This is a genomic window from Pseudomonas lurida, assembly GCF_013522705.1.
Lineage (GTDB): Bacteria > Pseudomonadota > Gammaproteobacteria > Pseudomonadales > Pseudomonadaceae > Aquipseudomonas > Aquipseudomonas quebecensis.
The window spans coordinates 1-101,817 of sequence record NZ_JAAMRE010000025.1 but is presented as its reverse complement, the minus strand read 5'-3'; the positions used below and the strand labels follow the sequence as shown (position 1 = coordinate 101,817).

The window sequence follows — 101,817 nt, the reverse complement described above, 5'->3', positions numbered from 1 at the left end:
CCCAGTGAACCTCGTTCCCACGCTCTGCGTGGGAATGCCTCCCCGGACGCTCCGCGTCCCGGCAAGCACGCAAGATTCGAACCTTGTGCATCTTGTGACGCAGAGCGTCACGGGCTGCATTCCCACGTGGAGCGTGGGAACGATCTATCGTCAGAACTCGATACGCACATCACCCTTCGGCACGCTGCAGCACGACAGGATGTAGCCTTCGGCCTCGTCTTCCTCGGTAATCCCGCCGTTGTGCTCCATCTCTACTTCCCCGCCCAGCTTCATCACCTTGCACGTACCGCAGATACCCATGCCGCAGGCCTTGGGGATCATCAGGCCAAGCTTGGCGGCGGCCGCGTGCACGGTTTCGCCCGGCGCCACGCGGATGCTTTTGCCCGAGGCGATGAACTCCACCTGGTGCAGATCCGCCAGGTCAACTTCCGGCGCGTCGGCAGCTTGTTCAGCTTGCTCCACGGCGTCGGCCCGCGCTTCGGGTGGCGTGGCGCCGAAAGACTCCTCGTGGTAGCGCGTCATGTCGAAACCGGCCGCCTCCAGCAGGCGTTTCACCGCGCTCATGTACGGTGTGGGGCCGCAGCAGAACACTTCGCGCTCGAGGAAGTCTGGCACCATCAACTCAAGCATCTTGTGGTTCAGGTAGCCGCGATACCCGGCCCAGGGCTCGCCCAGGCCATGCTTCTCGCAGATCAGGTGCAGGCTGAAGTTGTCGATCCGCGATGCCATGTGCTCCAGCTCGCGGTGATAAATGATGTCTTTGGGCGAGCGGGCGCTGTGGACAAACGTCATGTCGACATTGGCGTTGGTGTCGTAGAACCAGCGCGCCATCGACATCACCGGCGTGATACCCACACCTCCGCTGAGGTACAGCACCTTCGGGCTCGGGTAATCGATGGCGTTGAACAGCCCGACCGGCCCATGCACTGCCAGCTCCTGGCCTTCATGCAACGTGTCGTGCAGCCAGTTGGACACCTTGCCGCCCGGCACGCGCTTGATGGTCACCGAAAAGCTGTAGGGCACCGACGGCGAGCTGGAGATGGTGTACGAACGCATGATCGGCTGGCCTTCGATTTCCAGCTCCAGGGTCACGAACTGCCCCGGCTTGAAAAAGAACAGGATCGGCTGGTCGGCCATGAAACAAAAGGTGCGCACATCCCAGGTTTCCTGGATGACTTTGACGCAACGGACGATGTGCCGACCATTGGCCCAGGTCTGGGTGGTTACCGGATTCAGGAAATTATTGGACATGTTGTTCTCCACCGCCGACGTCGGCCTTATGGTGGCGATTCTGCGTAACGCGAGAACCGCCCATTTACCTATCTGCGACATTCACATACTTATCGCGACCAGCCCCCATACCACGGGGCTTGCGCGTCGGGATCAGAGTGGGCCATGTCGCTCATGGATAAGGTTCGGCACATCAGCAGCCCCACACTCGCTCCCAACAACGACGCTTTGTTTACGCCTTGCTGCACACCTGATCAGCCACTATTCGCCGGCCACACAGAATGGCCATGAGGACACACACGATGGACGTCACCGCAACCCTGAGCTTGGGCGATCCGCTGGAACCCGCACGCAAGGCCACCGCGCAAATGCTGCAAGAGCGCGAGCGCACGTTTTCGCTGCCGCAGCCGTTCTACTCTGATGAACGGCTGTTCGATATCGACATGCAGGAGATCTTCCAGAAAGAGTGGCTGATCGCCGGCATGACCTGTGAGATTCCCACCAAAGGCAACTACCTGACCCTGCAGGTGGGCAAGAACCCAATCATCGTGATCCGTGGCGCCGAGGGCGTGGTGCATGCGTTCCATAACGTGTGTCGCCACCGTGGCTCGCGCCTGTGCACCAGCGACAAAGGCAAGGTGGCCAAATTGGTCTGCCACTACCACCAGTGGACCTACGAACTGGACGGTCGCCTGCTGTTCGCCGGCACCGAGATGGGCGCCGACTTCGACATGAAGCAGTACGGCCTCAAGCCCGTGAACGTGAAGACCGCCGGCGGCTACATCTTCATCAGCCTGGCCGAGAACCCGCCGGCCATCGATGACTTCCTGTCGACGCTGAACCACTACATGGAACCCTACGACATGGAGAACACCAAGGTGGCGGTGCAGACCACCTTGATGGAAAAGGCCAACTGGAAACTGGTGCTGGAAAACAACCGCGAGTGCTACCACTGCAACGCGTCGCACCCGGAGCTGTTGAAAACCCTGTTGGAATGGGACGACGTCACCGACCCACGCGCCGACCAGGCCTTCAAGGACCACGTGGCCGCTTCCGCTGCCGCCTGGGATGCCGAGAAGATCCCTTATGCCCACGCCAGCTTCGGCCTGCGTAACCGTATCGTGCGCATGCCGCTGCTCAAGGGCACGGTGTCGATGACCCTGGACGGCAAGCAGGGCTGCGCCAAGTTGATGGGCCGCATCAAGAACCCTGATCTGGGCTCGATGCGCATCCTGCACCTGCCGCACTCGTGGAACCACTGCATGGGCGATCACATCATCGTGTTCACGGTGTGGCCGATCAGCGCCCAGGAAACCATGGTGACCACCAAGTGGCTGGTGCATAAGGACGCCGTGGAAGGTGTGGACTACGACGTGGAGCGCATGCGCCAGGTGTGGGACGCCACCAATGATCAGGACCGTCGCCTGGCCGAAGAGAACCAGCGCGGCATCAACTCCACCGCCTACCAGCCGGGGCCTTACTCCAAGACCTATGAGTTCGGCGTGGTGAACTTCGTGGACTGGTACAGCGAGCGCATGCTGAACAACCTCGGCGCAGCCCCAGCCCCTTACCTCAAAGGCGTGGCTGCACACGAATAACCGATACCCATAGCTCAAAAAAACAGATGGGAGGGGCTTACCCCTCCCACATTTGATCCTCACACTGCTCAACATTTGATCATATCCCTCGCAGGCCACTGCCAGCCTGCCCTGCAGCCTTTACCCAACAACTTATCCACAAACCCACCCACAGCAATTGTGGGCAACTGCGCTAGCCGGCCAAAATTAACTGAAGAAAATCCGTGACTTATTCAAGTTGACGGCTCACTCAATCTATTGATCATTTATTAATCACAAGCCTATAAGCCACGTAAGCCGTGACCTGTAGCGGTGCGCAAACACCTTATCCACAGAACCGCCAACAGACTTTGGGGGCAACTTCTACCAGGCTGTGGAAAACCGCGCAAATCCCTCATAAGGCGAGGGTTTCAGCGCTATTCTTTGGTTTAAGCGGCGATTTGATCAATAAACAACCAAACGATTAAGAACCCCGTTTTATAAGGCCTGTAGCGGATAGCGAACATCTTATCCACAGAAGCGCCAACAGACTTTGGGGGCAAGTCCAACCGATGCCTGACCTTTATCCACACGGAAAAGCACCAAAAAACCGTGACTTAGCTTGATCAATTTTCGTACAGGAGCCTGTAGCCCTCGATTGACGAGGCTTGTGGGCACCCAGGAACACCTTATCCACAGCTGCGCTCACAGCGTTTGTGGGTAACTGCATACCTGTACAAAAAACACACTGCATCTACACTCACCTTTGCAGTCAATTCCATGGCCTGGGTTAACGCGGAAGTCCTTGGCAGCCTGATCGGGAGGTAGAACGGTGATGTGGCAGGGCACGCCCAGCCATCACTGCGCCAAAGGTTTTACGCTGATTGAATTACTACTGACGCTGGCCTTGCTGGCCACGCTGGCGACAGTGGCTTATCCGCTGACAGCATTGATGGGTAAACGCGACCGAGAACTCGACTTGCAACGTTCGTTGCGAGAGATACGCCGCGCCATTGATTCCTACAAAGAAGCCAGTGACGACGGACGCATAGAGAAGAGCGTCACCGACAGTGGTTACCCGCCCTCCTTGCGGATATTGGTCGACGGCGTCACCGACAAAACCAACCTGCAGGGCAACAAACTCTATTTTCTGCGGCGCATTCCTCGGGACCCTCTTTGCGAGTGCCCCGAACTTGCGCCGGAAAAGACCTGGCAACTGCGCAGTTACAAGAGCACCGCCGACAACCCACAAGAGGGAGAAGATGTATTCGACGTTTCATCCCGCAGCCCCCGGGAGAGTTTGAATGGAACGTTATACAGCCAGTGGTGAACGCGGTTTTACCTTGATCGAATTGCTGGTGGTGATGGCAATCATCGCCACACTCATGACGCTGGTCACGCCACAATATTTTCGCCAGCACGCCAAGGCCCAGGAGACCGTGCTGCGCCATAACCTCTCCACCATTCGCCAGGCACTGGATCAATACCGTGAAGACCACGGTGAAAACCCCGCCTCCCTGCAAGCCCTGGTGGACCGCCGTTACCTGCGCGAAATCCCCCTGGACCCGCTGACCGGCAAGCGCGACACCTGGCAACTGCAACCCTCCGACGAACAAGGCCTGGGCGACGTACGCAGCGGCGCGCCCGGCACCGCCAATGACGGGAGCGCCTATGCCGACTGGTAAACAGCACCAGCAAGGCTCGGTGTTCATGGGCATGTTGGTGACCGTGGCCGTAGTGGCCGTGATGCTGATGGAAGTGGGCACGCTGTGGTCCAGTGTGCTGCAGCGCGAACGCGAGCTGGAACTGCTGGCGCGCGGCAATGAAATCCGACGGGCCATCGGCTTGTACTATGCGGCCGGCAACACCTTTCCCAAATCACTTGAAGATCTGGTCCTCGACCGCCGCCAACCGACCATCAAGCGCTATCTGCGCCGGGTCTACACCGACCCGCTGACCGGCACCACCGATTGGGGCATTGTCGCGGGTCCGGGCGAAACCATCATGGGCGTATTCAGCCAGGCCGAAGGCACACCGTTCAAGCAAGGCAACTTTTCTGTCATTAACCAACGTTTTACAGGGCAAGGCAGTTATCAAGGGTGGGTGTTTCTGTATGGCTCTGTACAGAGTAACCCTGCAACCCGCACCGCTCCCGTGGGAGATCAGCTGACTCAATGACTTAACGACGTAAACACACTGATCGTTCCAGCAGTTCGGAACTTGTTTATCTGAATTGAAGGTGGACTAGAGCATGAATAATTTACAGAGCTACGCGAGAGACTTATTCAAGTGGGTCCTGGCAGCGGTGTTATTGGCACCCGCAGCAGGATGGGGGCATGGGGCTGTCGAAACGCCTCCATCCCGTGCTTTGAACTGTTACGTAACGGGAGGACACTGGGGCTCTGCTAATGGCTCATCTATTAAAGATGAAGGCTGTCGAGAGGCTTTTACAAAAACATTCAATTCCACCAATGACTGGGCAATTGCCGCCGATCAATGGCACGAGGTTGCGAAGATTCCGGAGATCAACCATCCGACGTTGGATCAGATCAAGGCCATTATTCCGGACGGCCACATATGCGCAGCAAATGATCCGAAAAAAGCCAGCTTGGATTACCCCACTCCGTTATGGACAAAGTACAAGGAAAATGTAGTGCCAGGTCAATCACTGGCTATACGCCTTGTTGGCACAATTCTTCATGTGCCCAGCACGTTTTATGCGTTTATAACCAGGCCTGGTTTTAACAGCGCGACTGACGTATTGAAATGGAGTGATTTAATCGCCTTGGGGGGACCCGAAAGACTCGAAAAGGCGTACACCAATTGGAACCCACCCGCCTTGCTCCCCGGGCTTGCAGGTTTTTATGTGATCAATCGGACTATCCCCAGCAACGCATCGGGTAATGGATTGGTGGTAGGAATATGGGTCAGGGATGATCCAAATGGCGAGTTCTTCATTTCTTGTTCAGATGTAAGGTTCCAAAGTGGCGGTGTTCCGGACCCGCTGACAAATATCGGCCCTTACATCGGTCCCGATATGCAATCGCTCAAAGTCGGCGACTCCGTCCACTTCCGGATCTTTGGGGTCGATGCCAAAGGAACGGAATTGGTGGATATCACCCAGAAAATCCGAACCGATAATTTGGCACCGGCCAAATGGGGACTGGAAATAGCCAACCAGGTCCCCCCTGCCATTGCCAAAATCGGCGTAAAAGCCAATGGTACGGTTACGTTCAACTCTGCTAACCCGCAGGCCAATGCAACCTATGCCACTAACCCGCATTACAAACAGGTGATGTCGATCATTACCGGCGGCGGTGAAACCCCTGATGAACGCCCTCCTACTGCCAACTTCCAAGGCCCAACCGAAGCCAAAGAAGGTGAAACCGTCACATTCGACGGCAGAAGCTCAGTCGGACACAACGGTCCTCTTACGTATATATGGTCCACAAACGCTTCGGACCATGCTTCGCCCCCACCCAACCACCAGAGCACCTTTTCCTTCAAGGTGGGCCCGTATGTCGATCCCGTTCCGGGCGCTCCGCAGCCTAACTACATCATTAAATTAGGCGTTTATGACGCGCAAAATCGGAAAAACGGCCAGAAGGAAACGACCTTCGTGATTAAAAAGGCTGGGGACAATGACGGCTTCCCTCAGTGGATACGAGATGGCGGCTACAACAGCGGCTCACAAGTCTCCAACCATGGAGTGAAGTATCGGTGCAAGCAGGGATCAGCAGGCGCATGGTGCGGGCAGAATGAAAATGAACCCGGCAAACCCGGCTCCACTTTCTGGCAGCGCGCATGGGATGTTGTTCCTTGAGTCGCTGGCATATGCGCTGACTTGATAACAGCAAGTGCCAAACGTTATAGGGCGCCTTACGGCGCCTTATATCGCGCACCGCTACAATTGGAAGCAGTAATGGTTATAACGCAGTCCTACCGGCGGTGCCCGCTTCCCAAACGGGCCGGCAGAGAGTTACTCCCAACCGTCAAGGATTGCCATGCGCGCACGCACGCTTATCGCCCCGCCTCAGGGCGGCTTTACGTTACTTGAACTGCTGGTCGTCCTGCTGATCATCGCCCTGCTCGCCGGCTACGTCGGCCCGAAGATGTTCGACCGCCTTGAACTCGCCAAGGTGCAAACCGCCCAGGGCCAGATGAAGTCCCTCGCCGATGCCTTGAACCAGTACCGTCTGGACAATGGCAACTACCCCGACGAAACCCTCGGCCTGAATGCGTTGACCACGCGGCCCGCCAATGCGGGCAATTGGCAGGGGCCGTATTTGAAAACGTTACCCCCAGACCCTTGGGGCAACGCTTATCTCTACAAGAACCCCGGCACCCCGCCCAACGATGCGGAAATCATCTCGCTGGGCCGCGACGGTAAGGCCGGCGGTGTGAACACCTACGCCGACATTGTGTACGGTCTGTGACATGCGCACGCTGCGGCTGGTCCTGACGCTCCTGTGCCTCACGGGTACAGCCCAGGCCAACTGCTGGCAACTGGCAGCCAGCCGCTACCACGTCGACCCACTGCTGCTGTATGCCATTGCCAAGGTCGAGTCCGGCCTCAACCCTGACGCGCGCAATATCAACACCGACGGCAGCCAGGATATCGGCCTGATGCAAATCAACAGCCGCCATTTGCCCGCGCTGGCCGCGTTCGGCATCACCGAACGGCACCTGCTCCAGCAACCCTGCACCAGCGTGATGGTCGGCGCGTGGATCCTCGCCGGTTTCATCCGCGAAAAAGGTTATGGCTGGCAGGCCGTGGGCGCTTACAACGCAGGCGCCAAGCCGGAGCGTGAAGCGCGGCGTACACGCTACGCTCGCGCCGTGTGGCGTTATTACGGCGAGCTGCTGCAGCAGCGCCAGCAACTGGCCAGGCAAACGCCATGATCGACATCGACGCGCGCATCATCCGCGATGGCCACTTGCAGTCCCTGCATCTGCAAGCCACCGACCTGGCCCAGGCGCGCCGGCAATTGCAGGCCGACGGCGCCCAGGTCATCTCGTTGAAAGCCCGTCGCCAACTCAAATTACCGAGCCGGCGGTCCAGGTTCGCCCTTGGCTTGTTCATCCAGGAATTGGTGGTGCTGCTCGACGCCGGCCTGGTGCTGGTGGAAGCCGTGGAAACCCTGCGCGACAAGGCACCGCCTGGCATCAACCGGCAAGTGCTGAGCGACCTGCTGGCGTCGATGTATGAGGGCAACTCGTTATCCAAAGCGCTGCAGCTCAAGCCGCAGACGTTCCCGTCGCTGTTGATCGCCACCGTGGCGTCCTCCGAGCACAGCGGCCAATTGGCCGTGGCCCTGCGCCGCTACCATCATTTTGAAGCGCACTTGGAAAGCGTGAAAAAACGCGTCAGCGGCGCCCTGATGTACCCCGTGGTGGTGCTCAGCGTGGGTGCGTTGATCCTGCTGTTTCTGCTGTTCTTCGTGATCCCGCGCTTCGCTTCGGTGTTCGACGCGGTCAACGACCTGCCTGCCACCGCGCGTTTGATGGTGTGGTGGGGCGCGCTGGTGGAGGCGCGCGGCATGGAGTTACTGATCGGCCTGGTGCTGGCAATCGTCGCGCTGGTGCTGCTGTTTCGCAGTGCCGCGTTCAAACGTCGCGCGGCCGAGCTGTTCTGGAAGATTCCCAGCCTGGGCGCCCAGCGCACGCTGTTTGTACTCGCGCGGTTTTATCGCACCGCCGGCATGCTGTTGATGGGCGGAATGCCGGTGGTCACAGCGGTGGAACTGTCCGGTGCCCTGCTGCCTGTGGAACGCCAGGCAGCCCTGCGCCAAGCCATGATCGATATTCAGTCCGGTCAGCCGCTGTCCACGTCATTGGCTCGTCACCTACTGACCACCGCCGTCGCCGAACGCCTGCTGCGGGTCGGTGAACAAAGCGGCGAATTGGCGGCCATGTGCGAGCGCATCGCGCAGTTTCACGATGAGGCGCTGGAGCGCGCCATCGAGCTGTTCAGCAAGGTCTTCGAGCCGGTGTTGATGCTGGTGGTGGGCGGGCTGATTGGCCTGATCGTGTTCATGTTGTACATGCCGATCTTTGAACTGGCGGGCTCCATTCAGGGGTAGTGCGATGAGCGAACAGACACGGCAATGGCAGGCTCTCGCAGAGCAACGCGGGTTGAGCGTATCCAATTACCTGCTGGAGGTGCTGCACACAGCGCCCGAACAGCTGGCGACGATCGCCCATACCTTGGGAATGCTCGCCATTGCCGCGGAAAATCTCGATGAACACTGGCGCTTTGACCTGCTGCCATTGCCTCAGGCACTGGTGCATAACGTGCTGCCCCTGGACCACGAGGGCCAGCCGTGCCTGGTACTGGGCGACCCCTTCACCCTGACCAGCCGACACTGGCTGCAGTCCTCCAGCACCTTGCGCCAATTGCCCCTGGCCATGAGCCTGCCCGGCGCCGTCAAGACCCGGTTGACCAAGGCCGAAGCCAGCCAGCGGGTGATGCAGCCGTTTGGCGCAGACGACCCCGACGCACCGATCAGCCAGGCCGCCCAGGAAATTTCCCTGAGCAGCATCGCCCGCGACGACAACCCAGTGGTGCGTCTGGTCAACTCCATGCTGTTCGACGCGCTGCAAAGCCGCGCCAGCGATATCCATGTGGAAACCAGTCCCGCCGGCCTGGTGATCAAGTACCGCATCGACGGCGTATTGCAGCAGATGGGCCAGGCCAGCGGCCTGGACATGGCCGAGCAGGCGCTGTCGCGGATCAAGGTGCTGTCGGAGCTGGATATCGGCGAGCGGCGGGTGCCCCAGGACGGGCGCTTCAAAATGAAGATCCAGAGCCGCGAAGTGGATTTTCGCGTGTCGATCATGCCCAGCATTCATGGCGAAGACGCGGTGTTGCGCATCCTCGACAAATCCCAGCGCGGCGAATCCCTGAGCCTGGAGATCCTGGGCCTGGCCGCCGACACTATCGCGCGCATTCGCGTCCTGGCCAGCGAGCCCTACGGCATGCTGCTGGTCACCGGCCCCACCGGCAGCGGCAAATCCACCACGCTGTATGCCGCCTTGTCGGAGACCAATACCGGCGAGAAAAAAATCATCACCATCGAAGACCCGGTGGAATACGAACTGCCCGGCGTGCTGCAGATCCCGGTCAACGACAAGAAGGGCCTGACCTTCGCCCGCGGCCTGCGCTCGATCCTGCGGCATGACCCGGACACGATCCTGGTGGGCGAAATTCGCGACGGTGAAACCGCCGGCATTGCGGTGCAGGCCGCTCTGACCGGGCACCTGGTGATGTCGTCGGTGCATGCCAACAGCGCGTTCAGCGTGTTGGAGCGTTTTACCTACATGGACGTCGACCCGGCGAGTTTCGTCGAAGCGCTCAACGGCGTGGTCGCCCAACGCCTGGTGCGACGCGTCTGCCCGGACTGCGCCGAGGAGGCCGCGCCCGACGCGAACATTGCCCGCCTCGCCCAACTGCCCGAGGCTCAGTTGAACCAGGGTCATTACCGCGTGGGCAAGGGGTGCGAGGCCTGTCGCCACACCGGCTATCGCGGCCGGCTCGCATTGGCCGAAGTATTGACCCTGACCGACCGCATCAAGGAAGGCCTGCTCAACCGCAGCTCCGCCTCCACCCTGCGTGAACTGGCGCGTGAAGCCGGCCATGTGTTCATCCGCGACATTGCCCTGGCCCATGCGGCTCAGGGCGACACCACGCTCAAGGAGGTCCACCGTGTCATTTCCCTTTATTGAGCACGTGGTGTGGCTGCACAGCGACGCCGCCGAATGGGCCGCGCGGGCCCGCTGGCGCGGCGCGCCCATCTGCCACGCGCAACGCCGGGGCGCGCCGCTGGCCGCCTGTGCCGAACTGCTGGAGCTGGCGCCACGCGGGCGCGTGAAGTTTCTCGACCGTGCCACGGTGCTGCTGGGTTTTCCCCATGTGCATTACCTGATGCTGCCCTGGCACCCCGAGCTGTACAGCGCACAGGACTGGCAAGGCTTCGCCGAGGCGACGTTCGGCCAGCAGGCCAATATCGATGCCGAGCGCTGGCAGGTGCAGGTCGCCGATAGCCCTTTCGGTCAACCGCGCCTGGCGGTCGCCACGCCACGGGATGTGCTGCAGGACCTGCGCGAGCTGTTCACGCTCAACCGCTTGCCGCTGGTGACCTGCGCGCCCGTGCTGACGGCAGTCGCCCGGCAGTACTGGCGGCACCTGCCCGACGATTGCGTGGTAGCCGTGCCCGAGGCCGGCAGCCTCAGTTGTCTGTACCGACACCACGGCATGATCGATCAGGTGTGCGTGATCCCCACCCTGCCCGGCAGCACCTTGAACGACAACCTGTTCACCGCCGACCTGCTGGTAGAACGACATGCCTCGGCTACGCGGGTTGTCAGCAACGCCCCGGTGGACAATCGCCTGGGGCCCGTGCATCCGTGGCTGGAGGAGTCGCCGTCATGAAATCCAGGCTCGCGGGTGTCTGGCAACACCTGCGCGCGCCCCGTGCGCCCAGCGTTGATTTTCAACGCCCCACCCCCACCCATCGTGCCCTGGTAGCCGGGTTGTGGCTGGTCGCAGGTCTGTTGCTGTCAAGCACCTGGCACCACTGGCAGCGCATGGTGCAGCAGCAGCAACAGACCGATGTGCTGGAGCAGCAATTTATTCAACTCACCCGCCGCCAGGAGCAGCTGATCCAGGCCGCCATCCGTTTGTCACCCCAGCAAAAACAGCAGCTGGCGAGCTTTGCCCGGCAAAAGATCACGCCGTTTGCCCTGATGGATGGCGTGGCGCGGGCCTGGTCCAAGGAAATCGCCCTGACCCGCGTGGAGGTCAACACCCAGGCCCAGGTCGTGCACCTGGACCTGGAAGCCAAGCAACTGGGGGATGCGTTTCGCTTCGTGGACCGGCTCAAGGCCCAGCCAGGGGTGCAGGTGAACCTGCAACAAAGCGCACTGAAGACCCAAGACCCGCAGCATCCGGTGCAGGTCAAACTCACCGTTGGCGCGGGGTAGCCGCCCATGGATGCCCTCACTCGCCACTTGCCGCGCCTGCGTTGGTACCTGCTGCAAACGCGCCAGCGCCTGGGCTTCTGGGGCCTGCTGGCCGTGGGGGTAATGGCAGCGACGCTGCTGATTGAGGTGGCGGTGATTCAGCCGGCAAGCAGCGCCGACAGCCAGCGACGCCAGGCGCTGCAAGCGGGTATCGACGAACAGCCCCAGGCGGTTCAGGTAACTGAACCGGCGGCGGTCGAGGCATTACCCACGGCACACGATTTTGCCCCGCGCCTGGAAAAACTGCTGGGCCTCCTGAGCCAGCGCGGTTTCATCATTGAGCAAACCACCCTGGCCTACTCCACGCCGGGGGATACCGGATTGCAGCGCCTGGATGCGCAGGTCCCTCTTTCCGGCCCCTACTTTCTCCTGCGCGAAGCCTTGACGGATATCGCCAAGGAGCCGGCGGTGCGCATCGAAAACCTGACCCTGGAGCGCAAGGACATCGCCAGCGGCCTACTCATCATCGACCTTAAAATCAGCGTCCTGGGGGTGGTGGAATGAAGCTGCCGGTGTACCTGCGCCTCCTCCTGCTGCTGACGTTGATCGGTTGCGCCTGGCTGCTCTGGCAGGACGAACCCGCACCTCCCGACCACGCTGCGGCCCCTGTCACCGCCACACCGGCGCCGACTGGACCGGCGCCCGCCGCCATTGCCGAAACGCCCCTGGCGAAGATCGATCTGTTCCCTGTACAAACCTGGACGCCACCGCCTGCTCCCGCGCCGGTGGTTAACACAGCGCCCACGCCGCCGGCGCTGCCCTTCACGGTCAGCGCGCAATGGCGCTACGAGAACCAGGCGAACATCGTCGTGCTCAGCGGCAATGGCAAACAGTACACCCTGTGCAACCGATGCTCGGTGCCCGGGCGCATCGTGCCCGGCAAGATGCTGGACGCCCACTACCGCTTGGACAAACTCACCGACACCGCCGTGGTGCTGACCTACCTGCCGTTGAAGCAGGTCAGCACCCTGCGCCTGGACAAGCACTGACCCGGGAGGGGCACGCTTATGCCGCTTAGATGGATTCCCTTGAGCCTGGCGCTGTTCGCGCTGAGTGCGTGCGACACCCAGCGGGCGATCAGGCAAAGCGATGAGTTACGCAAACAAGGCGACATCGTGCGTTCGGTCGAGGTGCTGCAGGCCGAAGCCAAACAGGATCCCGACGATATTCAGCTGCGCACCGCGCAGTTCAGCAGGCTGGAACTGCTGGTGGCCCAATACAGCCGCGAAGCCAGCACCGCGCTGATGCGTGGCGACGATACCGCCGCCATCCGCGCCCTGGAAACCATCCTCAAATATGACCCCGGCAACCTCGGCGCGCGCCAGGAAATCCAGAACATCCAGGCGATGAAGCACCTGCGCCCGCAGCTGGCGCGGGCCTATGACATGAAGCGTTCCAACCCGGTGGAAGCGCTCAACCTGGTGCGCCGGATCATCGCGCAAAAGCCTAACTACCGAGAGGCCCTGGACTTTCGTAACGCCCTGACCCGTGAGTTGGTCAGCGCCGACTATCTCAGCGCGGACCTCTCCGAAGCCATGCGCAAACCTTTGAGCCTGGAGTTCAGCGCCCAGAGCCTGTCCACGATTTTCGAGACGATCGCGCGGCTGTCCGGGGTCAATTTTGTGATCGACAAGGACGTCAATCCCAGCGCATCGGCCAGCATGACCGCCAGTCGCACCACCGCCGAGGACGCACTGAACCTGTTGCTGACCACCCAGGGCCTGGAGAAGAAGATCCTCAACGCCAACACCATCCTGGTCTACCCGCGCCGCCCGGACAAAGAACGTGAATACCGCGAGCTGGCAGTGCGCACGTTTTACCTCAGCCACAGTGACCCCAAGGTGGTGGGCGCCGAGATCAAGCAAGCCCTCAAGCCCAAGGAAGTGCTGGTGGATGAGCGTTTGAACGCCGTGATTGTGCGCGACGGCCTCGACACCCTGAGCGCCGTGGAAAAACTGGTGGAGGCCATCGATATCGCACAGTCGGAAGTGACCATCGACATCCAGGTGCTGGAGGTCAGCCTGACCGACGAATTGAACCTGGGCATCCAATACCCGGAGAGCATCGGCTTATCCGTGGGCAACCTCGCCAACGTACCTGCCGGGCTGGCGGGCATTCCGATCAGCGCGTTGCGGGGGATCAATGGCGACAACATCCTGCTCGACTCGGGCAGCACCTCGGCACGCATCAATATGCTGCAACGCAGCGGTAACACCGTGACCCTGGCCAACCCCAGGGTGCGGGTGCGCAATCGTGAAGAAGCCCAGGTGAACATCGGTGACAAGATCCCGGTGGTCACCACCACCACCGCCAACCAGATCACCACCTCGTCGGTGTCTTACCAGGACGTGGGGCTGCAGATCACGGTCAAGCCCAATATCAGCCTGAGCGATGAGGTGAACCTGGAGCTGAGCGTGGAAATGAGCCATATCACCAAGCGCATTGCCGGCTCGGAACATGTACCGGCTACGTTCGAGCTCGGCTCACGGGCCACCAAGACCTTGCTGACCGCGCGCAACAATGAAACCCAGATCGTCTCGGGGCTGATTCGCACAGCGGACGTCGACGAGGGCTCGGGTTTGCCGTGGTTGAGCCAGATCCCGTGGATCGGTAAGAAGCTGTTTGGCTCCAACCAGAACACTCAGCAGAAAACCGAGATTATCCTGTTGCTGACCCCGAGAATCGAACGCAACCTGGACCTGCCGATTTCCCAGATCAGCACCTTTCACAGCGGCACCGAGGCGCGCAGTTCGACGCAGGGCATGATCCTGCGCGACACCACCGAAAAAATGATTCTCAAGCCAACTGGGGGCGACGCCACGCCGGCGCTGCCACCGCCGATGCAACAACCGGATGCCACCTGGCAGCCGCTGCCGCCGCCGCTGCCGGACCTGGTACCCAAGCCTGCGCCAGCCCCCCCTTAACCTAAGATTCTGATGGAGATCACAATGTGGGAGGGGGCTCAATCTCAGTATCTGAGCGCAGATCGGCAGATCGTTCCCACGCTACGCGTGGGAATGCAGCCCGTGACGCTCCGCGTCACAAGATGCACAAGGTTCGAATCTTGCGTGCTTGCCGGGACGCGGAGCGTCCGGGGAGGCATTCCCACGCAGAGCGTGGGAACGAGGTTCACTGGGTTCTGAGCGTCGATCGTTCCCACGCTCCGCGTGGGAATGCAGCCCGTGACGCTCTGCGTCACAAGATGCACAAGGTTCGAATCTTGCGTGCTTGCCGGGACGCGGAGCGTCCGGGGAGGCATTCCCACGCAGAGCGTGGAAACGAGGTTCATTGGGCTCCCACAGCGGGTCAGCGCACAACGCCTTCTTCTACGAGCAGTTTGAGAATGGCTTGGGCGCCTTCTTCTGCGCTGACGCCTTTGAGCACCTGCCCTCCGCCCCCACTGGCTTTGGCCGTCGCCGCCTTCATGCGGTCGGCGCCGCTCTTGGCCTTGATCACCTTCAGGCGTTTTGGACGAGGCTTGGCCGGTTGCAGCACGGCGCCTGTGAATAACTCATCGGCATGAACCTCGACCTCATGGGCCGCCAACTCACCGCGCTGTGCCGGGCCGTAGGCGCTTTGCCGAGGTTTGGGCGCGGCGTTGTCCACCGTGGCCAGAAACGGCAGGCGTACTTTCAAGCGCCGCCGCTGGCCGCGTGGCAAGGCTTGCAGCACATGGGCCACGCCCCCGTCGATGGATTCCACCTGCGCCAGCCCGACAATCAGCGGCCAGCCCAATTGCTCGGCGAGCAGAAACGGCAACATCCCCGAGCCTTCGCCGGTTTCGGCCTGGCTGCCGGTGAGCACCACCTGGGCACCGGCATCGCGCAGGTACTCGCTGAGCGCCGGCAACGCATCGCTGCCCTCCGGTTGTTCCAGCACGTGCAACTGCGGCAAGCCCATGCCCAGGTAGCTGCGCAGGGTCGGCTCGGCGATGTCGCCGGCATGCAGCACCTGCAACTTATCCCCAGCCAATTGCAGACCCAGCTCGACCGCACGTGCATCCTGCTCCGCACGGCGCGGGCGCCCGGAAGTGGGGTGGGCGCCGACGGACACCAGGCTGATTACATTCGTGGTCATGCTCATATCCTCAAGCCGCGTCGCGCTTGGCGCCGTTGCGGTAGGCCTCGACCGCATCGATCAAGGCATGCAGTATCGCGGCGCTCTCGCCGATCACCGACAGGTCGGCCCGCTTGATCATGTCGCAACCTGGGTCGAGGTTGATCGCCACCACCTTGTCGCAGGCACCGATGCCTTGCAGGTGCTGGATCGCCCCGGAAATCCCCACGGCCACGTACACCCGCGCCGTTACCCAGGTGCCGCTGGCGCCGACCTGGCGATCACGCGCCATAAAGCCATCGTCCACGGCGACCCGCGAGGCGCCTTCGGTGGCACCCAGGGCGGCGGCGGTCTGGTGGAACAGGGCCCAGTCCTTGACGCCGTTGCCGCCGGAGAAAATAAACTCGGCTTCGGCCATGGGGATTGCCGCCGGGTCCACCGCCACCGCGCCGAGATCCTCGATGCGCGGCAGGCTGCGCGCCAGGGTTGTGGATAACTCCACGGGCAACACTTCATGGCGGGTTTCGCTGACCGGGTCGGCACATTCGGCGGCGGCCAGAACCAGGCGTGGCAGTGGTCGCGCCAAATCCTCCTGGCCGGCACCGGCGCGGCCGATGCAGGTGTTGTCCTTGATCTGCCAGACGCGCGTGGCCGGGCGTTCCTTGAGGCTGGCGGCAAAACGCCGGCCCAGCTCACCGCCACCGCTGCGACTGTCCGGCAGCAGCCAGTGGCGTGGATTGAATTGGTTATCCACAGCCCGCAGGCCTTGCACCCGCTGTTCCGGCGAATAACCGTCGAATTCGGCACCGTCGAGCACCAGCAGGCGGTCGACACCGGCGGTGGCAAACGCGCTTTCCTTGTGTTCGCCAAATACCACCGCCAGCACCGCGCCGTCGTTGCCGGCCAGTTGCCGCGCCAGGCCTAACAGGTCGCGGTCGTGACTGCTCAGGCGGCCGCCGACCATGTCCGGCACTACGTTGATGTAGAACGCAGGCGCCGCAATCTGATGCAGCGGCAATTGCACTTCGGCGGCCGCGGTACGCTTGCTGGCGCCGCCCTGCTGGGCGCCGCTGCGGTCGATGCGCTTGATGCCGTTGGGGCCAATAAAACCAACGCCATGAACGTTTTTGCGGATAACGCCGTTAGGCCCCATCCAGCTGTGTTGCAGCGGCGGCATCGCCGCATGCAGCGGGTGCAGGCGGTTGCGGGCGATCCATTCGGCCCGTGGGTCGCGGCGGATTATGTCGCTCATCAGTGCACCTCCGCAGGTTCACGCTTGGTCGGTGACTTGGCCGGTTGAGCCTCCTCAAGCAAGGCGTCGGCCACCAGTTCGGCGATGTCCTTGATCAATGGGCGCGGCTCGACCACCCCTTCGAGCATCGCGGTGCATTGCGGGCACCCTACCGCCACCAGTTCGGCGCCGGTCTCGCGGATGTCTTCCATGCGCATGTCGGGGATCCGTTGCTTGCCTGGGATGTCGGTAATCGGCGCGCCGCCGCCACCGCCGCAGCAGCGAGAACGGAAGCCCGAACGTTGCATCTCCTTGACCTCGATGCCCAAGGCTCGCAGCACTTGGCGCGGGGCCTCGTACTCACCGTTGTAACGGCCCAGATAGCACGGGTCGTGGTAGGTCACGCTGTTGCCTTTGTGCTGGCCCAGGTTCAGCGCGCCCTCGCCGATCAGCTCGGCCATGAACGTACTGTGGTGCTGCACAAGGTAGTTGCCGTTGAAGGCGCCGTATTCGTTTTTCAGCACATGGAAACTGTGCGGGTCGCAAGTGACGATGCGCTTGAAGCTGTACTTGGCCAGGGTCTGGATATTGCGCGAAGCCAGCAGTTGGAAGGTCGCTTCATCGCCCAGGCGCCGGGCCACGTCGCCGCTGTCGCGTTCTTCCAGGCCGAGCACCGCGAAGTCGACCTTGGCCGCTTTCAGCACTTTGACGAACGCACGCAGCGTGCGCTGGTTGCGCATGTCGAAAGCGCCGTCGCCGACCCAGAACAGCACGTCGGCGCTGCCTTTTTCGCTGAGCAGCGGCAGGTTCAGATCCGCCGCCCAGTTCAGGCGACCGCCCGGGGCGAAACCGCCGGGGTTGTCGGTGGCGATCAGGTTTTCCAGGATTTCGGCGCCCTTGTTCGGCGTGGCACCTTTTTCCAGGGTGAGGTGGCGGCGCATGTCGACGATGGCGTCCACGTGCTCGATCATCATCGGGCACTCTTCCACACAGGCGCGGCAGGTGGTGCACGACCACAGGGTCTCGGCGTCCACCAGGCCATTGACGATGGGCTGGTGCGGGTTACCGCCGTGTTCGCCAATCGGCTTGCCTGGATACGGGCTGCCGGCAAACCTGGCATCGGTGCCGCCGGCCAGGCCGACCACCATGTCCTGGATCAGCTTTTTCGGGTTCAGCGGCTGGCCGGCGGCGAACGCCGGGCACGCCGCTTCGCACTTGCCGCACTGCACGCAGGCGTCGAAACCGAGCAGTTGGTTCCAGGTGAAATCCTTGGGCTTTTCCACGCCCAGAGGCGCGGTTTTATCGCTAAGGTCCAGCGGTTTCAAACCGGTGGAGCGACCGCCGCCGAAGCGTTCGGCGCGGCGGTGCCAGGCCAGGTGCAGGGCACCGGCGAAGGCGTGCTTCATCGGCCCGCCCCAGGTCATGCCGAAGAACATCTCGCTTACGCCCCACAGCACGCCCACGCTGAGCAGCGCAGCCAGCAACCAACCGCCGAAGTCCGCCGGCAGGATGCCCGCCACCGGCAGGGTCACCAGGAAGAAGCTCACCGAGAATGCCATGAGGCTCTTCGGCAGGCGCATCCACGGGCCTTTGGACAGGCGCGACGGCGGGTTGCGCCGCCGCAGGTACACGAAGGTGGCGCCGACAAACATCAACACCGAAGCCAGCAGCAAGGCGTAGCCGAGGATGCGATTGTGCAGGCCGAAGCCGTGCACCAGGATCGCCAGCAGCGCCGACAGCACAAAGCCCAGCGCCGTGGCGACGTGGGTGTTGGCGATGTATTTGTCGCGAGCGACCACATGGTGCAGGTCGACCATGTAGCGCTTGGGCATGGCCAGCAGGCCGCCCAGCAGGTCGACCTTGGACGCGCGGCCACGGCGCCACATGTTTACCCGGCGCAGGGCGCCGAGGACGGCGAGGCCCAGGGCGGCAAACAAGAGAATAGGCAGCAAGGTGTTCAACATTGAGGTGGCCTCAAGCGGCAAGTTTCAAGCTACAAGCGGCAAGTCAAAGCGGTCACCCATTGCTCTTTCTTGCTGCCTGAAGCTTGTGGCTTGCGGCTGTTTTTAAAAATCCTTGCAAAGGCGCAGGGCGTCATAGATGGCAGCGTGGGTATTACGCTGCGCCACACAGTCACCGATGCGGAACAGCAAGTAGCCCTCGCCCGGTTCGCTCAGGCACGGTTGCGGTTTGATCGCGAACAAGGCTTCCACGTCGATCTGGCCTTTGTTGCGCGAACCTTCCTTGAGCCCGTAGTAAATGGCTTCGTCCGGACGCACGCCGTTCTCGACCACCACCTGATCGATCACTCGCTCCTCTTTGGCGCCGGTGTATTCGTTCTCCAGCACCGCCACCAGCTTGTCGCCCTCGCGATAGACCTTTTCCAGCATCATGTCGCCGGTCATGATCACTTCCTTGGGGTACATGCTGCGGTAGTAGGTCGGGAACGACGTACCGCCAATCGCTACGCCCGGCTTGATGTCGTCGGTGACGATTTCCACCTGGCAGCCTTTGTCGGCCAGGAAGTCCGCCACCGACATGCCGGTGAACTCACAGATGGTGTCGTACACCAGCACGTTCTTGCCCGGCGCGACTTTGCCATCGAGCACATCCCAGCTGCTGACCACCAACCCTTCGGCGGCGCCCCAGTGTTCGTTCTGTTCGATGTACGGGTGCCCGCCGACGGCCAGCACCACCACGTCCGGACGCAGGTCCAGGATGGTCTCGGCATCGGCCGCCACGCCCAGGCGCAGGTCAACTTTCAAGCGCGCCAGTTCCAGTTGGAACCAACGGGTAATACCGGCGATCTGGTCGCGTTGCGGGGCTTTGGAGGCGGTGGTGATTTGCCCGCCGATAAACTCTTTCTTTTCGAACAGGGTCACGTCGTGGCCACGTTCGGCCGCCACGCGCGCAGCTTCCATCCCGGCCGGGCCGGCGCCCACTACGACCACCTTGCGTTTCGGCCCGGTGGATTTCTCGATGATGTGCGGCACGCCCATGTATTCACGGGAGGTCGCGGCGTTCTGGATGCACAGTACGTCCAGGCCCTGGTACTGGCGGTCGATGCAATAGTTGGCGCCGACGCACTGCTTGATCTGGTCGATCTGGCCCATCTTGATCTTGGCGATCAGGTGCGGGTCGGCGATGTGCGCACGGGTCATGCCGACCATGTCCACGTAGCCGCCTTCGAGGATACGCGTGGCCTGGTTCGGGTCCTTGATGTTCTGCGCGTGCAGCACCGGGACCTTGACCACTTCCTTGATCCCGGCCGCCAGGTGCAGGAACGGCTCCGGCGGGTAACTCATGTTCGGGATCACGTTGGCCAGGGTGTTGTGCGTATCGCAACCCGAGCCCACCACGCCGATGAAATCGAGCATACCGGTGTCGTCGTAGTACTTGGCGATCTGTTTCATGTCCTCGTGGGACAGGCCGTCCGGATGGAACTCGTCGCCGCACAGGCGCATGCCCACGCAGAAGTCGTCACCCACTTCGGCACGCACGGCCTTCAACACTTCCAGGCCGAACTTCATGCGGCCTTCGAAGGTGCCGCCCCATTCGTCGGTACGCTTGTTGACGCGCGGGCTCCAGAACTGGTCGATCATGTGCTGGTGCACGGCGGACAACTCCACGCCGTCCAGACCACCGGCCTTGGCGCGGCGCGCGGCCTGGGCATAGTTGCCAATCACGCGCCAGATCTCTTCCGGCTCGATGGTTTTGCACGTGGCACGGTGCACCGGCTCACGCACACCGGACGGCGACATCAGGGTCGGCCAGTTGAAGCCATCCCAGCGCGAGCGACGGCCCATGTGGGTAATCTGGATCATGATCTTGGCGCCATGCTTGTGCATGGCGTCGGCCAGGTTCTGGAAGTGCGGGATGATGCGATCGGTGGACAGGTTCACCGAGCTCCACCATTCCTGGGGGCTGTCGATGGCGACCACCGAGGAGCCGCCGCAGATCGCCAGGCCGATACCGCCCTTGGCTTTCTCTTCGTAGTACTTCACATAGCGGTCAGTGGTCATGCCGCCGTCGGTGGCATACACCTCGGCGTGGGCAGTGCTGAGTACGCGGTTGCGGATGGTCAGTTTGCCGATCTGAATCGGCGCAAACATTGCTTCGAAAGCCATGGCACGGTCCTCGGCTTACAACGGCTTGACGGTGAACAAACCATCATCGTGGCCCTCTTCGGAGCCTCCGTAGACTTGTTCGGCGACGGTGCGGATCTTGCTGCCGCGTGCTTCAAGGATCTGGTCCATGGCACCGGCAAACCAACCGGTGAACATGTAGTCGACCTTGCGCCCGACCTTGCCGTAGACGTAGACGAACGCCGAGTGCTCCAGCTTGACGCTGGCGGTGCCTTTATCCAGGTCGATGTCCTGGATTTTGAACAGGCCCCAGCCACGCTGCGACAGGCGTTTCATGTAGTGCTCGAACACCGCGACGCCTTCCAGGCCATGGCACTCGGCTTCTTTTTCGCACCAGTGCCAGGCGGATTTGTAGCCGGCCTTGTAGAGGATCTCGGCATAGGCCTCGGCGCCCAGCACCTCCTCGATGCCCATATGGTTGTTGACGAAGAAATGACGCGGCACGTACAGCATCGGCAAGGCATCGGACGTCCAGACACCGGTTTCGCTGTCGACTTCGATAGGCAATTGCGGGGCGATCTTGGCCATGGAAACTTAACTCCAGAAAATTCGTGTTGATGCCCGCTGCGCGACTGGCAACGGGTTAAGGATAAGGAGAGCGGCGGCTTATTCGCCCCACACGTCTTTAAGGACGTTGACCCAGTTCTCGCCCATGATCTTGCGCACTACGCGCTCGCTGTGGCCGCGCTTGAGCAGGGTTTCGGTGAGGTTGGGAAACTCGCCCACGGTGCGGATGCCCAGCGGGTTGATGATCTTGCCGAAGCTGGTCAGGCGCCGGGCGTAGCCTTTGTCATGGGTCAGCATTTCGAAGAAATCCTGGCCATGGCCCTGGGTGAAGTCGGTGCCGATGCCGATCGCGTCTTCGCCGACGATGTTCATGGTGTATTCGATGGCTTCGGCGTAGTCGTCGATGGTCGAGTCGATGCCCTTGGCCAGGAACGGCGCGAACATGGTCACGCCGACAAAACCGCCATGGTCGGCGATGAACTTCAGTTCTTCATCGGACTTGTTGCGCGGGTGCTCCTTCAGGCCCGACGGCAGACAGTGGGAGTAGCACACCGGCTTTTTCGATTCGAGGATGACTTCTTCGCTGGTCTTGGAGCCCACGTGGGACAGGTCGCACATGATGCCGACGCGGTTCATCTCGCCGACGATTTCACGACCGAAACCCGAAAGGCCGCCGTCGCGCTCGTAGCAACCGGTGCCGACCAGGTTCTGGGTGTTGTAGCACATCTGCACCACGCCAACGCCGAGCTGCTTGAAGATCTCCACATAGCCGAGCTGATCTTCGAACGCATGGGCATTCTGGAAGCCGAAGATGATGCCGGTCTTGCCCTGCTCTTTGGCTTTGCGGATATCGGCGGTGGTTTTTACCGGAATCACCAGGTCGCTGTTCTCGCGGATCAGGGTCTGGCTGGCCACGATATTATTGATGGTGGCCTGGAAGCCTTCCCACACCGACACGGTGCAGTTGGCGGCGGTGAGGCCGCCTTTGCGCATGTCCTCGAATAGGTCGCGGTTCCACTTGGCAATAATCAGCCCGTCGATAACGATGCTGTCGGCGTGCAATTCGGCTGGGCTCATCAGGCGTCCCCTTATTGGCGATTCATGCGCCGAATCGTCTGCCGGCGCTTTGGGGCCAGCATATGCCCAGGGGCTGAACGGACCGGGTGCAAAAACGACAGGGGAATTGCCGAAAGCGTCAATCCACGACAAAGGCTGTATAGACGCGTCTGACGGGTGGCTGTTCTTTGTCTTACGCTTGAGCCAGAATTCGGCCATCAACTGATATGAGACGGCGCAATGAAATCGATTTTCCTGGCTTTGGCACTCATCGCAACCGGCGTCCACGCGGCCGAAGACACCGACAACACGCCCTGCGACGGCATCGAGAACGACAAACAAACCCTGGAATGCGCCACTTACAACAAGACCACCGCCGAGCAATTGCTCAAGGACAACTACCAGAGCCTGCTCGAACGCATGGGTTCGACCTATGGCAGCAACAAGACCCAACTGGCCGACATTACCGCTCGTCTGAAGGATGCCCAGCAGAAGTGGGAAAAACTGCGGGATGCCGATTGCGCCGTGGACACCTTCCCGGCCAAGCCCGGCACCAAGGATTACGCGATTGCGCAGAACGACTGCCTGGCGCGGATGAGTGATGAACGGTCGGAATTTTTGGAGTCGATCGGGCAGGAGTAAGCGCCACTCCCGCAGCCAAAGCGCGGGAGCGACAGGCAGTGGTCACGCCATGAAAGGCGATTTAAAAGGACTTTTCGTCAATGGTCGGCTTGGTGCATAGCTGTAGCCTAACGTCGTAATATCCATCACTTCGCTGATACGCCGAGTCCATGGTTTGAGCACATCCTCATAGTTGTGCCCGGGCGGGCCTTGCTCCATGGGGCAGTAATGCGGGGCAAGATCCGGTTCATCCAGCATTTTCTGCGCCTGCCAGTCCGCCCAGATCTTGTCGACGAAGCAGTGATGCAGGAAAAAAACCGGATCGTCGGGCGAGGTCATGGGTAACATATTGCCCCCTACCCAAAGATGTACTCGGTTATGCAATTGCGAGCCGAGCGTAACGACATTCGGGTCACCACGTTTCACGATCCAGCCTTCCAGACGGTTTCTGAACCCTCGGGTGAACGGCCCCGAATTGTAATTCGGCTCGTCATAAAGCGCCTCGCTCATAGCCATTCTCAAATCGTCTTCGGTGGGCAATGAGCCGATCACTGTGCCGAACTGACGCTTTAACCCAGGCCCAGGCAACCCTTCGTTCGGGTAAGAAGGCACGTTCCAATTCCCATATTTATGGGCAAAGACCCCATCCTGCACCCGAAACTCATCAGCAGCGTCGCCATTGCCACCCAGGAAGCCCTGGTCCCACAGGGGTGAAAGCTCCGGAGCTTGCGCGTCCAGGGTCCAGTTCCAATAAGGCAGCGTAATATCTGGCTTGATGGCTTGAAGGTCCTTCTCAAACTGCATCAACATTTCACGATGCCACGGCAAGAATGCCGGGCCACGATGAGCACCATTACGGTAGTTGGGGTCTTGAGGTTCATTTGGATAGACCGTGGGGACCATGACTTCATGATGCCAATGAACATATTTGTCATAAGCACCACTTTTCTTCATCTCCAGTAACGTCAATGTAAATTCGAGCTTCTCCGCAGCCGTCATTGCTCGAATTTCCTTGCGAATGTTCATTGCATAACTCCCTTATCTGAAAGCCACCGAACAACGTGAAAGCCACCAATTGGCTCACTCAGAAAATCTACGAGCATTGTGGCAACGCGGTCTACTGTCAGAAATAACAGGTCAGACGTACTTCACGACCGACGGTCTTGCGCCCACGCGAACCCTGGTAACCTTGGGTACCCACATTTACCAAGGCAACGTTATGACTCTCTGCGGCATCGAAATCAAAGGCAGCGAAGCCATCATCGCCCTCGCCTCCCTCGACAACCAGGCGCTGACCCATGTCGCCCTGGCGACCAAGAAAATTGCCCTTGAAGACGACGATGAGGCAGCCAACGTCAAAGCCTTTGCCGCCCAGGTGAAGGCGTTTGTGCAGGACAACGCCATCACCCGCATCGCGATCAAAAAGCGCAGCAAGAAAGGTGAGTTCGCCGGTGGCCCGACGACGTTCAAGATTGAGGGGGTGTTTCAGTTGCTGGATGGGGTTGAAGTGACGCTGCTGTCGCCGCAGACCATCAATGCGCAGAACAAGAAGCACAACTTTGAACTGCCCGCGACGCTGAACAAGTATCAGCATGAGGCCTATAAGGCTGCGTGTTCGGCGTTGGTAAAAAAATAAGCCACACCGAAATTCAATGTGGAAGGGGGCTTGCCCCCGATAGCGGTGGGTCAGCCAACGTTGTATCAGCTGACAGTCCGTCATCGGGGGCAAGCCCCCTCCCACATTGGATATGTGTTGTTTTTAGTGTTGGGTATGGCGCTTGTAGCGCAGCCACTCGCCGAATGATTTGTCTTCGAGCACGTACCCGCCCCGACCCGATTTCCACACCAGTTCCTTGTCGCGCAGAGCATCGATGCAGGCCTGGATGGTCTGGGTGCCCGGCACCACGTCACTGCCCATATCCTCCAACGCCTTGCTGACCGCAGTGAGGGTGCTGTCGGTAAACGGCGCAAAAGGCTCGTTGTTCAGCGAGCGCTCCACCATCACCTGCAGGACGGCGCGTTGCGGGATGGTCAGGGCGTTCCAGGCGCTTTCGAATTCGGTCCACACACCTGCGCGCAGCAGTTCGGCGCGACTGTGCAGCAACTGGCCCAAGTTGCTGGCCTCGCCCAACTCCAGCGCTACTTCACCGATGATCGTGCGCAGCATCTCGGGTCGGCGGCCGACCAACTCGAAGGCTTCATCGATATCGGCCGCGTTGAATTGGTTGGTCGGGGCCAGGTTCGCGTTGAGGTGTGCGGTGTACGCCTGGGTGAAGGCTTTGCCCAGCAGCGGAAACGGCGTGATGCTGGAGCCAAAAAACGGCTGGCTTTTACCCAATACCAGATAGGCCAGCTTGTCGCGGTTGGAACCGGTAAAGACTAAATGCAGGCCGCTGCCCTCCTCGTCACGCCCTTGGTTGAGCTGAACCCGGGCGGCCTTGAGCGCGAACATGGCGTTGATCCCCGAATCGCTGGTCAAGGCATGCTGGGCTTCATCGATCACCAGCACGACGGGTTTTTCCGCCGCGTGGTGGAGCAACTCCAACGCCTGGGTCAAGGTCGCGCCCACCGGCAATTGCGGCTTGCTGAAGTCCCAGGACAGGGTCCGCAGAAAACTCAACCTTTCGATGCCAAGGTTTTTGGCCAGCTTGCGAATGCCCTTTTCGTAGGGTGCAAGCGCGGCGGCAATGGCGCTGGCGATCAACTCCGCGGGATCTTTTTCTTTGTCGGCCCACAGGTCCACATACACGGTGAGCCAACCGCGCAGCTGGCACTCCGGGATCAGGTCTTCGCGCAAGAACGTACTTTTACCAGTGCGACGTGGCGCGGCGAGAAACAGGCCAGAAGTGAAATCCTGAAGGCCGGCGCCCACCAGGCCATCGGCAATGCTGCTCGCCAGCGCGGGACGGCGGAACACAAAACCGCTGAGCTTGGACATGGCCTATACCAAATTATTGAAACGGCTATAAATTATAGCCACGAGTATAATCGACTATAATTGCCCGTCAAACCGGCTCCCGCCGCCGATCCTCCCTGGGGCATTTGGCAAACCGCGCCCGGTAACTGCGCGTGAAATACGACGGCGACTCAAACCCGCAGGCAATGCTCACCTCCAACACGCTCAAACCGCTTTGGCGCAGCAGTTGCCGGGCTTTTTCCAGGCGCAAACCCAGGTAAAAGTTGCTCGGCGTGTCGTTCAGGTGCAGGCGAAACAATCGCTCCAACTGCCGCCGCGTGACCTTGATCGCTTCGGCCAGAGCCAATGTGCTCAGGGGCGGTTCGGTGTGCTGTTCCATCTCGCCGATCACTTGCACCAGTTTCTGATTGTTGATGCCGTAGCGCGTGGCGATCTGCATGCGCTGATGGTCTTTGCGTGGGCGAATGCGGCCCAGCACGAACTGCTCGGACACCTGAATCGCCAGGTCGGCGCCGTGGGCCTGGGCGATCAGGTCGAGCATCAAGTCGATGGAAGCGGTGCCACCGGCGCAGGTGATGCGGCGGCGGTCGATTTCGAACAGCTCCTGGGTCACCGCCAGGTGCGGATAGGACTCTTTGAAGGCGTCGATGGCTTCCCAGTGCAGGGTCACGCGATGGCCGTCGAGCAGACCGGCTTGGGCCAACACACAGGCACCGGTGTCGATACCGCCCAGCGTCACGCCATCGTGATCGAGACGGCGCAGCCACTGTTCCAGTGCGGGCGTAGCGAACTGCAGAGGCTCGAAACCGGCGACCACCAGCAGCGTGGTGCCCTTTTTCAGCGGTTCCAACGCGGCGTCGGCGTTGACTGACATGCCGTTGCTCGCCAGCACCGCGCCGCCGTCGGCGCTCAGTACATGCCAGCGGTACAGCTCACCGCGAAAACGGTTGGCCACCCGCAGCGGCTCAAGGGCCGAGATAAAGCCCATCGCCGAGAAACCCGGCATCAGCAAAAAGTAGACATCCTGGGACATGGTGGCGCTCTCATCGGACGGCCAGCGTGGCATTGTGATACTCCCGTTCAAGGGTGGTTTCAAGGGGGCACGTCGCTGCAGTGCAAGAGTCGGTCGCCGCCGTGCGTTTTGTCGCCTCACAAGCTGCGTAACGTGGCGTCACGGTGCACAAAGACACCGGCAACCACAATAACGACCTGCCGAGGGCTCCACCATGAACCGACTGATTCGCCGCTGCGTGTTCGCACTCAGCGCCAGCGCCATCTTGAGCACCAGCGTTCTCGCGGCCGATGCCGCCTCCTGCAAGAACGTGCGCATGGGCGTGGTGAACTGGACCGATGTGATCGCCACCAGCGCCATGACCCAAGTGCTGCTCGATGGCCTCGGCTACACCACCAAGCAAACCAGCGCCTCCCAGCAAATTATCTTCGCCGGCATCCGTGACCAGCGCCTGGACCTGTTCCTCGGTTACTGGAACCCGTTGATGACCCAGACCATCACCCCATTCGTCGACGCCAAGCAGGTCAAGGTGCTCGACAAACCCAGCCTGCAAGACGCCCGCGCCACCCTCGCCGTGCCGACCTACCTGGCCGACAAAGGCTTGAAGAGCTTCGCCGACATCGCCAGGTTCGAGAAGGAACTGGGCGGCAAGATCTACGGCATCGAGCCCGGTTCGGGCGCCAATACGCAGATCAAGGCGATGATCGCCAAGAACCAGTTCGGCCTGGGCAAGTTCCAGCTGGTGGAATCCAGCGAGGCCGGCATGCTCGCCGCCGTCGACCGCGCCGTGCGCCGCAAGGAAGCCGTGGTGTTCTTCGGCTGGGCGCCGCACCCAATGAACGTCAACGTTGCCATGACCTACCTCACCGGCAGCGACGACGCCCTGGGCCCGAACGAAGGCATGGCCACCGTGTGGACGGTCACGTCGCCCAACTACGCCGAACAATGCCCCAACGTGCACAAACTGTTGACTAAGCTGACCTTCACCGCCGCCGACGAGAGCCGGATGATGCAGCCGTTGCTGGATCACAAGGACGCCCTCACGTCCGCCCGGCAGTGGCTCAAGGATCACCCGCAAGACCAGGCGCGTTGGCTGGAAGGTGTGACCACCTTCGATGGCAAACCAGCGGCGGCCAACCTGCAATTGACCAGCAAATAACTTTTTTCGAATCACCGTTTCGCGGTCACTGACGACCGCGAACGGCATCACCACGCCTGTAAGGAACCTGCCCCATGAACCACGACGTCATCATCACCTGCGCACTCACCGGTGCTGGCGACACGACCAGCAGAAGCCCCCACGTGCCGGTCACCCCCAAACAGATCGCCGCGGCGGCGGTTGAAGCGGCCAAAGCCGGCGCCACCGTGGTGCATTGCCATGTGCGTGACCCGCAGACCGGCAAATTCAGCCGCGACGTGGCGCTGTACCGCGAAGTGATGGAGCGCATCCGCGAGGCCGACATCGATATTATCGTCAACCTCACCGCCGGCATGGGCGGCGACCTGGAGATCGGCGGCGGCGAAAACCCGATGGAATTCGGCCCCAACACCGACCTGGTCGGGCCGCTGACGCGTCTGGCCCATGTCGAAGAGTTGTTGCCGGAAATCTGCACCCTGGACTGCGGCACCCTGAACTTCGGCGATGGCGACACGATTTACGTGTCCACGCCGGCACAGCTGCGCGCCGGCGCCAAACGTATCCAGGAACTGGGCGTGAAGGCCGAGCTGGAGATCTTCGACACCGGCCACCTGTGGTTCGCCAAGCAGATGATCAAGGAAGGCCTGCTCGACGACCCGCTGTTCCAGCTGTGCCTGGGCATTCCCTGGGGCGCACCGGCCGACACCACCACCATGAAGGCCATGGTCGACAACCTGCCCGCCAACGCGGTGTGGGCCGGCTTCGGCATCGGCCGCATGCAAATGCCGATGGCCGCCCAAGCGGTGCTGCTGGGCGGCAACGTGCGGGTCGGCCTGGAAGACAATCTGTGGCTGGACAAAGGCGTGCTCGCCACCAACGGCCAGCTGGTCGAACGCGCTGGCGAAATCCTCAGCCGCCTGGGTGCACGGGTCATGACCCCGGCCGAAGGGCGCGTGAAGATGGGCCTCACCCAGCGCGGCTGACCCACCGCCCCTGCCACACGCGATCATCGAACTCTTTAGGAATTTGCCATGCGCTTTATCACTGAGATCAAAACCTTCGCCGCCCTCGGCAGCGGTGTTATCGGCAGCGGTTGGGTGGCCCGTGCCCTGGCTCACGGGCTGGATGTGGTGGCCTGGGACCCGGCGCCCGGCGCCGAAGCCGCGTTGCGCAAACGCGTCGCCAATGCCTGGGGCGCTCTGGAGAAAAGCGGTCTGGCCCCCGGCGCGTCCCAGGACCGCCTGCGCTTTGTCGCCACCATCGAAGCGTGCGTGAAAGACGCCGACTTCATCCAGGAAAGCGCCCCCGAACGCCTGGAGCTGAAACTGCAACTGCACCGCCAGATCAGCGCGGCGGCCAAACCCGATGCACTGATTGGTTCGAGCACCTCGGGGCTGTTGCCGAGTGAGTTCTACGAGGGCTCGATCCACCCGGAACGCTGCGTGGTCGGCCACCCGTTCAACCCGGTTTACCTGCTGCCGCTGGTGGAAGTGGTCGGCGGCAGACACACGGCGCCCGAGGCGGTGCAGGCGGCGATCACGGTGTATGAATCCCTGGGCATGCGCCCCTTGCATGTGCGCAAGGAAGTCCCTGGGTTTATCGCCGACCGTTTGCTTGAAGCGTTGTGGCGCGAGGCATTGCACCTGGTGAACGACGGCGTGGCGACCACCGGCGAAATCGACGACGCGATCCGTTTTGGCGCTGGCCTGCGCTGGTCGTTCATGGGCACTTTCCTCACCTATACCCTGGCGGGCGGCGATGCGGGCATGCGCCACTTCATGGCCCAGTTCGGCCCGGCGCTGCAGTTGCCGTGGACCTACCTGCCGGCGCCGGAACTGACGGACAAGCTTATCGACGACGTGGTCGATGGCACCAGCGCTCAACTGGGTACCCACAGCATTGCGGCCCTGGAGCGCTATCGTGATGATTGCCTGCTGGCGGTGCTAGAAGCGGTGAAAACCACCAAGGCCAGGCACGGCATGACCTTCGCCGAATAATGGAATGCAGACAATGCCCGCACTCACGACCTACACCACACAGATCCAGCCCGACTGGGTGGACTACAACGGCCACCTGCGCGACGCGTTCTATCTGCTGATCTTCAGCTACGCCACCGACGCACTGATGGACACCCTCGGCCTGGACAGTGAAAACCGCGAAGCCAGCGGCCATTCTCTGTTCACCCTGGAGCTGCACTTGAACTACCTGCACGAAGTGACACTCGGTGCCGAGGTTGAAGTGCATACGCAACTGATCGCCCATGACGCCAAGCGCCTGCACCTGTATCACAGCTTGCATCGGGTCGGGGATGGGCAGGAACTGGCCGGCAACGAACAGATGCTCTTGCATGTCGACCTGGCCGGGCCGCACTCGGCGCCGTTCGCCCAGGCGACACTGGAAAAAATCGCGGCCCTATGCACCGAGCAGGCCGACCTGCCGCGCCCGGCCCTGCTCGGCCGTGTCATCGGTTTGCCGCCCAGGAAATAGGCCAAAAAAAGCCCCGATCCAGCCGTGACGGGATCGGGGCAGAGGGCCTTGTGAGAGCGATGCATATCGAGGGTGACCAAACCTTCAAGCTGCTTGCTGAGGCCAGTGTGCCGGTTAGTGCGATCGGCAAATGGCCCGAAAACGACCTGCTCATAGCCATCTGAGGCATCCGCGCGGCGCGCCCTTGCCGATGCGGTCGGGGGCTACCAGAATCCAGGCAGATCCCCGCTCCCCTAACCAGGATAAACGTCATGATGCACGCGGATTTGATTGACCAGGATGACCTGCTGAGCCAATTGCGCTCGCTGGGTTTCGAGGTATCCAGCGGCGCCAGCGCCGAACAGGCGTGTGAGTGCGCGGTGCGCGGCTTGAGCGAAGCACGGGCCAAGGCGCTTAAAGGCATGGTCGAGCGGATGTACAGCGGCAGCGCGACGATTTTGCCGGCGGTGCGTCAGGCCATCGACAAGCAGTTGTTGCCGGCGTTGATGCAGTTCAAGCAGAACTCCGGGGCCTGACAGATGGCTATCGGGGGCAAGCCCCCTCCCACCTTTGCCTGTGTTCACAAATCAAATGTGGGAGGGGGCTTGCCCCCGATACAGACGCCTGGGTTCAGAGCCTTACACTGGCAAACGTCGACTCATTACGCGCCTGGCTCAACGCCGACATCGGCCCCGACAACGGTGAAAGCACCAGCGCCTGCGGAATCGGCATCATCGCCACCTGCTGGGTGGTGTTGGAACCTACACGCTCATCCCGTGGCGGGATGCCGAAGTATTCGCGGTAGCACTTGGAGAAGTGCGGCGTGGAGACGAACCCGCACACCGAGGCGACTTCGATGATCGACATTGGCGTTTGCTTGAGCAACTGCCGCGCACGGATCAGGCGCAATTTGAGGTAGTAACGCGACGGCGAACAGTGCAGGTATTTCTGGAACAGCCGCTCCAGTTGACGCCGGGATACGGCGACGTAGACCGCCAGTTCGTCCAGGTCGATGGGTTCTTCCAGGTTGGCTTCCATCAGCGCGACGATTTCCTGCAATTTCGGCTGGTTGGTGCCGAGCATGTGCTTGAGCGGCACGCGCTGGTGATCCTGTTCGTTGCGGATGCGTTCGTACACGAACATCTCGGAGATCGCCGCCGACAGTTCACGGCCGTGATCGCGGCTGATCAGGTGCAGCATCATGTCCAACGGCGCAGTGCCGCCGGAACTGGTGAAGCGGTTGCGGTCGAGGGTGAACAGGCGTGTGCTCATGGACACACGGGGGAAGGCTTCCTGCATCGAGGCCAGGCATTCCCAGTGCACGCTGCAATCGAAACCATCCAGCAGGCCGGCACAGGCCAACGCCCAGCTGCCGGTGCACACCGCGCCGAGGCGACGGGATTGGCGTGCCTGGCTTTGCAGCCACGACACGTGCTCACGGGTGACGGTGCGCTGGATGCCCACGCCGCCGCACACGATCACCGTGTCCAGGGCCGGGGCCTTATGCATGGCGGCGTCGGGAGTGATCTGCAGGCCGTCGCTGGCCCAGACCTGGTTGCCGTCGACGCTCAGTGTGGTCCAGCGGTACAGCTCACGGCCGGACAGCTGGTTGGCCATGCGCAGGGGTTCCACTGCGGACGCCAGGGAAATCAGCGTGAAATTGTCCAACAGCAAAAAGCCGATGGATTGAGGCGCACGGTTCTGGGGTTGGGCCCCTGAGTTGAACGACGTCATCGCGGTATCTCCTCACACAAAGCGGGTGATGGCCTCAGGCGAGGCTCTTGTTATTGCACTCTTCGTCCTGACACGGCGAGAGGCTTTGAATTGATAGAGCAATTGCCGTGCCTAAATTTGAATGGCTATTCAATAACTCCTGAAAACGACCTGTTGACGCGTCTATGTAGCCCTTGCGTGAAGTACGGAATATGCCCGGAAAAGGACGTAGGAGCGGCTACCCTCAAGGGGTGTGAGCAGATCGGTAGCACTTGTGGGAAGGCGCTTTCAGCACGTAGGAAAACTCTGTCACCGCACGCACAGGGGACAGGTGGTCGGAGGGGAAATCGTTCGCGAGCTACTTATCTGTTTGCGACGCGCTAAAAGGTGGCGCGCGGGGATGCTGGTGTTCACTTTTTGAGCAGTATTGTTTGAACTGCCGCTATCGGGGGTAAGCCCCCTCCAACCTTTGACTGTGTTCACAAATCAAATGTGGGAGGGGGCTTGCCCCCGATGCAGGCGACTCGGTCTCAACACTCGACCGCGCTGACCGCCAACCCACCCCGCGAGGTTTCTTTGTACTTGTCATGCATATCCGCCCCGGTATCGCGCATGGTGCGGATCACCCGGTCCAGAGAGATGAAGTGCTGGCCGTCGCCGCGCAGGGCCATTTGCGCGGCGTTGATCGCCTTGACCGCTGCAATCGCATTGCGCTCGATGCACGGCACCTGCACCAACCCGCCCACTGGGTCGCAGGTCAGGCCGAGGTTATGCTCCAGGCCGATTTCGGCGGCGTTGCACAGTTGCTCCGGCGTCGCGCCGAGGATCTCCGCGAGCCCGGCGGCGGCCATTGCGCAGGCGGAACCCACCTCGCCCTGGCAACCCACCTCGGCACCTGAGATGGAGGCGTTTTTCTTGCACAGAATGCCTACCGCTGCGGCGCCGAGCAGGTAGTCGACCACGTTGGCTTCGGTGACTTCTTCACTGAACTTCATGAAGTAATGCAGCACGGCCGGAATGATCCCCGCCGCGCCGTTGGTGGGCGCGGTGACCATCCGCCCGCCGGCGGCGTTTTCTTCGTTTACGGCCAGGGCGAACAGGTTGACCCACTCCATGGCGCTCAAGGTCGAGCCGATCACATTGGGCTTGTTCAACTCCTGCAGGCTGCGGTGCAACTTGGCGGCGCGGCGGCGCACATTGAGGCCGCCGGGCAGGATACCTTCATGCTTGAGCCCCTGCTCCACACAGTCCTGCATGGCACGCCAGAGCTTCATCAGGCCGCTGCGGATTTCTTCTTCGGAACGCCACACTTTTTCATTGGCCATCATCAGTTCGGCGACACGCAAGTGGTGGGTCTTGCACAGCTGCAACAGCTCCACCGCGCTGGAAAAATCATAGGGCAACTCGGTGCGGTCCATATCCGCCACACCGCTGCGCGCCTGGGCTTGATCCACGACGAAACCGCCACCGACCGAATAATAGGTATCACGGTGCAATTCGCCGTGTTCGTCATACGCCACCAGGGTCATGGCGTTGGGATGGAACGGCAGGTTTTCGTCGAGCAGGCGCATGTCCCGCGCCCATACGAATGGCACCGGCAGGCGCCCATCGAGCAGCAGTGTGTCGGTTTCGCGCAGGGTGCTGATGCGACCGGCGATCTGCGACGGATCGATCGCGTCCGGCCATTCGCCCATCAAGCCCATGATGGTGGCGGTGTCGCTGCCATGGCCGATGCCGGTGGCCGACAGCGAGCCGTAGAGCTGAACTTCGATGCGCCGCACCTGTTCCAACCGTTCACGTTCACGCAGTGCCTGGACGAACAACGCCGCGGCGCGCATAGGCCCGACGGTGTGGGAACTGGACGGTCCGATGCCGATCTTGAACAGGTCGAAAACGCTGATAGCCATTGCCGTGAAACTCCTCATTGAGCACAGGCCAGGCATGAACAAGCTGCTACGCTCAGTTCGCCCAGATGGCGGCATCATCAAGGTTTTATTCGCTGCCACGGCGTCTCACACCGACGTAACCATGCTCACCAGCGTCGCCCGCGCGCGATCGCCTGTTTTGGCCGTTTTTAGCGGTGCAGATGGGCAAAATCCACGGTTTTGCCTTGGGAAAAACCTGTAAACGACGTCACCGACACTGGATACGACCCTCCCTGTACTGGATACGACGCCCCCTGTAGGCGTCTGATTTTCACTGGTACATGATCAGTTCCGACTCGTTTGCAAGGCACCGTGCCAGAGCTGTCGTCGCACGCTCCAACCGCAACACTGATAAAGCGCGGCACATGCCGCCAGAAAAAACACAGGAGTCTAGCCTCATGAAAGCTTCACCCTCGTTGTTGTTGGCCGCCATGCTGAGTCTGCCAGTCCTGGCGCACGCGGCAGAACCGGAACAGTGCAAGACCGTCAACTTCTCCGATGTCGGCTGGACCGACATCACCGTCACCACCGCGACCACCAGCGAAATCCTCAAGGCCCTCGGCTACAAAACCAAAACCACGATGATTTCCGTACCGGTGACCTACAAGTCCCTGGCCGACGGCAAGAACATGGACGTGTTCCTCGGCAACTGGATGCCGACCATGGAAAACGACATCAAGCCGTACCGTGATGCCGGCACCGTGGAAACCGTGCGCGCCAACCTGGAAAACGCCAAGTACACCCTGGCGGTGCCCGAGGCGCTGTACGACAAGGGCCTTAAGGACTTTGCCGATATTGCCAAGTTCAAGGACCAACTGGACAGCAAGATCTACGGCATCGAGCCGGGTAACGATGGCAACCGCACCATCCAGACCTTGATCGACAAGAACGCGTTCGGCTTGAAAGACGCAGGTTTCAAGGTGGTCGAGTCCAGCGAAGCCGGCATGCTGTCCCAAGTGGACCGCGCCGCCAAGCGCGACCAGGCCATCGTGTTCCTCGGCTGGGAACCGCACCCGATGAACACCCGCTTCAAGATGAAGTACCTGACCGGTGGCGACGACTCGTTCGGCCCCAACTACGGCCAGGCAACCATCTACACCAACGTGCGCAAGGGCTACACCCAGGAATGCAGCAATGTCGGTCAGTTGCTGAAAAACCTGGTGTTCACCCTGAACATGGAAAGCACGCTGATGGGCAACGTCCTGGACGACAAAATGAAGCCCGACGCCGCCGCCAAGGCCTGGCTGCAGAAGAACCCGCAAGTGCTCGACACCTGGCTCGCCGGCGTCAACACCGTCGACGGCAAACCCGGCCTTGAGGCCGTCAAAGCTTACCTCGCCAAATAACACCCGCTGACCCCGGGGCGGTGCGCTGCCCCGGGATGTTTTCCCCTTCGCATGTGGACATTCACTACCATGCTGACTGAACAGAAAATCCCACTAGGCCAGTACATCGCTGCCTTCGTCGAATGGTTGACCCAACACGGCGCCAACTACTTCGACGCAATCGCATCGACACTGGAAACGATGATCCACGGCGTGACGTTTGCGCTGACCTGGTTCAATCCGCTGGCATTGATCGGTCTGATTGCGCTGCTGGCTCACTTTATTCAACGTAAATGGGGCCTGACTGTTTTTGTCATCGCCTCCTTCCTGCTGATCCTCAACCTGGGGTACTGGCAGGAAACCATGGAGACCCTCGCACAGGTGCTGTTCGCCACCCTGGTCTGCGTGGTCATCGGCGTGCCGCTGGGCATTGTTGCCGCGCACAAGCCACTGTTCTACACCATGATGCGGCCGGTACTCGATCTGATGCAGACCGTACCGACCTTCGTCTACCTCATCCCTACCCTGACCCTCTTCGGGCTGGGTGTGGTGCCCGGGCTGATTTCCACGGTGGTGTTCGCGATTGCCGCGCCGATCCGTCTGACTTACCTGGGTATCCGCGATGTACCGCAAGAGTTGATGGACGCCGGCAAGGCCTTTGGCTGCTCGCGCCGTCAGTTGCTCTCGCGCATTGAACTGCCCCACGCCATGCCGAGCATTGCCGCCGGCATTACCCAATGCATCATGCTGTCGTTGTCGATGGTGGTGATCGCGGCCCTGGTGGGTGCCGACGGCCTCGGTAAACCGGTGGTCAACGCACTCAACACCGCCGACATCGCCCTGGGCTTTGAAGCGGGCCTGGCAATCGTCTTGCTGGCCATCATGCTCGACCGCATCTGCAAACAACCCGATGCCAAAGTAGGGGGTGATGCATGAGCATTATCCGATTCGACAAAGTCGACGTGATCTTCTCCAAAGACCCACGCGAAGCGCTCAAGCTGCTGGACCAGGGCATGAGCCGTAACGAAATCCTGAAAAAGATCGGCCAGATCGTCGGCGTCGAAAAAGCCAGCCTGGACATCGAGAAAGGCGAAATCTGCGTGCTGATGGGCCTGTCGGGCTCCGGCAAGTCGAGCCTGCTGCGCTGTATCAACGGCCTCAACACCGTCAGCCGTGGCCAGCTGTTCGTGGAGCATGAAGGTCGCCAGATCGACATTGCTTCCTGCACCGACGCGGAGCTGAAAATGATGCGCACCAAGCGCATCGCCATGGTGTTCCAGAAGTTTGCCCTGATGCCTTGGCTGACGGTGCGCGAGAACATCAGCTTCGGCCTGGAAATGCAGGGCCGCCCGGAGAAAGAACGGCGCACGCTGGTAGACGAGAAACTTGAGCTGGTGGGCCTGTCCCAGTGGCGCAATAAAAAGCCGGACGAGCTGTCCGGCGGCATGCAGCAACGCGTCGGCCTGGCCCGCGCGCTGGCGATGGACGCCGACATCCTGCTGATGGACGAACCCTTCTCCGCCCTCGACCCGCTGATCCGCCAAGGCCTGCAGGACGAGCTGCTGGAACTGCAACGCAAGCTGAGCAAGACCATCGTGTTTGTCAGCCATGACCTGGACGAAGCGCTCAAACTGGGCAGCCGTATCGCGATCATGAAGGACGGCAAGATCATCCAGTACAGCGTGCCGGAAGAGATCGTGCTGAACCCGGCGGACGACTACGTGCGTACGTTCGTGGCCCACACCAACCCGCTGAACGTACTGTGCGGCCGCAGCCTGATGCGTACCCTGGATAACTGCACACGGGTCAATGGCTCGGTCTGCCTGGACCCGGGCGGCGATTCGTGGCTGGACCTGGCCGAAGGCAACACCATCCAGGGCGCGCGCCAGAATGGCGTGGTGATGAACCTGCAGAACTGGGCGCCAGGGCAAGCAGTGGAAGGTTTGGGCCGCGTACCGACCTTGGTGGACTCCAATATCGGCATGCGCGATGCGTTGCAGATTCGTTACCAGACGGGGAACAAGCTGGTGTTGCATGACAACAACAAGGTGGTGGGGATCCTCGGCGACAGTGAGCTCTACCATGCCCTGCTGGGCAAAAATCTGGGCTAACACACACTGCAAAACAACTGTGGGAGGGGGCAAGCCCCCTCCCACATTTTTTGCCCAGTGGGGTCAGTGACACCACCGGGCTTTCAACACATCAGCTATAGACACGGCCAAGGAGCTGCCGATGGCTTTCAAACTGATCGAGCACATCCCGAGTGATCTGCTCCGAGGTGAAGCCCATCAGGTCGTATTCCTGAGGCCCATTGTGCAGGTACACCTCGGCGCGGTAATAACGCGTGCGCTCTTCTTCGGGCACATCGCTCGGCGCCGACGAGTAAGCATCCAGGCTCACCTCATAGACGAACGGGTTGCCCTCTTCCATCTCGATACGCACGCCAATGCAACGCTTGGATTTACCCAGCAGCGTCTGCACTTGCAGCCCTTGCTCACGCAACGCGACGGCAGCCTCTTCCAGCGCCGGCGTAACGTGCTTGTCCATAAAGCGCTGCACCGTGCCCTGGCTCGGTTGCAGGTCCAGCGCGGTCAAACGCTCGCTGAACCCACGACGCCCGCGTTCGGCCAGTTGCGCCTGCTCCTGTTCGATCGCCGCATCCTGGCGCATGGCCTTGTGCAAACCGAACATGAAGAAAACCAGCACCACCGAGAACGGCAGCCCCGCCAGCACCACCATGGTCTGCATGGCTTCGAAGTTGCCGGCGAACAGCAGGCCGATGGTCACCAGGGTAATCACTGCCGACCAGAAGATCCGCAGCCAGTGCGGCGCATCCTCATCAACGTTGCCGCCCTTGCACGACAGATTGGCCATCATCACCGCGCCGGAATCCGCCGGAGTCAGGAACAGCACAAAGCCCACAAAGATCGACACACCGATCACGACTTTCGACGCGGGGTAATGCTCCAGCAACTGGTAGATCGCCATGGACGGCTGTTCCAGCGCGGTCTTACCCAGCTCCACCGCGCCCTGGTTAAGCACCAGATCCAGTGCCGAGTTGCCGAAGATCGACAGCCACGCCAGGGTAAAGCCCAGCGGGATCAGCAGCACGCCCGCCACCAGTTCACGCACCGTACGGCCACGGGAAATCCGCGCGATGAACATGCCCACGAATGGCGCCCAGGAAATCCACCAGGCCCAGTAGAACAGCGTCCACAGGCCCATCCAGCGTTCGGTCTTGGCGCCGTCGCCTTCGTACACGTACAAATCGAAAGTTTTCAGCACCAGGCCATTCATGTAGTCGCCGATGTTCTGCACGAAGCCGTTGAGCAGGTGCAGGGTCGGGCCGAACAACAACACAAAGATCAACAAACCGCTGAACAGCACGATATTGAGGTTGGACAAGCGACGGATGCCGTTTTCCACCCCCGACACCGCAGCGATGGTGGCCACGGTGCTCATCACGATGATCACGATCAGCAGGTTGGTGTTGCTGTGCTGCATGCCGAACAGGTTCTCCAGGCCGGACGACACCTGCATCGCGCCGATGCCCAGGTTGGTCACCAGGCCCAGCAGCGTCACGAACATGCCGAAACCGTCCACCGCGTGGCCGGCCGCGCCCTTCACCCAGCGCTCGCCTACCAGCGGGTAGAGCGCCGAACGCAGGGCCAGCGGCTGGTTATGGCGATACGCGAAATACGCCACGGCCAGGCCGACCAGGGCGTAGATCGCCCAGCCGTGCAGGCCCCAGTGCAGAAAGGTCAGTTGCAGCGCCTGGCGCGCGGCCAGGTTGCTGCCGGCAACGCCTTCTGGCGGGTTGAAGTAATGATCCAACGGCTCCGAGGCACCGAAGTACAGCAGCGAAATGCCGATCCCCGAGGAGAACAACATGCCGGCCCAGGCGCCGTAGCTGAAGTCCGGGGTGTCGTCCTTGCTGCCCAGCTTCAATTTGCCGTAGGACGAAAACGCCAGCCCGACCACAAACACCAGGTACGCGGCGATGACCACCATGTAGTACCAGCCGAAGCTTTTGGACAGCCAGGCCTGGGCAATCCCGAGCAAGCGCCCGGCCTCCTGCGGGGCGGCGATCAGGACAAGGGTCAACAACAGAATCAGCGCGGTAGAGGTGTAAAACACCCAACCGTTGACCCGGACCTTTTCCGGCGGGGTCTTTATTAGAGAGGCAGAACTCATGGCGCAGATGCTCCGGGCAGTGCGAAAGAGAAACACAAGGCAACGGTTATCCCGGGACATCGATTTTTCGGCAGTCGACGGACGGGTGTTATAAAGACACCCCGAAAATCCCCGCTGCGCCAAAACCGCGGCAGGCCCTTGAGCGGGCCCTTGCAGGGATGTTCCAGGTGTCGGATGTCGCTGGCTGAACGGGCTGAAAACCTGCCAGCAGCGACGATTTGTCGCAGAGCTTATTCTTTGTTGATTGAACGTTCAATCAAAACAAAATAGACTGGCCTTCAAGCCGATGGACGTGATCGCCCGTCGGCAGGCCTAAGGAGACGTGCTACATGCCCAAGGTCGGTATGCAACCCATACGCCGTCAACAGTTGATCGAAGCCACGTTGACGGCCATTGATCAAGTGGGGATGGCAGACGCCAGCATTGCGCTGATCGCCCGCCTGGCCGGTGTCTCGAACGGCATCATCAGTCACTACTTTCAGGACAAGAACGGCCTGATCGCCGCGACGATGCGCTACCTGATGAACGTGCTGATCGAGAACGTCCACGAGCGCAGGCTTGCGTTGGAGGATGACAGCCCACGGGCACACCTTCAGGTGATCGTCGCGGGCAACTTCGACGCCAGCCAGGTCAATGGCCCGGCAATGAAAACCTGGCTGGCCTTCTGGGCCGCCAGCATGCACCACCCGTCATTGCACAGGTTGCAGCGGATCAACGATCAACGTCTGTATTCCAACCTGTGCTGCCAGTTCCGCCGGGCGCTGCCGCTGCCGCAAGCACGCAGCGCGGCCCGCGGCCTGGCGGCATTGATCGACGGTTTGTGGTTGCGCGGCGCCCTGTCGGGAGACGCTTTCGACACGGAGCAGGCGCAACGCATCGCTTACGAATACATGGATTTCCAATTGGCCAAGCAGGTGAGTTAGAGCCCTTATAAATGCTCAACCCCTGAACGTCTGCCACGCAGTGATGCCACACCCTCATGGCCCGCTGTCGGCAGGTAACGCCAACCACTTATGCACTTGCGAGGACTTTATGGCCCGTTTCGACCTGCAAAAACTCTACATTGACGGCGGCTACAGCGACGCTGGCAGCGATGCCACCTTCGAAGCCATCAACCCGGCTAACGGTGAAGTTCTCGCCCAAGTGCAACGTGCAACGTTCGAGGACGTTGAACGTGCCGTGGTCAGCGCTGAAAAAGGCCAGAAAATCTGGGCCGCCATGACCGCCATGGAGCGTTCGCGCATCCTGCGCCGTGCCGTCGACATCCTGCGCGAGCGCAACGATGAACTGGCCGCACTGGAAACCCTGGACACCGGTAAAGCCTTCTCCGAAACCAAGTACGTCGACATCGTCACCGGCGCCGACGTGCTGGAGTACTACGCTGGCCTGGTGCCGGCCATCGAAGGCGAGCAGATCCCGCTGCGCGACACCTCGTTCGTCTACACCCGCCGCGAGCCACTGGGCGTGGTCGCCGGTATCGGCGCGTGGAACTACCCGATTCAGATCGCCCTGTGGAAATCCGCCCCGGCCCTGGCCGCCGGCAACGCGATGATCTTCAAGCCGAGCGAAGTCACCTCCCTGACCACCCTGAAACTGGCCGAGATCTACACCGAAGCCGGCGTTCCAGCGGGTGTGTTCAACGTACTGACCGGCAGCGGCCGTGAAGTCGGCACCTGGCTGACCGAGCACCCGCGGATCGAGAAAGTCTCGTTCACCGGCGGCACCGACACCGGCAAGAAAGTCATGGCCAGCGCGTCGAGCTCGTCGCTCAAGGAAGTGACCATGGAACTGGGCGGCAAGTCGCCGCTGATCGTGTTCGACGATGCCGACCTGGATCGCGCCGCCGACATCGCGATGATGGCCAACTTCTACAGCTCCGGCCAGGTCTGCACCAACGGCACCCGCGTGTTCGTGCCCAAGCACCTGCAGGCGGCATTCGAAGCCAAGATCGTCGAGCGCGTAGCCCGCATCCGTGTTGGCGACCCGCAGGATGACAACACCAACTTCGGCCCGCTGGTCAGCTTCGCCCATATGGAAAGCGTGCTGGGCTACATCGCCAAGGGCAAAGAGCAAGGCGCGCGCCTGCTGTGCGGCGGCGATCGCCTGACCGACGGCGATTTCGCCAAAGGCGCCTATGTCGCCCCGACCGTGTTCACCGACTGCACCGATGACATGGTGATCGTGCGTGAAGAAATCTTCGGCCCGGTGATGAGCATCCTCACCTACGAGACCGAAGAAGAAGTGATCCGCCGCGCCAACGACACCGACTTCGGCCTGGCCGCAGGCCTGGTGACCAAGGACCTGAACCGCGCCCACCGCGTGATTCATCAACTGGAAGCGGGCATCTGCTGGATCAACGCCTGGGGCGAATCCGACGCGAAGATGCCGGTGGGCGGCTACAAGCAATCGGGCGTGGGTCGTGAGAACGGCATCAGCTCGCTGAACAACTTCACCCGCATCAAATCGGTACAGGTTGAGCTGGGCGATTACGCATCAGTGTTCTGATGAGCCTCAAGCGGCGAGCTTCAAGCTGCAAGCTCGCCGCACCTCCCAGATACACCGCTCGCTGCTCTTTCTTGCAGCTTGAAGCTTAGAGCTTGCCGCTCTAAAGGAGACCCCATGACTCAAGAATACGACTACATCATTGTTGGCGCAGGTTCTGCGGGCAACACTTTAGCAACCCGCCTGACCGAAGACGAAGGCGTCACCGTCCTGCTGCTGGAAGCCGGCGGCCCCGATTATCGTCTGGATTTCCGTACCCAGATGCCGGCCGCCCTGGCGTTCCCGCTGCAGGGTCGTCGCTACAACTGGGCCTACGAGACGGATCCGGAGCCGCACATGGACGGCCGCCGGATGGAATGCGGTCGCGGCAAGGGCCTGGGTGGCTCGTCGCTGATCAACGGCATGTGCTACATCCGTGGCAACGCCATGGACTACGACAACTGGGCAAAGCTGCCGGGTCTGGAAAACTGGACCTACCTCGACTGCCTGCCGTACTTCCGCAAGGCCGAAACCCGCGATATCGGCCCCAACGATTACCACGGTGGCGACGGTCCGGTCAGCGTGACCACGCCCAAGGCCGGCAATAACCCGCTGTTCCACGCCATGGTCGAAGCCGGCGTGCAGGCCGGCTACCCGCGTACCGAAGACTTGAACGGTTACCAGCAGGAAGGTTTCGGCCCCATGGACCGTACCGTCACGCCGAATGGCCGTCGCGCCAGCACTGCACGCGGTTACCTGGACACGGCTAAAAAGCGTTCGACGCTGACCATCGTCACTCACGCCCTCACCGACAAAGTCTTGTTCGAAGGCAAGCGCGCGGTGGGCGTGCGTTACCTGATCGGCGCCGCCGAAGAACGCGTTGAAGCCCGCGCGCGCAAGGAAGTGCTGGTATGCAGCGGCGCCATCGCCTCGCCGCAGTTGCTGCAACGCTCCGGCGTCGGCCCGGCCAAATTGCTGGAAAGCCTGGATATCCCTGTGGTCCACGACCTGCCCGGCGTCGGCGAAAACCTGCAGGATCACCTTGAGCTGTACCTGCAATACGCCTGCACCCAGCCAGTATCGCTGTACCCGTCGCTGCTCTGGTACAACCAGCCGGCCATCGGTGCCGAATGGCTGTTCAACGGCACCGGTATCGGCGCCAGCAACCAGTTCGAAGCGGGCGGGTTTATCCGTACCCGTGAAGAGTTCGAATGGCCGAACATCCAGTACCACTTCCTGCCGGTGGCGATTAACTACAACGGCAGCAACGGTGTGAAAGAGCACGGTTTCCAGGCGCACATGGGTTCCATGCGCTCGCCGAGCCGCGGCCGCGTCCAGCTGAAGTCGAAGAACCCACGGGACTACCCGAGCATCCTCTTCAACTACATGGCCACCGAACAGGACTGGCAGGAATTCCGCGACGGCATCCGCCTGACCCGGGAAATCATGCAGCAGCCGGCGCTGGACCCTTACCGTGGGCGCGAAATCAGCCCAGGCATCGACGTGCAAACCGACGAGCAACTGGATAAGTTCATCCGCGAGCACGCCGAAACCGCGTTCCACCCGTCCTGCTCGTGCAAGATGGGCACCGACGAGATGGCGGTGGTGGACGCCGAAGGCCGCGTGCATGGCATGCAAGGTCTGCGTGTAGTCGACGCGTCGATCATGCCGATCATCACCACCGGCAACTTGAACGCGCCGACGATCATGATCGCCGAGAAAATCGCCGACAAGATCCGTGGCCGCCAGCCGCTGCCGCGCAGCACCGCCGACTACTACGTGGCGGGCGACGCGCCGGTGCGTGGCAAGCCGTTGCGTGAAGTGGGGCCGACTGCGCAGTAACCCACTCCCTGTGGCGAGCGGGCTTGCCCCGCGCTGGAGTGCGTAGCGCTCCCAAGATTTTTGGGGCCGCTGCGCAGCCCAGCGCGGGACAAGCCCGCTCGCCACAGGGGCACTTGTCACAAAGAATCACCTTTCCTTGATCAGCCCCCAGCCCGGGCCTACTCTGTTGCCTGCCCGCACCGAGCCGCCCACAAGGAAGGCCCCATGTTCGACCACCACGCCACACTCAAAAAACATTTCGGTGCCCTGCGCACCACCGCCGACTTCTTCTCCCTGCGCTACGTGCGCGAATCCGGCCAGTACCTGTCGGTGCGCAAGAATGTCGCCGAACCACCGCACCTGAACCACGACGAGGGCGTCATGCTCACCGTGCGTCTCAACGGTGTGGAAGCCTACGCCGCGACCCACGATATTTCCCTGGCCGGCCTGCAAGCCGCTCTTGAACGCGCCGAACAACAGGCCCTGCTGATCAAGTCCCATGCGCTGCTCGACCTGCGCGACCAGCACGCGTCCAGCGACGTTGCCGACTACCTGTCTCCCGAACTCGACCAGCCCTTCCCTTCCCTGAGCGACTGCTACCAACTGCTGGGCGACGAGTCTGCCGCCGTGCCGAAAGACGATCGCCTGGTCAGTTGGGACGTCAGCCTCGGCCTGACCCACGTCGAGCAGATCTACCTCAACAGCGCCGGCGCCGAGCTGCGCCAGGCTCAGCGTTTTGTGTTCCCTGGCGTGAGCGTCACCGCCTACGACAGCAATGACAGCCAGACCCGCACCCTGGGCGGCAGCAACTTCGGCCAGCAAGGCGGTTATGACGTGATCAGCCGCTTCGGCCTGATCGGCGCCGCGCCACGGGTGGCCGACGAAGCCCTGCAACTGCTGCTGGCGCCCAATACGCCCCAGGGCCCGCGCGACCTGCTGCTGATGCCCGACCAGATGATCCTGCAGATCCACGAGTCCATCGGCCATCCGCTGGAGCTGGACCGCATCCTCGGCGACGAGCGCAATTACGCCGGCACCAGTTTCGTCAAAGCCAGCGACTTCGGCCACCTGCAATACGGCTCCAGCCTGCTCAACGTGACGTTCGACCCAAACATCCCCGAACAGCTCGCCAGCTACAGCCATGACGACGACGGCACCCGCGCCAGCAAACAATTCCTGATCCGCGAAGGCTTGTTGCTCAAGCCGCTGGGCGGGGCGTTGTCGCAATTGCGCGCCGGCATGGGCGGTGTGGCCAACAGCCGCGCCAGCAGTTGGAACCGCCCACCGATCGACCGCATGGCCAACCTGAATATCGAGGCCGGCGACCAGAGCCTGGCACAGCTGATTGGTGGTATCGAAAGCGGCATCCTGATGTCGACCAACCGTTCGTGGTCCATTGACGACGCGCGCAACAAGTTCCAGTTCGGCTGCGAATGGGGCCAGTTGATCGAAAACGGCGAACTCAAAGGCGTGGTCAAGAACCCCAACTACCGCGCCATTTCCGCGCAATTCTGGCGCAACCTCAGCGCGGTGGGCGACGCCAGTACCTTTCAGGTGCTGGGCACGCCCAACTGCGGCAAGGGCGAGCCCAACCAGGTGATCCGCGTCGGCCATGCCTCGCCGGCCTGCGTATTCAGACATGTCGACGTATTCGGGGGAGCTGCCTGATGCATGATTTCAAGGCATTGGTGGAGTGGCTCAAGCAGGCCCTCACCGACCAGGAACAATTTCACCTCGGCTACGCGGCGGAAGCCTCCGAGTTCGTGCGTTTCAATCATGCCAAGGTGCGCCAGGCAGGGCAGGTGCAGCAGGCCAGCCTCAATCTGAAACTGATCAGCGACGGCCGGCATGCCGACCTCGCCATCACCCTGGCCGGCGAACCTGCGCTGGACCGTCAGCGCCTCGCCGAAGGTTTGCAGCAACTGCGCGAAACCTTGCCGTTGTTGCCGCAGGACCCGTACCTGCTGCTCAACCCCACCGCCTGGCAAAGCAGCAATGAGCAGGCTCGGCCGTTGCCCGAGCTGGCTCGGGTGCTGCAAGACATCAGCCAGGCCGCCGACGGTGTTGACCTGGTCGGCATCTATGCCGCCGGCCCTATCAGTCGTGGCTTTGCCAGTTCAAACGGAGCGTTCGGCTGGCACCAGGCCAATAGCTTCAACTTCGATTTCAGCCTGTTCCATGCCAATGGCGAAGCGGTCAAAGCCAGCTATGCCGGGCACACCTGGGACAGCGTCGAATTCGCCGCGCGCCTGCAGCAGGCGCGCGAGCAATTGGCATTCCTCGACCGTGCGCTGCACCCGTTGCCGCCCGGCCAGTACCGCGCCTACCTGGCGCCCGCCGCGCTGGAAGAAATCATCAGCATCATCACCTGGGGCGGGTTCTCCGCCCAAGCCATCGCCAGCAAAGGCAGCTCGCTGCAACGGCTGTACGCCGGTGAGCAACACCTGAGCCCGCTGGTGACGGTAAGCGAACAGATCAGCGGCTCCCTGAGCCAGGCGTTCTCCACAGAGGGCTACCCGCGCAGCGACGTGACGCTGATCAACGCCGGCAAGGCCTGCGGCCAACTGGTCAATTCGCGCAGCGCCGCCGAATACGGCCTGAGCGCCAACGGTGCCAGCAGCGACGAATCCCCCAGCGCCCTGCAAATGGCGGCGGGAAGCCTGGCCCAGGCCGATATTCTCAAGCAGCTGGGCACCGGGTTGTATATCAGCAACCTGTGGTACCTGAACTACTCGGACCTGCCGGCCGCACGCCTGACCGGCATGACACGCTTCGCCACGTTCTGGGTGGAGGACGGCGAGATCAAGGCGCCCGTCAGCACCATGCGCTTTGATGACAGCGTCTACAGCCTGCTCGGTTCCCAATTGGAAGCACTGACCGCCGAGCGAGAGTTACTGCTGTCACCCAGTACCTACGGTCAGCGCAACACCGCTTCCAATCTGTTACCGGGGGCGCTGATAAAGCGCCTGACCCTGACGTTGTAAATACCTCCCTGTGGGAAGGAGCCTGCTCCCGATAGCGGTGTATCAGCCACGCACTGATTGACTGACACCGCTACCGGGGGCGAGCCCCTTCACACATTGTCTTGTGCTGATTTCAGACAGCTCGGTTTTACCCGTTCCTACGGTCATTTCTCTTGCGCACCGTGCGCGCGGGCGGCCTGTTGTCGCCTGTGGAAAACCTCGTTATAAGGGTTAGTGGCATCCCGCCACCTCGCCCGCGTGCCTGCACGCACTGCATGACCTTGTCCGGGGAAGGACAAGCTGGAGCGTTGACATGAACCATGGAAGTTTTGTCATTGAACAGCTGTACAAGCACTACAACGTCCACGTAGAGCGACTGGGAAACGATCCACACAAGAACACCGTCCTGCTGGTCAACGGAGCGCTCGCCACCACGCGTTCCTTTGCGCGTACCGGCAAGTGCCTGGCCGAGCACTTTAATGTGCTGCTGTTCGACCTGCCGTTCTCCGGTTATTCGCGCGAACACAACCTCAACCTCGACCTGGTCACCAAGGACGACGAAGTGCAGATCCTGCGGGCGCTGGTGGAGCGCTTCGAGGTCAACCATCTGGTGTCGGCCTCCTGGGGTGGCATTTCCACCCTGCTGACCCTGGCGCATAACCCACCCTCCATCAAAAGCTCGGTAGTGATGGCGCTGGCGCCCAACCTCAACCAGGCCATGCTCGACTACGTGGAGCGCGTGCGCGTGCTGATCGAGGCCGATGACAAGTCCGCCGTCGGCCATTTGCTCAACGAAACGGTGGGCAAATACTTGTCGCCGCGCCTCAAGCGCAACAACCATCGGCACCTGTCGAGCATGGCGACCACCGAGTACCGCCAGGCGCGCTTTCATATCCACCAGGTAATGGCGATGGGCGACGGCAACTACCTGCCGGCGCTGCGGCAAATCGAAACGCCGGTGCATTTCCTCAACGGCGCGCTGGACGAATACACCCCCGCTGCCGACGCTCAACTGTTCAAGCAGTATGTGGGGCGCAGCAGTTATTCGGTGGCGCAACACACCGGTCACCTGCTGGATCTGGAATCGCGCGAAGCCGCCCTGGCGGTGCATCGCGCGCTGTTGGATTTCCTGGTGGGCAAGCACGCGGTGTTGTCGGATTTAGACGAACCGCCAGTGGGAAAAGGCGCCACGGATGGCGCATAATCGCCGACACATAGCCGGCTGACAAAAGGTCCCCCATGCCCGATCGCGCCCCTCTCGATGCCAAGACCGCCCGATGGCTCCCCTGGGTGGTGGCGATTGCCTTCTTCATGCAGTCGCTGGATGGGACGATTCTGAACACCGCCCTGCCGGCCATGGCCCGGGATCTCGCGGAAAACCCGTTGCGCATGCAGGGGGTGGTGATCGCCTACATGCTCACCGTCGCCTTGCTGATCCCGGCGTCGGGTTGGATCGCCGACCGTTTCGGCACCAAGAAGATTTTCTTCGGCGCGATCATGCTGTTCAGCATCGGCTCGCTGCTGTGTGCGCTGTCCAGCAGCCTGACCATGCTGGTGGGCGCGCGCGTGGTGCAGGGTTTGGGCGGCGCACTGATGCTGCCGGTGGGGCGCCTGGTGGTGCTGCGCGCCTACCCGCGCTCCGAGCTGGTGCGGATCATGGGCTTCATTACCATCCCTGGCCTGCTCGGCCCGCTGCTTGGCCCGACCATGGGCGGCTGGATGGTGCAATACCTGACCTGGCACTGGATCTTTCTGATCAACCTGCCGGTGGGCATACTCGGGTGCTATGCCGTGTGGAAATTCATCCCGGACCTGCGCGGCAGTGAACGCACGCGCTTTGACGGGTTGGGTTTTGTGCTGTTTGGTGCGGCGATGGTGCTGATCACCATCGCCATGGAGGGCCTGGGCGAACTGCACCTGCCGCATCTGCGGGTGATGTTGCTGCTGTTCGGCGGGCTGGCGTGCCTGGCGGCGTACTGGCTGCGCGCCGGGCATATCGACAACCCGCTGTTCTCGCCGGTGTTGTTCAAGACCCGCACCTTTGCCGTGGGCATTCTGGGCAACCTGTTCGCGCGCCTGGGCAGCGGCGCGCTGCCGTTCCTGGTGCCGCTGCTGTTGCAGGTGGCGCTGGGGTATTCGCCGTCGCAGGCGGGCATGAGCATGCTGCCGTTGGCGGCGGCCGCGATGTTCGCCAAGTCCGTGGCGCGGCCGCTGATCGAACGCCTGGGCTATCGGGTGGTGCTGACCGGCAACACATTGGCGCTGGGCATCATGCTGGCGAGCATGGGCCTGGTCAGCGAGCAGACACCCTACCCTCTGCTGCTGGGCATGCTGGCAGTGCTCGGGGCGATCAACTCCCTGCAGTTCACCGCGATGAACACCGTGACCCTGATCGACCTTGACGATGCCCAGGCCAGCAGCGGCAACAGCCTGCTGTCGGTGGTGGCGCAACTGTCCCTGAGCCTCGGCGTGGCCTGCGCCGGTGCGCTGCTGGGCGGGTTCACCGCCGAAGCCGGCAACGACGGCGTCAACAGCGTGCTCGGCGCGTTCCAGTTGACCTTCCTCACCGTGGGCGTCATGGCAATGCTGGCGGCGGCGATCTTCCTGCAACTGGAGCCTAAAGGCAGCCTCAAGCGGCAAGCTTGAAGCTGCAAGAAAAGCTTCAAGCTTGCCGCTTGCCGCTCATAACTTGCCGCTGCCCCCCATCCCCTCGTCTGAACCATGCGAAAAAACCTACGGGGGGCTGCTACACTGCGCGACATTTTGTTTTGCAGAGCCAGTCCCGTGACTACCATCGCCACCGCTTTTAATACTTTGCCCCTGTCCGCCGCCATGCTGGCTAACCTCGACTCGCTGGGTTATGTCGAGATGACGCAGATCCAGGCGCAAAGCTTGCCGGTGATCCTCAAGGGGCTGGACCTGATTGCCCAGGCCAAGACCGGCAGCGGCAAGACCGCCGCCTTCGGCATCGGCCTGTTGAACCCGATCAACCCGCGTTACTTCGGTTGCCAGGCGCTGGTGATGTGCCCGACCCGCGAGCTGGCCGACCAGGTGGCCAAGGAAATCCGTCGCCTGGCCCGCGCCGAAGACAACATCAAGGTGCTGACCCTGTGCGGCGGCGTGTCCCTCGGCCCACAGATCGCCTCCCTGGAACACGGCGCCCACGTGATCGTCGGCACTCCGGGCCGCATCCAGCAGCATTTGCGCAAGGGTTCGCTGGTGCTGGACGGCTTGAACACGCTGATCCTCGATGAAGCCGACCGCATGCTCGACATGGGTTTCTACGACGCCATCGAAGACATCATCAGCAAGACTCCGCCGCGCCGCCAGACCCTGCTGTTCTCGGCCACCTACCCGGTGAGCATCAAGCAACTGGCATCCAAGTTCATGCGCGCGCCGCAGCAAGTGAAGGCCGAAGCGTTCCACTCCGACGATCAGATCGAGCAGCGTTTCTACGAGATCTCCCCGGAAGAGCGCATGGACGCGGTGACCAAAGTCCTGGCGCACTTCCGTCCGGCCTCGTGCGTGGCGTTCTGCTTTACCAAGCAGCAGGTGCAGGAGACCGTCGACCACCTGACAGCCAAGGGCATCTCCGCCGTCGGCCTGCACGGCGACCTGGAACAGCGCGACCGTGACCAGGTTCTGGCGATGTTCGCCAACCGCAGCACCTCGGTGCTGGTGGCGACCGACGTCGCCGCACGGGGCCTGGACATCGACTCGCTGGACATGGTGATCAACGTCGAACTGGCCCGCGACTCGGAAATCCACATCCACCGCGTCGGCCGTACCGGTCGCGCCGGTGAGACCGGGATTGCCATCAGCCTGGTAGCGCCGTCCGAGGCGCACCGTGCCCAGGCCATCGAGCAGCTGCAGAAATCGCCGCTGAACTGGGACCAACTGGACAACCTCAAGCCGCAAAGCGGTGGTCCACTGCTGCCGCAGATGAGCACCCTGTGCATTGCCGCGGGCCGCAAGGACAAGGTTCGTCCAGGCGACATCCTCGGCGCGCTGACCGGCGAAGCCGGCATCCCCGGCGCCCAGGTCGGCAAGATCGCGATCTTTGATTTCCAGGCGTTCGTAGCCGTGGAACGCGGCATCGCCAAGCAGGCGTTGCAGCGTTTGAACGACGGCAAGATCAAGGGCCGCTCGTTGCGCGTGCGGATCCTGTAACCCGATCTGCGACCTATATGAAGATCCAATGTAGGAGGGGGCTTGCCCCCTCCTACAGTTTTGATTGCATTTCAGACCCGTATTTGTGAGGACATTGCTGTGCGCTCGACCGAAGTTGTGATCATTGGCGCCGGCGCCGCAGGCTTGATGTGCGCACTGACCGCCGCCGGGCGTGGGCGCAAGGTGATGCTGATCGATCATGCGAACAAGGCCGGCAAAAAGATCCTGATGTCCGGTGGTGGCCGCTGCAATTTCACCAATATGTACACCGAGCCGGCCAATTTTCTCTCGCACAACGCACATTTCTGCAAATCCGCCCTGGCTCGCTACACCCAGTGGGATTTCATCGGCCTGGTGGCCAAGCACGGCGTGCCGTACCACGAGAAGAAGCTCGGCCAGCTGTTCTGCGATAACAAATCCAGCGACATCCTCGGCATGCTGCTCGATGAGTGCATCCAGACCGGCGTGAGCCTGCACCTGGACACCTCCATCCAGGAAATCGCCAGGCTCGACAGCGGTTATCAGTTGCAGACCACCCTCGGTCAGCTGCGCTGTGAATCCCTGGTAATCGCCACCGGCGGCCTGTCGATCCCAACCCTGGGCGCCACCGGGTTCGGCTATCAGGTGGCCAGGCAATTCGGTCATGAACTGCTGCCGACCCGCGCCGGATTGGTGCCGTTCACCATCACCGACCAGCTCAAGGCACTGTGTACCGAGTTGTCCGGCACTTCTGTGGACTGCGTGGCCAGCTGCAACGGCCAGAGTTTTCGCGAGAACCTGCTGTTTACTCATCGCGGCCTGAGCGGGCCGGCGATCCTGCAGATTTCCTCGTACTGGGAGCCGGGCGACACGGTCGAGATCAACCTGCTGCCCGACCACGACGCCCACACCTGGCTGCAACAACAACAGGTCGAACGGCCGAACAGCGAGTTGAAAACGCTGCTGGGCGAGATCTTCACCAAGAAAATGGCCACCCTGCTGGCGGACACCTGGTTCGCGTCCAAGCCGATGAAGCAATACACCCATGCCGAAGTCGCCGACATTGCGCAGAAGTTGTCGAGCTGGCAGCTGGTGCCCGCCGGCACCGAAGGCTATCGCACCGCCGAGGTGACGCTGGGCGGTGTAGACACGCGGGAAGTCTCGTCCAAGACCATGGAGTCGCTGAAAAGCCCGGGGCTGTACTTTATTGGGGAAGTGCTGGATGTGACCGGGCATTTGGGCGGGTTTAACTTCCAGTGGGCGTGGGCATCGGGCTACGCCGCCGCGCAATACGTCTGACGAGACCGGATCAACAATGTGTAAGGGTGCTTGCCCCCTCCCCACTTATTAGTGTGCCTGGGGAATAATTTGCTGTGAGATGTGATCACCACGCTTGCCGTGGCGTCCTTACTGCCTCAATTTAGCGGCATCGTCCCGGAAGACCCCAGCCTTCATGTCATCGACCTCGTTCAAGCAGTCCATGCGGCGCCTATGGGCGCTGGATAAATTCAGCTATAGCGTTCGGGTATTCATCGCCCTCACCGGCAGCATGGCGCTGTGCTGGTATCAGGATGAAATGACCCTGCTGATCCCGCTGTTCCTGGGGATTATCGCCAGCGCCCTGGCCGAGACCGACGACAGCTGGCAAGGGCGCCTCAATGCCCTGGCGGTGACGCTGGTGTGCTTCAGCATCGCCGCGCTGTCGGTGGAATTGCTGTTTCCCTACCCTTGGTTGTTCGCGATTGCCCTGGCGCTGGCGAGCTTCTGCCTGACCATGCTCGGCGCCCTTGGCGAGCGTTACGGCGCGATTGCCTCGGCGACGCTGATTCTGTCGGTCTACACCATGATCGGCGTGGACCAGCGTGGTGGCGCGGTGTCGGACTTCTGGCACGAACCGCTGCTGCTGGTGGCCGGCGCCGCCTGGTATGGCGCGTTGTCGGTGCTGTGGCAGGTGTTGTTTTCCAACCAGCCGGTGCAACAGAGCCTGGCGCGCTTGTTCCGCGAGTTGGGTCGTTACCTCAAGCTCAAATCGTCGCTGTTCGAACCGATCCGCCAATTGGATGTAGAAGCCCGTCGCCTGGAACTGGCCCAGCAGAACGGTCGCGTAGTCGCTGCGCTGAATGCGGCCAAGGAAATCATCCTGCACCGCGTGGGCAATGGTCGCCCGGGTTCGAAGGTCAGCCGCTACCTGAAGTTGTACTTCCTGGCCCAGGACATCCACGAGCGCGCCAGTTCTTCGCACTATCCCTACAACGCCCTGGCCGAAGCGTTTTTCCACAGCGACGTGCTGTTCCGCTGCCAGCGCCTGTTACGCCAGCAAGGCAAGGCCTGCCAGGCCCTCGCCGAATCAATCCAGTTGCGCCAGCCGTTCGTCTACGATGACAGCTTCGCCGAGGCCCTGGGTGACCTGAATGCCTCCCTGGAACACCTGCGCATCCAGAGCAACCCGGCCTGGCGGGGCCTGCTGCGCTCGTTGCGCGCCCTGGCGGCCAACCTGTCGACCCTCGACCGCCTGCTCGGCGACGCCAGCAACCCTGACGCCCTGGCCGATGCCACCGACAGCAACCTGCTCGATCGCGCCCCGCGCAACCTCAAGGAAATGTGGACGCGGCTGCGTACTCAACTGACCCCGACCTCGTTGCTGTTCCGCCACGCATTGCGCCTGTCGTTGGCGCTGACCGTCGGCTACGGCACCTTGCACGCGATTCACGCGTCCCAGGGTTATTGGATCATCCTCACCACTCTGTTCGTGTGCCAGCCCAACTATGGCGCCACACGGCGCAAGCTCGGCCAACGGATCGTCGGCACCGCCATCGGCCTGACCGTGGCCTGGGCGCTGTTCGATCTGTTCCCCAGCCCGCTGGTGCAATCGATGTTCGCCATCGCCGCCGGCCTGGTGTTCTTTATCAACCGTACCACCCGCTATACCCTGGCCACCGCGGCGATCACGCTGATGGTGCTGTTTTGCTTCAACCAGGTGGGCGATGGCTACGGATTATTCCTGCCACGGCTGTTCGATACCCTGCTTGGCAGTCTGATCGCGGGCCTGGCGGTGTTCCTGTTCCTGCCGGACTGGCAGGGCCGGCGTCTGAACAAAGTGCTGGCCAACACCCTGACCTGCAACAGCATCTACCTGCGGCAGATCATGCAGCAGTACGCCGCCGGCAAGAGCGACGACCTGGCCTATCGCCTGGCCAGGCGCAACGCGCACAACGCCGATGCGGCGCTGTCCACCACCTTGGCCAACATGCTGATGGAGCCGGGGCACTTTCGCAAAGAAGCCGACGTAGGCTTTCGCTTCCTGGTGCTGTCGCACACCTTGCTCAGCTATTTGTCGGGGCTTGGCGCGCACCGTGACACGCAACTGCCCGCCGAAGTGCGTGAACACCTGATCGACGGCGCCGGCAATAGCCTGGCGGCGAGCATTGATGAAATCGCCACGGGGCTGGCGAACAAGCAGCCGATTGCGATTCAGAGCGATGCCGAGGAGGCCTTGGCGGCGGACCTGGAGCAAATGCCGGATGAGATCGACGAAGGGCAGCGCTTGGTGCAAACGCAGCTGGCGCTGATTTGTCGGCAATTGGGGCCGCTGCGCACATTGGCCGCGCATTTGATCAAGGACACTCGCGCGGCTTAGGCCTTACATGCCATGGGCCTTCATTAATCGTTCGTAACTGCCATCGGCCTTCATTCTGGCTATCTCCCGGTCAAAGCCCGCTACGATCTGTGCATGTTCGGGGTGCTTGAGGCTGACCAGAATGTGCAGGCTGTTTTCAGTCAGCGGCTTGGGCAGGAACTCTATGGCATTGCGCACCCGGGGTGATTCACGGGCCAGGTAATAGCGCGCGACATACTCGTCCTCCACCGTCAGCCGCACTCGCTGCGCCGCCAGCATGCGCACGGCCATGGCGAAGTTATGCACCGGCACTTTCTGCAACTGCGTGTCCCCGTCGAACGCCGCGGAGTAGGCATAACCGCGCACCACCGCGATGGGTTCGTCATGCAGTTGCTCAAGCGTCTGGTAATCGATGGGGTCGTCGCGGCGCTTGATGAAGCGCACGCGGTTGAGCAGGTATTCGTTGGAGAATTCTCCCAGCTGTGTACGCGCCTCGTCGTACCAGGCATTGATCAGCACGTCATAACGCCCATCGCCTATGCCCATCAACGCACGCGCCCAGGGCACCTGTTCGAAATCACTGGCGTACCCGGCGCGGGCCAGGGCGGTGGTGACGATGTCGGTGGCCAGTCCGCCGTTGATCAGCGTGGCATCGGTAAAGGGTGGCCAGGCGTCCGCGACCAGGCGCAGACGCTGTGCAAACGCCGGTTGAGCCAGCAGCAACACTCCAATTAAAGCAACGGCACGAGACAATCGCGGCATGCTCAAAATCCTTGGCGGGCTTAGCTCAGGCAAGACCTGAGGTGTTAACAGTAGCTCAGATTACACAAAGAAACGGCTGGGGCACGCACTCAATAGTGGCTAATTGACCTCATCCTCAACAATAGACCATTTAGACAGAGCCGCCCGCCGCGCTTACTATCAAGCACAGACATTCGAGCGAGAACACACCATGACTGTTGATTGGGTCTGCAAGCACCATAATGACCTGGGCAAGGAGCAGCTTTACGCCATCCTGCGGTTGCGTAACGAAGTGTTCGTGGTTGAGCAGAAATGCGTCTACCAGGACATCGATGACCAGGACCTGAGCGGTGACACCTACCACCTGATGGGCTGGCGGGACGATAAGCTGGTGGCCTACCTGCGCCTGCTGGACCCGGAGTCCCAGGGCGGCGATGTGGTAATCGGCCGAGTGATTATCGCCCCACTGGCGCGAGGCACCGGGTTAGGCCATCGGATGATGGAAGAAACCCTCAAGCAGATTGACGATATCTGGCCTGAAACCCCGATCTTTCTGTCAGCCCAGGCGCACTTACAGGGTTACTACGGGCGGTACGGGTTCGTGGTGGCGGGAGAGGAATACCTGGAGGACGACATTCCTCATATCGGCATGCGGCGCACCGGAGAAAGCCCTCAGGGATAACCCAGCACGCGCTTGATCGACGCCAGGTTGGCCTCGATCCAGCGCCGATCAATCGCGCCCCAGTTACGAATCCGATAGCACCCGGCATGGTTACGCGCGCCATCCTCCTGCTCGAACTCACACACAATATCCAGGTCGGCGAGCGCCGCTATCGTGTCCTGGGCCGTGCGCCGGGGCATGCCGGTCGCGTCGGTCAGCGCCGGTACGTTGCTGGCCTGGCCGCTGTCGATCAGGTAGGCGACGTAGAGGCGACGGTAGAAACTGCTTTTGGTCTTGCTCACATCCATGGTCATTGGCCTTGTGCGGTCAGGGTTTGCCCAGCAGGTCGCGATACGTGAGGTAGACCCGCAGGTCGAATTCCACCTGATGGTAGTCCGGCATCATGTATTGGCAGAGTTTATAGAACGCCTTGTTGTGGTCCGATTCTTTGAAGTGCGCCAGTTCATGCACCACGATCATGCGCAGAAATTCCGGTGCGGCCTCTTTGAACAAGGCGGCGATGCGGATTTCTTTCTTGGCCTTGAGGTTGCCGCCCTGCACCCTTGAAATCGTGGTGTGCAGGCCGAGGGCGCGGTGGGTCAGGTCCAGGCGGTTATCGAACAGGACCTTGTCGATGGCCGGCGCGTTGCGCAGGTGTTCCTGCTTCAAGGCCAGCGCGTAGGCGTACAAGGCCTTGTCGCTCTGCACCGCGTGGCGCTCGGGATAACGCTGCTCCAGATAATTGCCCAACTGGTCAGTGGCGATCATCTGACGCACTTGCTCCTGTAGTGCAACCGGGTAGGCCTGGAGGTATTTCAGCGCGGTCATGAGGGTCTGCAACAAGATTTGAAGGGCGCCAGTGTACCAATTCAACGTGCGCGGGTGCGGGACCAGTCGGCGACATCCTCGGCTATCAACGGCTGCGCCGCCCATGGCCCCTGGATAAACGTGCAGCCCTGGGCTTTGAGCCATTGGGCCTGCTCCTGGGTTTCCACACCTTCGGCCACCACCAGCACCTCGAAATGCCCGCACAACTCGATAATGCTGCGCGCCATTGCCGCGTCCCGTGCCGAGCCCGGCAGACGCGCCACCAATTTGGGGTCGAGCTTCAAGGTGTCGAATTCCAGATCACGCAGGTGCGCCAGGGAACACTGGCCGGAGCCAAAGTCATCCAGGGCGATACGCACACCAATGCGGCGCAGCAACTTAAGCTGTTTGATGGCCTCCTCACGGTTACTCATCAGGCAGTCCTCCCCGATTTCCACCTCCAACTGCCGCCCTTGCAAGCCGTAGCGCTCCAGCATCTGCTGCAGTTGATTGGCCAGGTTGGGCATATTGAACTGGCTGCTGCTCAGACTCACACTCAGCACCAGCTCCTCGTCGAAGGTGGTGTGCCAGGCCTGGCGCTGTGCGGCGACCTGCTGGTAGATCCAGATGCTCAATTGGCTGATCAGCCGCGCCTCTTCCAGCAGCGGCAGGAAAAGCCCCGGCGGCACGTCGCCGACACTAGGGTGCTGCCAACGCAACAACGCCTCGACGCCGCGCAGACGCCCGTCCTCCAACGACACCTGCGGTTGGTAGACCAGGATGAATTCTTTGTTTTCAATGGCCGTGCGCACGCTGTCTTCAAGCATCAGACGCGAGCGGGCCCGGCCGTTCATTTCCTGGTCGAAATAGCGATATTGCTGACGCCCGGCGCGCTTGGCTTCGTACATCGCAATATCAGCGGCGCGCAGCAGACCATTCAAATCCGAGCCGCAGTCAGGAAACGTGGCGATACCAATACTCACGCCGAGCATCACATCCAAACCGTCGACCTGTTGGCAGACTGACACCCGTTCGATCAGTTTTTCCGAAATTTTCGCCGCCTGCTCAGGGAAGTCCAGCTCCAGCAATGCGGTAAATTCATCGCCGCCCATGCGTCCGACAATGTCGTAGGAACGCAGGCAACCTTGCAGTTGTTCCGATACCCAGCGCAGTACCCGGTCGCCCGCGTCATGGCCCAGGGAGTCGTTGACCCGCTTGAAGCCGTCGAGGTCCAGGTACAGCAGCACCAGAGATTGCTCGACGCGCTCGCTGCGCGACAGGGTGCTTTCCACGGCCTGGTAGAACCCACGACGGTTGAGCAGGCCGGTGAGCGGGTCGGTAACGGCCTGGAACTCCAGTTGCTGGTGCAGGTGGCGCACTTCAGACATATCCAGCACGGTCACCACCATAGCCTTCTGCTCGGACGGCAATGGGGCGCAGGACAACGCCACGGGCACCTGCTGCCCGCGGCCGGTGCGCAGCATGGCGTCGTGCAGGCGCCAGGTCTGGCCGGTGCGATAACCGGCGTACATCTGCGAATCCAACCAGCTGGGCACGTGGGGCTTTTGCAAAAAGCTCAGGAACGTCTGGCCCTGCAATTCGTTGAGCGTCGCATTGAGTAAGCGCGAAATGGCCGGATTGGCGTACTGGATCACGCCTTCTTCGCCCACCACCAGGATGCCTTCGGCGGCGTTGTCGAGCACCGAGGCGTTGAACGCGCGAGCCGACTCCAAGTCATGGCTCAGGCGCTGCAAGGCGCGGCGATTACGCTGGTGCTCCAGCAGTGCCTGGACCTTGGGCTTGAGAATATGCGGGTCGAACGGCTTGAACAGGTAATCGATGGCGCCACTGGCGTAGCCTTCCAGCACGGCGGCGGGCGATTGGGCGTTGGCGCTCAGAAAGATGATCGGGGTCATGCGGGTGCGCTGGCTGCCGCGCATCAGGCGGGCGACTTCAAAGCCATCCATGCCCGGCATCATCACGTCCAGCAATACCAGGTCGACATCGTGCTGCAGCAGCAACTCCAGGGCTTCCACACCGGAAGCGGCGGTTACCACGTGCCAATCCTCACGCTGCAAAAGCGCACGCATGCTGATCAGGTTTTCCGGGTAGTCGTCGACCACCAGAAGAACCGAACTGCCATCGCCGTGGTGTGGAGCGCATTCCATGCTACGTCTCTTCCTTAGATCGCTGCTCCGGTCATTTCTGAGAGAAAACCCGGACAAACACTGAGGCCTCACTCTAGCCCCGGTTCTGGAAAAGCAGAAGTAACCTCGGTGCCATCATTGCGCCAATTTTCAGGAAGCCGACTAACGGTCAGTGCCTGCAACCCACGGTTCATGGGCAACATGGCTTTTTGGCATTCATTTGGCGCCAATAAATTGCCAGCAATTGTTTAACAATCCGCTGCACAGCACCTATAAAGAACCTGACTGGCCCTGAGGGCCATAGCCTACACCCTTCTGTAAAAGGCCTACGCCATGATTGACCTCTCCACTTGGAACCTGAGCATTCCCGTCGGCTCGCCCCCCGCGACCATCGACACGCCTAAACTGCTTAGCGGCTTCAAGGACCAATACTTCCAGGCCGAAGGCAGCAACGTGCAATTCTGGACACCCGTCACCGGCACGCGCACCGAGAACGCGATCTACCCCCGCAGCGAATTGCGCGAAACCTACGCCGACGGCCGCTTGCGCAACTGGACCTACCCCGACGCCGACAATTTTCTGCGCGCCACCCTGGCCGTCAACCAGGTGCCCTCCAGCGGCAAGATCGTCATTGGCCAGATTCACGCGTATGACAGCCAGAAACCGCTGATCAAGCTCGAGTACCAATTCAAGGAAAAGACCCAGACCGGCAACATCGTCGCCAAAGTGCGCATGCGCCCGGATGAGGACGAAAGCCGCGTGATCACCGTCGCCTCCAACGTGCCGTTGGACAAGAGCTTCACCTACGTAATCAACCTCAACAAGGCCGGATTACTCAGCGTGTATGCCGCCGATGGCGAATGGAACGAGCGCATCGGCGCGGCATGGGGCGCCAAACCGCTGTACTTCAAGGCCGGCGCCTATGTGCAGGACAACAGCGGGGACAGCAAGGAAGGCGCGAAGGTGACGTTCGACAAGCTGGATATTGATCATGAGTGAGCGGATCGGCCTCGATTCGAACACGTAATGCCCGATGGCGTCAGAGGCTATTCCCACCTCTTCAACAGCCATTAACCCTATAGGAGCAGGACCTGCCCGCGATGGCGGTGTGTCAACCAGTATTTCCCGCGACTGACACTCAGCCATCGCGCTAAACGACGAGCGCTTTTGCACCCAGCGTTTATTTTGTGGTAGCCGTGTGTGGAGATCTTCGGGTCTGCCGCGTTCCTCGTATCCTCGGTCTGCGAACCCGCACACAGCTGCAGAAATCCGGATTTTTTATGCCTGTTGCCCAGGATTTAAGCGCTGTACTAGATTTTGCTGAGCGCTGGTACAGCGCTCCCTTAAAGATCGGCTGGATCTTCGAGGAGTTACCCCCAGCACGGCATTCATGACCACCAGGGTAAACCCCAGATACAGGTCAATATCAACGTAGACATTCCATACGCCGCACTTGGAGTCCCCGACTGGACGCTCTGAATTGAGCACTCGCTAAGAAAAACATGTGAACCACAACGAAAACCGAATCTTCGGCGTATATGCAACTGGATATTACAGTCTTGTGTACTAATCAGCATTTTTAGATATCCGCGATGGAGCGAGATGTGGGAAATACCAATCAGAACTATCCGACAACTCACTACAAAAACACACAAAGACTCAGCTAAAAAACAATACAACTAAAAAAATACAAATTGACATTCACAATAAGCCTTCATATGGTTTAAGTGCATCGCAAATCCGCGAAGGCACCAACACAGAGGAACTATATATGAAACGTGTAATTATAGAACCGACGCTCAACAATCAGTCAAACGACGCGTATCAGACCCCTCACTTCTCAATTAAGACGGTGACTGTACCTCACTACAAATTTATTCCCAACGATGGGGGTAGCGTTATCGAAGCCTCCGATAGCAGAAAGCTAGCGATTAAATAACGATGTACCGCCTGGGCTCGGCTCAGGCAGCCACTAAAAATGAACCTCACTCACGGGTGGTCAGGCGGCTATGTGTACGGCGAAAAAAAATGGCTCTCGAACGACATATTTTTAGTGCTTAAAGATGGCGCAGCTTATTTGTGGGACTATAGAAATCACGTCCAATACCAAATAAGCACAAGAGAATTTGAGCGATTAGTGAGTTTTTCCGCAGGCGATTTCGTATCGGATACAGCCGATGACATATCCATAGACACCTCCGGGGTACTGTATGAAGTGAAACCAGCAGATGAATGGGGCTGGGACGTGCTATCAAAAATATTCCATATTGGGACGTCTCACCCGAATTCGCCAACCCCAGACAAACCTGAAATGTACATTGAATATGCCAAAAGCTACTTAAACTTTTGCAAGTCAATTCATAAAAACGAACCAAACATTTCTTTAATAAAAGGAGGAGAAAAGACATTATTACCACCCCCAAAACCTTTCGGCTATTAAAGAAGCGAGTCTTTGGGAGACGCTTTTGGCGCGTCATACCTGCCGAGATTTTTTTGACACTTCAGTATCAATATTATCACTGGCAACCATACTGTATGGGACTTTAGCGGATAAGAAAGAGACCGATTACGACGCTCCGACTGGCGCTCAAAAATTCGGTTTTAGAAGAACATCACCTTCGGCCGGAGGCTTACAAGCGACGGAGGGTTATGTATGGGTGCGAAATGTAGAGGATCTTGCTCCCGGCATTTATCATTATATAAGTGAACAGCATACTCTGGAGAAGGTACGCGACCTTCCACCTGAAGTAATATCTACTTATTTATGCGGCCAGCATTGGGCTAACAACTTAGCATTCGCAATTTTTTTACTTCTCGCTTTGACAAGCTCTGGTGGAAATACCCCCACTCCCGCGCCTATCGCCCAATGTTGTTGGACGTTGGACATTTATCACAAACAGCAAATTTATTAATTACGGCGCTTGGCTTACATCCTTGGCTGACCGGTTACTTTCATGATAAAGAAATAAATGAACTTTTAGAGGTCAACCTTCCTTCAGAGCAAGTCATTTTTTTGGTGGGTGCGGGGAATGGAACGGGTAGTTCGTACACCACAGAAGTTAGAGAACTACTCGACGGAATCTAATGAGGGGACTGAGCATGGTCAATATAGAAAATAATGACATTGTAATACTTAGCCTTAAAGATGGACATGACGGGGCGGTAGCCCTGATTGTGGGTAACCACTTGGAGTTTTCTGTAGAAGCAGAAAAAGATAACGGCCTTCGTTTTTCAAGCGTGACACCTGACGCATTACTGAAAGTTTCTTATATGATTAAAAAACCCGTGGGTATCGTAGCTCAGAGCGGATGGAGTAGAGGACTGAACTCAGTAAATGACACCATTGGTGCGGGCTATTCAGGACTAAGGAAGATTATTCACCAAGAACGTTCAATATTTGGTCATGATGTTACTTATTTTTCATCCTCACATGAGCGCTCACACCTTTTATGCGGATACGGGCTTTCACCCTTTCCACAAGGACAGCCTTGCTATGCATTGCTCTGGGAGGGCTATTTCGGTGCATTCTATCGAATTGATGAAAAAGTAAATATTACCAAATTAGGTAGTGCACTTGAAAACCCTGGGGACAGATTTGCTTTTTTATATGCGCTCGCAGATCCTACTTTTAATCTTGGAGCGGGACAAATTCGTTTGAGTGATGCAGGCAAACTCATGGCACTTGCTGCTTATGGAGAAAATGGCGATCTTGACCAAGACGCCAGACACATAATAGCCACCCTACTCGACAAGAACATAGACTTTAGAAAGCTTCACAAGCACCGTTTCCGTAACAGTGCATATTACAATATTGGACTCAGCAACCCTCGATTTGCATCACTTGCATATCAACTTTCAAATGCAATTTTTAATTTGTTTCGTGATTTTGCAGAGCAGCTGGTCTTTGATGACGCACCTTTATTAATTGTTGGCGGATGCGGATTAAATTGTGACTGGAACTCAAAATGGAAAGAGACACAACTATTCTCTGATGTATTTATCCCTCCGTGCACAAACGACAGCGGGTCTGCAATTGGAACTGCGATTGATGCGTTATTGCATACAAAAGGAGTTGCCAAAGTAACTTGGTCACCCTATGCAGGGGAGCTACCAAATTCTGACACAGATAACACAGGCACCTTCATTAGTGAACCCTATGATACGAGACGTGTAGCACAATTACTTCATGAAGGCTGCATATTAGGTTGGGTACAGGGCAGATATGAAATGGGTCCTAGAGCACTGGGAAATCGCTCAATATTAGCGGCGCCCTATCCTAGAGAAAATCTCATTAGATTGAACAAAATCAAGAGGCGCGAAGGATTTCGCCCTATAGCACCGATATGTTTAGAAGAATGTATGGCTGAATACTTCTGCCCGTCTACCCCCTCACCCTACATGCTGGAGTTCCGCAAAGTTATTTCGACTAGCATTCCGGCGGTGACGCACGTTGATAACTCAGCGCGTCCTCAATCGGTCAATAATTCTCAAAATTTTCGTATACATCAATTGCTAAGCGCCTATCGTGCTATGTCAGGAGTCGGCGTGCTTTGTAACACCTCCTTAAATTTTAACGGACGCGGGTTTATAAATAGACTTAGCGACTTGTATCGATTTGCCAGCGAACATGAACTCGACGGCTTCGTATTTGAAGACACACTTTTCCTACATTCAGAACGACCTGATGAAAACGTCAAGTAAGCTTATTTTCGTGCAAGCGCTATCCAGTTTCTCACTATGGCTTGATATTTTTTTAATCTTCACGGTTCCCGTTTATCTATGGCATGCCTCTCCTTCATCAATAGCGTTCTTGGCTTTTTGCCTGGGTGCCCCTATGTTGTTTCTAGGTCCTATCGTAGGAACGCTGATAGATCGATATGACGTAAGGAAAACACTAGTATTCGGCGTCTTGCTCCGCACACTGTCTACCGTAGGTCTAGCAGCGTCTCCAGATCTTCAGAGTTTTTTGCTTTTCGTCATTTTCAAAGGCGTGTCAAATTTATTTTACTTTCCTTCGATAACCATTATCGTTCGGCAACTTATACATGCTGAGGAGCGAAAATCTTTTTTCAGCTACATAAGTGTACTTGATCAATCTTCCAAAATTTTTGCACCGTTACTTGCAGGTGTATTAACCGCAGTATTATCACCCAAAGATTTATTCTTTTTTTCGGCAGTGGCCGTTTTATTAACCTTCCCACTCCTCAGGTCTATTTGCCTGGCCTTCCGAACGCAAATGAATGCCACCCTTACCAGTGCCCTGCCACTTTATCGCGACATTATAAGAGGACTCTCTATATTCAACGCCTTGCCCTTTCAGCTACGCATAGGCTTTTTGTACTCCCTGCTTACATCGCTGGCTTTAGGAATCTATGATCCGCATTTGGCGTCCTTTCTAGCCTATGAAGGTTTACCTCCAGTTAATTTTTCAATAATCGTCTCAGCAACAGCCGGAGGTGCAATATGTGCCGCATTGCTGATGAAATTCAAATTGAGCAATTTCGATGAGATTCTTCTTCGGTCAAGCGCATTAGTTGTTTTCTCTACCGCATTAATCCTGACCGCAGTTTTAGTATTTTTCCAATTACCTGGAAGAGTCTACCTCTATCCATTGGTTTGGTTTTTGAATGGCTTCGGTTATGAAACACTCATAATATCTTCAAATATAATCCTTCAGCAATTATGCCCTGCTGACAATATCGGAAGAGTATCCATGTCGTTCAGAAGCATCCAAATACTATGTGTTATAACGGGACCTTCTGTGGGAACAATTTTAATAATCGCAGGTGATCGCTCAGCACCTTTTGTTGTGGCGGCGGGCATGGCATTTTTAACTGCATCGCTGTCCATTGCCGTCTATTTATATTTGTACAGAAAACAATCGCACTCACCTTTCAGCTAGTGCAGAATCAAACGATCATCCCGCGAATCACCTGTCTCTCAACTTACCTAATCAAAAAAGAAGCCCGCATCGCTGCGGGCTTCTTTTGTAACGCCTGAGGCTTAGTTCACTTTAGCGTTCAACTCACCTTTCAAATAACGCTGGTACATCGCTTCCAACGAGATCGGCTTGATCTTCGATGCATTGCCGGCCGTGCCGAATGCTTCATAACGAGCGATACACACGTCACGCATGGCGGTCACGGTGGCGCCGAAGAATTTGCGTGGGTCGAATTCGCTTGGGTTGGTGGCCATCAGGCGGCGCATGGCACCGGTGGACGCCAGGCGCAGGTCGGTGTCGATGTTGACCTTACGCACGCCGTACTTGATGCCTTCGACGATTTCTTCAACCGGTACGCCGTAGGTTTCCTTGATGTCGCCGCCGTACTGGTTGATGATCGCCAGCCATTCTTGCGGTACCGAGGACGAACCGTGCATCACCAGGTGGGTGTTGGGGATGCGCTTGTGGATTTCCTTGATGCGGTCGATGGCCAGTACGTCGCCGGTCGGTGGCTTGGTGAACTTGTAGGCGCCGTGGCTGGTGCCGATGGCGATGGCCAGGGCGTCCACCTGGGTTTTCTTCACAAAGTCGGCAGCCTCTTCCGGGTCGGTCAGCATCTGGCTGTGATCCAGCACGCCCTCGGCACCGATGCCGTCTTCTTCACCGGCCATGCCGGTTTCCAGGGAACCCAGGCAGCCCAGCTCGCCTTCAACCGAAACGCCGCAGGCGTGGGCCATGGCCACGGTTTGTTGGGTGACGCGGACGTTGTATTCGTAGTCGGTCGGAGTCTTGCCGTCTTCGCCGAGAGAGCCGTCCATCATCACCGAACTGAAGCCCAGTTGAATGGAGCGCTGGCACACGTCAGGGCTGGTGCCGTGGTCCTGGTGCATGCACACCGGGATGTGTGGGAACTCTTCGATAGCGGCGAGGATCAGGTGACGCAGGAACGGGGCACCGGCGTATTTGCGCGCACCGGCCGAAGCCTGGACGATCACGGGGGAGTCGGTCTTTTCAGCGGCTTCCATGATGGCGCGCATCTGCTCGAGGTTGTTGACGTTAAAGGCTGGGACGCCATAGCCGAACTCGGCTGCGTGGTCCAGCATTTGACGCATGCTGATAAGTGCCATTGTGTTGTCTCTCCCGGTCGAGGGTCGTTAATCGTGCAAGCCTGCCGTAGCGGCGACTGCTATTCAAGTTATTGCAGGCCAGGTTTTACATACCTGGCCTGCTGAATCGTTATTGCAAGTGTGGGAGGGGGCTTGCCCCCGATGACAGCCTGTCAGTGATGAATCTGTTGACTGATCCACCGCTATCGGGGGCAAGCCCCCTCCCACATTTGGATCTCATCAAATTTGAAATCTCATTGGGCCTTGCAGCCACGCCCGATCAAATCGTCGGTGGCGACCCAGTAAACCAAGCCTTCCTCACCTTTTGTGTGAAACGCCAACTGGTCGTTGCTGTACAGCACGCCCGAGGCGGCAACGTCCTGTTTAAGGCGGTAGACCTGGTCCGAGCCGCCGAGGCGCACATCCACCTCGCTGCGGGCCGCATTGGCAAAGCGCCAGTTGACCTCGGCCTTGCTGTCGCAGGTCCAGGTGGTCCACTTATCGGCAGGTTCTGCCTTATTGAACATGTTCATGCTGCTGCAACCCGCCAACAGAGCCAGTGCCGCCAGGGCGAAAACGCCTTTCATTGCCAATCCTCGAACGCGACCCAAGGGCCGCGACTGCTGTCGGTTAGTTGATCAGACCCGTCAAGGGCAACCCTGTTCCTGACCGTTGGGCGCGGAGTCGTATTTCTCCAGCCGCTCGTTGCCGATGCGCTTGTTGATCACCGGCATGGTTTCGGCCTGCCAGTCAGCCTGGTAGCAGCCCTGTTTCTGCTGCGCCGCAGGCTGTTCGGGCGCCGATACCGCAGTGGGCGCGCTGCCGCACCCGCCCAACAGGCCCGCCGCGAACACCAGTGCCAATGACTTGATCATGGGAATGCTCCTTTTCCGGATCACGCGTTTCAGCCTTTGGCTCGGCTTTCCAGCACTTCCACGGCCGGCAGCACTTTACCTTCGACGAATTCGAGGAAAGCGCCACCACCGGTAGAAATGTAGGAGATCTGCTCGGCCACGCCATATTTGTCGATGGCAGCCAGGGTGTCGCCGCCGCCGGCGATGGAGAATGCCGAGCTGTCGGCGATGGCCTTGGCCAGCACTTTGGTGCCGTTGCCGAACTGGTCGAATTCGAACACGCCGACCGGGCCGTTCCACAGAATGGTCTGCGACGCTTTCAACAGTTCAGCGAAATTGGCCGCAGTCTGCGGGCCGATATCCAGGATCATGTCGTCGGCAGCCACGTCAGCGATCAGCTTGACGGTGGCTTCGGCGCTTTCGGCGAATTCCTTGGCCACCACCACATCCACCGGCAACGGCACGCTGACTTTGGCGGCGATGGCACGGGCGGTGTCGAGCAGGTCCGGCTCGTACAGCGACTTGCCCACCGGATGACCGGCGGCAGCCAGGAACGTGTTGGCAATACCGCCGCCGACGATCAGTTGGTTGCAGATCTGGCTGAGGCTGTTGAGCACGTCAAGCTTGGTCGACACCTTGGAGCCGGCGACGATGGCCGCCATCGGTTGTGCCGGCGCGCCCAGGGCCTTGCCCAGCGCGTCCAGTTCAGCAGCCAGCAGTGGGCCGGCAGCGGCGACCTTGGCGAACTTGGCCACGCCGTGGGTCGAACCTTCGGCGCGGTGAGCGGTGCCGAATGCGTCCATCACGAACACATCGCACAGGCCAGCATATTGCTGGGACAGTTCGTCGCTGTTCTTTTTCTCGCCTTTGTTAAAGCGCACGTTTTCGAACAGCACGATGTCGCCGGCCTTCACGTCCACGCCATTCAAGTAGTCAGCCACCAGCGGCACGTCACGGCCCAGGGCCTTGCTCAGGTAGTCGGCTACCGGCTTGAGGCTGTTTTCGGCGGAGAACTCACCTTCGGTCGGGCGACCCAGGTGGGAGCAGACCATCACGGCCGCGCCTTTTTCCAGGGCCAGCTTGATGGTCGGCAGCGAGGCCAGGATTCGCGCATCGCTGGTGACAACACCGTCCTTGACGGGGACGTTGAGGTCTTCGCGAATCAGTACGCGCTTACCTTGCAGATCGAGGTCGGTCATCTTCAACACGGTCATGGGTCGCAGTTCCTGAATTACTGTTGAGGTTGTTTGGAGGCCACTTGCAGATAGTGTTCTGCAACGTCCAGCATTCGGTTGGCAAAGCCCCACTCGTTGTCGAACCAGGCCAGGATATTCACCAGCCTGGGGCCGGAAACACGGGTCTGGCTGGCATCGACAATCGCCGAATGCGGGTCATGGTTGAAATCGCAACTGGCGTGAGGCAATTCGGTGTAGGCCAGCAAGCCTTTGAGCGGGCCGCGGGTGGCGGCGTCGCGCAGGATCCGGTTGACCTCCACGGCATCGGTGTCGCTGACGGTTTGCATGGTGATGTCCAGGCAGGACACGTTCACCGTCGGCACACGTACGGCTTTGGCCTGAATTCGCCCGGCAAGTTCCGGCAACAAGCGTTCGATGCCGCGTGCCAGGCCGGTGGACACCGGAATCACCGACTGGAACGCCGAACGCGTGCGACGCAGGTCTTCGTGGTGGTAGGCGTCGATCACCGGCTGGTCGTTCATTGCCGAGTGAATCGTGGTGATCGACACGTAATCCAGGCCGATCGCCTGATCCAGCAGGCGCAACAGCGGCACGCTGCAGTTGGTGGTGCAGGAAGCGTTGGACACCAGCCGCTCATCGCCGCTCAGGCAATCCTGGTTGATGCCATAGACGATGGTGGCGTCGACATCCGCCTCGCTGGCCATCGGCTGGGAAAACAGCACACGTGGCGCGCCGGCGTCGAGAAAACGCTGGCCATCGGCACGGGTGTTATAAGCACCGGAGCATTCCAACACCAGGTCGACGCCCAGCGCCGCCCAGTCGATGCCCTCGGGGGTGGCACTGCGCAGCACTTTCACGCAGTTGCCGTTGATATGCAGACAATCGCCGTCGACCCGCACTTCGCCGGGGAATCGGCCATGGGTGGAGTCAAAGCGTGTCAGGTATTCGATGCTGGCCATGTCCGCCAGATCATTGATCGCAACGATTTCAAACCCGGCTGCCGCCCCTCGCTCGAACAGAGCACGCAAGACGCAACGACCAATGCGGCCGTAGCCGTTGAGTGCAACTTTGTAGGGACGCAGTTCGGGCATGGGGTTCTCGGTCAAGGTTAGTTCGGTGTTGAACGTTCTGACGCCATCGCGGGCAAGCCCCCTCCCACATCAGACCGCGATCCAAATGTGGGAGCGGGCTTGCCCGCGATAGCGCCAGTACAGACAACGCAGACTGGCTTAGTCTTCCAGCAGCTCTTCAGCCTGACCCAGGATGTTTTCCAGGGTGAAGCCGAACTCTTCGAACAACGCTGGCGCCGGTGCCGACTCACCGTAGGTGGTCATGCCGATCACGCGGCCTTCCAGGCCCACGTACTTGTACCAGTAGTCGGCGTGCGCCGCTTCGATGGCGATACGCGCGCTGACCTGCAACGGCAGCACCGATTGCTTGTAGCCGGCGTCCTGGGCTTCGAACACGCTGGTGCACGGCATGGATACAACGCGCACATTGCGGCCCTGCTCAGTCAGCTTGTCGTAAGCCTGAACGGTCAGGCCCACTTCGGAACCGGTGGAGATCAGGATCAGCTCCGGCTCGCCCACGCAGTCCTTGAGCACATAACCGCCACGGCTGATGTCGGCGATCTGCGCGTCGGTACGCGCCTGGTGCTGCAGGTTCTGACGCGAGAAGATCAGCGCCGAAGGGCCGTCCTTGCGCTCGATGGCGTGCTTCCAGGCCACGGCGGATTCCACCGCGTCGGCTGGGCGCCAGCAATCCAGGTTCGGCGTGGTACGCAGGCTGGTCAATTGCTCGACCGGCTGGTGCGTCGGACCGTCTTCGCCCAGGCCGATGGAGTCGTGGGTGTACACATGGATCACGCGCTTCTTCATCAGCGCGGCCATGCGCACGGCATTGCGCGCGTATTCCATGAACATCAGGAACGTTGCGCCGTAAGGCACCAGGCCACCGTGCAGGGACACGCCGTTCATGATGGCGCTCATGCCGAACTCGCGCACGCCGTAGTACATGTAGTTGCCGCTGGCGTCTTCGGCCGTGACACCTTTGCAGCCTTTCCACAGCGTCAGGTTGGACCCGGCCAGGTCGGCCGAACCGCCGAGGAACTCAGGCAACAGCGGGCCAAAGGCGTTCAGAGTGTTCTGGCTGGCTTTACGGCTGGCGATGGTTTCGCCCTTGGCCGCGACTTCGGCGATATAGGCCGAGGCTTTTTCCGAGAAGTCGGCAGGCAGGTCGCCGGCCAGGCGGCGAACCAGTTCGTTGGCCAGTTCCGGGAATTCGGCGGAGTAGGCAGCGAAGCGCTGGTCCCACTCGGCTTCGGTGGCCAGGCCTTTTTCCTTGGCATCCCATTCGGCGTAGATGTCGGCCGGGATTTCGAACGGGCCGTGGTTCCACTTCAACGCTTCACGGGTCAGGGCGATTTCCGCGTCACCCAATGGGGCGCCGTGGCAGTCTTCCTTGCCTTGCTTGTTCGGCGAACCGAAGCCGATGGTGGTCTTGCAGCAGATCAGGGTCGGCTGCGCGCTCTTGCGGGCGGTGTCGATGGCGGTCTTGATCTCTTCCGGGTCGTGACCGTCGACGTTGCGGATCACCTGCCAGTTGTAGGCTTCGAAACGCTTCGGGGTGTCATCGGTAAACCAGCCTTCGACTTCACCGTCGATGGAGATGCCGTTGTCATCGTAGAAGGCGATCAGCTTGCCCAGGCCCAGGGTGCCGGCCAGGGACGCAACTTCGTGGGAAATGCCTTCCATCATGCAGCCATCACCCAGGAACACATAGGTGTGGTGATCGACGATGTCGTGGCCGGGGCGGTTGAACTGCGCGCCCAGGACTTTTTCAGCCAGGGCGAAGCCCACGGCATTGGCCAGGCCCTGGCCCAGGGGACCGGTGGTGGTCTCGACGCCTGGGGTGTAGCCGAATTCCGGGTGGCCCGGGGTGCGGCTGTGCAGCTGGCGGAAGCTTTTGAGGTCGTCGATGGTAACGTCGTAGCCGGTCAGGTGCAGCAGCGAATAGATCAGCATCGAGCCGTGGCCGTTGGACAGCACGAAGCGGTCACGGTCGGCGAACGATGGGTTGCTCGGGTTGTGTTTCAGGTAGTCACGCCAAAGCACTTCGGCGATATCCGCCATGCCCATCGGGGCACCGGGATGGCCGCTGTTGGCTTTTTGCACGGCATCCATGCTGAGGGCACGAATGGCGTTGGCACGCTCACGACGGCTGGGCATCGCTGTTCTCCTGCGGATAGGGAAAGAAACGGAAAAAAGGACCGGCATTTTCCCTCAGCCACCGCCTGCGGGCAATGACAGATAGTCACTTGAAGCGGTTTTTCCTGTGGTTTGCACGGCAATCGTCTGCGCAAACCTTTCACCTGTTCGCCGAAAGGCTATAGCGACTGCTTATAACCGCCACTTATCGATCAATATCAAAACTTTTTGATATTGACCTTGCGACCGCCCTGTCCCACCACTAGACTGCTGGCCTTATGAACCTACCCGCATCCTCCCTGCGTTCCGACGATGGTGAAGAGCTGGCCGCCTTGTGCAAGGCCGCCGGCGACCCCTTGCGCCTGAACGTTTTGCGGGCATTGGCCAATGATTCCTTTGGCGTGTTGGAGCTGGCGCGGATTTTCGCCATCGGCCAGTCGGGCATGAGCCACCATTTGAAAGTGCTGTCCCAGGCCGACCTGGTGGCCACTCGCCGCGAAGGTAATGCGATTTTCTACCGCCGCGCCCTGCCCCACACCGACCTGCTCGGCGGCAAGCTGCACGCGGCCCTGTTGGATGAAGTGGATAACCTGAGCCTGCCCAACGACGTACAGGCACGTATCGGCCAGGTGCATGGACAACGTGCTGCGGCCAGCCAGGACTTTTTCGCACGGGTCGCCGAGAAGTTTCGCGCCCAGCAGGATTTGATCGCCGGCTTGCCGCAATACCGCGACAGCGTGCTGGCGTTGTTGGACAAGCTGAGCTTCAGTGAAGAGGCCACGGCGCTGGAAGTCGGCCCCGGCGACGGCGGTTTTCTGCCGGAACTGGCGCGCCGCTTCCAGCAGGTCACGGCATTGGACAACAGCCCGGCAATGCTGGAACTGGCGCGCCAGCTCTGCGAGCGCGAGGCCTTGAGCAACGTCGATCTGCAATTGGCCGATGCCTTGAACGACACCCGCCTGCGGGCCGACTGCGTGGTGCTGAATATGGTCCTGCATCATTTCGCCGCGCCCGCCGAGGCCCTCAAGCAAATGGCCGGGTTACTGCACCCCGGCGGTAGCCTGCTGGTGACGGATTTATGCAGCCACAACCAGAATTGGGCCAGGGAGGCCTGCGGTGATCTCTGGTTGGGTTTTGAACAGGACGATCTGGCCCGTTGGGCCACCGCTGCGGGACTTGTTCCCGGGGAAAGCCTCTATGTAGGTTTACGTAATGGTTTCCAGATTCAGGTCCGCCACTTTCAGCGACCGGCTGGCGACACTCACCATCGGTAAATATCAGGAAAACATCGAGATGAGCGAATACTCCCTTTTCACCTCCGAGTCCGTGTCTGAAGGGCATCCGGACAAAATCGCCGACCAGATTTCTGACGCGGTGCTGGACGCCATCATCGCTGAAGACAAGTTCGCCCGCGTGGCGTGCGAGACCCTGGTGAAGACCGGTGTAGCGATCATCGCCGGCGAAGTGACCACCTCGGCCTGGGTCGACCTGGAACAACTGGTCCGCGACGTGATCACCGACATCGGCTACAACAGCTCCGACGTTGGCTTCGACGGCGCGACCTGCGGCGTGATGAACATCATTGGCAAGCAATCGCCCGATATCAACCAAGGTGTCGACCGCGCCAAGCCGGAAGACCAGGGCGCCGGCGATCAGGGCTTGATGTTCGGCTACGCCAGCAACGAGACCGACGTGCTGATGCCGGCTCCGATCACCTTCTCCCACCAGTTGGTCAAGCGCCAGGCCGAAGCCCGTAAATCCGGCCTGCTGCCGTGGCTGCGCCCGGACGCCAAGTCCCAGGTAACCTGCCGTTACGAAGGCGGCAAAGTCGTCGGCATCGACGCGGTGGTGCTGTCGACTCAGCACAACCCGGATGTGTCCTACGCCGATCTGCGCGAAGGCGTGATGGAACTGATCGTCAAACACGTGTTGCCGGCCGAACTGCTGAGCAAGGACACCCAGTTCCACATCAACCCGACCGGCCAGTTCATCATCGGTGGCCCGGTGGGCGACTGCGGCCTGACCGGTCGCAAGATCATTGTCGACAGCTACGGCGGCATGGCCCGTCACGGCGGTGGCGCGTTCTCCGGCAAAGATCCGTCCAAGGTGGACCGTTCGGCCGCCTACGCCGGTCGCTATGTGGCCAAGAACATCGTGGCCGCCGGCCTGGCCGAGCGCTGCGAGATCCAGGTTTCCTACGCTATCGGCGTGGCTCAGCCTACGTCGATCTCGCTGAACACCTTCGGCACCGGCAAGATCAGCGATGACAAGATCGTCAAGCTGGTACGCGAAGTCTTCGACCTGCGTCCCTACGCGATCACGACCATGCTCGACCTGCTGCACCCGATGTACCAGGAAACCGCAGCCTACGGCCACTTCGGTCGTACGCCTGAGCAGAAGACCGTGGGTGACGACACTTTCACCACCTTCACCTGGGAAAAAACCGACCGCGCCAACGACCTGCGTACCGCCGCCGGCCTGTAAGCGAAGCGATGTACAAAAAGCCCCGCCAGGTTCGCCCTGCGGGGCTTTTTATTGCACCCACGGCCAACGCTTAAAGCGCCGTCGGAGGCGCTACACCAGTTGAAACACTTTGACTGAATCCACCGTCAAAGCCGACATCGGGCAGCAAAACCAGGCCGCCAGTAATCAGGCAATGCGGTTCCACGGTGGTCTGTTCGGCAAACAGCAACACCCGGTAAAAAGCCCCGCATGGCCGGGACTTTTTTGTCCGCAAACGGATCATTTAGGCTGGGCGCCCTTTTCGAGCAAGGATGCTCCTGATGCGTTTACTGGTTGCTCTATTCATCGTTGCGCTGCCCTTCCGGGTGGCAGCGGGCACATGCCCGCAGGAAGCCCGTCAACAAGCGGATGCCCTGGCCGAACAGGTGCGAAGGTGGGACGACAGTTACCACCGCCTCGGCCAATCGCCGGTCAGCGACGAACTCTATGACCAAGCCCGTCAGCGTCTGGCTGATTGGCGCCAGTGTTTCCCTGCGCCTGCTGCGGCCGACGACCAGCCCCTGGCCAGCTCACGAGGCACCTTGCGCCATCCCGTCGCCCATACCGGCCTGGAAAAACTACTGGATGACCAGGCCGTCGGGGCTTGGCTGGCCACGCGTCAGGATGTGTGGGTCCAACCCAAGGTGGATGGCGTCGCGGTGACGCTGGTGTACCGCAAGGGCCGCCTGCGGCAGGTAATCAGCCGTGGCGACGGTGTGCTTGGCCAGGATTGGTCGACGTCTGCAGGTAAAATCCCCGGCATTGTCCAGCAATTGCCCGACCCCATCGATCTGGTGTTGCAAGGCGAACTGTACTGGCGTCTCGACGACCATGTGCAATCGGCACAGGGCGGGCTCAATGCTCGCAGCAAAGTGGCCGGGCTGATGAATCGCCGCCAATTGAGCGACGCCGATGCCGCCGGTATCGGCCTGTTCGTGTGGGCCTGGCCCGACAGTACGGCCACGTTCAGCGAGCGCCTGGCCACACTGGCGCGCTGGGGCTTCACGGACAGTCAGCGCTACAGTCACCCCATCCAAAGCCTCGACAAAGCCGCCCATTGGCGTACCTACTGGTACAACCATCCTCTGCCCTTCGCCAGCGATGGCGTGGTGTTGCACCAGGCTTTACGTGCACCCGCCGAGCGTTGGCAGGCCAGTGCGCCCTACTGGGCGGTGGCCTGGAAATATCCGGCCACCAGGGCCCTGGCGCTGGTGCGCAAGGTTCGGTTCAAGATCGGCCGCACCGGGCGGATCACGCCGATCCTGGAGCTGGAGCCGGTGCGACTGGACGACCGGCAGATCAGCCGCGTGAGCGCCGGCTCCTTGAAGCGCTGGCAAACCTTGGATATTCGCCCCGGCGATCAGGTGTCCATCACCCTCGCGGGCCAGGTCATTCCACGGCTGGACCAGGTCGTCCTGCGCAACCCCACCCGAGTCGAGCTGCCCGTCCCCGACCCTCGGAATTTTCATGCCTTGAGCTGCTGGCAGCTCGACCCTGGCTGCGAAGAGCAATTGCTCGCCCGCCTCACCTGGCTCAGCAGCAACCAGGGCCTGGCTTTGCCACATATGGGGCGAGAGACCTGGAACGTATTGATCCAGGCCGGTCTAATCGCAGGCTTTCTCGATTGGTTAACCCTGGATGCGGCGCAGCTTGCTAACATTGATGGCTTTGGCGAGCAAAGCCGCGCGCGGGTACTCGACAGTCTCCACCGCGCCCGGCAGCGGCCTTTCGCACACTGGCTCAAGGCCTTGGGCGTGCCGCCTGTGGCGCGTAACAACCTCAAGGGTGACTGGCATACGCTGGTCGCCCGCGACACCCAAGCCTGGATGGCCGAAGATGGCATCGGCCCGGGGCGTGCAGCGCAATTGAGCGCTTTTTTTCACGACCCACAGGTAAAGGCCTTGGCTGAAACATTGCGTATGGCCGGGATAGACGGGTTCTGAACCCGGCCCGCCACCGTTTTAACAGTTGGCAGAATTCACCCTGCCCCATGCGACCCTGGAGTTCACGATGAAATTTTTAGCCCCTGTTGCCTTATTGACCGTCGCAAGCCTGATGACCATGCCGTTGCTGGCGGCCGAAGACGCCGAGCCCCTCACCGGCTGCGCCGCCAAGCGCCAAGCCATCAGCACTCAGATTGAACAGGCCAAGGCCCACGGTAACAGCGAACAGCAAGCCGGCCTTGAAAAAGCCCTGAGCGAAGTCACCGCCAACTGCAACGACGCATCGCTCAAGAGGGAACGTGAAAACAAGGTGCTCGACGCCAAGCATGAAGTCAGTCGCCGCCAGGCCGATCTCGATAAAGCCATGAAAAAAGGCGACCCGGACAAGATCAACAAACGTAAGGACAAGCTCGCCGAGTCGCGCAAGGAATTGCAGGACGCCGTGGAAGAACTCGATCAGTAAGACCGGTCAATGGTCCCGAAACTGTTTATGGCAGGCGCTGCAGGCATCTTCGACTTTCTGCACGGCAGGCCCCAGGTTGCTGGCTTTGTAAGGCATGACCTGGCTGGCGATCACCAGTTCGCCGGTGGCCGCTTCCAGGTCGCGCGCCAATTGCTGGAACTGCGCCTGTTTTTGCCATACGTCGTCCTTGGCACTGGTGTGGTCTTCTTCCCGCACGCTTGGAAAGTGCTGCCACGGTTGATGGGCCAATGCATCGAGTCGGGTCGCGCCTTCGGCGAACTTTGCGCCGTCGAACGGTATACGCCCACGCAACATGCCGCCCAGGTCTTCGCCGGTCTTGAGCATCTGCTTGAAGATCGCCTTGCGCTGCCCCAGGGGCGAATTGGGATCCACCCCGCCACAGGCGGACAGAGTGAGGCAGGCCAGCAATACAACGGTCAGTCTTTTAAAAGTCATGATGGCTTCGAGGTCACGGGAAACGGCGGCCAGTATCCTCGCCCCGTCCCTAAAGACCAATAGCCCTATTAATAATAAGGTTGCCCGGCGCCACTACGGCGCGGGCAATCAGTTCAGGAATTGCTTGGATGACTATCACGTTGAAACCCTGGAGCCGCCGCCTGGCGTGGGCTCTCCCCCTCGTCGCGCTGCTGGCCGGCTGCGACGCCGGCAAGGACACGGGTAAAGAAGCAGCCAAGGACGAAACCGTCAAACCCCACGCCGTCGCCACCTATGTGAGCGCACCGTGGGAAGCGTTGCCGGCGGTGTCCGACAGCGATTTACTGGCCGGCTTCGAAGCCTGGCGCAGCGCCTGCCAGCGCCTCAAGGCCGACCCGGTCTGGGGCACGACCTGCGCGGCAGCGGCGACGGTGCCGGGCGACGCAGCGGCCGTGCGGGGGTTTCTCAAGGAGCGCCTGGACGTGTTCGGCTTGCGCTCGGCCGACAATACCCCTGATGGCTTGATCACCGGCTACTACGAGCCCGTCTACCCAGGCAGCCTGACCCAGACCGCCGCCGCCCACGTCCCGGTGTACGGCGTACCGGATGACCTGATCATCGTCAATCTGGAAAGCATTTACCCTGAACTCAAGGGCAAGCGCCTGCGCGGACGCCTGGAGGGCCGCGTACTCAAGCCTTATGACGATGCCAGTGTGATCAACGGCCAAGGCTCCACCGCCAAGCCGATCGCCTGGCTCACCGACCCGATGGACCTGCAATTCCTGCAGATCCAGGGTTCGGGCCGTATTCAACTCAAGGGTGGGCGCCAACTGCGTGTCGGTTACGGCGACCAGAACGGCTACCCCTATCGTCCTATCGGCCGCTGGCTGGTGGAGCAAGGCGAACTGAAGAAGGAAGAGGTCAGCATGGGCGCCATCAGCGCCTGGGCCAAGGCCCACCCGCAACGCATTCCGCAACTGCTGGCGAGCAACCCCAGCTACGTATTTTTCAGCGCCCGCCCCGACAGCAACGAAGGCCCGCGCGGCTCACTGAATGTGCCGCTGACTGCCGGCTACAGCGTGGCGGTGGATCGCAAGGTGATTCCGTTGGGCAGCCTGTTATGGCTGGCGACCACCAGGCCGGATGGCTCGCCCATTACCCGCCCGGTCGCCGCCCAGGACACCGGAGGCGCCATTACCGGTGAAGTCCGTGCGGATTTGTTCTGGGGCACGGGCCAAGCGGCGGGTGAGTTGGCGGGGAATATGAAACAGCAAGGCCAGATCTGGATGCTCTGGCCCAAGGGCGCTGCGCTGCCACAGGTCCCGGATGCGCCTGTCGGGTCCTGATCGAGGCTGAAAAACCCAGTGCGGGAGGGGCGAGCCTCTCCCCGCATTGGAATCTGCGCCACGTCTCAGATCGAGACGAAGAAGAAACTCGCGATCAACGCCATCCCCACCGCCCATACCAGCGAGCGCAGGATCGCCCAGTCCGCCAGGTAGCAGATGATGTACAACAGGCGACTGGTGATAAACAGCACCGCCAGCACGTTGATGGTCACCAGTTCGGCCGTCCCGGCCAGATGGGCAATAATCACCGCTGCCGCAAACGCTGGGGTAACTTCAAAACCATTGAGCTGCGCGCTGTGGGCACGCTTGGCTACACCATCCAGGCCGTCCAGGAACGCCCGAGGGTCATGGTTATGGCGCAACCCGAACTTGCCGCCGCTGAACTTGGCCACCCCCGTGCACAGGTAAGGCAGAAAAATGGCGATCAACACACACCAGAAAGCGACTGTCATGACTTAATTCCTTTTGTCGTTTTTTATGCTGCGATGAAAGTTCTAGCACCACAAACTTAAAACCGCACCTACCCGCTCTGAGCCGTGACACATCGAAAGGTTCTATCGCGCACTTATCTGGGACCGTGCAACCTCACGCCACGACTCAGGCTCACTGACCCTTGTCGATGCGCTGCGGATGCCTTGGATCTGCAGCCTTCTTGTCCGGTAGGCTGCTTTCGCTGCGGATCTGCGCATGACTGATCAGGGCAAAAATGAAGCTGCCGCCGATGATGTTACCGGCCAGGGTCGGTCCGGCGAACACCAGCCAGAAGTCATGCCACGACAATTCGCCGGCAAACACCAGGTACGAGACTTCCGCCGAGCCCACCACGATATGGGTGAAATCGCCCAGCGCCATCAGGTAGGTGATCAAGATGATGATCCACATCTTGGCGCTTTCCATGGAAGGAATCATCCACACCATGGTGGCGATCATCCAGCCTGAGATGATGCCCTTGGCGAACATCTGCCCCGCGTCGTTTTCCATGATCTTGCGCCCGATCTCCAGGAAGGCGTGGTCGGTCTTGGTGTCGAAAATCGGCAGGTGCAGCATCACGTAGGCCACCAGCAAGGTGCCGCACAGGTTACCCACCAGCACCACAGACCACAGCCTAAGCAGGCGACCGGCGTTGGCCAGCGTCGGCTTGCTCATCACCGGCAGCACGGCCGTAAGGGTGTTTTCCGTAAACAGTTGCTGGCGCGCCAGGATCACCGCCAGGAAGCCCGCGCAGTAGCCGAAGCTGGCGATCACCTTGAACGCTTCACCGTCGGGCAGCCGCGAATTGAGCAGCCCCATGGCCATCAGTGAAAGGCCCATGGTCAGGCCGGCGGCCAGCGCCGACCACCATAACGCAGCGACGCTGCGCTCCAGCTCCTGATCGCCTTGGGTGCGGATGATCTCGTGCAGTACCGCCGCGCGGGGCGGTTGATTGTCGTCGACGTCCTGCTGCTCTTCCTGCGACAAGTTGGGGGTTTTGCCGTCTGCGTGTGTGGCCATGATTTACCAGAGTCCAAGGGATGCCTGTAGCTACGACACGCCGCGACAGTGGCTGTTCAGTGGCCAGGCAACTAAACCGGTACACGCCAGGCTTTGGCCATCTCAACCGTTGTGGCGCTGCCCGGTTTCGCCCAAGGTTTGTTGCGCGCCTTGTAATTGCCAATGATGCCGTCGAGCACTTGGTTGAACTCGGCCGGCGTGGTTGCCTTGGCTACTTCGCGGGCCGCTTGCTGCAACAGGTCGACATTACTGTCTGGCTGGCCCAGGCGGTATTGCGAGGGATAAATGACTTCTCGGGTGAAGCGCTCGGCCTTCACCGCGATATCGCGCTTGCCCATTTCAATAACCGCCGCTCTCATGACCTTGGACAGAGGTGCGTCATCCCATCCGCCCTTGGCACACACTTGCAAAAGCTGCTGAAAATTGCGCTGCCCCGACACGTTAAGGCGCCGTGACAACCATTCAACACGCTCCGGACGACAGGCAAGTGCATCCAGGTTGCGCAGAGCGCAGGCCAATTTCGATGTAAGCGTCAGGGTGTCGCTCGATTGATTGGCCTCGCAAATCGCACTGTCCAGTTGCTGCAGCGCCTGCTGCGCCTCCTTGCGAAAACGCATGATATCCGTGGCCGCAGGCTCGTTCTTGAGCGAGTCTTGCACGCTGGCCAGCATTTCATCATCCATCGCTAGCACCGCCTGTTCCAATGTGGCGAAGTGATGATGCTCACGGACCGTAGCGTGCTTTTCGAGGTGGGCCGCCACCGCTTTGTACGCCTGGGCCTGCAAGTGGTCTTTCTGTCCAGGCGTCATGGTGAAATTGACAGTACCGTGCATGCCGCGAAAGTCACCTTCGGCGGTGTTCATGGGTAATGTCACCGTCTGATCGGCAAGTGCAATGAGTCGATCATTTTGATACGCGTCGGCAGCCGTATGTGAGGTTCCACTGAAGGTATCGACCAGATGACTGAAAAATCCGCCGGTCCTCGTTGGCTCCGACGGTTGTTCGGATTCAAATTGAACAATCAGCGACTTGTCCTTGCTCAGAGGGGATTCTGGAAACGAACGCTCAATTACATCCGGTGCCGGAACGTTGACCAGCAGTCCGCCGTCCTGAAAAGCGCTGACGTCAGTGGCCGCCTGGAACGCATGCCCCTGCTCAAGCGGGCTCTTGAACAGCACAGGCAATGCCCCTGAGATATGTGCGGCGCGGGCGATACCCATGTCCGGCGTCAGATCGGCATTGAACACCACCAATTGAGGGCGGCCGTCGAACATGCCGGTGCCGGTGATGTTGAGTTGCTTGATAGCAGGAATATGGCGACTCAACGTGGCGAGGTCGGCAAACGTAGGGCCGCTTCCGGCGCTCAGCCGGTCGGCAATCTTCATCAGTTCGGCAGGCCGGGTAGACCTGGGCGTGTCGGCAATATGGGTGAGAATCGATTGGCGCGCCTGGTCGCGCATCATCGCTTCCAATGCAGGCGCCTCAGTCTGCAGACGCGGCATCAGCGTCATGAACAACTGCAAAATGCCACCGCCCGGCAAGCGGCGGGTAACGTTGCCAAGAGTCGAACTGGCGCTTTGCAACCACGCCGTTACGGGGTCCGGACTGTTAAGCAGACTCGGCATGTCAATACGGTCCAGCAGGGCGTCGAATGCGTCGCCCCCCATGCCACTGGCAATCAGCACACCGGAAATCGCCCCGGCTGAAGAGCCGGAAACCAGCCTGATATCTTCCAGCTTCCCGGCCTCCTCAAGTGCCCGCATCATGCCGGAAAAGGCAACGCCTTTGGCGCCGCCGCCGCTGAGTACGAGATGCTCAGGTGCTGCGGGCGATAAAAACACATCCACCCGACCACCGGCATCGCGATAGAGATCCAATTTGCGCGGACCTACACCCTCGATTAACGGCGCATGGGCATGCCGATCGATGTTTGCGGGCAATGTTGGTTGATGCTGAACGAGCGGGCTGGACACTTTCATATACGGACTCCTTTCACTTCAGTTGTCATCCTGAGTGAGCAGAACGCCGCAAAAAGGTCCATCCGGAATAATTCAGTAACTTAACTGACGCCCGCCAAGGCGTTACTCAGCAAGCGTGTCGTCCTTGAACTGGTCCTTCACGTATTTAATCTCGGTGCGCCCGTGCGGCGCCGGCAACCCATCTTCGCCAAGGTTGACGAACACCATTTTTTCCACGGTAAGGATGCTTTTGCGGGTGATCTTGTTGCGCACTTCGCACGTCAGGCTAATGGAGGTGCGGCCGAATTCAGTGGCGGTAATGCCCAGCTCGATGATATCGCCCTGGCGCGAGGCGCTGACGAAGTTGATTTCGGAGATGTACTTGGTGACCACCCGCTGATTGCCCAGTTGAACAATCGCGTAGATCGCCGCTTCTTCATCGATCCAGCGCAACAGGCTGCCGCCGAACAACGTGCCGTTGGGGTTGAGGTCTTCGGGTTTTACCCATTTGCGGGTGTGGAAGTTCATGGGGGGCGGACTCCGAGGTGTTTGAGAGACGCCAGCTTCAAGTTTTAAGCGACAAGCTGCAAGTTAAAAGCCGATTCGCTCTTACCTGCCGCTTGCAGCTTGCAGCATGCAGCATGCAGCTTGTCGCTTGCCACCAACCAACCAAAGAAAGCTATAATCGCCCCCGATTCAGAACGGCTACTGCCGTTTTCCCGCCACCTGTCCGAGGGGCGCTGCAGCAGGGTTCAACCTGTCAGGCTCGGATGGGGCGTTGTCCGGCCTGGTTGCCCTGGCCTGATACTAAACGCACAACGGCGCCCATTCGCACACTACGAATGGAGGCTCTTCATGAGCGCTGTCAACACGCCTGCAGATTTCACCGACTACAAAGTCGCCGACATGTCCCTCGCTGCCTGGGGCCGTCGCGAAACCTTTATCGCCGAATCCGAAATGCCTGCCCTGATGGGCCTGCGTCGCAAGTACGCCGCCGAGCAACCGCTCAAAGGCGCGAAGATCCTCGGTTGCATCCACATGACCATTCAGACCGCCGTGCTGATCGAAACCCTGGTTGCCCTGGGTGCCGAAGTGCGTTGGTCGTCCTGCAACATTTTCTCGACTCAAGACCAGGCGGCTGCCGCTATCGCTGCCGCCGGTATTCCGGTGTTCGCCTGGAAAGGCGAGACCGAAGAGGAATACGAGTGGTGCCTGGAGCAAACCATCCTGAAAGATGGCGCGCCTTGGGATGCCAACATGATCCTTGACGACGGCGGCGACCTGACCGAGCTGCTGCACAAGAAATACCCGCAGATCCTCGACCGCGTCCATGGTGTGACCGAAGAGACCACCACCGGCGTACACCGTCTGCTGGACATGCTGGCCAAGGGCGAGCTGAAAATCCCGGCCATCAACGTCAACGACTCGGTGACCAAGAGCAAGAACGACAACAAGTACGGCTGCCGTCACAGCCTCAACGACGCCATCAAGCGCGGCACCGACCACCTGTTGTCGGGCAAGCAAGCCCTGGTAATCGGCTACGGTGACGTGGGCAAGGGTTCGTCCCAGTCCCTGCGTCAGGAAGGCATGATCGTTAAAGTGTCCGAAGTCGACCCGATCTGCGCCATGCAAGCCTGCATGGACGGTTTCGAAGTGGTTTCGCCGTTCATCGACGGCGTCAATGACGGCACCGAAGCCAGCATCGACAAGGCCCTGCTGGGCAAGATCGACCTGATCGTGACCACCACCGGTAACGTGAATGTGTGCGACGCCAACATGCTCAAGGCCCTGAAAAAGCGTGCCGTGGTGTGCAACATCGGTCACTTCGACAACGAGATCGACACCGCTTTCATGCGCAAGAACTGGGCATGGGAAGAAGTGAAGCCGCAGGTGCACAAGGTTCACCGCACCGGCGCCGGCGATTTCGACCCGCAGAACGACGACTACCTGATCCTGCTGGCCGAAGGCCGTCTGGTTAACCTGGGCAACGCCACCGGCCACCCAAGCCGCATCATGGACGGTTCGTTCGCCAACCAGGTGCTGGCGCAGATCTTCCTGTTCCAACAGAAGTACGCCGATCTGTCGCCTGCGCAGAAAGCCGAGCGCCTGACCGTGGAAGTACTGCCGAAGAAACTCGACGAAGAAGTAGCCCTGGAAATGGTCCGCGGCTTCGGCGGCGTGGTGACCCAACTGACCAAGACCCAGGCCGACTATATCGGCGTGACCGTTGAAGGTCCGTTCAAGCCCCACGCGTATAGGTACTGACAGCAGCGGCAAGCTTTCAGCTACAAGCGGCAAGTAAAAGCGTTTGTGTGAAGGCTTGCTACTTCCTTGCTCTTTAAGCAGTTATGGGTTGGGAGCTTCATGCTACAAGACAGGCGCACCGCCCTCTTGCAACTTGAAGCTCGCAACTTGCAGCTGGAGACCCCCTCCATGTCCCAAGACCGTCGCTTCAGCTTCGAGTTCTTCCCGACCAAGACCGATGCTGGGCATGAAAAGCTCATGGCGACTGCCAAGCAGTTGGCCAGCTACAACCCCGATTTCTTCTCCTGCACTTACGGTGCCGGCGGTTCCACCCGCGACCGCACGATCAACACCGTGTTGCAGCTGGAAAGCGAAGTCAATATTCCCGCCGCGCCGCATTTGTCGTGCGTGGGCGACAGCAAGGCCGACCTGCGCGGCCTGCTGACCCAGTACAAAGGCGCTGGCATCAAGCGTATTGTCGCCCTGCGCGGCGATTTGCCGTCCGGTATGGGCATGGCCAGCGGCGAGCTGCGCTACGCCAATGATCTGGTGAGTTTCATCCGCGAAGAAAGCGGCGATCACTTCCATATTGAAGTGGCGGCTTACCCGGAAATGCATCCCCAGGCGCGCAATTTCGAAGAAGATTTGAAGAACTTCGTGCGCAAAGCCAACGCCGGCGCCAACAGCGCGATCACCCAATACTTCTTCAACGCCGACAGCTACTTCTACTTTGTCGAGCGCGTGCAGGCCATGGGTGTGAACATCCCGATCGTGCCGGGCATCATGCCGATCACCAACTACAGCAAGCTGGCGCGTTTCTCCGACGCCTGCGGCGCAGAGATCCCTCGCTGGGTACGCAAGCAATTGGAAGCCTATGGCGACGACGTCAAGAGCATCCAGGCGTTCGGCGAGCACGTCATCACCGAAATGTGTGAGCGCTTGTTACAAGGTGGCGCGCCAGGGTTGCACTTCTATACCCTGAACCAGGCTGAACCCAGCCTTGCCATCTGGAACAACCTCAAGCTGCCACGCTGACGTTTGCCCAGCTGAGCCAGGGCCCTCGTTTCGACGAGGGCCTTTGTCGTTTTACATGTCCACGGAAACCCGCAGTCCATGAATACAGTGCCCACGACCTCCCGCCCGCAGCTGGTCTATCTGGTTTTCGGTGCGCAGACCTACCACCAGGAAGCCGTGTTCAGCATCGCCAGTGCCCTGGCGTTTCTGCAGGAACCCCCCGATGCCGTGGATATTCAGGTATTCAGCGATGACCCCGAGCCCTATCGCCTGCTGCCCGTACGCGTCCGCCCGCTGGACGAGGCCACGCGTAAACGCTGGAGCGAGCCTCATGGCTATCACTTCCGCACCAAACATGTAGCGTTGCGCCAGGTACTGCAAGAATCGCCGGTAGCACTGCTGATCGACACCGATACCTTTTTCCACCACTCGCCCCTGGAACTGTTCGAGCGCGTGCAGCCCGGTACGCTGCTGTGCAATGCCTTCTACACCCGCTATGGCGATAACCACGAAAGCATCCTCTATACCGCCCTGCGCCAGCGCCTGTTGGACATGGGAGTGGCCGACGATGACATGATGACGCTCAACTCCGGCGTCATGGGCCTGACCCAGCAGGACGCGCCTATCCTGGATCGCTCCATTGCCTTGATGGACGAACTGTTCCCCCATGCTCAGGGCGCGTACACCCTGGAAGAGTTCTGCCTGTCTATCGCCGCCTACCGCACGGTCAACGTGCGGGAGTGTCCGGACCTGATTCATCACTACTGGAGCCGCAAGCAACTGTTTCGTGCCAAGGTCAAGGCATGGATCGCCAAGCACCAGGCGGCCCCCACCAGCCCTCAGGCCCTGGCTGACACCCGCCACGTCTCCGCGCACCTGCCGCGCCCACCGCGTGCGCAGCGCCTGATGTACAAGTTGATCACGCTGGCGCTGCCCAAGCACCAGCAGCAGTTCATCCGCGAAATTCTTTACGGCTGCTACGAGCACAAGAATGAGTTCGACCAGGCATGCGGCCCGGTGTGGTGGGACAAGGCGCGACAGAACCAGGAGGAGCGGCAGAAACGCCCAATCGATGCTCACCAGCTGGAGCATTGGTTTGCCAACCCGCTGGTACGCCTGATTCTCGGCGAGCGGCGCACGGCGATCTACGAACACTTGATGACATCGCCAGCCAAATAGCAGCCGCCGCGGATGCGCATGCCAGAGCTTCTCTTTAATGCGCCAGCATCGTAACCTCAGGGCATGCCCGTCATTCTCAAGTTGTTGACTGCTGTGCTTTTCACTTGCCTTAGCCTGGCCGCTTACGGCGAGAAACTGCGCATTGTCACCGAGCCGTGGGCGCCCTACGTGTACGAAGACCAAGGCACCATGCGCGGGCTGGACTACGAAACCACCGTCATCGTGTTCCAGCGCCTGGGGGTCGAGGTGCAGTGGCAATTCCTGCCCTGGAAACGCTGCCTGGCCATGCTGGATCAAGGCCACGCCGATGGCGCGCTGGATATTTTCCACAGCCAGGCGCGCGACGCCCAGTTGCTGTACCCCAGCGAACCGTTGTCCGACGTGGACTTCGTGCTGTTCTATGCCAACGAGCGACCTCACCCGGCGCAGCGCCTGGACGACCTGCGTGGACTTACGGTCGGCACCTCGCCGGGCTACATGTACGGCGCTCATTTCAGCGATTCGGCGCTGTTCTACCGCGAATCGGCGCCCAGCCATGAGGCGAACTTCGGCAAATTATTGCTCGGACGTATCGATCTACTGATCACCGATCGCCGGGTTGGCCAGCATTTGATCAAGACATTGGGCCTGGAAGGCAAGGTCAGCCAGGCCCCGCTGGTGGTCAGCCGCCAGCCGCAGTACCTTGCCGTACGCCGTGGCGCGGGCCTGGACCTGCTGGTGCAGCGGTTTGCCGCTGAATTAAAACGTTTCAAGCAAGAACCAGGCTACGCTGCCCTGAGCGCCAGGTACGGCGCAAACGCCGGCATTGCAGCGGCAGAACGCACCGTTGAGCAGCAGGAAAGCAGCGCGCCGTGATTGCTCTGTTATACTCCGGCCTTTCCGCCAGGCTTACGCCCGGCCGCTGAGGTCCTGGAAAAGGCACCCAACCCCGCTACAGCGCAGCTTTGCAGCCCGCGCGAGCCGGTGGAGTGCTCGCCGGACGCAGCAGGACCGGACGGGATTTCGCTCCCCTAAGCGCCATTCACGCCCGGCAAGATTATCCCTTTGGGCCAAGCCCTAACTAAAACAGGATTACTCATGTCCTTTGCTTCCCTCGGTCTCTCCGAGGCTTTAGTCCGCGCCATCGAGGCAGCGGGCTATACCGAGCCTACTCCCGTGCAACAGCGGGCCATTCCCGCCGTGTTGCAAGGTCGCGACCTGATGGTTGCAGCCCAGACAGGTACTGGTAAAACCGGCGGTTTCGCCCTCCCTATCCTGGAGCGGTTGTTCCCCAACGGTCATCCGGACAAATCCCAGCGTCACGGCCCGCGCCAACCGCGCGTTCTGGTCCTGACCCCTACCCGCGAACTTGCCGCCCAGGTCCATGACAGCTTCAAGCTGTATGCCCGCGATTTGAAGTTCGTCAGCGCCTGCATCTTCGGCGGCGTCGGCATGAACCCACAGGTTCAGGCCATGTCCCGCGGTGTCGACGTGCTGGTGGCCTGCCCCGGTCGTTTGCTCGACCTGTGTGGCCAGGGCAGCGTCGATCTGTCCCACGTGGAAATCCTCGTACTGGACGAAGCCGACCGCATGCTCGACATGGGCTTTGTCCATGACGTGAAAAAAGTGCTTGCCCGTCTGCCGGCCAAACGTCAGAACCTGCTGTTCTCGGCAACGTTCTCCCAGGACATCACTGCCCTGGCCGGCAAGCTGCTGCATAACCCGGAGCGCATCGAAGTCACGCCGCCGAACACCACGGTCGAGCGTATCGAGCAACGCGTGTTCCGCCTGCCCGCCAGCCACAAACGTGCGCTGCTGGCTCACCTGATCACCGCCGGCGCGTGGGAACAGGTCCTGGTGTTCACCCGCACCAAACACGGCGCCAACCGCCTGGCCGAGTACCTGGACAAGCACGGCCTGACCGCCGTGGCCATCCACGGTAACAAGAGCCAGAACGCGCGCACCAAAGCCCTGGCCGATTTCAAGGCCGGCACTGTGCGCATTCTGGTCGCCACCGATATTGCCGCCCGCGGCCTGGATATCGACCAGTTGCCACACGTCGTCAACTTCGAGCTGCCGAACGTCGATGAAGATTACGTGCACCGTATCGGTCGTACCGGCCGTGCGGGTCGCTCGGGCGAAGCCATCTCCCTGGTGGCACCGGACGAAGAAAAATTGCTGAAAAGCATCGAGCGCATGACCAAGCAGAAAATCGCCGACGGCGACCTGATGGGCTTCGATGCCAGCACCGTGGAGGCCGAGAAGCCTGAAGCGCGCGAGCGTCCGGATGTGCGCAACCCACGCAACCCACGCGGTCCGAAGGGCGATGGCCCGAACGGTGGCGGCGGTGGTGGTGGTCGTCGCGACAAAGGCAAGGACAAGGGCAAGGAAAAAACCGCCGGCAGCAGCCGTGGCGAACGCCCGGCCCGTGAGCAGAAGCCCCGTGAAGGCAGCCCGGCGCGCGAACAGCGCCAGCCGAGCCAGCCACCGCGCGCCGCCGCCGACCGAGCCCCGGACGAATTCCTCGACGACGATGTGGATAACTTCGGTAACCGCGTTGACTATGTGCCCCAGGCCAAGCCGGCCCAGGGCCGTGGCCGCCGTCCAGGTGCTCCGGCACAGGGCGCGGGCGCAGGCGCTCCTCGTGGCGGTCAGCCACAAGGCGCACGTCAGAATGGCCCACGCAACAGCAGCGGCGGTACCACCGGCACCCCACCTGCCAAACGCAGCGGCCCGCGTAACGGCGCACCGCGTGATGGCCAGGCCCGTCGCGAAGACTCGCGCAATCGCCGTCCAGCCCGTGACGACCAGCCACGCTCCTCCGAGCCCGCCGTGCAGAACCCGCGCGGTGGACCGGCGCCGAAGATTATCCACAAGGAGTCGAAAGTCGATCGCTTCCCGACCCCGGAGCAGTTGGATCAATTGCCAGGCCGCCCTCGTGGTGAGAAACCAGCGTTGCTGACCCGCAACCGCTGAGTTTCTACTCAGCATAAAAAATGCCCCGCTCTCTCGAGACGGGGCATTTTTTTGCACCCAGCAAACCGGACCCTGAGATCCGGTTTTTCTTAAACCCGCAACATTACTTCTGCTTCACACCTTCCAGCGAGATGTCCAGGTCCAGGGTCTGGGAAGACGGGCCTGGGCCTTTGATGCCGAAGTCGTTCAGGTTCAGCGTGGTCTTGGCGTTGAAGCCAGCGCGCTCGCCGCCCCACGGGTCTTTGCCTTCACCGTTGAACGTGGCCTTGAAGGTCACCGGCTTGGTCACGCCGTGCAAGGTCAGGTCACCGGTTACGTCAGCGGTTTTGTCGCCGGTGGATTTAACGGCGGTGGACACGAACTTGGCGTCGGCAAACTTGGCAACGTCGAGGAAGTCCTTGCTGGCGATGTGCTTGTCACGCTCGGCGTGGTTGGACCACAGGCTGGCGGTTTTCACGTCGACTGCGATTTTGCTGGCTTCAGGCTTGGCCGAATCCCAGCTGAACGTGCCATCCCAGTCCTTGAAAGTACCGTGGATGAAGCTGTAGCCCAGGTGGCTGATTTTCCAGTCGATGAAGGCATGCTGGCCTTCCTTGTCGATCTTGTAGTCAGCAGCCATGACCTGGCCAGCGGACAGCAGAGCAGTACCGATTGCCAGAGCAGCGAGTGTCTTTTTCAACATGCTTTCTATTCCTTGTGAGTCGAGGTTGAACATCAGGCTTTGCGCCCCAGCATTCGCGTAAGGGTCGCATCACGATCGATAAAGTGGTGTTTCAACGCAGCCACGCCATGCAGGCCGGCGAAGACCACCACCACCCAGGCCAGGTACAGGTGCACCAGGCCGGCGTTGTCTGCCTGGTCCGGTAGACCGGAAACCAATGCAGGAATTTCAAACAGCCCAAACACCGGAATACCGACACCGTCTGCGGTGGAAATCAGGTAACCGGCAATCATCACCGCAAACAGGCCGACGTACAGGAACATATGGCCAAACGCGGCACCGATGCGGGTCAGGCGGCTGTAGCTGGCCAGCGGCGGTGGCGGCGGGCTGATCAGGCGCCAGACGATCCGCACCAGCATCACCGCAAACAGCGTGATGCCGATGCTCTTGTGCAGGTCCGGCGCATCTTTGCGCCAGGCGCTGTAATAGTCGAGTCCAACCATCCACAGGCCCAGGGCAAACAGGCCAAACACCACCAGGGCCACGCCCCAGTGCAAAACCATACTGACCCAGCCATACCGGGCCGGTGAGTTACGTAGCTGCATGTACTTAATCCCGTAAGAGCTGCGCCCAAGACTAGCCTGTTAACTATCGAATTAAAGCGGAAAATTTCGCTTTGAAATATCGAGAAATGCGATCAAGAGCCTAGGCACGATAAGTTAACCAAGGATTAAGGACTATTCCTGAGAAACGTGACAGTCCGTCCTGTGTTTACTGCCAATTAACACGCCATGGGTTGTGACGCCGCCCTGCTTTGCATAGGCTTGCGCGATTGTTTCGCCTGCGCCGGTCGCAGGACCGCTTCGAGGAGAGACACGATGGGCCTGAACAACCAGTGGATGCAACGCGACCTCGCGGTGCTGTGGCATCCCTGCACCCAGATGAAAGACCACCAGCAACTGCCGCTGATCCCCATCAAGCGTGGCGAAGGCGTGTGGCTGGAGGATTTCGAAGGCAAGCGCTACCTCGACGCCGTCAGCTCCTGGTGGGTCAATGTATTCGGGCATGCCAACCCGCGCATCAACCAGCGCATCAAGGACCAGGTCGATCAACTCGAACATGTGATCCTTGCCGGCTTCAGCCACCAGCCGGTCATCGAGTTGTCCGAACGCCTGGTGGCGATGACGCCCGAAGGCCTGACCCGCTGCTTCTACGCCGATAACGGTTCGTCGTGCATCGAAGTCGCGCTGAAGATGAGCTTCCACTATTGGCTCAACCGCGGCCTGCCGGACAAAAAGCGCTTCGTCACCCTGACCAACAGCTACCACGGCGAGACCATCGCCGCGATGTCGGTGGGCGATGTGCCGCTGTTCACCGAAACCTACAAGGCGCTGCTGCTCGACACCATCAAAGTACCGAGCCCCGATTGCTATCTGCGCCCCGAAGGCATGAGCTGGGAAGAACATTCACGCGCCATGTTCCTGGCCATGGAGCAGACCCTGGCCGAACACCATGCCACGGTCGCCGCGGTGATCGTCGAACCGCTGATCCAGGGCGCCGGAGGCATGCGCATGTACCACCCGGTGTACCTCAAACTGCTGCGCGAAGCCTGCGATCGCTACGGCGTGCACCTGATCCACGATGAAATTGCGGTGGGCTTCGGCCGCACCGGCAGCATGTTCGCCTGTGAGCAGGCCGGCATCCGTCCGGACTTCCTGTGTCTCTCCAAAGCCCTGACGGGGGGTTACCTGCCGCTGGCGGCAGTGGTCACCACCGATGATGTCTACGACGCGTTCTACGACGACTACCCGACCCTGCGCGCCTTCCTGCATTCCCACAGCTACACCGGCAACCCGCTGGCGTGCGCGGCGGCTTTGGCGACTCTGGATATTTTCGAAGAGGACAACGTTATCGAGAACAACAAGGCCCTGGCCCAGCGCATGGCCACGGCGACGGCGCACCTGGTCGACCATCCGCATGTGTCGGAAGTACGTCAGACTGGCATGGTGCTGGCCATCGAGATGGTCCAGGACAAGGCCACCAAGACCGCCTACCCATGGCAGGAACGCCGTGGCCTCAAGGTGTTCGAACACGCGCTGGAGCGCGGCGCATTGTTGCGGCCGTTGGGCAGCGTAGTGTATTTCCTGCCGCCCTATGTGATCACGCCGGAGCAGATCGACTTCCTCGCCGAGGTTGCCAGCGAAGGCATCGACATCGCCACCAACAGCAATGTCAGCGTGGCGGTGCCGAAGGATTTCCACCCCGGCTTCCGCGATCCGGGCTAAACCACCCCATGATCGTTCCCACGCTCTGCGTGGGAATGCAGCCCTGGACGCTCCGCGTCCGCTCTGCACACCCTTTTTCCAGAGAACAGACATGAGACTGTCCCGCTTTTTCACCGACACCCCGCTGAGCCTCGGCGAGGTTGAACTGCCCGAAGCCCAGGCGCATTACATCAGCCGCGTACTGCGCATGGGCGAAGGCGATGCCGTGCAACTGTTCGACGGTTCCGGTCAGGAGTTTCGCGGCACGTTGCTGGAGGTCGGTAAGAAACGCGTCTCCGTGCAACTCACGCAACGCTTCGCCGGCCAGACCGAATCGCCGCTGCACATCCACCTCGGCCAGGGGCTGTCCCGGGGCGAGCGCATGGATTGGGCGATTCAGAAAGCCACTGAACTGGGGGTCAACGCCATCACGCCGATCTTCAGCGACCGCTGCGAAGTGCGCCTCAAGGACGAACGCGCCGATAAACGCCTGCTGCACTGGCGCCAGGTGGCGATCAGCGCGTGCGAGCAATGTGGGCGTTCGACGGTGCCGGTGATCCACCCGCCGCTGCTGCTGGCCGATTGGCTCAAGCAGACCGAGGCGGATTTGAAGTTGGTGCTGCACCCGGTGGCCGAGCCTATGGTCAGCCATGCCAAGCCGTCGAGCCTGGCGTTTTTGATCGGGCCAGAAGGTGGGCTGACCGACAATGAAGTCGAAACAGCCCAAGCCGCCGGCTACCACGCCGCCCGCCTTGGGCCGCGGGTGTTGCGTACCGAAACCGCGCCCGTCGTTGCATTGGCCGTGGCCCAACAACTCTGGGGCGACTTCTAACGCCCTTACTTTGCAAACCCAATCAAAACTGTGGGAGCGGGCTTGTGTGGGAGCCGGGCTTGCCCGCGATGCAGTCACCTCGGTCTTTCAGTAACACTTGGGTGATGCTATCGCAGGCAAGCCAGCTCCCACAGTTAGATTGGGTTACCACATCAGCACATCACTCCACCGGGTCGCTGACCGGCTTGGCAATGATCGCCTTCAGCTCGCTGGTCATCGGGAACTCAAGGTTCAAGCCCTTGGGCGGAATCGGCTGTTCAAACCAGCGCTGGTAAATCCCGTTGATTTCCCCGCTGCGGTACAGGTCACCGAGGGTCTCGTTGACCACCGCCAGAAACTGCGGGTCCTCCTTGCGCACCATGCAGCTGTAGATCTCGCGCGACTGTTCCTCGCCTACCACCACCCAGTTGTGCGGGTCGCGGGCCTTGGCACGTTCGCCGTAAAGCAACGCATCATCCATGTAGAACGCCGCCGCGCGGCCGGTCTCCAGCATCTTGAACGCTTCGCCATGGTCCTTGGCGCTGATCACAAACATATTGGCCTTGTGCTCGGCGTTGTAGCTTTTAAGGAAACGCTCGTTGGTGGTACCCGCGGTGGTCACCACATTCTTGCCCGCCAGATCGGCGAAGCCGTTGATGCCGCTGTCTTTAGCCGTCAACAACTGGCCTTTCACATAGATAAACCCGTAGGAAAATGCCACCTGTTTCTGCCGTTCGGCAGTCACGCCGGTGGAGCCGCATTCCAGGTCGACGGTGCCGTTCTGCACCAGCGGGATACGGGTTTGGGAGGTCACCAGGTTGTATTTGACGTTGAGGGTGGGCACCCCGATTTTCTGCTGGATGCGTTCGACGATCTTGTTTGCCAGGTCCACCGAATAGCCCATGGGTTTGCCGCTGTGATCGCCCACGTACGAAAACGGCACCGAGGCGTCGCGATAACCCAGGGTGATTGACTTGGCGCTGGCGATCTTGGCCAGTGTGCCGTCCAGCGGGGCCGTGCTCGCTTGGGCCTGTGCGGCCAATAACAGCCCGAGGGTGCAGCCGGTCAACAGGATCTTTTTCATTGTTATTCTCCGTTGGTCTTTGAGTTATTTACGTACAGCAATCACGCTGATTTCCACCAGCACACTGGGTCGAGCCAGTTCCGCTTGCAGGGTGGTGCGGGTCGGCGCCATGCCTGGCGAAAGCCACGCAGACCACTGCGCGTTCATCGGTGCAAAACCACTGCTGATGTCTTTCAGATAAATCGTTGCATTGAGCAGATGATCCTTGTCGCTGCCTGCCTGGGCCAACAGCCCATCGATCTTGGCGAGGACTTCGCGGGTTTGCGTCGCCACGTCCTCACCGTCGCCTGGCACCTGGCCGGAGAGGAACACCAAGTTCTTGAACGTCACGGCGCCGCTCAGGCGTTCATTACTGCTGATTCGGTTGATGGTCATGGGGGCTTCCTTATGCCGCGCGGGGCGCCAGGCCCTGCATATCAATGGAAGTGACCTGTTGGTCGATGAGTTCGGCAAGCAGTTTGCCGCTGCCACAGGCCAGGGTAAAACCCAGCGCGCCGTGGCCCAGGTTCAGCCACAGGTTGCGATATTGACCGGCGCCAATCAGCGGCACGCCGGTCGGGGTGGCCGGACGCATGCCGGCCCATTCCACCGCATGGGCATAGTCGCCAGCCAGGGGTAAAGTCTCCAGGGCCTGGCGTTTCATCAGCGCCAGGCGTTTGGGGTCGAGGCTCGCATCGAAACCGACGATGTCCACCATCGCCGCCACCCGCAGTTGCTCGCCGATGCGCGCGTAGACGATCTTGCGGTCGTAGTCGGTGATGCTCACGTTCGGCGCCCGATGCTGCGCGCCAATCGGCACGCTGAGGCTGTAGCCCTTGAGCGGGTACAGCGCCAGCGAGGCCCCCAGTTCAGCGCTGCGATAACCGGCGGCCAGCACCAGGTTTTCGACCGGCATCACCTCATCGCCCAACTCGATTGCCTGCACCGCGCCGTCGGCATGACGAACGCCAGTGACCTTGCGCCCCAGCACAAAGCGGCAACGCCCCGACGCTTGCAGCCGCGCCGCCAAACGCTGGCAGAAGGCATGACAATCGGCCACTTCTTCGCTCGGTGTGTAGATCCCGCCGACAAAACCACCGCCCTCCAGCGCCGGTTCCAAGCGTGCACAATCGACGGCGGATAGCACTTGCTGTTGCAGGATGTCGGTGATTTTATTGCGTGCCGATTCAAAGCTTGCCGCAGTGCGAAACGTCACCAGCTTGCCGTTGCGCCGCCAGTCGAAACCGTCCAGACGATCATCCTCGCGCCATTGCTGCAACGTCGCTTGGCTCAAGGCCGCCAGGCGCAGCAGGTGCGCGGCATTGCGCTGGTTCACCGAGCCACGGCAAGCGCCGAGGAACGCCGCCATCCAGCGCCACTGCCGAGGGTCGAGGCGCGGGCGCAGCTTGAGCGGCGAGTCACCACGCAGCAACCAACCGATGGCTTGCAGCGGCACACCGGCATCCGCCAGCGGGGCGACGTAGCGGTAGGACAATTGCCCGCCGTTGGCGAAGCTGGTCTCGCTACCCAGGGTGTCGCGCGCATCGATCACCGTCACTTCATGGCCCGCACGCACCAGCGCATAGGCACTGGCCAGACCGATCACCCCACCGCCGATGATGCACACCATCCCCGCCACCTGCCGTTGCATTAAGAGGGTTCCAGCCTAGGGGCAGGTGACAGGCCAGCGACAATGAATAAAGATGGTTCACCTATAAACAAAGGTTATGGACTTGCCATGCGCCTGCGTCATATCGAAATCTTCCAGGCCATCCGCCAGACCGGCTCCGTCAGCGCTGCCGCGCAGTTGTTGCATGTGTCACAACCGGCAGTGACCAAGGTGCTGCAGCACGCCGAGTTGCAGTTGGGTTTCCCGTTGTTTCTGCGGGCGCGCGGCAAGTTGCAGCCCACGCCGGAAGCGCTGGCGCTGGAGCGCGAAGTCGATAAAGTCACCGACAGCCTGCAAGCCGTGCGGCGCCTGGCCAAGAGCTTGCGCCGCGCACCGGGCCAGAGCGTGCGCATCGGGGCGATCCCGGCGCTGGCCTTGTCGCTGCTGCCGCCGGCAATCCTGGAATGGACCCGCGATTACCCGGACATGGCCTGCGAGCTGTCCAGCGACCACAGCCGTGAGCTGGTGCAGAAACTGCTGATGCGCGAGATTGATCTGGCGCTGACCCTCAACTTCTCCGGGCACCCGGGGTTGACCACCCAAGTGCTGGCCAACGGTGTGCTGGTGGCGTTGGCGTCCAAAGGCTACTGGACCGAAGCCGAACTGAGCACGCCATTGCCCTTGGCGGAACTGGCGGGTGCGCCGTTGATCGGCCTTTCCAGCGCCGATCCGCTGGCCGCCAAACTCGACAGCTACCTGGAAAACGTCGACCCCGCGCCCCGGGTGACAATCTCGGTGCAAACCTATTCCCTGGCCCGCGCCATGGTCGAATCCGGCGCTGGCCTGACGGTCATCGACCCCTTCACCGCCCTCGGCGCCTCGACCGCCACCACCTGCATCCGCCCGCTCACGCCACCGTTGCCGATCACCTTGTACGCCCTGACCCGCGCAGATGAGCCACCGCCGCATATGTTGGCCAAGTTGTTGGGGATTGTTGGGCAGCGTGCCTGGGAACTACTGCAACGTCTGTAGGAACACAGAAGATCCAATGTAGGAGGGCAAGCCCTACTCCATATGTTTATCTCAGTTAAAGCACTTACTTAATGCATAAATTGGAATCTGAGTCTCGATCGCAGAAACAGCTCAGAGGACTGTTTTTTAGACCAAGAGATAGGAATCGGATTACATTCGCACGATATAACTGCTTAAAAAGTCTTGAAATTTAGAAAATAGAGTTTTGCTGTAACGAGTCAGCCGTTAATCCATAATTCCAAAAAATAAACAAGCACACCACAAACGATTCGATTGCCTCCATGGCCTCTTCATCCTACATACTCGTAGGAGCCATCCTTCAAAGCGGGACTTTTCTTACAAGCAAACAGTAATCTTAGGAAATTTCTGAAATTTCATTTTTTATTTGACTTAAAGAATCTCTGGGACTTTTATATAAGAGCAGCCACGATTCTTGCTGGCATGCAAGACACTTAATCCGACTGCAAATACGCTGAAATCAAAAACAAAAAAGGAGCAATATCATGGCAGACGAAAATGACGATGACTATCTGGATGAACTGGCCTCTGATGTCGAGACCTTAACTCCGGTACCCGATGGAAGTTACGACATGGTTGCTGGAAAAACGGCACCCGAATTCTAATGAAGTACTACTAGCTAATAATTGGACACTGTAAAGCAGTGTCCAAAACTGATATATGCCTATCCGCAGACTTTACGATGTCCGCACACCCCGTAGACATCAATTTCTCAGGGGTTACTGACTTGGCAGACTTAAAAAACCTGAAGGAGGCGCTAGCCACACTTCCTATAATTTATATCGAGGAAGACATCGGAATTTGGAGGAATGGCAATCTATTTTTGGGCGCTCACCAAACCAATCCGCCTATGAATAAAGAAACATTAAAAACCACTGCTGACAATGCCAGATTCATAAATGACTACTTTGAAATACCTGTAGCTTTGGAAAACCCACCAATCTATAGCGAATTTTGAAACATAGAATTTTGGGAGTTTTACCTAGAGCTGTGCAGGCGCTCTGAATGCATGATGGCGTTTGATATTGGGCACTATCTTGGCTACTGTAAAACTAAAGGTCTAGCGTTCGATTTGCCCTGCGCTGCCCACGAAATTTGGAATCTAATTAAGACGCTACACATCTCAGGAGTGAAGTCTTGGCTATGGAATGGTATTCCCGTCTGGCTTGACCAACATTCAGACCACTTCAAAAACGAACTAACCGAAACATTTAAAAGCGCGGTAATAAAAAGCCTAAAAACGCACAACATTTTGTTGGAAATGGCGGGAGCACCGCTAGATGTTGAAAACAGCAACATACTTCTCATAAAAAAGGCGCTCATAGAAGCGAATAAAAAATGAAAAAATCCTGCCATATCTCAACAACTATATTTTTCTCAAAAATATATGAACCTAATAACTTGCTATCAACTCCAACATCCTCGGAAGAAAAACACTTCGCGTTTGAAAGCATCAGAAGGTATTTAGACATCTCTAGGCACATCAGTAGAAGATGGCCCTATACGATCAGGTATCTAGAATCAATTCATGGAGAGGAAGTTTTAATCGCCGTATTTGATCGTTTTGATAAAACCTCGAAAATCTACAAAAATTTAAACGCCGCGGCGTGTGAAATTTTTCTACAGAAGATAAAAACTCAATTCCCCCCTATCGATTACGAACTACTGCTTTACGAAGATTTTCGAAATAGGAGAGACACACAATACAAATATGTCTCTACCCCGCCCGCAGGACGTTCTCTCACTTTAGTTCCTTTCGACTTGGACTCCATTTACACGACACTAATGTTTTATGGTAGAGCTCATGCCCCGTCGATCTTTTATAAAAATCTAGTACTTGAACCCGGCAAAACTTTCAGGGTCAGCCTATGAAAAGCGCCACCAATATTGTCTCCCGCTCAGACGCACTATATGGTGGCATCGCGATGGGTGTAACGATACTAGAACTGGCTCTGATAGCAACCAACCCTAAGCTTGGGAGTTTTTCCTTAGAGTTCTCGCTCATTACACAGCTGCTAATTTCTCTGGTTATTGAGTTTTACGTTGGGCATTCGTTTGCAAACCGTTTTGGCACGGCATACACAACAATTTACGGGTTCATATTCAAATTTGCATGCGCTATTTTTTTAACCACCGGATTTTATTTAGCGCTACTCGACTACTGGCATATTAGTTGGTGCTTGATACTTATTTCATTCACCTTCGACTCAATAGGCACTGGCTGCCTGCGATCATCTTTCAGGCCGGCCTACAACGACCTCCACCTGCACCTTACTGGACATAGCGCAGATTACGTGGGAGCTTTTAAAAAACACCTGCACATACGCATAGGGACTCCATTAACTCTATTACTGATAGCATCACTCATGATGAGTAGCGGATACTACCTGTACGCCATGCTAGTGACGATGTTGCCAATATTACTATGCCGAGTCATTCAGACTTACGTCTCCTACCATGATCTCAAGCCAGTTCTCACTAAAAAGAACAGCTCAAAGCACCGAACCCGCCTTTATTATATTCATCACTTTAAAGTCATCTCTAAATACCCTAGCCAGTTTTTGGGATACGTAGCAGGCAATACTTTTGAGATGTTGATCCTCATGTACGCAATTGGCTTATTATATCGACACAAACCCTCGACAGACATACCTGAAGGTTTATCTTGGCTAGGAAGCTCACTAACAGCCTTTGTAGTTTTTTTGGCGTCTACGGTTCTCGGAGTCGTGGGACTATCCCAGCCGACACTCAAAAAATCCGGCTCAACATTTTCATTTTTTTGCTTTTTCATAACCGTTGCCATATCCCTGCCAACGGCCCTTGACAACACAAACACTTCATACTTCCTGATTCTTTCGGCCTTCTGTTTTTTTGGGGCTGGGATTGGAATCATAATGACCAGAGTCACATCAAATGAAGTTCTAGATCGTGCATGTAGACAGGAAATATTCTCTTTCTTTCTAATCACCGAACTCGTAACGACAATTGCGGTTATATTTACAGTTATGGTAAGCAGCCTTTTCTTTTCTCCAGAGAAAATAATGAATGGGCTAAGCTATGGTTTAATAATGCTCATGGGAGCTTACTGCTTTTCTACTACTTACAAACAGCTGAAAGAAAAGTAAATTTTCAATGTAAACCAGCGTCAGCCAACCTATTCGTCACTGGCCCACCGCCATCGGGGTGGGACGGTGCGACAAGCACCCTCCCACTTTTTGATCGAGTCGGCTGTCAGAGTACGTAGCGCATGATCGCCACGAAATGCAGCACGCTGCCGCCGATCACAAACAAATGCCAGATACCATGGGAATGCCGCAGGCGATGCTCCAGGGCAAAAAAGATGATGCCGACGGTGTACAGCACGCCGCCCGCCGCCAGCCAGATAAACCCCGCCGTGCCCAGCGCGGCCATCAGCGGCTTGACCGCCACCAGCACGATCCAGCCCATCACCGCATAAATGACGATGGATAAAATGCGCGCCTCGGAACGCGGCTTGATCTCCTGCAGGATGCCGATCACCGCCAGCCCCCACACAATCCCGAACAGCGTCCAACCCCACGGCCCGCGCAGGGTCACCAGGCAGAACGGCGTGTAGCTGCCGGCGATCAGCAGGTAGATGGAAAAGTGATCGACCTTCTGCATGATCTCTTTTCGCCGCCCCTGCACGCTGTGATACACAGTAGACGCGCTGTACAGCACCATCAGCGTAAAGCCATAAATCGCCACGCTGACGATCTTCCAGGGGCTGCCATCCAGACTGGCTACCACCAGCATCCATACGGCGCCAATACACGCCGCGACGGCACCGAGCAAATGGCTCCAGGCGTTGAATCGTTCCCCGTGGTACATGAATCACTGACCTCCCGTAACCGTTGACGACTGGCCGCAAGCCTCCGGCCTTGCGCATCAGAGTGCAAGTGGCGTGTGACGTTCCGAGGACGCCGAGCGCTTTTGCGGGCACAATCGACCCCACGCGAACCAGAGCCACGGCCATGCTGATCGACGAAGAATTCACCCTCAAAAAACTCGAAATCTTCCTGGCGTTCATGCGCACCGGCAACCTGGCCCGCGCCGCCGCCGAGCTGCAGACCAGCAATGTCAGCGTGCACCGCGCCATTCATTCACTGGAAAACGCCCTGCGCTGCCCGCTGTTCAAACATGAGGGGCGCAACCTCACGCCGCTGGAGAGCGCCTACGTGCTCGAAGAGCGCGCACAGAAACTGATCGCCGATGTGGTCGACAGCGTGCGCCTGACCCGCGAGGCCGCCGGTTTCTCCGCCGAACGTTTCAAGCTCGGCTCGCTGTATTCGCTGACGGTAAAAACCGTGCCGCAACTGATCATGGGCCTGAAGATACGCCGCAGCGAACTCAACATCGACCTGATCCTCGGCTCCAATTTCGACCTGCTCTATAAGCTCAAGAACATGGAAGTCGACGCGATCCTCATCTCCCTGGACGAACACGCCAACGATCCGGACTGCGAACAGATCGAACTGTTCTGCGACGATATCTTCCTCGCCACCCCGGCCGACTCGCCTTTCGACCGCGAGCAGGAAATCGACCTGGCCGACGTGCGCGACGCCACCTTCATCACCCTGACTCAAGGCTTCGCCACCCACCAGGACGGCAACCGAGTGTTCAAGCAGGCGGGGTTCGAGCCGAAGGTGGCGATGCAGGTCAATGACATCTTCACGCTGTTGAGCATGGTCAGCTCGGGGGTGGGTTATGCGCTGCTGCCGGGCAGAATCGCGGCGGTGTACGAGAACCGCGTGAAGCTGATACCGCTGCAAGCCAGGTATCGGTTGCAGCAGCATATTGGCGTGGTGTTCTTGAAGGCCAAGGAGCGAGACCCGAACTTGCTGGCGCTGCTGGCGGAGTGTCGGATGTATGCCAACCGCCAGGCTTGAGATGATCGTTCCCACGCTCCGCGTGGTAACGCAGCCCTGGACGCTCTGCGTCCGCTCTTGAAGGCGTGACGCGGAGCGTCACAGGATGCATTCCCACGCGGAGCGTGGGAACGATCGTCA

Annotated in this window: 91 protein-coding genes and 1 riboswitch; of the genes, 57 read left to right on the top strand and 34 right to left on the bottom strand. The window is 59.9% G+C overall.

The window, feature by feature from the left end:
* Positions 1–150 precede the first annotated feature (150 nt).
* Positions 151–1,251 carry a glycine-betaine demethylase subunit GbcB gene (gene gbcB / locus G7025_RS19520; RefSeq protein ID WP_181080731.1) on the bottom strand — a complete coding sequence of 367 codons (1,101 nt, stop codon included), beginning with the start codon at positions 1,249–1,251 and terminating at the stop codon, positions 151–153.
* A 281-nt stretch (positions 1,252–1,532) separates the two neighbouring features.
* On the opposite strand from gbcB, the gene gbcA reads away from it, so the two are divergent.
* The 14 genes from gbcA (at position 1,533) to G7025_RS19450 (ending at position 14,731) form a co-directional block, all read left to right on the top strand.
* Positions 1,533–2,828, top strand: a complete 1,296-nt coding sequence (gene gbcA / locus G7025_RS19515; RefSeq protein WP_065938190.1) for a glycine-betaine demethylase subunit GbcA — start codon at positions 1,533–1,535, stop codon at positions 2,826–2,828.
* Between the two features lie 793 nt (positions 2,829–3,621).
* Positions 3,622–4,116 (top strand): prepilin-type N-terminal cleavage/methylation domain-containing protein, encoded by a 495-nt coding sequence (locus G7025_RS19510; RefSeq protein ID WP_181080730.1) that lies wholly within the window; start codon positions 3,622–3,624, stop codon positions 4,114–4,116.
* Entirely contained in the window at positions 4,091–4,471 is a 381-nt protein-coding gene (locus tag G7025_RS19505; protein WP_181080729.1) for a type II secretion system protein, read from the top strand. The genes G7025_RS19510 and G7025_RS19505 overlap by 26 nt, the downstream gene beginning before the upstream one ends.
* Positions 4,458–4,964, top strand: coding sequence for a type II secretion system protein (locus G7025_RS19500; protein WP_181080728.1), 507 nt, complete (start codon positions 4,458–4,460; stop codon positions 4,962–4,964). Before G7025_RS19505 ends, G7025_RS19500 begins: the two co-directional genes overlap by 14 nt.
* A gap of 73 nt (positions 4,965–5,037) precedes the next feature.
* Entirely contained in the window at positions 5,038–6,609 is a 1,572-nt protein-coding gene (locus G7025_RS19495) for a lytic polysaccharide monooxygenase (protein ID WP_181080727.1), read from the top strand.
* A gap of 181 nt (positions 6,610–6,790) precedes the next feature.
* Complete coding sequence (gene gspG / locus G7025_RS19490) at positions 6,791–7,222, top strand: type II secretion system major pseudopilin GspG (protein WP_181080726.1); 432 nt, start codon at positions 6,791–6,793, stop codon at positions 7,220–7,222.
* A gap of 1 nt (position 7,223) precedes the next feature.
* Entirely contained in the window at positions 7,224–7,688 is a 465-nt protein-coding gene (locus G7025_RS19485; protein ID WP_181080725.1) for a transglycosylase SLT domain-containing protein, read from the top strand.
* Positions 7,685–8,869 (top strand): type II secretion system F family protein, encoded by a 1,185-nt coding sequence (locus G7025_RS19480; protein ID WP_181080724.1) that lies wholly within the window; start codon positions 7,685–7,687, stop codon positions 8,867–8,869. Before G7025_RS19485 ends, G7025_RS19480 begins: the two co-directional genes overlap by 4 nt.
* A 4-nt stretch (positions 8,870–8,873) precedes the next feature.
* A complete protein-coding gene (locus G7025_RS19475; protein WP_181080723.1) occupies positions 8,874–10,511 on the top strand; it encodes a GspE/PulE family protein in 1,638 nt (545 codons plus the stop codon).
* Positions 10,492–11,217 (top strand): hypothetical protein, encoded by a 726-nt coding sequence (locus tag G7025_RS19470; protein WP_181080722.1) that lies wholly within the window; start codon positions 10,492–10,494, stop codon positions 11,215–11,217. Before G7025_RS19475 ends, G7025_RS19470 begins: the two co-directional genes overlap by 20 nt.
* Positions 11,214–11,768, top strand: coding sequence for a hypothetical protein (locus G7025_RS19465; protein WP_181080721.1), 555 nt, complete (start codon positions 11,214–11,216; stop codon positions 11,766–11,768). The genes G7025_RS19470 and G7025_RS19465 overlap by 4 nt, the downstream gene beginning before the upstream one ends.
* Positions 11,769–11,774: 6 nt before the next feature.
* A complete protein-coding gene (locus G7025_RS19460; protein WP_181080720.1) occupies positions 11,775–12,311 on the top strand; it encodes a hypothetical protein in 537 nt (178 codons plus the stop codon).
* Positions 12,308–12,796 carry a hypothetical protein gene (locus G7025_RS19455; RefSeq protein ID WP_181080719.1) on the top strand — a complete coding sequence of 163 codons (489 nt, stop codon included), beginning with the start codon at positions 12,308–12,310 and terminating at the stop codon, positions 12,794–12,796. Before G7025_RS19460 ends, G7025_RS19455 begins: the two co-directional genes overlap by 4 nt.
* Before the next feature lie 18 nt (positions 12,797–12,814).
* On the top strand, positions 12,815–14,731 hold the full coding sequence (locus tag G7025_RS19450) for a secretin N-terminal domain-containing protein (RefSeq protein WP_181080718.1): 1,917 nt from the start codon (positions 12,815–12,817) through the stop codon (positions 14,729–14,731).
* 382 nt (positions 14,732–15,113) lie between these two features.
* Here the strand turns inward: G7025_RS19450 and etfB are convergent, their stop codons facing one another.
* The 6 genes from etfB to G7025_RS19420 form a co-directional block, all read right to left on the bottom strand.
* Complete coding sequence (etfB, locus tag G7025_RS19445; RefSeq protein ID WP_181080717.1) at positions 15,114–15,884, bottom strand: electron transfer flavoprotein subunit beta; 771 nt, start codon at positions 15,882–15,884, stop codon at positions 15,114–15,116.
* A gap of 10 nt (positions 15,885–15,894) precedes the next feature.
* Positions 15,895–17,115, bottom strand: a complete 1,221-nt coding sequence (gene etfA / locus G7025_RS19440; RefSeq protein WP_181080716.1) for an electron transfer flavoprotein subunit alpha — start codon at positions 17,113–17,115, stop codon at positions 15,895–15,897.
* A complete protein-coding gene (gene dgcB, locus G7025_RS19435) occupies positions 17,115–19,058 on the bottom strand; it encodes a dimethylglycine demethylation protein DgcB (RefSeq protein WP_181080715.1) in 1,944 nt (647 codons plus the stop codon). Before dgcB ends, etfA begins: the two co-directional genes overlap by 1 nt.
* Positions 19,059–19,160: 102 nt before the next feature.
* Complete coding sequence (gene dgcA, locus G7025_RS19430; RefSeq protein ID WP_181080714.1) at positions 19,161–21,221, bottom strand: dimethylglycine demethylation protein DgcA; 2,061 nt, start codon at positions 21,219–21,221, stop codon at positions 19,161–19,163.
* A gap of 15 nt (positions 21,222–21,236) precedes the next feature.
* Positions 21,237–21,767: a DUF5943 domain-containing protein gene (locus G7025_RS19425; RefSeq protein ID WP_008083165.1), complete on the bottom strand. Its 531-nt coding sequence runs from the start codon at positions 21,765–21,767 to the stop codon at positions 21,237–21,239.
* Positions 21,768–21,845: 78 nt separating this feature from the next.
* A complete protein-coding gene (locus tag G7025_RS19420) occupies positions 21,846–22,823 on the bottom strand; it encodes a dipeptidase (RefSeq protein ID WP_015373138.1) in 978 nt (325 codons plus the stop codon).
* Positions 22,824–23,042: 219 nt separating this feature from the next.
* On the opposite strand from G7025_RS19420, the gene G7025_RS19415 reads away from it, so the two are divergent.
* The gene (locus G7025_RS19415; protein WP_181080713.1) at positions 23,043–23,444 is read left to right on the top strand and encodes a lysozyme inhibitor LprI family protein; all 402 of its coding nucleotides are present in this window, start codon (positions 23,043–23,045) and stop codon (positions 23,442–23,444) included.
* Between the two features lie 42 nt (positions 23,445–23,486).
* On the opposite strand, the gene G7025_RS19410 is transcribed toward G7025_RS19415, so the two are convergent.
* On the bottom strand, positions 23,487–24,449 hold the full coding sequence (locus G7025_RS19410) for a tyrosinase family protein (protein ID WP_181080712.1): 963 nt from the start codon (positions 24,447–24,449) through the stop codon (positions 23,487–23,489).
* Positions 24,450–24,642: 193 nt separating this feature from the next.
* Between G7025_RS19410 and G7025_RS19405 the strand changes: the two genes are divergently transcribed.
* Positions 24,643–25,059: a DUF3010 family protein gene (locus G7025_RS19405; RefSeq protein ID WP_181080711.1), complete on the top strand. Its 417-nt coding sequence runs from the start codon at positions 24,643–24,645 to the stop codon at positions 25,057–25,059.
* Between the two features lie 123 nt (positions 25,060–25,182).
* On the opposite strand, the gene G7025_RS19400 is transcribed toward G7025_RS19405, so the two are convergent.
* Together G7025_RS19400 and G7025_RS19395 are read right to left on the bottom strand one after the other, a co-directional pair.
* On the bottom strand, positions 25,183–26,361 hold the full coding sequence (locus tag G7025_RS19400; RefSeq protein ID WP_181080710.1) for a hypothetical protein: 1,179 nt from the start codon (positions 26,359–26,361) through the stop codon (positions 25,183–25,185).
* A gap of 67 nt (positions 26,362–26,428) precedes the next feature.
* Positions 26,429–27,373 carry a GlxA family transcriptional regulator gene (locus G7025_RS19395; protein WP_034115322.1) on the bottom strand — a complete coding sequence of 315 codons (945 nt, stop codon included), beginning with the start codon at positions 27,371–27,373 and terminating at the stop codon, positions 26,429–26,431.
* 193 nt (positions 27,374–27,566) lie between these two features.
* Between G7025_RS19395 and G7025_RS19390 the strand changes: the two genes are divergently transcribed.
* The 5 genes from G7025_RS19390 (at position 27,567) to G7025_RS19370 (ending at position 31,492) form a co-directional block, all read left to right on the top strand.
* Complete coding sequence (locus G7025_RS19390) at positions 27,567–28,511, top strand: choline ABC transporter substrate-binding protein (RefSeq protein ID WP_181080709.1); 945 nt, start codon at positions 27,567–27,569, stop codon at positions 28,509–28,511.
* Between the two features lie 74 nt (positions 28,512–28,585).
* Positions 28,586–29,473: a BKACE family enzyme gene (locus tag G7025_RS19385; RefSeq protein WP_181080708.1), complete on the top strand. Its 888-nt coding sequence runs from the start codon at positions 28,586–28,588 to the stop codon at positions 29,471–29,473.
* Positions 29,474–29,521: 48 nt separating this feature from the next.
* The gene (locus tag G7025_RS19380; RefSeq protein WP_181080707.1) at positions 29,522–30,487 is read left to right on the top strand and encodes an L-carnitine dehydrogenase; all 966 of its coding nucleotides are present in this window, start codon (positions 29,522–29,524) and stop codon (positions 30,485–30,487) included.
* 13 nt (positions 30,488–30,500) lie between these two features.
* Positions 30,501–30,977 (top strand): thioesterase family protein, encoded by a 477-nt coding sequence (locus G7025_RS19375; protein ID WP_181080706.1) that lies wholly within the window; start codon positions 30,501–30,503, stop codon positions 30,975–30,977.
* A 251-nt stretch (positions 30,978–31,228) separates the two neighbouring features.
* Positions 31,229–31,492 carry a hypothetical protein gene (locus tag G7025_RS19370; RefSeq protein WP_181080705.1) on the top strand — a complete coding sequence of 88 codons (264 nt, stop codon included), beginning with the start codon at positions 31,229–31,231 and terminating at the stop codon, positions 31,490–31,492.
* Between the two features lie 94 nt (positions 31,493–31,586).
* Here the strand turns inward: G7025_RS19370 and G7025_RS19365 are convergent, their stop codons facing one another.
* Both G7025_RS19365 and G7025_RS19360 read right to left on the bottom strand, forming a co-directional pair.
* Positions 31,587–32,690 carry a choline metabolism transcriptional regulator GbdR gene (locus G7025_RS19365; RefSeq protein WP_060753382.1) on the bottom strand — a complete coding sequence of 368 codons (1,104 nt, stop codon included), beginning with the start codon at positions 32,688–32,690 and terminating at the stop codon, positions 31,587–31,589.
* Positions 32,691–33,199: 509 nt separating this feature from the next.
* Entirely contained in the window at positions 33,200–34,576 is a 1,377-nt protein-coding gene (locus G7025_RS19360) for an L-serine ammonia-lyase (protein ID WP_181080704.1), read from the bottom strand.
* 416 nt (positions 34,577–34,992) lie between these two features.
* On the opposite strand from G7025_RS19360, the gene G7025_RS19355 reads away from it, so the two are divergent.
* The 3 genes from G7025_RS19355 (at position 34,993) to choV (ending at position 38,030) form a co-directional block, all read left to right on the top strand.
* Positions 34,993–35,940 carry a choline ABC transporter substrate-binding protein gene (locus G7025_RS19355; RefSeq protein ID WP_181080703.1) on the top strand — a complete coding sequence of 316 codons (948 nt, stop codon included), beginning with the start codon at positions 34,993–34,995 and terminating at the stop codon, positions 35,938–35,940.
* Between the two features lie 69 nt (positions 35,941–36,009).
* Entirely contained in the window at positions 36,010–36,855 is an 846-nt protein-coding gene (gene choW / locus G7025_RS19350) for a choline ABC transporter permease subunit (protein ID WP_016972877.1), read from the top strand.
* Entirely contained in the window at positions 36,852–38,030 is a 1,179-nt protein-coding gene (gene choV / locus G7025_RS19345) for a choline ABC transporter ATP-binding protein (protein ID WP_181080702.1), read from the top strand. Before choW ends, choV begins: the two co-directional genes overlap by 4 nt.
* Positions 38,031–38,121: 91 nt before the next feature.
* Here the strand turns inward: choV and G7025_RS19340 are convergent, their stop codons facing one another.
* A complete protein-coding gene (locus G7025_RS19340) occupies positions 38,122–40,056 on the bottom strand; it encodes a BCCT family transporter (RefSeq protein WP_308811978.1) in 1,935 nt (644 codons plus the stop codon).
* A gap of 386 nt (positions 40,057–40,442) precedes the next feature.
* Between G7025_RS19340 and betI the strand changes: the two genes are divergently transcribed.
* The 10 genes from betI (at position 40,443) to yccS (ending at position 55,164) form a co-directional block, all read left to right on the top strand.
* On the top strand, positions 40,443–41,036 hold the full coding sequence (gene betI / locus G7025_RS19335) for a transcriptional regulator BetI (RefSeq protein ID WP_181080700.1): 594 nt from the start codon (positions 40,443–40,445) through the stop codon (positions 41,034–41,036).
* Between the two features lie 109 nt (positions 41,037–41,145).
* Positions 41,146–42,618 (top strand): betaine-aldehyde dehydrogenase, encoded by a 1,473-nt coding sequence (gene betB, locus G7025_RS19330; RefSeq protein ID WP_181080699.1) that lies wholly within the window; start codon positions 41,146–41,148, stop codon positions 42,616–42,618.
* A gap of 114 nt (positions 42,619–42,732) precedes the next feature.
* Positions 42,733–44,436: a choline dehydrogenase gene (gene betA / locus G7025_RS19325; protein ID WP_181080698.1), complete on the top strand. Its 1,704-nt coding sequence runs from the start codon at positions 42,733–42,735 to the stop codon at positions 44,434–44,436.
* A gap of 204 nt (positions 44,437–44,640) precedes the next feature.
* A complete protein-coding gene (locus G7025_RS19320) occupies positions 44,641–46,083 on the top strand; it encodes a TldD/PmbA family protein (protein ID WP_181080697.1) in 1,443 nt (480 codons plus the stop codon).
* Positions 46,083–47,399, top strand: coding sequence for a TldD/PmbA family protein (locus G7025_RS19315; RefSeq protein WP_181080696.1), 1,317 nt, complete (start codon positions 46,083–46,085; stop codon positions 47,397–47,399). The genes G7025_RS19320 and G7025_RS19315 overlap by 1 nt, the downstream gene beginning before the upstream one ends.
* A gap of 292 nt (positions 47,400–47,691) precedes the next feature.
* Positions 47,692–48,582 carry an alpha/beta fold hydrolase gene (locus G7025_RS19310; protein ID WP_181080695.1) on the top strand — a complete coding sequence of 297 codons (891 nt, stop codon included), beginning with the start codon at positions 47,692–47,694 and terminating at the stop codon, positions 48,580–48,582.
* Positions 48,583–48,617: 35 nt separating this feature from the next.
* Positions 48,618–50,024 carry a multidrug transporter subunit MdtD gene (gene mdtD, locus G7025_RS19305; protein ID WP_181080694.1) on the top strand — a complete coding sequence of 469 codons (1,407 nt, stop codon included), beginning with the start codon at positions 48,618–48,620 and terminating at the stop codon, positions 50,022–50,024.
* A gap of 186 nt (positions 50,025–50,210) precedes the next feature.
* A complete protein-coding gene (gene dbpA / locus G7025_RS19300; RefSeq protein ID WP_232289440.1) occupies positions 50,211–51,548 on the top strand; it encodes an ATP-dependent RNA helicase DbpA in 1,338 nt (445 codons plus the stop codon).
* A gap of 99 nt (positions 51,549–51,647) precedes the next feature.
* Positions 51,648–52,826, top strand: coding sequence for a BaiN/RdsA family NAD(P)/FAD-dependent oxidoreductase (locus G7025_RS19295; protein ID WP_181080693.1), 1,179 nt, complete (start codon positions 51,648–51,650; stop codon positions 52,824–52,826).
* A 154-nt stretch (positions 52,827–52,980) separates the two neighbouring features.
* The gene (gene yccS / locus G7025_RS19290) at positions 52,981–55,164 is read left to right on the top strand and encodes a YccS family putative transporter (RefSeq protein ID WP_181080692.1); all 2,184 of its coding nucleotides are present in this window, start codon (positions 52,981–52,983) and stop codon (positions 55,162–55,164) included.
* 3 nt (positions 55,165–55,167) lie between these two features.
* Here the strand turns inward: yccS and G7025_RS19285 are convergent, their stop codons facing one another.
* Positions 55,168–55,905 (bottom strand): substrate-binding periplasmic protein, encoded by a 738-nt coding sequence (locus G7025_RS19285; RefSeq protein ID WP_181080691.1) that lies wholly within the window; start codon positions 55,903–55,905, stop codon positions 55,168–55,170.
* A 190-nt stretch (positions 55,906–56,095) separates the two neighbouring features.
* Between G7025_RS19285 and G7025_RS19280 the strand changes: the two genes are divergently transcribed.
* Positions 56,096–56,566 (top strand): GNAT family N-acetyltransferase, encoded by a 471-nt coding sequence (locus tag G7025_RS19280; RefSeq protein WP_181080690.1) that lies wholly within the window; start codon positions 56,096–56,098, stop codon positions 56,564–56,566.
* Here G7025_RS19280 and G7025_RS19275 read toward each other — a convergent pair.
* The 3 genes from G7025_RS19275 to G7025_RS19265 are packed head-to-tail and all read right to left on the bottom strand — an operon-like array spanning position 56,557 to position 59,520.
* Positions 56,557–56,853, bottom strand: coding sequence for a winged helix-turn-helix domain-containing protein (locus G7025_RS19275; RefSeq protein ID WP_181080689.1), 297 nt, complete (start codon positions 56,851–56,853; stop codon positions 56,557–56,559). The two genes, G7025_RS19280 and G7025_RS19275, sit on opposite strands and share 10 nt — an antisense overlap.
* 19 nt (positions 56,854–56,872) lie before the next feature.
* Entirely contained in the window at positions 56,873–57,373 is a 501-nt protein-coding gene (locus tag G7025_RS19270) for a M48 metallopeptidase family protein (protein WP_181080688.1), read from the bottom strand.
* 41 nt (positions 57,374–57,414) lie between these two features.
* A complete protein-coding gene (locus G7025_RS19265; protein WP_181080687.1) occupies positions 57,415–59,520 on the bottom strand; it encodes a putative bifunctional diguanylate cyclase/phosphodiesterase in 2,106 nt (701 codons plus the stop codon).
* Positions 59,521–59,832: 312 nt separating this feature from the next.
* Here G7025_RS19265 and G7025_RS19260 point away from each other — a divergent pair, with 312 nt between their 5' ends.
* The 5 genes from G7025_RS19260 to G7025_RS19240 all read left to right on the top strand — a co-directional run bounded on the left by G7025_RS19260 (position 59,833) and on the right by G7025_RS19240 (position 65,401).
* Positions 59,833–60,498 (top strand): polysaccharide lyase family 7 protein, encoded by a 666-nt coding sequence (locus tag G7025_RS19260; RefSeq protein WP_181080686.1) that lies wholly within the window; start codon positions 59,833–59,835, stop codon positions 60,496–60,498.
* Between the two features lie 979 nt (positions 60,499–61,477).
* Positions 61,478–61,939, top strand: coding sequence for a hypothetical protein (locus G7025_RS19255; RefSeq protein ID WP_181080685.1), 462 nt, complete (start codon positions 61,478–61,480; stop codon positions 61,937–61,939).
* A 354-nt stretch (positions 61,940–62,293) separates the two neighbouring features.
* Complete coding sequence (locus tag G7025_RS27160) at positions 62,294–62,584, top strand: nitroreductase family protein (RefSeq protein ID WP_375139343.1); 291 nt, start codon at positions 62,294–62,296, stop codon at positions 62,582–62,584.
* 14 nt (positions 62,585–62,598) lie between these two features.
* A complete protein-coding gene (locus G7025_RS19245; RefSeq protein WP_219855381.1) occupies positions 62,599–64,200 on the top strand; it encodes a carbamoyltransferase C-terminal domain-containing protein in 1,602 nt (533 codons plus the stop codon).
* Positions 64,184–65,401: an MFS transporter gene (locus tag G7025_RS19240; protein WP_258197712.1), complete on the top strand. Its 1,218-nt coding sequence runs from the start codon at positions 64,184–64,186 to the stop codon at positions 65,399–65,401. Before G7025_RS19245 ends, G7025_RS19240 begins: the two co-directional genes overlap by 17 nt.
* A gap of 101 nt (positions 65,402–65,502) precedes the next feature.
* On the opposite strand, the gene fba is transcribed toward G7025_RS19240, so the two are convergent.
* The 6 genes from fba to tkt all read right to left on the bottom strand — a co-directional run bounded on the left by fba (position 65,503) and on the right by tkt (position 71,823).
* Complete coding sequence (gene fba / locus G7025_RS19235) at positions 65,503–66,567, bottom strand: class II fructose-bisphosphate aldolase (protein ID WP_181080684.1); 1,065 nt, start codon at positions 66,565–66,567, stop codon at positions 65,503–65,505.
* Between the two features lie 233 nt (positions 66,568–66,800).
* Positions 66,801–67,133 (bottom strand): MliC family protein, encoded by a 333-nt coding sequence (locus tag G7025_RS19230; protein ID WP_181080683.1) that lies wholly within the window; start codon positions 67,131–67,133, stop codon positions 66,801–66,803.
* A 60-nt stretch (positions 67,134–67,193) separates the two neighbouring features.
* Positions 67,194–67,421: a hypothetical protein gene (locus G7025_RS19225; RefSeq protein WP_181080682.1), complete on the bottom strand. Its 228-nt coding sequence runs from the start codon at positions 67,419–67,421 to the stop codon at positions 67,194–67,196.
* A gap of 29 nt (positions 67,422–67,450) precedes the next feature.
* Positions 67,451–68,614: a phosphoglycerate kinase gene (locus tag G7025_RS19220; protein ID WP_181080681.1), complete on the bottom strand. Its 1,164-nt coding sequence runs from the start codon at positions 68,612–68,614 to the stop codon at positions 67,451–67,453.
* A 17-nt stretch (positions 68,615–68,631) separates the two neighbouring features.
* A complete protein-coding gene (gene epd / locus G7025_RS19215; RefSeq protein WP_181080680.1) occupies positions 68,632–69,687 on the bottom strand; it encodes an erythrose-4-phosphate dehydrogenase in 1,056 nt (351 codons plus the stop codon).
* Between the two features lie 138 nt (positions 69,688–69,825).
* Complete coding sequence (tkt, locus tag G7025_RS19210; RefSeq protein WP_181080679.1) at positions 69,826–71,823, bottom strand: transketolase; 1,998 nt, start codon at positions 71,821–71,823, stop codon at positions 69,826–69,828.
* Positions 71,824–72,080: 257 nt separating this feature from the next.
* Here tkt and G7025_RS19205 point away from each other — a divergent pair, with 257 nt between their 5' ends.
* The 4 genes from G7025_RS19205 to G7025_RS19190 all read left to right on the top strand — a co-directional run bounded on the left by G7025_RS19205 (position 72,081) and on the right by G7025_RS19190 (position 76,710).
* On the top strand, positions 72,081–73,076 hold the full coding sequence (locus G7025_RS19205; RefSeq protein WP_181080678.1) for an ArsR/SmtB family transcription factor: 996 nt from the start codon (positions 72,081–72,083) through the stop codon (positions 73,074–73,076).
* Between the two features lie 19 nt (positions 73,077–73,095).
* On the top strand, positions 73,096–74,286 hold the full coding sequence (metK, locus tag G7025_RS19200) for a methionine adenosyltransferase (RefSeq protein WP_034115338.1): 1,191 nt from the start codon (positions 73,096–73,098) through the stop codon (positions 74,284–74,286).
* A 299-nt stretch (positions 74,287–74,585) separates the two neighbouring features.
* The gene (gene ligB / locus G7025_RS19195) at positions 74,586–76,247 is read left to right on the top strand and encodes an NAD-dependent DNA ligase LigB (protein WP_181080677.1); all 1,662 of its coding nucleotides are present in this window, start codon (positions 74,586–74,588) and stop codon (positions 76,245–76,247) included.
* Between the two features lie 67 nt (positions 76,248–76,314).
* On the top strand, positions 76,315–76,710 hold the full coding sequence (locus tag G7025_RS19190; RefSeq protein ID WP_181080676.1) for a DUF1090 domain-containing protein: 396 nt from the start codon (positions 76,315–76,317) through the stop codon (positions 76,708–76,710).
* 6 nt (positions 76,711–76,716) lie between these two features.
* On the opposite strand, the gene G7025_RS19185 is transcribed toward G7025_RS19190, so the two are convergent.
* Positions 76,717–77,166 carry a c-type cytochrome gene (locus tag G7025_RS19185; protein ID WP_181080675.1) on the bottom strand — a complete coding sequence of 150 codons (450 nt, stop codon included), beginning with the start codon at positions 77,164–77,166 and terminating at the stop codon, positions 76,717–76,719.
* Positions 77,167–77,294: 128 nt separating this feature from the next.
* On the opposite strand from G7025_RS19185, the gene mltA reads away from it, so the two are divergent.
* Positions 77,295–78,491: a murein transglycosylase A gene (gene mltA, locus G7025_RS19180; protein ID WP_181080674.1), complete on the top strand. Its 1,197-nt coding sequence runs from the start codon at positions 77,295–77,297 to the stop codon at positions 78,489–78,491.
* A 65-nt stretch (positions 78,492–78,556) separates the two neighbouring features.
* On the opposite strand, the gene G7025_RS19175 is transcribed toward mltA, so the two are convergent.
* The 4 genes from G7025_RS19175 to G7025_RS19160 form a co-directional block, all read right to left on the bottom strand.
* On the bottom strand, positions 78,557–78,943 hold the full coding sequence (locus G7025_RS19175) for an MAPEG family protein (RefSeq protein WP_181080673.1): 387 nt from the start codon (positions 78,941–78,943) through the stop codon (positions 78,557–78,559).
* Positions 78,944–79,094: 151 nt separating this feature from the next.
* Positions 79,095–79,982, bottom strand: coding sequence for a formate/nitrite transporter family protein (locus tag G7025_RS19170; protein WP_181080672.1), 888 nt, complete (start codon positions 79,980–79,982; stop codon positions 79,095–79,097).
* Positions 79,983–80,053: 71 nt separating this feature from the next.
* A complete protein-coding gene (locus tag G7025_RS19165; RefSeq protein WP_181080671.1) occupies positions 80,054–81,961 on the bottom strand; it encodes a patatin-like phospholipase family protein in 1,908 nt (635 codons plus the stop codon).
* A 102-nt stretch (positions 81,962–82,063) separates the two neighbouring features.
* Positions 82,064–82,468 (bottom strand): acyl-CoA thioesterase, encoded by a 405-nt coding sequence (locus G7025_RS19160; RefSeq protein ID WP_181080670.1) that lies wholly within the window; start codon positions 82,466–82,468, stop codon positions 82,064–82,066.
* A gap of 198 nt (positions 82,469–82,666) precedes the next feature.
* Positions 82,667–82,774: riboswitch (S-adenosyl-L-homocysteine riboswitch) on the top strand.
* A 21-nt stretch (positions 82,775–82,795) separates the two neighbouring features.
* On the opposite strand from G7025_RS19160, the gene ahcY reads away from it, so the two are divergent.
* The 5 genes from ahcY (at position 82,796) to G7025_RS19135 (ending at position 89,332) form a co-directional block, all read left to right on the top strand.
* Positions 82,796–84,205 carry an adenosylhomocysteinase gene (gene ahcY / locus G7025_RS19155; protein ID WP_181080669.1) on the top strand — a complete coding sequence of 470 codons (1,410 nt, stop codon included), beginning with the start codon at positions 82,796–82,798 and terminating at the stop codon, positions 84,203–84,205.
* Between the two features lie 168 nt (positions 84,206–84,373).
* On the top strand, positions 84,374–85,219 hold the full coding sequence (metF, locus tag G7025_RS19150) for a methylenetetrahydrofolate reductase [NAD(P)H] (protein WP_181080668.1): 846 nt from the start codon (positions 84,374–84,376) through the stop codon (positions 85,217–85,219).
* Between the two features lie 78 nt (positions 85,220–85,297).
* Positions 85,298–86,377, top strand: a complete 1,080-nt coding sequence (locus G7025_RS19145) for a hypothetical protein (protein ID WP_181080667.1) — start codon at positions 85,298–85,300, stop codon at positions 86,375–86,377.
* Between the two features lie 63 nt (positions 86,378–86,440).
* Positions 86,441–87,232, top strand: coding sequence for a substrate-binding periplasmic protein (locus tag G7025_RS19140; protein ID WP_181080666.1), 792 nt, complete (start codon positions 86,441–86,443; stop codon positions 87,230–87,232).
* Positions 87,233–87,454: 222 nt separating this feature from the next.
* Positions 87,455–89,332, top strand: a complete 1,878-nt coding sequence (locus G7025_RS19135) for a DEAD/DEAH box helicase (protein WP_181080665.1) — start codon at positions 87,455–87,457, stop codon at positions 89,330–89,332.
* 103 nt (positions 89,333–89,435) lie between these two features.
* Here the strand turns inward: G7025_RS19135 and G7025_RS19130 are convergent, their stop codons facing one another.
* Both G7025_RS19130 and G7025_RS19125 read right to left on the bottom strand, forming a co-directional pair.
* Positions 89,436–90,014 carry a YceI family protein gene (locus G7025_RS19130; RefSeq protein ID WP_034101238.1) on the bottom strand — a complete coding sequence of 193 codons (579 nt, stop codon included), beginning with the start codon at positions 90,012–90,014 and terminating at the stop codon, positions 89,436–89,438.
* Positions 90,015–90,046: 32 nt separating this feature from the next.
* Positions 90,047–90,598: a cytochrome b gene (locus tag G7025_RS19125; protein ID WP_181080664.1), complete on the bottom strand. Its 552-nt coding sequence runs from the start codon at positions 90,596–90,598 to the stop codon at positions 90,047–90,049.
* Positions 90,599–90,871: 273 nt separating this feature from the next.
* Here G7025_RS19125 and G7025_RS19120 point away from each other — a divergent pair, with 273 nt between their 5' ends.
* Both G7025_RS19120 and G7025_RS19115 read left to right on the top strand, forming a co-directional pair.
* Positions 90,872–92,278, top strand: coding sequence for an adenosylmethionine--8-amino-7-oxononanoate transaminase (locus tag G7025_RS19120; protein ID WP_181080663.1), 1,407 nt, complete (start codon positions 90,872–90,874; stop codon positions 92,276–92,278).
* 91 nt (positions 92,279–92,369) lie between these two features.
* Positions 92,370–93,089 carry a 16S rRNA (uracil(1498)-N(3))-methyltransferase gene (locus G7025_RS19115; RefSeq protein WP_181080662.1) on the top strand — a complete coding sequence of 240 codons (720 nt, stop codon included), beginning with the start codon at positions 92,370–92,372 and terminating at the stop codon, positions 93,087–93,089.
* A 160-nt stretch (positions 93,090–93,249) separates the two neighbouring features.
* On the opposite strand, the gene G7025_RS19110 is transcribed toward G7025_RS19115, so the two are convergent.
* The 3 genes from G7025_RS19110 to G7025_RS19100 are packed head-to-tail and all read right to left on the bottom strand — an operon-like array spanning position 93,250 to position 95,770.
* Positions 93,250–94,152, bottom strand: a complete 903-nt coding sequence (locus tag G7025_RS19110) for a transporter substrate-binding domain-containing protein (protein WP_181080661.1) — start codon at positions 94,150–94,152, stop codon at positions 93,250–93,252.
* Positions 94,153–94,176: 24 nt separating this feature from the next.
* Positions 94,177–94,527, bottom strand: a complete 351-nt coding sequence (locus tag G7025_RS19105; protein ID WP_181080660.1) for a RidA family protein — start codon at positions 94,525–94,527, stop codon at positions 94,177–94,179.
* Positions 94,528–94,537: 10 nt separating this feature from the next.
* Positions 94,538–95,770, bottom strand: a complete 1,233-nt coding sequence (locus tag G7025_RS19100; RefSeq protein WP_181080732.1) for a D-amino acid dehydrogenase — start codon at positions 95,768–95,770, stop codon at positions 94,538–94,540.
* A 99-nt stretch (positions 95,771–95,869) separates the two neighbouring features.
* Here G7025_RS19100 and G7025_RS19095 point away from each other — a divergent pair, with 99 nt between their 5' ends.
* From G7025_RS19095 to G7025_RS19080, 4 genes are all read left to right on the top strand, one after another.
* Positions 95,870–96,772, top strand: coding sequence for a LysR family transcriptional regulator (locus G7025_RS19095; protein ID WP_181080659.1), 903 nt, complete (start codon positions 95,870–95,872; stop codon positions 96,770–96,772).
* Positions 96,773–97,472: 700 nt separating this feature from the next.
* The gene (locus tag G7025_RS19090) at positions 97,473–97,748 is read left to right on the top strand and encodes a hypothetical protein (protein WP_181080658.1); all 276 of its coding nucleotides are present in this window, start codon (positions 97,473–97,475) and stop codon (positions 97,746–97,748) included.
* 51 nt (positions 97,749–97,799) lie between these two features.
* Entirely contained in the window at positions 97,800–98,132 is a 333-nt protein-coding gene (locus G7025_RS19085) for a hypothetical protein (protein ID WP_181080657.1), read from the top strand.
* Between the two features lie 526 nt (positions 98,133–98,658).
* A complete protein-coding gene (locus G7025_RS19080; RefSeq protein ID WP_181080656.1) occupies positions 98,659–99,915 on the top strand; it encodes a hypothetical protein in 1,257 nt (418 codons plus the stop codon).
* 106 nt (positions 99,916–100,021) lie between these two features.
* On the opposite strand, the gene trhA is transcribed toward G7025_RS19080, so the two are convergent.
* The gene (trhA, locus tag G7025_RS19075; protein ID WP_181080655.1) at positions 100,022–100,639 is read right to left on the bottom strand and encodes a PAQR family membrane homeostasis protein TrhA; all 618 of its coding nucleotides are present in this window, start codon (positions 100,637–100,639) and stop codon (positions 100,022–100,024) included.
* A 143-nt stretch (positions 100,640–100,782) separates the two neighbouring features.
* Here trhA and G7025_RS19070 point away from each other — a divergent pair, with 143 nt between their 5' ends.
* Complete coding sequence (locus tag G7025_RS19070; RefSeq protein WP_181080654.1) at positions 100,783–101,697, top strand: LysR family transcriptional regulator; 915 nt, start codon at positions 100,783–100,785, stop codon at positions 101,695–101,697.
* Positions 101,698–101,817 lie beyond the last annotated feature (120 nt).

Bases quoted from the DNA above. Each gene is read 5' to 3' on its own strand.
- G7025_RS19370 (WP_181080705.1), top strand. From the start codon at position 31,229: ATGATGCACGCGGATTTGATTGACCAGGATGACCTGCTGAGCCAATTG.
- G7025_RS19120 (WP_181080663.1), top strand. From the start codon at position 90,872: ATGGGCCTGAACAACCAGTGGATGCAACGCGACCTCGCGGTGCTGTGG.
- choV (WP_181080702.1), top strand. From the start codon at position 36,852: ATGAGCATTATCCGATTCGACAAAGTCGACGTGATCTTCTCCAAAGAC.
- metF (WP_181080668.1), top strand. From the start codon at position 84,374: ATGTCCCAAGACCGTCGCTTCAGCTTCGAGTTCTTCCCGACCAAGACC.
- G7025_RS19460 (WP_181080720.1), top strand. From the start codon at position 11,775: ATGGATGCCCTCACTCGCCACTTGCCGCGCCTGCGTTGGTACCTGCTG.
- G7025_RS19140 (WP_181080666.1), top strand. From the start codon at position 86,441: ATGCCCGTCATTCTCAAGTTGTTGACTGCTGTGCTTTTCACTTGCCTT.
- G7025_RS19230 (WP_181080683.1), bottom strand. From the start codon at position 67,133: ATGAAAGGCGTTTTCGCCCTGGCGGCACTGGCTCTGTTGGCGGGTTGC.
- dgcA (WP_181080714.1), bottom strand. From the start codon at position 21,221: ATGGCTTTCGAAGCAATGTTTGCGCCGATTCAGATCGGCAAACTGACC.
- G7025_RS19480 (WP_181080724.1), top strand. From the start codon at position 7,685: ATGATCGACATCGACGCGCGCATCATCCGCGATGGCCACTTGCAGTCC.
- G7025_RS19185 (WP_181080675.1), bottom strand. From the start codon at position 77,166: ATGACTTTTAAAAGACTGACCGTTGTATTGCTGGCCTGCCTCACTCTG.
- G7025_RS19265 (WP_181080687.1), bottom strand. From the start codon at position 59,520: ATGGAATGCGCTCCACACCACGGCGATGGCAGTTCGGTTCTTCTGGTG.
- G7025_RS19285 (WP_181080691.1), bottom strand. From the start codon at position 55,905: ATGCCGCGATTGTCTCGTGCCGTTGCTTTAATTGGAGTGTTGCTGCTG.
- trhA (WP_181080655.1), bottom strand. From the start codon at position 100,639: ATGTACCACGGGGAACGATTCAACGCCTGGAGCCATTTGCTCGGTGCC.
- G7025_RS19125 (WP_181080664.1), bottom strand. From the start codon at position 90,598: ATGCAGCTACGTAACTCACCGGCCCGGTATGGCTGGGTCAGTATGGTT.
- G7025_RS19500 (WP_181080728.1), top strand. From the start codon at position 4,458: ATGCCGACTGGTAAACAGCACCAGCAAGGCTCGGTGTTCATGGGCATG.
- G7025_RS19375 (WP_181080706.1), top strand. From the start codon at position 30,501: ATGCCCGCACTCACGACCTACACCACACAGATCCAGCCCGACTGGGTG.
- dgcB (WP_181080715.1), bottom strand. From the start codon at position 19,058: ATGTTGAACACCTTGCTGCCTATTCTCTTGTTTGCCGCCCTGGGCCTC.
- betA (WP_181080698.1), top strand. From the start codon at position 42,733: ATGACTCAAGAATACGACTACATCATTGTTGGCGCAGGTTCTGCGGGC.
- G7025_RS19415 (WP_181080713.1), top strand. From the start codon at position 23,043: ATGAAATCGATTTTCCTGGCTTTGGCACTCATCGCAACCGGCGTCCAC.
- G7025_RS19190 (WP_181080676.1), top strand. From the start codon at position 76,315: ATGAAATTTTTAGCCCCTGTTGCCTTATTGACCGTCGCAAGCCTGATG.
- etfB (WP_181080717.1), bottom strand. From the start codon at position 15,884: ATGACCACGAATGTAATCAGCCTGGTGTCCGTCGGCGCCCACCCCACT.
- etfA (WP_181080716.1), bottom strand. From the start codon at position 17,115: ATGAGCGACATAATCCGCCGCGACCCACGGGCCGAATGGATCGCCCGC.
- G7025_RS19080 (WP_181080656.1), top strand. From the start codon at position 98,659: ATGAAAAGCGCCACCAATATTGTCTCCCGCTCAGACGCACTATATGGT.
- G7025_RS19245 (WP_219855381.1), top strand. From the start codon at position 62,599: ATGGTCAATATAGAAAATAATGACATTGTAATACTTAGCCTTAAAGAT.
- yccS (WP_181080692.1), top strand. From the start codon at position 52,981: ATGTCATCGACCTCGTTCAAGCAGTCCATGCGGCGCCTATGGGCGCTG.
- G7025_RS19405 (WP_181080711.1), top strand. From the start codon at position 24,643: ATGACTCTCTGCGGCATCGAAATCAAAGGCAGCGAAGCCATCATCGCC.
- G7025_RS19165 (WP_181080671.1), bottom strand. From the start codon at position 81,961: ATGAAAGTGTCCAGCCCGCTCGTTCAGCATCAACCAACATTGCCCGCA.
- G7025_RS19495 (WP_181080727.1), top strand. From the start codon at position 5,038: ATGAATAATTTACAGAGCTACGCGAGAGACTTATTCAAGTGGGTCCTG.
- G7025_RS19400 (WP_181080710.1), bottom strand. From the start codon at position 26,361: ATGTCCAAGCTCAGCGGTTTTGTGTTCCGCCGTCCCGCGCTGGCGAGC.
- G7025_RS19315 (WP_181080696.1), top strand. From the start codon at position 46,083: ATGCATGATTTCAAGGCATTGGTGGAGTGGCTCAAGCAGGCCCTCACC.
- tkt (WP_181080679.1), bottom strand. From the start codon at position 71,823: ATGCCCAGCCGTCGTGAGCGTGCCAACGCCATTCGTGCCCTCAGCATG.
- G7025_RS19070 (WP_181080654.1), top strand. From the start codon at position 100,783: ATGCTGATCGACGAAGAATTCACCCTCAAAAAACTCGAAATCTTCCTG.
- G7025_RS19135 (WP_181080665.1), top strand. From the start codon at position 87,455: ATGTCCTTTGCTTCCCTCGGTCTCTCCGAGGCTTTAGTCCGCGCCATC.
- G7025_RS19205 (WP_181080678.1), top strand. From the start codon at position 72,081: ATGAACCTACCCGCATCCTCCCTGCGTTCCGACGATGGTGAAGAGCTG.
- G7025_RS19110 (WP_181080661.1), bottom strand. From the start codon at position 94,152: ATGAAAAAGATCCTGTTGACCGGCTGCACCCTCGGGCTGTTATTGGCC.
- G7025_RS19365 (WP_060753382.1), bottom strand. From the start codon at position 32,690: ATGACGTCGTTCAACTCAGGGGCCCAACCCCAGAACCGTGCGCCTCAA.
- G7025_RS19425 (WP_008083165.1), bottom strand. From the start codon at position 21,767: ATGGCCAAGATCGCCCCGCAATTGCCTATCGAAGTCGACAGCGAAACC.
- G7025_RS19115 (WP_181080662.1), top strand. From the start codon at position 92,370: ATGAGACTGTCCCGCTTTTTCACCGACACCCCGCTGAGCCTCGGCGAG.
- metK (WP_034115338.1), top strand. From the start codon at position 73,096: ATGAGCGAATACTCCCTTTTCACCTCCGAGTCCGTGTCTGAAGGGCAT.
- G7025_RS19130 (WP_034101238.1), bottom strand. From the start codon at position 90,014: ATGTTGAAAAAGACACTCGCTGCTCTGGCAATCGGTACTGCTCTGCTG.
- G7025_RS19220 (WP_181080681.1), bottom strand. From the start codon at position 68,614: ATGACCGTGTTGAAGATGACCGACCTCGATCTGCAAGGTAAGCGCGTA.
- G7025_RS19240 (WP_258197712.1), top strand. From the start codon at position 64,184: ATGAAAACGTCAAGTAAGCTTATTTTCGTGCAAGCGCTATCCAGTTTC.
- G7025_RS19105 (WP_181080660.1), bottom strand. From the start codon at position 94,527: ATGACCATCAACCGAATCAGCAGTAATGAACGCCTGAGCGGCGCCGTG.
- G7025_RS19455 (WP_181080719.1), top strand. From the start codon at position 12,308: ATGAAGCTGCCGGTGTACCTGCGCCTCCTCCTGCTGCTGACGTTGATC.
- G7025_RS19270 (WP_181080688.1), bottom strand. From the start codon at position 57,373: ATGACCGCGCTGAAATACCTCCAGGCCTACCCGGTTGCACTACAGGAG.
- G7025_RS19095 (WP_181080659.1), top strand. From the start codon at position 95,870: ATGCGCCTGCGTCATATCGAAATCTTCCAGGCCATCCGCCAGACCGGC.
- G7025_RS19390 (WP_181080709.1), top strand. From the start codon at position 27,567: ATGAACCGACTGATTCGCCGCTGCGTGTTCGCACTCAGCGCCAGCGCC.
- G7025_RS19320 (WP_181080697.1), top strand. From the start codon at position 44,641: ATGTTCGACCACCACGCCACACTCAAAAAACATTTCGGTGCCCTGCGC.
- choW (WP_016972877.1), top strand. From the start codon at position 36,010: ATGCTGACTGAACAGAAAATCCCACTAGGCCAGTACATCGCTGCCTTC.
- ahcY (WP_181080669.1), top strand. From the start codon at position 82,796: ATGAGCGCTGTCAACACGCCTGCAGATTTCACCGACTACAAAGTCGCC.
- G7025_RS19450 (WP_181080718.1), top strand. From the start codon at position 12,815: ATGCCGCTTAGATGGATTCCCTTGAGCCTGGCGCTGTTCGCGCTGAGT.
- G7025_RS19505 (WP_181080729.1), top strand. From the start codon at position 4,091: ATGGAACGTTATACAGCCAGTGGTGAACGCGGTTTTACCTTGATCGAA.
- G7025_RS19385 (WP_181080708.1), top strand. From the start codon at position 28,586: ATGAACCACGACGTCATCATCACCTGCGCACTCACCGGTGCTGGCGAC.
- gbcA (WP_065938190.1), top strand. From the start codon at position 1,533: ATGGACGTCACCGCAACCCTGAGCTTGGGCGATCCGCTGGAACCCGCA.
- G7025_RS19380 (WP_181080707.1), top strand. From the start codon at position 29,522: ATGCGCTTTATCACTGAGATCAAAACCTTCGCCGCCCTCGGCAGCGGT.
- G7025_RS19160 (WP_181080670.1), bottom strand. From the start codon at position 82,468: ATGAACTTCCACACCCGCAAATGGGTAAAACCCGAAGACCTCAACCCC.
- G7025_RS19395 (WP_034115322.1), bottom strand. From the start codon at position 27,373: ATGTCCCAGGATGTCTACTTTTTGCTGATGCCGGGTTTCTCGGCGATG.
- G7025_RS19175 (WP_181080673.1), bottom strand. From the start codon at position 78,943: ATGACAGTCGCTTTCTGGTGTGTGTTGATCGCCATTTTTCTGCCTTAC.
- G7025_RS19310 (WP_181080695.1), top strand. From the start codon at position 47,692: ATGAACCATGGAAGTTTTGTCATTGAACAGCTGTACAAGCACTACAAC.
- G7025_RS19085 (WP_181080657.1), top strand. From the start codon at position 97,800: ATGATGGCGTTTGATATTGGGCACTATCTTGGCTACTGTAAAACTAAA.
- mdtD (WP_181080694.1), top strand. From the start codon at position 48,618: ATGCCCGATCGCGCCCCTCTCGATGCCAAGACCGCCCGATGGCTCCCC.
- G7025_RS19475 (WP_181080723.1), top strand. From the start codon at position 8,874: ATGAGCGAACAGACACGGCAATGGCAGGCTCTCGCAGAGCAACGCGGG.
- betI (WP_181080700.1), top strand. From the start codon at position 40,443: ATGCCCAAGGTCGGTATGCAACCCATACGCCGTCAACAGTTGATCGAA.
- G7025_RS19170 (WP_181080672.1), bottom strand. From the start codon at position 79,982: ATGGCCACACACGCAGACGGCAAAACCCCCAACTTGTCGCAGGAAGAG.
- G7025_RS19360 (WP_181080704.1), bottom strand. From the start codon at position 34,576: ATGGCTATCAGCGTTTTCGACCTGTTCAAGATCGGCATCGGACCGTCC.
- G7025_RS19275 (WP_181080689.1), bottom strand. From the start codon at position 56,853: ATGGATGTGAGCAAGACCAAAAGCAGTTTCTACCGTCGCCTCTACGTC.
- ligB (WP_181080677.1), top strand. From the start codon at position 74,586: ATGCGTTTACTGGTTGCTCTATTCATCGTTGCGCTGCCCTTCCGGGTG.
- G7025_RS19225 (WP_181080682.1), bottom strand. From the start codon at position 67,421: ATGATCAAGTCATTGGCACTGGTGTTCGCGGCGGGCCTGTTGGGCGGG.
- G7025_RS19410 (WP_181080712.1), bottom strand. From the start codon at position 24,449: ATGAACATTCGCAAGGAAATTCGAGCAATGACGGCTGCGGAGAAGCTC.
- G7025_RS19260 (WP_181080686.1), top strand. From the start codon at position 59,833: ATGATTGACCTCTCCACTTGGAACCTGAGCATTCCCGTCGGCTCGCCC.
- G7025_RS19090 (WP_181080658.1), top strand. From the start codon at position 97,473: ATGTCCGCACACCCCGTAGACATCAATTTCTCAGGGGTTACTGACTTG.
- betB (WP_181080699.1), top strand. From the start codon at position 41,146: ATGGCCCGTTTCGACCTGCAAAAACTCTACATTGACGGCGGCTACAGC.
- G7025_RS19145 (WP_181080667.1), top strand. From the start codon at position 85,298: ATGAATACAGTGCCCACGACCTCCCGCCCGCAGCTGGTCTATCTGGTT.
- gbcB (WP_181080731.1), bottom strand. From the start codon at position 1,251: ATGTCCAATAATTTCCTGAATCCGGTAACCACCCAGACCTGGGCCAAT.
- G7025_RS19485 (WP_181080725.1), top strand. From the start codon at position 7,224: ATGCGCACGCTGCGGCTGGTCCTGACGCTCCTGTGCCTCACGGGTACA.
- fba (WP_181080684.1), bottom strand. From the start codon at position 66,567: ATGGCACTTATCAGCATGCGTCAAATGCTGGACCACGCAGCCGAGTTC.
- epd (WP_181080680.1), bottom strand. From the start codon at position 69,687: ATGCCCGAACTGCGTCCCTACAAAGTTGCACTCAACGGCTACGGCCGC.
- G7025_RS19355 (WP_181080703.1), top strand. From the start codon at position 34,993: ATGAAAGCTTCACCCTCGTTGTTGTTGGCCGCCATGCTGAGTCTGCCA.
- G7025_RS19280 (WP_181080690.1), top strand. From the start codon at position 56,096: ATGACTGTTGATTGGGTCTGCAAGCACCATAATGACCTGGGCAAGGAG.
- dbpA (WP_232289440.1), top strand. From the start codon at position 50,211: ATGCTGGCTAACCTCGACTCGCTGGGTTATGTCGAGATGACGCAGATC.
- G7025_RS19255 (WP_181080685.1), top strand. From the start codon at position 61,478: ATGAACCTCACTCACGGGTGGTCAGGCGGCTATGTGTACGGCGAAAAA.
- gspG (WP_181080726.1), top strand. From the start codon at position 6,791: ATGCGCGCACGCACGCTTATCGCCCCGCCTCAGGGCGGCTTTACGTTA.
- G7025_RS19465 (WP_181080721.1), top strand. From the start codon at position 11,214: ATGAAATCCAGGCTCGCGGGTGTCTGGCAACACCTGCGCGCGCCCCGT.
- G7025_RS19420 (WP_015373138.1), bottom strand. From the start codon at position 22,823: ATGAGCCCAGCCGAATTGCACGCCGACAGCATCGTTATCGACGGGCTG.
- mltA (WP_181080674.1), top strand. From the start codon at position 77,295: ATGACTATCACGTTGAAACCCTGGAGCCGCCGCCTGGCGTGGGCTCTC.
- G7025_RS19510 (WP_181080730.1), top strand. From the start codon at position 3,622: ATGTGGCAGGGCACGCCCAGCCATCACTGCGCCAAAGGTTTTACGCTG.